This window comes from Rhizobium sp. 01L410 (assembly GCF_056400165.1).
This window is the reverse complement of record NZ_JBFTST010000015.1, coordinates 1-111,843: the sequence shown is the minus strand read 5'-3', so window position 1 is coordinate 111,843 and position 111,843 is coordinate 1. Positions and strand designations below refer to the sequence as shown.

At 61.1% G+C, this 111,843-nt stretch carries 110 protein-coding genes, 6 tRNA genes, 1 pseudogene and 1 riboswitch; of the genes and pseudogenes, 75 read left to right on the top strand and 42 right to left on the bottom strand.

Features of this window, described 5'->3' with window-relative positions:
- Positions 1-62 precede the first annotated feature (62 nt).
- Positions 63-908, bottom strand: coding sequence for a class I SAM-dependent methyltransferase (locus AC1DV9_RS26070; protein WP_477950584.1), 846 nt, complete (start codon positions 906-908; stop codon positions 63-65).
- Positions 909-1,030: 122 nt separating this feature from the next.
- Between AC1DV9_RS26070 and AC1DV9_RS26065 the strand changes: the two genes are divergently transcribed.
- The 3 genes from AC1DV9_RS26065 (at position 1,031) to AC1DV9_RS26055 (ending at position 4,058) form a co-directional block, all read left to right on the top strand.
- Positions 1,031-3,010 carry a transcriptional regulator gene (locus AC1DV9_RS26065; RefSeq protein WP_477950582.1) on the top strand — a complete coding sequence of 660 codons (1,980 nt, stop codon included), beginning with the start codon at positions 1,031-1,033 and terminating at the stop codon, positions 3,008-3,010.
- A 77-nt stretch (positions 3,011-3,087) separates the two neighbouring features.
- Positions 3,088-3,705: a LysE family transporter gene (locus AC1DV9_RS26060; protein ID WP_477950580.1), complete on the top strand. Its 618-nt coding sequence runs from the start codon at positions 3,088-3,090 to the stop codon at positions 3,703-3,705.
- Positions 3,706-3,713: 8 nt separating this feature from the next.
- Positions 3,714-4,058 (top strand): cupin domain-containing protein, encoded by a 345-nt coding sequence (locus AC1DV9_RS26055; protein ID WP_310298397.1) that lies wholly within the window; start codon positions 3,714-3,716, stop codon positions 4,056-4,058.
- Positions 4,059-4,068: 10 nt separating this feature from the next.
- Here the strand turns inward: AC1DV9_RS26055 and AC1DV9_RS26050 are convergent, their stop codons facing one another.
- Positions 4,069-4,530, bottom strand: a complete 462-nt coding sequence (locus tag AC1DV9_RS26050) for a MarR family winged helix-turn-helix transcriptional regulator (RefSeq protein ID WP_477950579.1) — start codon at positions 4,528-4,530, stop codon at positions 4,069-4,071.
- A gap of 149 nt (positions 4,531-4,679) precedes the next feature.
- On the opposite strand from AC1DV9_RS26050, the gene AC1DV9_RS26045 reads away from it, so the two are divergent.
- From AC1DV9_RS26045 to AC1DV9_RS26020, 6 genes are all read left to right on the top strand, one after another.
- The gene (locus tag AC1DV9_RS26045; RefSeq protein ID WP_477950577.1) at positions 4,680-5,477 is read left to right on the top strand and encodes an SDR family NAD(P)-dependent oxidoreductase; all 798 of its coding nucleotides are present in this window, start codon (positions 4,680-4,682) and stop codon (positions 5,475-5,477) included.
- A 288-nt stretch (positions 5,478-5,765) separates the two neighbouring features.
- A complete protein-coding gene (gene pstS, locus AC1DV9_RS26040; RefSeq protein ID WP_477950575.1) occupies positions 5,766-6,788 on the top strand; it encodes a phosphate ABC transporter substrate-binding protein PstS in 1,023 nt (340 codons plus the stop codon).
- An 83-nt stretch (positions 6,789-6,871) separates the two neighbouring features.
- The gene (gene pstC, locus AC1DV9_RS26035) at positions 6,872-7,849 is read left to right on the top strand and encodes a phosphate ABC transporter permease subunit PstC (RefSeq protein ID WP_112537433.1); all 978 of its coding nucleotides are present in this window, start codon (positions 6,872-6,874) and stop codon (positions 7,847-7,849) included.
- A gap of 1 nt (position 7,850) precedes the next feature.
- Positions 7,851-8,702, top strand: a complete 852-nt coding sequence (gene pstA, locus AC1DV9_RS26030; RefSeq protein WP_477950573.1) for a phosphate ABC transporter permease PstA — start codon at positions 7,851-7,853, stop codon at positions 8,700-8,702.
- Positions 8,702-9,508: a phosphate ABC transporter ATP-binding protein PstB gene (gene pstB, locus AC1DV9_RS26025; protein ID WP_477950609.1), complete on the top strand. Its 807-nt coding sequence runs from the start codon at positions 8,702-8,704 to the stop codon at positions 9,506-9,508. The genes pstA and pstB overlap by 1 nt, the downstream gene beginning before the upstream one ends.
- A 119-nt stretch (positions 9,509-9,627) precedes the next feature.
- Entirely contained in the window at positions 9,628-10,383 is a 756-nt protein-coding gene (locus tag AC1DV9_RS26020; RefSeq protein WP_477950571.1) for a DUF1194 domain-containing protein, read from the top strand.
- 6 nt (positions 10,384-10,389) lie between these two features.
- On the opposite strand, the gene AC1DV9_RS26015 is transcribed toward AC1DV9_RS26020, so the two are convergent.
- Genes AC1DV9_RS26015 through AC1DV9_RS26000 form a run of 4 tightly spaced genes read right to left on the bottom strand, consistent with a single transcriptional unit; the run spans position 10,390 to position 13,686 of the window.
- Positions 10,390-10,791 carry a type II TA system antitoxin MqsA family protein gene (locus AC1DV9_RS26015; protein WP_477950570.1) on the bottom strand — a complete coding sequence of 134 codons (402 nt, stop codon included), beginning with the start codon at positions 10,789-10,791 and terminating at the stop codon, positions 10,390-10,392.
- On the bottom strand, positions 10,788-11,093 hold the full coding sequence (locus tag AC1DV9_RS26010) for a type II toxin-antitoxin system MqsR family toxin (RefSeq protein WP_477950568.1): 306 nt from the start codon (positions 11,091-11,093) through the stop codon (positions 10,788-10,790). The genes AC1DV9_RS26015 and AC1DV9_RS26010 overlap by 4 nt, the downstream gene beginning before the upstream one ends.
- Positions 11,094-11,130: 37 nt before the next feature.
- Complete coding sequence (locus AC1DV9_RS26005) at positions 11,131-12,375, bottom strand: cytochrome P450 (RefSeq protein WP_477950566.1); 1,245 nt, start codon at positions 12,373-12,375, stop codon at positions 11,131-11,133.
- 57 nt (positions 12,376-12,432) lie between these two features.
- On the bottom strand, positions 12,433-13,686 hold the full coding sequence (locus tag AC1DV9_RS26000; protein ID WP_112389748.1) for a GGDEF domain-containing protein: 1,254 nt from the start codon (positions 13,684-13,686) through the stop codon (positions 12,433-12,435).
- 377 nt (positions 13,687-14,063) lie between these two features.
- Between AC1DV9_RS26000 and clpP the strand changes: the two genes are divergently transcribed.
- From clpP to AC1DV9_RS25970, 6 genes are all read left to right on the top strand, one after another.
- Positions 14,064-14,696 (top strand): ATP-dependent Clp endopeptidase proteolytic subunit ClpP, encoded by a 633-nt coding sequence (gene clpP, locus AC1DV9_RS25995; protein ID WP_112389661.1) that lies wholly within the window; start codon positions 14,064-14,066, stop codon positions 14,694-14,696.
- 303 nt (positions 14,697-14,999) lie between these two features.
- Positions 15,000-16,277, top strand: a complete 1,278-nt coding sequence (clpX, locus tag AC1DV9_RS25990) for an ATP-dependent Clp protease ATP-binding subunit ClpX (RefSeq protein ID WP_112389662.1) — start codon at positions 15,000-15,002, stop codon at positions 16,275-16,277.
- A 404-nt stretch (positions 16,278-16,681) separates the two neighbouring features.
- Positions 16,682-19,099, top strand: coding sequence for an endopeptidase La (gene lon / locus AC1DV9_RS25985; protein ID WP_477950564.1), 2,418 nt, complete (start codon positions 16,682-16,684; stop codon positions 19,097-19,099).
- Between the two features lie 204 nt (positions 19,100-19,303).
- Complete coding sequence (gene hupB, locus AC1DV9_RS25980) at positions 19,304-19,579, top strand: DNA-binding protein HupB (RefSeq protein WP_112389664.1); 276 nt, start codon at positions 19,304-19,306, stop codon at positions 19,577-19,579.
- A 112-nt stretch (positions 19,580-19,691) separates the two neighbouring features.
- Positions 19,692-19,838: riboswitch (FMN riboswitch) on the top strand.
- 79 nt (positions 19,839-19,917) lie between these two features.
- Positions 19,918-20,826: a DMT family transporter gene (locus tag AC1DV9_RS25975; RefSeq protein ID WP_477950562.1), complete on the top strand. Its 909-nt coding sequence runs from the start codon at positions 19,918-19,920 to the stop codon at positions 20,824-20,826.
- A gap of 95 nt (positions 20,827-20,921) precedes the next feature.
- Positions 20,922-23,120 carry an esterase-like activity of phytase family protein gene (locus AC1DV9_RS25970; RefSeq protein ID WP_477950560.1) on the top strand — a complete coding sequence of 733 codons (2,199 nt, stop codon included), beginning with the start codon at positions 20,922-20,924 and terminating at the stop codon, positions 23,118-23,120.
- Between the two features lie 51 nt (positions 23,121-23,171).
- On the opposite strand, the gene AC1DV9_RS25965 is transcribed toward AC1DV9_RS25970, so the two are convergent.
- The 3 genes from AC1DV9_RS25965 to AC1DV9_RS25955 all read right to left on the bottom strand — a co-directional run bounded on the left by AC1DV9_RS25965 (position 23,172) and on the right by AC1DV9_RS25955 (position 25,360).
- Positions 23,172-23,696 carry a GNAT family N-acetyltransferase gene (locus AC1DV9_RS25965; protein ID WP_477950558.1) on the bottom strand — a complete coding sequence of 175 codons (525 nt, stop codon included), beginning with the start codon at positions 23,694-23,696 and terminating at the stop codon, positions 23,172-23,174.
- 79 nt (positions 23,697-23,775) lie between these two features.
- Positions 23,776-24,762, bottom strand: coding sequence for an aldo/keto reductase (locus AC1DV9_RS25960; RefSeq protein ID WP_477950557.1), 987 nt, complete (start codon positions 24,760-24,762; stop codon positions 23,776-23,778).
- A 91-nt stretch (positions 24,763-24,853) separates the two neighbouring features.
- A complete protein-coding gene (locus AC1DV9_RS25955) occupies positions 24,854-25,360 on the bottom strand; it encodes a DUF3833 family protein (RefSeq protein WP_477950556.1) in 507 nt (168 codons plus the stop codon).
- A 79-nt stretch (positions 25,361-25,439) separates the two neighbouring features.
- Here AC1DV9_RS25955 and AC1DV9_RS25950 point away from each other — a divergent pair, with 79 nt between their 5' ends.
- Entirely contained in the window at positions 25,440-25,862 is a 423-nt protein-coding gene (locus AC1DV9_RS25950; protein WP_477950554.1) for a (R)-mandelonitrile lyase, read from the top strand.
- A gap of 42 nt (positions 25,863-25,904) precedes the next feature.
- On the opposite strand, the gene AC1DV9_RS25945 is transcribed toward AC1DV9_RS25950, so the two are convergent.
- Positions 25,905-26,510 carry a class I SAM-dependent methyltransferase gene (locus AC1DV9_RS25945; RefSeq protein WP_477950552.1) on the bottom strand — a complete coding sequence of 202 codons (606 nt, stop codon included), beginning with the start codon at positions 26,508-26,510 and terminating at the stop codon, positions 25,905-25,907.
- A 122-nt stretch (positions 26,511-26,632) separates the two neighbouring features.
- Positions 26,633-26,708: transfer RNA gene (locus tag AC1DV9_RS25940), tRNA-Val, on the bottom strand.
- A 399-nt stretch (positions 26,709-27,107) separates the two neighbouring features.
- Between AC1DV9_RS25940 and AC1DV9_RS25935 the strand changes: the two genes are divergently transcribed.
- From AC1DV9_RS25935 to AC1DV9_RS25805, 27 genes are all read left to right on the top strand, one after another.
- Positions 27,108-27,184: transfer RNA gene (locus tag AC1DV9_RS25935), tRNA-Asp, on the top strand.
- Positions 27,185-27,234: 50 nt separating this feature from the next.
- A tRNA-Asp gene (locus AC1DV9_RS25930) sits at positions 27,235-27,311 on the top strand.
- A gap of 246 nt (positions 27,312-27,557) precedes the next feature.
- Positions 27,558-27,923, top strand: a complete 366-nt coding sequence (locus AC1DV9_RS25925; RefSeq protein ID WP_112389750.1) for an NADH-quinone oxidoreductase subunit A — start codon at positions 27,558-27,560, stop codon at positions 27,921-27,923.
- Positions 27,914-28,498: a NuoB/complex I 20 kDa subunit family protein gene (locus AC1DV9_RS25920; RefSeq protein ID WP_112389670.1), complete on the top strand. Its 585-nt coding sequence runs from the start codon at positions 27,914-27,916 to the stop codon at positions 28,496-28,498. The genes AC1DV9_RS25925 and AC1DV9_RS25920 overlap by 10 nt, the downstream gene beginning before the upstream one ends.
- A gap of 18 nt (positions 28,499-28,516) precedes the next feature.
- On the top strand, positions 28,517-29,119 hold the full coding sequence (locus AC1DV9_RS25915; RefSeq protein WP_112389671.1) for an NADH-quinone oxidoreductase subunit C: 603 nt from the start codon (positions 28,517-28,519) through the stop codon (positions 29,117-29,119).
- 40 nt (positions 29,120-29,159) lie between these two features.
- A complete protein-coding gene (locus tag AC1DV9_RS25910) occupies positions 29,160-29,543 on the top strand; it encodes a four helix bundle protein (RefSeq protein ID WP_310298442.1) in 384 nt (127 codons plus the stop codon).
- A 61-nt stretch (positions 29,544-29,604) separates the two neighbouring features.
- The gene (locus AC1DV9_RS25905) at positions 29,605-30,795 is read left to right on the top strand and encodes an NADH-quinone oxidoreductase subunit D (RefSeq protein ID WP_477942088.1); all 1,191 of its coding nucleotides are present in this window, start codon (positions 29,605-29,607) and stop codon (positions 30,793-30,795) included.
- Positions 30,795-31,070: a hypothetical protein gene (locus tag AC1DV9_RS25900; protein ID WP_112389673.1), complete on the top strand. Its 276-nt coding sequence runs from the start codon at positions 30,795-30,797 to the stop codon at positions 31,068-31,070. Before AC1DV9_RS25905 ends, AC1DV9_RS25900 begins: the two co-directional genes overlap by 1 nt.
- A 16-nt stretch (positions 31,071-31,086) precedes the next feature.
- Positions 31,087-32,214: an NADH-quinone oxidoreductase subunit E gene (locus AC1DV9_RS25895; RefSeq protein WP_477950550.1), complete on the top strand. Its 1,128-nt coding sequence runs from the start codon at positions 31,087-31,089 to the stop codon at positions 32,212-32,214.
- A gap of 10 nt (positions 32,215-32,224) precedes the next feature.
- Positions 32,225-33,529 carry an NADH-quinone oxidoreductase subunit NuoF gene (gene nuoF / locus AC1DV9_RS25890; protein ID WP_112389675.1) on the top strand — a complete coding sequence of 435 codons (1,305 nt, stop codon included), beginning with the start codon at positions 32,225-32,227 and terminating at the stop codon, positions 33,527-33,529.
- Positions 33,530-34,147, top strand: coding sequence for a 5' DNA nuclease (locus AC1DV9_RS25885; RefSeq protein ID WP_477950548.1), 618 nt, complete (start codon positions 33,530-33,532; stop codon positions 34,145-34,147).
- Positions 34,148-34,372: 225 nt separating this feature from the next.
- The gene (gene nuoG, locus AC1DV9_RS25880; RefSeq protein WP_477950546.1) at positions 34,373-36,454 is read left to right on the top strand and encodes an NADH-quinone oxidoreductase subunit NuoG; all 2,082 of its coding nucleotides are present in this window, start codon (positions 34,373-34,375) and stop codon (positions 36,452-36,454) included.
- A gap of 12 nt (positions 36,455-36,466) precedes the next feature.
- Positions 36,467-37,510 carry an NADH-quinone oxidoreductase subunit NuoH gene (gene nuoH, locus AC1DV9_RS25875; RefSeq protein WP_112389678.1) on the top strand — a complete coding sequence of 348 codons (1,044 nt, stop codon included), beginning with the start codon at positions 36,467-36,469 and terminating at the stop codon, positions 37,508-37,510.
- A gap of 40 nt (positions 37,511-37,550) precedes the next feature.
- The gene (gene nuoI, locus AC1DV9_RS25870; RefSeq protein WP_112389679.1) at positions 37,551-38,042 is read left to right on the top strand and encodes an NADH-quinone oxidoreductase subunit NuoI; all 492 of its coding nucleotides are present in this window, start codon (positions 37,551-37,553) and stop codon (positions 38,040-38,042) included.
- Between the two features lie 143 nt (positions 38,043-38,185).
- Entirely contained in the window at positions 38,186-38,800 is a 615-nt protein-coding gene (locus AC1DV9_RS25865; protein ID WP_112389680.1) for an NADH-quinone oxidoreductase subunit J, read from the top strand.
- Positions 38,801-38,824: 24 nt separating this feature from the next.
- Positions 38,825-39,133 carry an NADH-quinone oxidoreductase subunit NuoK gene (nuoK, locus tag AC1DV9_RS25860; RefSeq protein ID WP_018900202.1) on the top strand — a complete coding sequence of 103 codons (309 nt, stop codon included), beginning with the start codon at positions 38,825-38,827 and terminating at the stop codon, positions 39,131-39,133.
- Positions 39,134-39,140: 7 nt separating this feature from the next.
- A complete protein-coding gene (nuoL, locus tag AC1DV9_RS25855) occupies positions 39,141-41,138 on the top strand; it encodes an NADH-quinone oxidoreductase subunit L (RefSeq protein ID WP_477950545.1) in 1,998 nt (665 codons plus the stop codon).
- Entirely contained in the window at positions 41,138-42,649 is a 1,512-nt protein-coding gene (locus AC1DV9_RS25850; RefSeq protein WP_477950543.1) for an NADH-quinone oxidoreductase subunit M, read from the top strand. Before nuoL ends, AC1DV9_RS25850 begins: the two co-directional genes overlap by 1 nt.
- Positions 42,650-42,667: 18 nt before the next feature.
- On the top strand, positions 42,668-44,113 hold the full coding sequence (nuoN, locus tag AC1DV9_RS25845; RefSeq protein WP_477950542.1) for an NADH-quinone oxidoreductase subunit NuoN: 1,446 nt from the start codon (positions 42,668-42,670) through the stop codon (positions 44,111-44,113).
- Positions 44,113-44,877 (top strand): biotin--[acetyl-CoA-carboxylase] ligase, encoded by a 765-nt coding sequence (locus tag AC1DV9_RS25840; protein WP_477950540.1) that lies wholly within the window; start codon positions 44,113-44,115, stop codon positions 44,875-44,877. Before nuoN ends, AC1DV9_RS25840 begins: the two co-directional genes overlap by 1 nt.
- Before the next feature lie 9 nt (positions 44,878-44,886).
- Positions 44,887-46,557 carry a ribonuclease J gene (locus AC1DV9_RS25835; RefSeq protein WP_477950538.1) on the top strand — a complete coding sequence of 557 codons (1,671 nt, stop codon included), beginning with the start codon at positions 44,887-44,889 and terminating at the stop codon, positions 46,555-46,557.
- Between the two features lie 4 nt (positions 46,558-46,561).
- Positions 46,562-46,966 carry a methylmalonyl-CoA epimerase gene (gene mce, locus AC1DV9_RS25830; RefSeq protein WP_477942101.1) on the top strand — a complete coding sequence of 135 codons (405 nt, stop codon included), beginning with the start codon at positions 46,562-46,564 and terminating at the stop codon, positions 46,964-46,966.
- Positions 46,967-47,047: 81 nt separating this feature from the next.
- Positions 47,048-47,440 carry a hypothetical protein gene (locus AC1DV9_RS25825; protein WP_477950537.1) on the top strand — a complete coding sequence of 131 codons (393 nt, stop codon included), beginning with the start codon at positions 47,048-47,050 and terminating at the stop codon, positions 47,438-47,440.
- Positions 47,441-47,562: 122 nt separating this feature from the next.
- On the top strand, positions 47,563-47,844 hold the full coding sequence (locus AC1DV9_RS25820) for a DUF1467 family protein (RefSeq protein WP_477942105.1): 282 nt from the start codon (positions 47,563-47,565) through the stop codon (positions 47,842-47,844).
- A gap of 584 nt (positions 47,845-48,428) precedes the next feature.
- Positions 48,429-49,751: a proline--tRNA ligase gene (proS, locus tag AC1DV9_RS25815; protein ID WP_477950535.1), complete on the top strand. Its 1,323-nt coding sequence runs from the start codon at positions 48,429-48,431 to the stop codon at positions 49,749-49,751.
- A gap of 13 nt (positions 49,752-49,764) precedes the next feature.
- On the top strand, positions 49,765-51,072 hold the full coding sequence (locus AC1DV9_RS25810; protein ID WP_112389688.1) for a lipoprotein-releasing ABC transporter permease subunit: 1,308 nt from the start codon (positions 49,765-49,767) through the stop codon (positions 51,070-51,072).
- Between the two features lie 15 nt (positions 51,073-51,087).
- Entirely contained in the window at positions 51,088-51,771 is a 684-nt protein-coding gene (locus AC1DV9_RS25805; protein WP_310298492.1) for an ABC transporter ATP-binding protein, read from the top strand.
- Here the strand turns inward: AC1DV9_RS25805 and AC1DV9_RS25800 are convergent.
- On the bottom strand, positions 51,768-52,232 hold the full coding sequence (locus tag AC1DV9_RS25800) for a DUF5680 domain-containing protein (RefSeq protein WP_477950533.1): 465 nt from the start codon (positions 52,230-52,232) through the stop codon (positions 51,768-51,770). The genes AC1DV9_RS25805 and AC1DV9_RS25800 overlap by 4 nt on opposite strands.
- A gap of 67 nt (positions 52,233-52,299) precedes the next feature.
- Entirely contained in the window at positions 52,300-52,875 is a 576-nt protein-coding gene (locus AC1DV9_RS25795; RefSeq protein WP_477950531.1) for a hypothetical protein, read from the bottom strand.
- Positions 52,876-53,178: 303 nt separating this feature from the next.
- On the opposite strand from AC1DV9_RS25795, the gene dnaE reads away from it, so the two are divergent.
- Entirely contained in the window at positions 53,179-56,664 is a 3,486-nt protein-coding gene (dnaE, locus tag AC1DV9_RS25790; RefSeq protein WP_477950530.1) for a DNA polymerase III subunit alpha, read from the top strand.
- Here the strand turns inward: dnaE and AC1DV9_RS25785 are convergent.
- A complete protein-coding gene (locus tag AC1DV9_RS25785; protein WP_477950528.1) occupies positions 56,661-57,899 on the bottom strand; it encodes a L,D-transpeptidase family protein in 1,239 nt (412 codons plus the stop codon). The two genes, dnaE and AC1DV9_RS25785, sit on opposite strands and share 4 nt — an antisense overlap.
- A gap of 173 nt (positions 57,900-58,072) precedes the next feature.
- Here AC1DV9_RS25785 and AC1DV9_RS25780 point away from each other — a divergent pair, with 173 nt between their 5' ends.
- On the top strand, positions 58,073-59,806 hold the full coding sequence (locus tag AC1DV9_RS25780) for a GNAT family N-acetyltransferase (RefSeq protein WP_477950526.1): 1,734 nt from the start codon (positions 58,073-58,075) through the stop codon (positions 59,804-59,806).
- Here the strand turns inward: AC1DV9_RS25780 and AC1DV9_RS25775 are convergent.
- The 3 genes from AC1DV9_RS25775 to AC1DV9_RS25765 form a co-directional block, all read right to left on the bottom strand.
- Positions 59,803-61,098, bottom strand: coding sequence for a DNA polymerase IV (locus AC1DV9_RS25775; RefSeq protein WP_477950525.1), 1,296 nt, complete (start codon positions 61,096-61,098; stop codon positions 59,803-59,805). The two genes, AC1DV9_RS25780 and AC1DV9_RS25775, sit on opposite strands and share 4 nt — an antisense overlap.
- A gap of 125 nt (positions 61,099-61,223) precedes the next feature.
- Positions 61,224-61,889, bottom strand: coding sequence for a hypothetical protein (locus tag AC1DV9_RS25770; RefSeq protein WP_477950523.1), 666 nt, complete (start codon positions 61,887-61,889; stop codon positions 61,224-61,226).
- Positions 61,890-61,891: 2 nt separating this feature from the next.
- The gene (locus tag AC1DV9_RS25765; protein WP_112389695.1) at positions 61,892-62,200 is read right to left on the bottom strand and encodes a DUF3572 domain-containing protein; all 309 of its coding nucleotides are present in this window, start codon (positions 62,198-62,200) and stop codon (positions 61,892-61,894) included.
- 135 nt (positions 62,201-62,335) lie between these two features.
- Here AC1DV9_RS25765 and AC1DV9_RS25760 point away from each other — a divergent pair, with 135 nt between their 5' ends.
- Both AC1DV9_RS25760 and AC1DV9_RS25755 read left to right on the top strand, forming a co-directional pair.
- On the top strand, positions 62,336-62,707 hold the full coding sequence (locus tag AC1DV9_RS25760; RefSeq protein WP_003547430.1) for a response regulator: 372 nt from the start codon (positions 62,336-62,338) through the stop codon (positions 62,705-62,707).
- An 18-nt stretch (positions 62,708-62,725) separates the two neighbouring features.
- Positions 62,726-64,099, top strand: a complete 1,374-nt coding sequence (locus AC1DV9_RS25755) for a PleD family two-component system response regulator (RefSeq protein WP_477950522.1) — start codon at positions 62,726-62,728, stop codon at positions 64,097-64,099.
- A 761-nt stretch (positions 64,100-64,860) separates the two neighbouring features.
- Here AC1DV9_RS25755 and rpmG read toward each other — a convergent pair.
- The 5 genes from rpmG to topA all read right to left on the bottom strand — a co-directional run bounded on the left by rpmG (position 64,861) and on the right by topA (position 72,117).
- Entirely contained in the window at positions 64,861-65,028 is a 168-nt protein-coding gene (rpmG, locus tag AC1DV9_RS25750; RefSeq protein WP_003587245.1) for a 50S ribosomal protein L33, read from the bottom strand.
- A gap of 93 nt (positions 65,029-65,121) precedes the next feature.
- Positions 65,122-66,306, bottom strand: a complete 1,185-nt coding sequence (locus AC1DV9_RS25745; protein ID WP_477950520.1) for an MFS transporter — start codon at positions 66,304-66,306, stop codon at positions 65,122-65,124.
- Between the two features lie 274 nt (positions 66,307-66,580).
- Positions 66,581-67,039 (bottom strand): DUF983 domain-containing protein, encoded by a 459-nt coding sequence (locus tag AC1DV9_RS25740; RefSeq protein WP_112537399.1) that lies wholly within the window; start codon positions 67,037-67,039, stop codon positions 66,581-66,583.
- Positions 67,040-67,057: 18 nt separating this feature from the next.
- Entirely contained in the window at positions 67,058-69,427 is a 2,370-nt protein-coding gene (rnr, locus tag AC1DV9_RS25735) for a ribonuclease R (RefSeq protein ID WP_477950518.1), read from the bottom strand.
- A gap of 2 nt (positions 69,428-69,429) precedes the next feature.
- A complete protein-coding gene (gene topA / locus AC1DV9_RS25730) occupies positions 69,430-72,117 on the bottom strand; it encodes a type I DNA topoisomerase (RefSeq protein ID WP_112537397.1) in 2,688 nt (895 codons plus the stop codon).
- A 251-nt stretch (positions 72,118-72,368) separates the two neighbouring features.
- On the opposite strand from topA, the gene AC1DV9_RS25725 reads away from it, so the two are divergent.
- Entirely contained in the window at positions 72,369-72,548 is a 180-nt protein-coding gene (locus tag AC1DV9_RS25725) for a hypothetical protein (protein ID WP_112389701.1), read from the top strand.
- Positions 72,549-72,553: 5 nt separating this feature from the next.
- Here AC1DV9_RS25725 and dprA read toward each other — a convergent pair.
- The 5 genes and pseudogenes from dprA to AC1DV9_RS25700 form a co-directional block, all read right to left on the bottom strand.
- Positions 72,554-73,700: pseudogene (gene dprA / locus AC1DV9_RS25720) on the bottom strand (DNA-processing protein DprA).
- A 1-nt stretch (position 73,701) separates the two neighbouring features.
- Positions 73,702-74,325: a glycerol-3-phosphate 1-O-acyltransferase PlsY gene (gene plsY / locus AC1DV9_RS25715; RefSeq protein ID WP_477950516.1), complete on the bottom strand. Its 624-nt coding sequence runs from the start codon at positions 74,323-74,325 to the stop codon at positions 73,702-73,704.
- Positions 74,326-74,372: 47 nt separating this feature from the next.
- Positions 74,373-74,540 (bottom strand): hypothetical protein, encoded by a 168-nt coding sequence (locus tag AC1DV9_RS25710; RefSeq protein WP_162706061.1) that lies wholly within the window; start codon positions 74,538-74,540, stop codon positions 74,373-74,375.
- Positions 74,541-74,552: 12 nt separating this feature from the next.
- The gene (locus AC1DV9_RS25705; protein ID WP_477950514.1) at positions 74,553-75,842 is read right to left on the bottom strand and encodes a dihydroorotase; all 1,290 of its coding nucleotides are present in this window, start codon (positions 75,840-75,842) and stop codon (positions 74,553-74,555) included.
- Complete coding sequence (locus AC1DV9_RS25700) at positions 75,839-76,798, bottom strand: aspartate carbamoyltransferase catalytic subunit (protein ID WP_477950512.1); 960 nt, start codon at positions 76,796-76,798, stop codon at positions 75,839-75,841. The genes AC1DV9_RS25705 and AC1DV9_RS25700 overlap by 4 nt, the downstream gene beginning before the upstream one ends.
- 177 nt (positions 76,799-76,975) lie before the next feature.
- On the opposite strand from AC1DV9_RS25700, the gene AC1DV9_RS25695 reads away from it, so the two are divergent.
- Together AC1DV9_RS25695 and AC1DV9_RS25690 are read left to right on the top strand one after the other, a co-directional pair.
- Positions 76,976-78,625 (top strand): acyl-CoA dehydrogenase family protein, encoded by a 1,650-nt coding sequence (locus AC1DV9_RS25695; RefSeq protein WP_477950510.1) that lies wholly within the window; start codon positions 76,976-76,978, stop codon positions 78,623-78,625.
- A gap of 3 nt (positions 78,626-78,628) precedes the next feature.
- Positions 78,629-79,246, top strand: coding sequence for a GNAT family N-acetyltransferase (locus tag AC1DV9_RS25690; RefSeq protein WP_477950508.1), 618 nt, complete (start codon positions 78,629-78,631; stop codon positions 79,244-79,246).
- Between the two features lie 25 nt (positions 79,247-79,271).
- Here AC1DV9_RS25690 and AC1DV9_RS25685 read toward each other — a convergent pair whose 3' ends face one another.
- The gene (locus AC1DV9_RS25685; RefSeq protein WP_477950506.1) at positions 79,272-79,928 is read right to left on the bottom strand and encodes a TetR/AcrR family transcriptional regulator; all 657 of its coding nucleotides are present in this window, start codon (positions 79,926-79,928) and stop codon (positions 79,272-79,274) included.
- Positions 79,929-80,039: 111 nt separating this feature from the next.
- Between AC1DV9_RS25685 and AC1DV9_RS25680 the strand changes: the two genes are divergently transcribed.
- The 4 genes from AC1DV9_RS25680 to AC1DV9_RS25665 all read left to right on the top strand — a co-directional run bounded on the left by AC1DV9_RS25680 (position 80,040) and on the right by AC1DV9_RS25665 (position 82,656).
- Positions 80,040-81,233 carry a TCR/Tet family MFS transporter gene (locus AC1DV9_RS25680; protein WP_477950504.1) on the top strand — a complete coding sequence of 398 codons (1,194 nt, stop codon included), beginning with the start codon at positions 80,040-80,042 and terminating at the stop codon, positions 81,231-81,233.
- 151 nt (positions 81,234-81,384) lie between these two features.
- On the top strand, positions 81,385-82,035 hold the full coding sequence (locus AC1DV9_RS25675; protein WP_477950503.1) for a TetR/AcrR family transcriptional regulator: 651 nt from the start codon (positions 81,385-81,387) through the stop codon (positions 82,033-82,035).
- A 121-nt stretch (positions 82,036-82,156) separates the two neighbouring features.
- Positions 82,157-82,333, top strand: a complete 177-nt coding sequence (locus AC1DV9_RS25670) for a hypothetical protein (protein WP_477950614.1) — start codon at positions 82,157-82,159, stop codon at positions 82,331-82,333.
- The gene (locus AC1DV9_RS25665) at positions 82,330-82,656 is read left to right on the top strand and encodes a DUF6105 family protein (protein ID WP_477950501.1); all 327 of its coding nucleotides are present in this window, start codon (positions 82,330-82,332) and stop codon (positions 82,654-82,656) included. Before AC1DV9_RS25670 ends, AC1DV9_RS25665 begins: the two co-directional genes overlap by 4 nt.
- Here AC1DV9_RS25665 and ruvX read toward each other — a convergent pair.
- The gene (ruvX, locus tag AC1DV9_RS25660) at positions 82,599-83,087 is read right to left on the bottom strand and encodes a Holliday junction resolvase RuvX (protein ID WP_112516933.1); all 489 of its coding nucleotides are present in this window, start codon (positions 83,085-83,087) and stop codon (positions 82,599-82,601) included. The two genes, AC1DV9_RS25665 and ruvX, sit on opposite strands and share 58 nt — an antisense overlap.
- A gap of 119 nt (positions 83,088-83,206) precedes the next feature.
- Here ruvX and AC1DV9_RS25655 point away from each other — a divergent pair, with 119 nt between their 5' ends.
- The 5 genes from AC1DV9_RS25655 to AC1DV9_RS25635 all read left to right on the top strand — a co-directional run bounded on the left by AC1DV9_RS25655 (position 83,207) and on the right by AC1DV9_RS25635 (position 86,581).
- Positions 83,207-83,911, top strand: a complete 705-nt coding sequence (locus AC1DV9_RS25655; RefSeq protein ID WP_477950499.1) for a metal-dependent hydrolase — start codon at positions 83,207-83,209, stop codon at positions 83,909-83,911.
- 69 nt (positions 83,912-83,980) lie between these two features.
- On the top strand, positions 83,981-84,268 hold the full coding sequence (gene gatC / locus AC1DV9_RS25650; protein ID WP_477950498.1) for an Asp-tRNA(Asn)/Glu-tRNA(Gln) amidotransferase subunit GatC: 288 nt from the start codon (positions 83,981-83,983) through the stop codon (positions 84,266-84,268).
- 54 nt (positions 84,269-84,322) lie between these two features.
- Complete coding sequence (gene gatA, locus AC1DV9_RS25645; protein WP_477950496.1) at positions 84,323-85,804, top strand: Asp-tRNA(Asn)/Glu-tRNA(Gln) amidotransferase subunit GatA; 1,482 nt, start codon at positions 84,323-84,325, stop codon at positions 85,802-85,804.
- A gap of 20 nt (positions 85,805-85,824) precedes the next feature.
- The gene (locus AC1DV9_RS25640) at positions 85,825-86,289 is read left to right on the top strand and encodes a GNAT family N-acetyltransferase (protein WP_477950494.1); all 465 of its coding nucleotides are present in this window, start codon (positions 85,825-85,827) and stop codon (positions 86,287-86,289) included.
- 19 nt (positions 86,290-86,308) lie between these two features.
- The gene (locus AC1DV9_RS25635) at positions 86,309-86,581 is read left to right on the top strand and encodes a hypothetical protein (protein ID WP_477950493.1); all 273 of its coding nucleotides are present in this window, start codon (positions 86,309-86,311) and stop codon (positions 86,579-86,581) included.
- A 165-nt stretch (positions 86,582-86,746) separates the two neighbouring features.
- Here the strand turns inward: AC1DV9_RS25635 and AC1DV9_RS25630 are convergent, their stop codons facing one another.
- Positions 86,747-87,004 carry a YjhX family toxin gene (locus AC1DV9_RS25630; RefSeq protein ID WP_477950491.1) on the bottom strand — a complete coding sequence of 86 codons (258 nt, stop codon included), beginning with the start codon at positions 87,002-87,004 and terminating at the stop codon, positions 86,747-86,749.
- Between the two features lie 289 nt (positions 87,005-87,293).
- On the opposite strand from AC1DV9_RS25630, the gene AC1DV9_RS25625 reads away from it, so the two are divergent.
- Positions 87,294-87,803 carry an N-acetyltransferase family protein gene (locus AC1DV9_RS25625; RefSeq protein WP_477942162.1) on the top strand — a complete coding sequence of 170 codons (510 nt, stop codon included), beginning with the start codon at positions 87,294-87,296 and terminating at the stop codon, positions 87,801-87,803.
- Here the strand turns inward: AC1DV9_RS25625 and AC1DV9_RS25620 are convergent.
- Positions 87,800-88,105, bottom strand: a complete 306-nt coding sequence (locus AC1DV9_RS25620) for a DUF1294 domain-containing protein (protein ID WP_477950489.1) — start codon at positions 88,103-88,105, stop codon at positions 87,800-87,802. The two genes, AC1DV9_RS25625 and AC1DV9_RS25620, sit on opposite strands and share 4 nt — an antisense overlap.
- A 134-nt stretch (positions 88,106-88,239) precedes the next feature.
- Between AC1DV9_RS25620 and gatB the strand changes: the two genes are divergently transcribed.
- The 5 genes from gatB (at position 88,240) to AC1DV9_RS25595 (ending at position 91,839) form a co-directional block, all read left to right on the top strand.
- A complete protein-coding gene (gene gatB, locus AC1DV9_RS25615) occupies positions 88,240-89,745 on the top strand; it encodes an Asp-tRNA(Asn)/Glu-tRNA(Gln) amidotransferase subunit GatB (protein WP_112537382.1) in 1,506 nt (501 codons plus the stop codon).
- A gap of 62 nt (positions 89,746-89,807) precedes the next feature.
- The gene (locus tag AC1DV9_RS25610; protein WP_477950607.1) at positions 89,808-90,311 is read left to right on the top strand and encodes an N-acetyltransferase family protein; all 504 of its coding nucleotides are present in this window, start codon (positions 89,808-89,810) and stop codon (positions 90,309-90,311) included.
- A gap of 7 nt (positions 90,312-90,318) precedes the next feature.
- A complete protein-coding gene (locus AC1DV9_RS25605; protein ID WP_477950488.1) occupies positions 90,319-90,783 on the top strand; it encodes a GNAT family N-acetyltransferase in 465 nt (154 codons plus the stop codon).
- Positions 90,784-90,887: 104 nt separating this feature from the next.
- A complete protein-coding gene (locus AC1DV9_RS25600) occupies positions 90,888-91,283 on the top strand; it encodes an NADH:ubiquinone oxidoreductase subunit NDUFA12 (protein WP_112389721.1) in 396 nt (131 codons plus the stop codon).
- A gap of 118 nt (positions 91,284-91,401) precedes the next feature.
- Positions 91,402-91,839 (top strand): DUF2155 domain-containing protein, encoded by a 438-nt coding sequence (locus tag AC1DV9_RS25595; RefSeq protein WP_477950487.1) that lies wholly within the window; start codon positions 91,402-91,404, stop codon positions 91,837-91,839.
- A 536-nt stretch (positions 91,840-92,375) separates the two neighbouring features.
- Here the strand turns inward: AC1DV9_RS25595 and aat are convergent.
- From aat to AC1DV9_RS25570, 5 genes are all read right to left on the bottom strand, one after another.
- On the bottom strand, positions 92,376-92,990 hold the full coding sequence (gene aat / locus AC1DV9_RS25590; protein ID WP_477950486.1) for a leucyl/phenylalanyl-tRNA--protein transferase: 615 nt from the start codon (positions 92,988-92,990) through the stop codon (positions 92,376-92,378).
- 6 nt (positions 92,991-92,996) lie between these two features.
- Positions 92,997-94,346, bottom strand: coding sequence for an acetyl-CoA carboxylase biotin carboxylase subunit (gene accC / locus AC1DV9_RS25585; protein ID WP_112389724.1), 1,350 nt, complete (start codon positions 94,344-94,346; stop codon positions 92,997-92,999).
- Positions 94,347-94,356: 10 nt separating this feature from the next.
- Positions 94,357-94,833, bottom strand: coding sequence for an acetyl-CoA carboxylase biotin carboxyl carrier protein (accB, locus tag AC1DV9_RS25580; protein WP_112516921.1), 477 nt, complete (start codon positions 94,831-94,833; stop codon positions 94,357-94,359).
- 22 nt (positions 94,834-94,855) lie between these two features.
- On the bottom strand, positions 94,856-95,293 hold the full coding sequence (aroQ, locus tag AC1DV9_RS25575) for a type II 3-dehydroquinate dehydratase (RefSeq protein ID WP_112517326.1): 438 nt from the start codon (positions 95,291-95,293) through the stop codon (positions 94,856-94,858).
- A 145-nt stretch (positions 95,294-95,438) separates the two neighbouring features.
- Entirely contained in the window at positions 95,439-96,197 is a 759-nt protein-coding gene (locus AC1DV9_RS25570) for a DsbA family protein (RefSeq protein WP_112389727.1), read from the bottom strand.
- 202 nt (positions 96,198-96,399) lie between these two features.
- On the opposite strand from AC1DV9_RS25570, the gene AC1DV9_RS25565 reads away from it, so the two are divergent.
- Positions 96,400-97,557 (top strand): pyridoxal phosphate-dependent aminotransferase, encoded by a 1,158-nt coding sequence (locus AC1DV9_RS25565; protein ID WP_477950484.1) that lies wholly within the window; start codon positions 96,400-96,402, stop codon positions 97,555-97,557.
- A gap of 209 nt (positions 97,558-97,766) precedes the next feature.
- Here the strand turns inward: AC1DV9_RS25565 and AC1DV9_RS25560 are convergent, their stop codons facing one another.
- Positions 97,767-100,682 carry an Rne/Rng family ribonuclease gene (locus tag AC1DV9_RS25560; RefSeq protein WP_477950482.1) on the bottom strand — a complete coding sequence of 972 codons (2,916 nt, stop codon included), beginning with the start codon at positions 100,680-100,682 and terminating at the stop codon, positions 97,767-97,769.
- 732 nt (positions 100,683-101,414) lie between these two features.
- Here AC1DV9_RS25560 and AC1DV9_RS25555 point away from each other — a divergent pair.
- From AC1DV9_RS25555 to prfB, 3 genes are all read left to right on the top strand, one after another.
- A complete protein-coding gene (locus AC1DV9_RS25555; RefSeq protein WP_477950480.1) occupies positions 101,415-102,578 on the top strand; it encodes an N-acetylmuramoyl-L-alanine amidase in 1,164 nt (387 codons plus the stop codon).
- Between the two features lie 241 nt (positions 102,579-102,819).
- Positions 102,820-105,279 carry a penicillin-binding protein 1A gene (locus tag AC1DV9_RS25550; RefSeq protein ID WP_112389731.1) on the top strand — a complete coding sequence of 820 codons (2,460 nt, stop codon included), beginning with the start codon at positions 102,820-102,822 and terminating at the stop codon, positions 105,277-105,279.
- Between the two features lie 99 nt (positions 105,280-105,378).
- Positions 105,379-106,510, top strand: a protein-coding gene (gene prfB / locus AC1DV9_RS25545; RefSeq protein ID WP_112389732.1) for a peptide chain release factor 2 whose coding sequence is annotated in 2 segments (ribosomal slippage) — positions 105,379-105,447 and positions 105,449-106,510 — 1,131 coding nt in all. Because the reading frame shifts where the segments join, the coding sequence is not laid out codon by codon here.
- A 55-nt stretch (positions 106,511-106,565) separates the two neighbouring features.
- Here the strand turns inward: prfB and AC1DV9_RS25540 are convergent.
- Entirely contained in the window at positions 106,566-106,886 is a 321-nt protein-coding gene (locus AC1DV9_RS25540) for a hypothetical protein (RefSeq protein WP_477950479.1), read from the bottom strand.
- 236 nt (positions 106,887-107,122) lie between these two features.
- Between AC1DV9_RS25540 and AC1DV9_RS25535 the strand changes: the two genes are divergently transcribed.
- Positions 107,123-107,947 carry a hypothetical protein gene (locus AC1DV9_RS25535; RefSeq protein ID WP_477950477.1) on the top strand — a complete coding sequence of 275 codons (825 nt, stop codon included), beginning with the start codon at positions 107,123-107,125 and terminating at the stop codon, positions 107,945-107,947.
- 117 nt (positions 107,948-108,064) lie between these two features.
- Here AC1DV9_RS25535 and AC1DV9_RS25530 read toward each other — a convergent pair.
- Positions 108,065-108,140 (bottom strand) — tRNA-Thr (locus AC1DV9_RS25530).
- Between the two features lie 271 nt (positions 108,141-108,411).
- Between AC1DV9_RS25530 and AC1DV9_RS25525 the strand changes: the two genes are divergently transcribed.
- Positions 108,412-109,185 carry an NAD kinase gene (locus tag AC1DV9_RS25525; RefSeq protein WP_112389735.1) on the top strand — a complete coding sequence of 258 codons (774 nt, stop codon included), beginning with the start codon at positions 108,412-108,414 and terminating at the stop codon, positions 109,183-109,185.
- A 2-nt stretch (positions 109,186-109,187) separates the two neighbouring features.
- On the top strand, positions 109,188-109,712 hold the full coding sequence (locus AC1DV9_RS25520) for a hypothetical protein (protein ID WP_477950475.1): 525 nt from the start codon (positions 109,188-109,190) through the stop codon (positions 109,710-109,712).
- A gap of 53 nt (positions 109,713-109,765) precedes the next feature.
- Here the strand turns inward: AC1DV9_RS25520 and AC1DV9_RS25515 are convergent, their stop codons facing one another.
- The 3 genes from AC1DV9_RS25515 to rlmB form a co-directional block, all read right to left on the bottom strand.
- Positions 109,766-109,903, bottom strand: coding sequence for a hypothetical protein (locus tag AC1DV9_RS25515; RefSeq protein WP_442208792.1), 138 nt, complete (start codon positions 109,901-109,903; stop codon positions 109,766-109,768).
- 62 nt (positions 109,904-109,965) lie between these two features.
- Positions 109,966-110,124 (bottom strand): hypothetical protein, encoded by a 159-nt coding sequence (locus tag AC1DV9_RS25510; RefSeq protein ID WP_477950474.1) that lies wholly within the window; start codon positions 110,122-110,124, stop codon positions 109,966-109,968.
- A gap of 90 nt (positions 110,125-110,214) precedes the next feature.
- A complete protein-coding gene (gene rlmB / locus AC1DV9_RS25505) occupies positions 110,215-111,105 on the bottom strand; it encodes a 23S rRNA (guanosine(2251)-2'-O)-methyltransferase RlmB (RefSeq protein WP_310298666.1) in 891 nt (296 codons plus the stop codon).
- Positions 111,106-111,308: 203 nt separating this feature from the next.
- On the opposite strand from rlmB, the gene AC1DV9_RS25500 reads away from it, so the two are divergent.
- The 3 genes from AC1DV9_RS25500 to AC1DV9_RS25490 form a co-directional block, all read left to right on the top strand.
- A tRNA-Tyr gene (locus AC1DV9_RS25500) sits at positions 111,309-111,393 on the top strand.
- A gap of 31 nt (positions 111,394-111,424) precedes the next feature.
- A tRNA-Gly gene (locus AC1DV9_RS25495) sits at positions 111,425-111,498 on the top strand.
- A gap of 198 nt (positions 111,499-111,696) precedes the next feature.
- The coding region (locus AC1DV9_RS25490; protein WP_421387882.1) for a GTP-binding protein at positions 111,697-111,843 on the top strand (147 nt) is incomplete at its 3' end.

Here is a 111,843-nt window from a genome sequence, read left to right as displayed (position 1 = left end):
AAATTAGCTCTGCCGTCGCGTGACACCGGCGTGACGCCCGTTTATCGGCGCGGCAGCCCATCTCAGCGTCTCATGATCACCACTTCCAGATACTCGCTCGGAACCACCATGGTACCGTCCTCGGCCCGGTTGAAACGGGCAGCAAGCTCCATGAACTCGGCTGCCAGCGCCTTTTGCCCAGTGTCATCGAGCGTGCCGAAGGCCTTGAGAACCGGCCCGTAGAACGTCCGGAAGACATCCAGCCAATGCGCTGAGGACTTGTAGCGAAATACGAACTGGCGCGGCGTCGCGACGACCGATGTCTTGCTTGATGGAAACAGCTCCTCAAGCCGGGCACGCGTGCCCCAAAGCGCAGGCGAGCGGGCGCCTGTTGGTGGCGGCACGTGGCGTCCGATGGTCTTGAACAGCTGTCCGATGAAGCCGTCGGGCGTCCAGTTCGCAAGGCCGATCGATCCGCCGCTCTTGCAAACCCGCAGCAGTTCGGCGGCCGCGCGCTCCTGATCGGGGGTGAACATCACCCCGAAGATCGACATCGCATAGTCGAAGCTCTGGTCCGCGAACGGCAGGTTCTCGGCATCCGCCTCCTGAAACTCCATCATCAGGTGGTCAGCCTTTGCCCGTTCCTTCGCCTTTTCCAACAGGGCCGGCACATAGTCGGTCGCCGTCACCGCACACCAGCGGCGCGCGGCGGCCAGCGAGCCGTTGCCGTTGCCGGCAGCGACGTCGAGAACTTTGGACCCGGCGCGCAAATCCAGCGCCTCGCAAAGGCTCTCGCCGACGATCTGCAGGGTGGTGCCGACGACGGCATAATCGCCCGAAGACCAGGCGCCCTGCTGGCGGGCCTTCAGAGCTGCGAGATCGGCCATCGGTTGAGCGGGTGTGCCGGCAAGAGCCGCGGAAGTGGACATTCTTCTCTCCCTGGATCAGATTGTTGAAGTGTGAATACCGCCGCCGTGCATCAAGCCGCCGGACGCTTCCGGTATAGGCGGTGACCATGGGGGACGCCGTGTCACCAGGCGTGGGAACAACCGTGGAAATATCCGGGCGGCACGAACGGCCTCCACTGGAAATCTGCCTTCTCGGGCCGATGGCGGTCCGCCGCGACGGTGCCGAGGTGAAGCTGCCGGGGTCGCGAAAAGTCCGCGCCTTGCTCGCCTATCTGATCCTCTCGCCCTATGCGCAGGGCAGGGCACAGCTCTGCGACCTCTTCTGGGATGTCGCCGACGATCCGCGCGGCGAGTTGCGCTGGTGCCTGAGCCGCATCCGCGCCCTGATCGGCGAGCGCGTGATCGTGCAGGGCGATACGGTCGCCCTTGATCTCACCGGCTGTGCCGTCGATGCGGTCGAGGTCGCTCTGGCGGCCCGCGCCGGGTTCGACGGCGTGCCGGTCGCAATGCTGGCGTCACTTGCCGATCGCGCCTCGGGCGAGTTCCTGGATGGCCTCGCGATCGACAGACTTCCGGCCTTCGAAACATGGCTGATTTCCCAGCGCCGCCGCTTCCGCGACATGCAGGCGGATATCCTCGCCCATATCGTCGAGGTTTTGGCCGGTGCCGAACGACTGCCTTATCTCGACCGCTGGATCGAGTTGGCACCCTTCGATCTCCGGCCTCACGAATTACTGCTGTCGGCGCTCGCGACCGAGGGACGGCTTCGCGATGCAGGCGAACACTTTGAGGCCACGTTGCGGTCCTTTGCCACCGAGGGCATCGAGACCGCGTCTCTGCGCGCTCTCTGGGAAGACCTTCGCAGAAAACCTGCCAAACCTGGCGCCGTGGCATCCACGGCACCTGAAACGCCGCCATCGGAAACGCCTGCCGATAACCGCCGCCGCGCCTCGATCGCCGTCATGCCCTTCAACGATATGTCGGTGCTCGCCATGCCCGGCGGCACGTCGGATGCGCTTGTCTATGACATCATTTCGCGGCTGGCGAAGCTCCGGACGCTGAAGGTCATTGCCCAGGGAACGATGTTTGCGCTGCGGGAGCGGATGCGCTCGCCCGAAGACATCGCCGCTGCCCTCAAAGTCGATTACGTGGTCAACGGCATCTTCGAGCGCAGCGGAACCCGCATCATCATCAGGCTGGAACTGATCGAGGCGCGGTCCAACACGATCGTATGGTCCGACGCGTTCGACCAGAATGCCGGAGAGACCCTTCTGCTGCTGGAGGAGATCGGCAGCCGCGTCGTCGCCTCGATCGAGCGGGAGATCGAAACGCAGGAACGCAACCGCGCCTTTCTCAAACCGCCGAATTCGCTGGATGCCTGGGAGGCGCATCACCGCGGTCTCTGGCACATGTTCCGTTTTACCAAGGCCGACAACGATCAGGCGCAGCAATTTTTCGAACGGGCGATCAGCCTCGATCCCACCTTCGCCCGCGCCCATGCCGGGCTTTCTTTCACCCATTTCCAGAATGCCTTCCAGCATTGGGCCGACCGCGACGAACAGGCGGAACTAGCCTACCGGACGGCCAGCCAGGCACTGCTTGCCGACGACCGCGATCCGGCCGCGCACCTGTCGATCGGCCGGGCGCTATGGCTGCGCAAGCTGCATGACCAGTCGATCGAGGAGCTGCGCCAGTCCGTCGATCTCAGCCCGAGCTTTGCCTTCGCCCACTATTCACTGGCCTTCGTGCACTGCCAGTCCGGAGACCCGCAGGCCGCGATCCTTTCTGCAGACCAGTCACAGTCCCTCAGCCCCTACGATCCGATGTTGTTTGGAATGCTGGCAAGCCGGGCGATTGCCCTGGTGCGCCTTGGCCGCTACGAGGAGGCTGCCGATTGGGCCGCAAAGGCCGCGATGCGCCCCAACGCGCATGTGCATATCATGGCCATCGCCGCGCTCTGCCTTGCCGTTGGCGGGCGGCTCGACGAGGGGCGGGCGCATGTCGCGGCGATCCGACAGCGGTATTCCGGCTATCATCTGGCCGATTTCTTCGTCGCTTTTCATTTCGTGCCGGTGGACCAGACCTTGTTCCGGGAAGCCGCAATGCGCATCGGGCTGACGTGATTCCGTCCCACTTGGCCAAGCCATATAAAGCCTCTAAGGTTCTGGTCTGAAACCACTTCCGCGAGTCTCATCAAGCTATGTTTCTTCTCTCCGTTGCCGCAATCTGGGCGGTCGCCGCTATCACGCCGGGGCCGAATTTCTTCATCGTCGTGCGCACGGCGCTGGAGGGCTCGACGCGTGCTGCGGTCGCGGTCATAGCCGGGGTCATCCTGGGCACGGTCTGCTGGGGGCTTGCCGGCTGGCTCGGCATCAGCGCCTTGTTCTCAGCTGCGCCCTTTGCCTACCTGTTCCTGAAGATCGCCGGTGGCGCCTATCTTCTCTGGCTCGGCGCCAAGCTTTTGTGGAAGACCTACAGCAAGTCCGCAACGCTGGGCGAACCTGCGGTCCGCCCCGCTATGAGCGACCGGCAGGCCTTCTATTCCGGCCTGATAACCAATCTCGCCAACCCGAAATCGGCCGTCTTCGTCGCCAGTCTCTTTGCCGCCACCCTGCCTGCCGACCATTCCTGGGTGCATGGCGCTCTGGCCGTGGTGACGATGGTTCTGGTGTCCTCGCTTTGGTACACCTTCGTTCTGACGGTGTTGCGCAACCCTGCCGTATCAAGCGCCTACGCGCGGGGACGCCGGCGCATCGACGCGATGGCCGGCCTCATTTTCATGGGCTTCGGCGTCAAGCTTCTGACATCTGCCCGATAGGAGACCGCATGCCGCATCAACTCGTATTCGACCCGGCGTCCGTCGAGCCCGAAGTGGGCGCGCCCGCCGCCGACCGCATCGTTTCCGGCAATCCGCAATTCCGCACCTGGAACCTGGAAGAAGCCGAAGGCGGCCTCTACGCCGGCATTTGGGAAGCGACACCCGGCAAATGGCGGATCTCCTACGATGAGTGGGAATATTTCAACGTGCTGTCGGGGTATTCGATCGTCACCGAAGACGGCGGTGAACCGGTACATCTCAAGGCCGGCGACCGCATGATCCTCAGACCCGGCTTCAACGGAACCTGGGAAGTCGTTGAAACGACTCGCAAGGATTATGTGATCAGGGTCTGAGTGCCGAACCTCAGCGCCTGAAACTCTCCGCGAAAGCGGGGGAGGAAATGCGGTTCAGGGTTTTGCGCAATTCTTCCGACGCTTCAGCGCCGAAGGCGTTTTCGAAGCGGTCGCGTGCTTCGGCCCAGAGACGGTTGGCTTCTTCCCATTTTGCCAGTCCGGCCCCGGTCAGCGTCGCCCGTTTGACGCGCTTGTCTTTTTCGTCGGGCACCAGCTCCACCAGCCCGTCCCGGATCAGCGGTTTCAGCGTGTGTCCGAGGGCGGAGAGGTCCATTACCAGCCCGTCGGCCAGGAATTTCAGCGACGGCTTGCCGTTCATATGGATCTGCGTCAGCAGCCCGAACTGCGTGCCTCTCAGCCCGCTTGGCGCAAAGACCTCCTCATAGAGCTGCCCGAGCTGGCGTGTCGCGCGGCGAAGCGCGCTGTTGCTGCAAACGGTCCAGCTTTCGAAGCCCGGTATTTTTTCGTCCATCGTCGTTCTCCTGATCCGGTGTCACCGGATTGCTGCCGGCCGTCAATCGTCTTCGATAATTTCTTCGGTGCACCCTTGCGCAAGATGCCGTTGATCTCAATATAGTGGCATATACCACTAATTACCAACGCATCGAAAAGGATTCCACGATGTCCACTTCCTCCCTCGGTACAGCTCTCGTTACCGGCGCCTCCTCGGGTATCGGCGCCACTTACGCCGATCGTCTCGCAAAGCGCGGATACGATCTGCTGCTGGTCGCCCGTGATGCAGCCCGTCTGAATGCCCTGGCTGAAAAGCTCACCGCCGCTCACGGCATCAAGGCCGAGGTCCTGCAGGCCGATCTGACGAACAGGGAAGACGTGCGAAAGGTCGAGAAGCGCCTGCGCGAGGACGAGGCGATTACGCTGCTCGTCAACAATGCCGGTATCGGCCCTAAAGGCGCATTGCTCGAAGATGATATCGACTATCTCGAAACAATGATCGAGATCAACGTCGTGGCCGTCAATCGGCTGGGTATTGCGGCTGCGCAGACCTTCGCCAAGCGCGGCAAGGGCGCCATCATCAACATTGCCTCGGTGGTCGCATTCCTCGCCGAACGCTTCCACGGCACGTACAATGCCAGCAAGGCCTTTGTGCTCAACCTGACCCAGTCGATCCATGCCGAGGCCAGCCCGAAGGGCGTCAAGGTTCAGGCTGTTCTTCCGGGCCTGACCCGCACCGAGATCTTCGAACGCGCTGGCGGCTCGGTTGATCAGCTGCCGCCGTCGATGGTGATGGACGTCACCGATCTCGTCGATGCTGCTCTTGCCGGCTTCGATCAGGGTGAACTCGTGACCATCCCGTCGCTGCCAGATCCGGCTGATTTCGAAGCGTTGAACGCCGCCCGCTATGCGCTCGGACCTAACCTCTCACACAACAAGCCGGCCAGCCGCTACGGCATCGCATAAGGCTGCGGTTTTTGCCGGGCTGCGTCAAACCAACGCAGTCCGACATTAACATTTTGTAATGTTTACAGAGCCTTACAGGTTAAATCCTTGATTTAGTGAACGAACAGTCCTGCACGCTATGTGGGGCATCCGCGGCCGACTTCGAACTGTCGCAGAACTGTCATCAAACTGTAATGTGCAGCGCCTAGCCCGCCTTTGCGACGGGAATTTCAGCGCCCTTTGCCAGTGGATACCCCCTCCATGGCGCCGGTCTCGTCGATTGTTCGTTCCATTCAGGGAAGAGACCATATGCTCACCAAGACACTTCTTTCGGCCTGCCTCGGCGCCGGCCTGGTTGCTGCGCTCGCAGTTTCCGCTTCCGCTGCCGATATTACCGGCGCCGGTTCGACCTTCGTCTATCCGGTTCTGTCCAAGTGGTCCGCGGACTACAACAAGCAGACCGGTGACAAGCTGAACTACCAGTCGATCGGCTCGGGCGGCGGTATCGCCCAGATCAAGGCTGCGACCGTCGATTTCGGCGCCTCCGACGCCCCGATGAAGCCCGAGGACCTGACGGCTGGCGGCTTCGGCCAGTTCCCGATCGTCGTCGGCGGCATCGTTCCCGTTATCAACGTCAAGGGCATTAAGTCGGGCGAGCTGAAGCTCTCCGGCAAGGTTCTGGCCGACATCTACCTCGGCAACGTCACCAAGTGGAATGACAAGGCGATCGCCGACCTGAACCCGGGCCTCAAGCTGCCCGATAGCCAGATCGCCGTCGTTCACCGCTCGGACGGTTCGGGCACCTCGTTCAACTGGACGAACTTCTTCTCCAAGGTCAACCCGGACTGGAAGTCCAAGGTCGGTGAAGGCACCGCCGTCAACTGGCCGGTCGGCATCGGCGGCAAGGGCAACGAAGGCGTCGCTGCCTACGTCACCCGCGTGAAGGATTCGATCGGTTACGTCGAATACGCCTACGCCCTCCAGAACAAGCTGCCCGTCGTTCTCGTTCAGAACGCCTCCGGTCAGTATCCGAAGCCGAATGCAGATAGCTTCTCGGCTGCTGCTGCCAGCGCCGAATGGGGCAAGGCCCAGGACTTCTACTTGATCATGACCAACGCGCCTGGCGAAAAGGCCTGGCCGATCACCGCCACCACCTGGGCGATCATGTACAAGGAGCCGAAGGATGCCGAGCGCTCCAAGGCTGCTTTCGCCTTCTTCAAGTGGGCACTCGAGAACGGTCAGAAGGAAGCCTCTTCCCTCGATTACGTTCCGCTTCCGGCCACGCTGGTGAAGCAGATCGAAGACTACTGGACGGCCTCCTTCAAGGGCTAAGTCCTGGAAATGCCGGGGCAGGGAGCATTCGCTTTCTGCCCCGTTTGCTTTGACGCCCCCTCAAAAGCAAGTCGAGTATCGATATGAGTGAAGCACTGGCATCGCTGCCGGCTGTCGTGCCGGATGTGAAGCGCCGCGACGGCGCCAACGGCGACCGCATTTTCCATTGGATCGTGATGGGCTGCGGCCTGTTCGTTCTCGCCGCGCTCCTGGCGGCTGCAATCTCCATGGCATGGGGCGGCCTTCTCGCCTTCCGCACCTTCGGCTTCGGCTTCATCACCGGCACCGAATGGGATCCCGTCGCTCAGCATTTTGCCGGTCTGGTGCCGATCTACGGCACGCTGGTGACCTCCGCGCTCGCCATGCTGATCGGCGTTCCCGTCAGTCTCGGCATTGCCGTCTTCGTCACCGAAGTGGCGCCGCGCTGGCTGCGCGGACCGATCGGCGGCGCCATCGAACTGCTCGCCGGCATTCCCTCGATCATCTACGGCATGTGGGGGCTCTTCACCTTCGCCCCCTTCATGTCCGACTACGTCCAGCCGGCGCTGATCGACTGGCTCGGCCCGATCCCCGGGATCGGCCTGCTGTTCTCGGGCGCGCCGATGGGCATCGGCATGCTGACCTCGGGCATCGTGCTGGCGATCATGATCATCCCCTACATCTCCTCGGTCATGCGCGACGTCTTCCTGGTCGTCCCGGCGCAGCTGAAGGAATCGGCCTATGCGCTGGGTTCGACGCGCTGGGAAGTGGTGCGCGACATCGTCATCCCGCACACCCGTACCGCCGTTGTCGGCGGCATCTTCCTCGGCCTCGGCCGCGCGCTCGGCGAGACGATGGCGGTTACCTTCGTGCTCGGGAATACCCACAATATTGCCGTCTCGCTGATGGAGCCCGGCAACTCGATCGCCGCCGCCATCGCCAACGAATTCACCGAAGCCGATACCGACATCTATCTCTCGTCGCTGATCGCGCTCGGCTTCATCCTCTTCGTCGTGACCTTCATCGTCCTTGCCGCCGCCAAGCTGATGCTGCTGCGCATGGCAAAGCAGAGAGGCGAATAAGATGGCCGGTTCCAATTCCATCTATCGCAGCCGCCAGATCAAGAGCGGCATTGCACTGACGCTCTGCACCGGCGCCACCGGCCTCGGCCTGATCTTCCTCGTGTGGATACTCTGGACGACGCTGGTCAACGGTCTCTCGGCCCTCAGCCTGAAGCTCGTCACCGAAATGACACCGCCCCCAGGCGAAGACGGCGGCCTCGCCAATGCCTTTGCAGGCAGCCTGATGATGGTCGTTCTCGCCGTGATCATCGGCACGCCGATCGGCATTCTGGCCGGCACCTACCTAGCTGAATTCAGCCGCGGCAAGAAGATCGGCGCGGTCATCCGCTTCATGAACGATATCCTGCTGTCGGCGCCATCGATCATCATCGGCCTGTTCGTCTATGAGCTCGTCGTCCGCCAGACCGGACACTTCTCGGGCTATGCCGGCGGCATCGCGCTCGCCTTCATCTTTCTGCCGGTGGTCGTGCGCACCACCGACGAGATGTTGCGCCTTGTACCGGACGTGATGCGGGAAGCAGCCCTCTCGCTCGGCATTCCGCGCTGGAAGGTTACGGTCGCCGTGCTCTATCGCGCCGCCTCGGCAGGTATCCTCACTGGAATCCTGCTCGCCGTCGCCCGCATCTCCGGCGAAACCGCGCCGCTGCTCTTCACTGCGTTGAACAACCAGTATTGGAGCACGGATATGTCCGAGCCGATGGCCAACATCCCGGTGGTGATCTTCCAGTACGCGATGAGCCCTTACGACGAATGGCATGTGCTCGCTTGGGCGGGTGCCTTCGTCATGACGGCGATCGTGCTGCTTCTGAGCGTGGGCTCCCGCGCCATTCTGAACCCCAAAGGTGGCAAATGATGCTGCAATCCTCCTCTTCCTTTGATACCCGCAGGACCGCGACGACGATGGCAAACGACAAGCTCACCCTTGATGACGTCAATTTCTACTATGGCGACGCGCATGCGATCCGTGGCGTCAGCCTGAATTTCCCCGAACGCCAGGTCTCGGCGCTGATCGGCCCGTCCGGCTGCGGCAAGTCCACGCTGCTGCGCATCCTCAACCGCATCTACATGCTCTATCCGAAGATGCGCGCGACGGGCACCGTGAAGCTCGATGGCGAAAACATCCTTGACCCGCGCTATTCGATGAACGAGCTGCGCGCCCGCGTCGGCATGGTGTTCCAGAAGCCGGTGCCGTTCCCGATGTCGATCTACGACAACATCGCCTACGGCATCCGCCATCACGAGCGGCTCGGCAAAGCTGACATGGATGTCCGTGTCGAGCAGGCGCTGCGCCAGGCAGCCCTCTGGGACGAGGTCAAGGACAAGCTGAAGGGCAGCGGTCTTGGCCTGTCCGGCGGGCAGCAGCAGCGTCTCTGCATTGCCCGCGCGGTGGCATTGCGCCCCGAGGTGTTGCTGCTCGACGAGCCGACCTCGGCGCTCGATCCGATCTCGACGGCGAAGGTCGAGGAACTGGTGTCGCAGCTGAAGACCGATTTCACCATCGTCATCGTCACGCACAACATGCAGCAGGCGAGCCGCATCTCCGACAACACCGCCTTCATGTATCTGGGCGAACTCGTCGAATACGGCCCGACCTCGCAGATCTTCCAGGCACCGAAGAACAAGCGGACCGAGGATTACATTACCGGACGTTATGGCTGATACGCCCGGTAGCCCTTTTGCCCAATCCCTTTAGGTGTATCCGAATACGCTAATTTACCGGCGCCGGTCCTTTCCGGTAAGAGAGCCCGGTCGCGAGCGGCGCGATGCGGGAGGGCTTCATGTCTTCGGGAATGATCGGGCGGTGGCTTCCACAGGGAGCCATCGCGGGGCTTCTGTTTGCTATCTGCATGTCATCGGTCGCCTTTGCCGGCGAGAGGATCGATCTCGCGCTGGTGATCGCCGCCGACGTCTCGACGTCGATGGATCCGCGCGAGAAGGCGATGCAACAGGACGGCTTCGTCGCCGCCTTCCGCCAGCCCGAGATCATCGACGCGATCGGCAGCGGCAAATATGGCTGCATCGCCGTCACCTATATCGAATGGGGCGGCGACCGCGGTCAGCGGATGGTGGTTCCCTGGACATTGCTCAAGGATGAAGCCGATTGCTGGATGTTCTCGCTGCGGCTCGCCGAGAATTCTCCGACCAAACTGCGCCGCGGCACCTCGATCAGCGAAGCGCTCTCTTATTCAGCCTCCCTGCTGCGCCAGAGCGGCTACGCGTCCGACAGGCTGGTCGTCAATATCTCCAGCGACGGCGTCAACAGCATCGGCCGGGAGGTCGCGCCCGTGCGCCGGGAACTGATCGCCGACGGCATGACGATCAACGCCCTCGTCATCAGCGCCCAGGGCGACGAAGACGATGAGGAGCCGAACCTCTCTCCGGAAGCACTGTTTTCCTACTTTCACCGCGAGGTCATTGGTGGCCCGGGCGCATTCGCCATGCCGGTCCGCTCCGCCGCCGACTACCCAAGCGCCATCTACCGCAAGCTGCTGCGCGAAATCGGCGGCTTCGGCGAGATTGCAGAAAACCGTTAGCGCTTGTCAGGCAGCGCGGATCTCCGGCAGCAGTTCGGGATGCTTGTCTAAAAGCTTCAAGAGTTTGACGAGCGCGACGGGCGGCCTGGTCTTGCCATTCTCGTAGCGTGAGAAGGCGTTGACGCCGCCGCCGAACAGATCGCCCGCTTCCTTCTGGTCGAGATTGAGCTTCTTGCGGACGGAAACGATGAAAGCCGGATCGACGCTGGTCGCGTTGACCTGCTTGTTGAATTCCAGCATCGCCGCGTTGACGCGCCGCGCTTCCGTATCGTCGAGGACGAATTCCCCGCAAGACCCGCAGGATTGACCGCTGACATTGGCAATGGTCGTTTCCTCGCCCTTATAGCTATAAGGCAGGTCTTGGGTTTGCTGAGTGAGGCCGTCACTGCCGCAGGAAGGGCACTTCATCTGTCCAGTTCCTTGAATGATACGATCAGCACGTCGTCGATAACCGTCAGTTTCAGGTAAACCTTGCCCGCTTTCGTCCGGGGCCGGTAGACATCCTGCCAGACTGTATGGTCGGCATAAGTGGTCATCGACTTGTAGAAGTCGCCAAGCGTCAACGACAGGACGGTTTCATGGACCTCATCGACGGTGAATTCCAGCCGCGAAGCGTCTGCCACCGCCGAGAAAGTCATGCGAACCTTGCCTTGATCGACAAGATTTTTGACAACATCGAGCGGACAATGCGCCTTACGCTTCTCGTTCATAAAATAACCTATTAGGTTAGTTCTTCAAGCGCTGAAATCACCACGCCAAATCAAGCCGCTCCAGCCCGTGGAAGTGATAGACATCCTTCACCTCGGGCACCTTCGCCATCCGCAGGCCCGGCAGGCGCTTGAAGAGGATCGGCAGGACGACGTTGAGCTCCAGACGCGCCAGCGGCGCGCCGATGCAGAAGTGGATGCCGGCGCCGAAGGAGAGGTTCGGGGCTTCGTTGCGACCGGGTTGGAAGGTGAGGGGATCGGTGAATTTCGCGGGGTCGAGATTGGCGGCCGCGAGAATGAGGCTCACCTTGTCGCCGCGCTGGAACGAAATGCCGTCGATCTCGACCGGCTCGAGCGCCCAGCGCTGGAAGATGTGAACCGGCGCGCAGATGCGCAGCGTCTCCTCGACCGTCCGCTCCGTCGTCGGCTCATCCTTGAAGAGTTCGGCGGGGTCGCAGCCATTGTCGAGGATGACGCGCACCGAATTACCGATCTGGTGCACCGTCGCCTCATGGCCGGCATTCAGCAGCACGATCGTCGTCGAGACGAGCTCCTCCTCTGTCAGGAACTGGCCCTTGTGCTCGGTATGGATCATGTGGCTGAGCAGATCGTCGCGCGGTTCGGCGCGGCGTTCGGCAATCACCGTCTTCACATAGTCGGAGAATTCCTTGGCGGCCTTCTCGGCGCCGTCCTCGTCCTCGCGGGTGCGGCCGAAGAGATACATGCGGATATAGGCATGCGACCAGTCGAGAAGCTGCGGCCCCATCTCCTCGGGGATGCCGATCATCCGGGCGATCATCGTCACCGGAATGATATCGGCGAAAGCCGAGAGCAGCTCAACCTCACCCTTGTCGGCAAAACCGTCGATCAGCCGGCTGGCAAGCTCCTCCAGCTCCGGCTTCATGCGCTCGACATGGCGGGAGACGAAGGCGCGGTTGACGAGGGTGCGCAGCCGCGTGTGCTCTGGTGGCTCAAGCTCAAGCAGGGAATAGCGCTCCGCCAGATCGAAATTGGCCACATGCTGGTCCGGTTCCGGCAGGCCCAGTTCTTCGCGGCTGGCGATGTGCAGGATCTGGCGGCCGAAGCGGCGGTCGCGCAACAGGCTGTTCACATGGTCGTAGCCTGTGAAAAACCACTGCTTCTGCTGTTCCCAATAGAAGGTCGGACAATGCTGGTGCAGCGCCGAATAGACGGCGTTCGGATTGCCGTAGAAAGCCGGATCGCTGCTGTCGAGAGAAACGCGGCGGGTGGCGGGATCGATCGAGAGGAAGGGTGCTATCATCATGGCTTCGAGGCTTAGCGGATTTGCCAGGCCTCGAAAAGATGCATCAATTCGGCTGCGTCAACCGGCGCGGGAAAGCGAGCCCATCCGGCGCAGTGCCTCGACCTGATCGTCGACGGTCGGAACCAGTTCGCCGGCATTCTGGTCCATCTTCGCCGGCGGCGGAGCAGCCGTTTCCTTCTCGCCGAAGATGACGCTGCAATTGCGTCCGGCGCCCTTGGCGGCATAGAGCGCCCGGTCAGCGGCCGAGATCATCTTGTCGACATTGGCCTCGATCGGCGAGGCGATCGCAACACCGATGCTGACGGTTGCCGGAACGATCGCTTCGCCGGTCGAGATCGGCAGGCGGCAGAACTCGGTGCGGATCGACTCGGCCAGCGCTTCGGCTTCCGTCTGGTCGGCAACCGTTGCGAAGGCGGCAAATTCCTCGCCGCCCATGCGGCCGAAGACGTGGTTCGGCACGAATTGGCGGGCGGACAGCGCGAAAGCCGAGAGTACGGCATCGCCGGCCTGGTGGCCGAAGCGGTCGTTGACGCGCTTGAAATGGTCAAGGTCGAAGAGGAGCACTGCCACCTGGCGCTTTTCGTCGAAGGCCTTTTCCTGGATGGCGCCGAAGCGGGCAAACAGGCCGCGGCGGTTCCAGACGCCGGTCAGCGAATCCGTGAGGCTCAACACGCGCAAATGCCTTTCAGAGCGTTCCATGATCATGCGGCAGGTTAGTGCAAAGGCGATCGTCAGCAGGAAGGCGCTCACCATCGCCGCCACGCCGCCGTAATTGGTGGCCTGAGCATCGGTTGGCAAGGTCAGCGCCATCATCAATGCGACGGCAAAGCAGAACACGCCCTGGATGACGAACACGGCAGCCAGCTTGTTGCGCGTTCTTTCCTGGCGCATGTTGCCGGTGGCAACCGCCATGGCGAGCGCGGTCGCACCCGTGGCCGAGGCCAGATTATAGAGGATGACGCGGTTGCCGTAGTCGCCGCCGACCCATGGCAGGAAGACGCCGGCCAGCCAGATCGCCGGCGGCAGCAGCGCCCACCACTCGATCTTCCGGCGGTCGAGCGCCATGAAACCGGCGACCCAAGCGCTTTGCCCGGCCAGTGCCACGGCATTGCCGCCTTCGATAGAGAGAATATTCGGGATTTCACCGCGCAGCGCCACCATGGCAAAGCCCGCGCCGCTGAGCAGAAAGCCGAAGCTCCACAGCAGATAGGCCTTGTTGCGCGTATTATGGCGCCAGGCCATCAGCAGCAGCAAAGCGAGCGTCATGGCCTCCGAGCACCAGATCGCCAATCCTGTCGTAACACTAAACACGGCAATACCCCTTGAAGTCAGGGGCATACTCATCCGCCAATCTTCGCCAGTTGATTAATCGGGGGATCGGTGGCGGGTGATATTCGCGGTTAGGCTTTGCAAAGGGTAAACGTTTGAAAGCACTTGCCGATGGATTAAGCTTCCCTTCATCCTGTCGCCGAGAAAAGCTGTGCGGGTGCTTGCAGGTCACTCGCCGTTAAGCGGCAATTCGCAGATAGACGCTACATCGCAGCACAAGGCTTTTCCACCGGTCCCCTTGCTTCTTAACGTTATCCTTATGCGTGTCTTGAAGTAGAGGGCAGGGACACTCTATGTAGGGATAAGGCATTTTTCTTTGATTCCCGGCCCGGCCGGCAAGACGTTGACAAAGGACGCACATGAGAAATCCAGTCGATACCGCTATGGCCCTCGTGCCGATGGTTGTTGAACAGACCAATCGCGGTGAACGCTCCTACGACATCTACTCCCGCCTACTGAAGGAACGCATCATCTTCCTGACGGGTCCTGTCGAGGATCACATGGCGACGCTCGTCTGCGCCCAGCTTCTCTTCCTCGAGGCCGAAAACCCGAAGAAGGAAATCGCGCTTTACATCAATTCGCCAGGTGGCGTCGTCACCGCCGGCATGGCGATCTACGACACGATGCAGTTCATCAAGCCTGCCGTTTCGACGCTTTGCATCGGCCAGGCCGCTTCGATGGGTTCGTTGCTGCTGTGCGCCGGCGACAAGGACATGCGCTTCGCAACGCCGAACGCCCGCATCATGGTTCACCAGCCGTCCGGCGGTTTCCAGGGCCAGGCTTCGGATATCGAGCGCCATGCACGCGACATCCTGAAGATGAAGCGCCGCCTGAACGAGGTTTATGTCAAGCATACCGGCCGCTCCTACGAGGAAGTCGAAAAGACGCTCGATCGCGATCACTTCATGACCGCTGACGAAGCCCGCGAATGGGGCGTCGTCGACAAGGTTCTGACGTCGCGCACCGAGATGGAAGGCGATGCTGCGGCATAGTGATTAATTGGGATGGTGTTTTCGCTGCCACAGTTCTATCCCAATTGTGATTGAACAAGGGGTTTAATCCCGGAGCGGACACGCTAAGAGTAAGTATTAATGCTATGTTGAATTTTCATGACATAGCATTCGGCATTCGAAGGGGAATTCGTTGCCGCCGGAACTTGAGCGTGTTTGGTTGAGTTCCGGTTCTTACCCCTTGAAGCTAGGCCGGCTGATGCTCCGGTGGCGGAGCGGGCTGGCGGGCCATTGAGTGGACCGCGATTTCACCTTTGAAATGCGGCGTGCTGGAAGGAAAGTGAAATGAGCAAGGTCAGCGGCAGCAACGGCGGCGACTCCAAAAATACCCTGTACTGCTCCTTCTGCGGAAAGAGCCAGCACGAAGTCCGGAAGCTGATTGCCGGACCGACGGTTTTCATCTGCGATGAATGCGTCGAATTGTGCATGGACATCATTCGCGAGGAGAACAAGTCCTCGATGGTCAAGTCCCGCGACGGCGTTCCGACGCCCCAGGACATCATCAAGGTTCTCGACGAATACGTCATCGGCCAGCGCCAGGCGAAGAAGATCCTGTCGGTTGCCGTTCACAATCATTACAAGCGCCTCGCGCATGCGACCAAGAACGGCGAAATCGAGCTGGCGAAGTCGAACATCATGCTGGTCGGCCCGACCGGCTGCGGCAAGACCTACCTTGCCCAGACGCTCGCCCGCATCATCGACGTTCCCTTCACGATGGCCGATGCGACGACGCTGACGGAAGCCGGCTATGTCGGTGAAGACGTCGAAAACATCATCCTGAAGCTGCTGCAGTCTGCCGACTACAATGTCGAGCGCGCTCAGCGCGGTATCGTCTATATCGACGAAGTCGACAAGATTTCCCGCAAGTCGGACAATCCTTCGATCACCCGCGACGTGTCGGGCGAGGGCGTCCAGCAGGCGCTTCTGAAGATCATGGAAGGCACCGTTGCCTCGGTACCGCCGCAGGGCGGCCGCAAGCATCCTCAGCAGGAATTCCTGCAGGTCGATACCACGAACATCCTGTTCATCTGCGGTGGCGCTTTCGCCGGCCTCGACAAGATCATCTCCGCCCGTGGCGAGAAGACCTCGATCGGCTTCGGCGCCAGTGTCAAGGCGCAGGATGACCGCCGCGTCGGCGAAGTGCTGCGCGAGCTCGAGCCAGAGGATCTGGTCAAGTTTGGCCTGATCCCCGAGTTCATCGGCCGTCTGCCGGTTCTGGCGACGCTTGAGGACCTGGACGAGGACGCGCTGATCCAGATCCTGTCGGAGCCGAAGAACGCGCTCATCAAGCAGTATCAGCGCCTGTTCGAGATGGAAGACGTGGAACTGACATTCCACGAGGATGCCCTTCGCGAAATCGCCCGCAAGGCGATCGTCCGCAAGACTGGCGCCCGCGGCCTTCGCTCGATCATGGAAAAGATCCTGCTCGACACGATGTTCGAACTGCCGGCGCTGGAAGGTGTCCGCGAAGTGGTCATCTCCGAGGAAGTGGCGCGCGGCTCGGCCCGCCCGCTCTACATCTACGCTGACCGTCAGGACGAGAAGGCCAACGCTTCTGCCTGATAGTCGTAGACGGCATGGTTAGATTTAGGGGCTTGCCTGCGGCGAGCCCCTTTCTATTTTGTGAACCGGGAGCCCTCCTGTTAATTATTGCAGAAGAAGCTTGAAAACGCTGTTCCTGACGTTGCGGAATGCGGCGTCCCCGGCAATGATGGAATGATTCCGTAGCGTGTTTTCCGGCCCAGTATTTTAGCCGGTTCGGAATTGGTAAGCGCCACTACAGTTACACGCGTCATAGTGTGGGCGTTCCTTTGTAATAAGTCTGTCACAAGCAGGGAGCGCGAGCGTTGGCGTGGCTTGAAAAGGGTAAGAAGAACCTCCACTTGTAACCCAAGTGAGAGTGCCGGCCGGGTCCCAAGCGGCCGCGCCAGAGAGCCCGGAAACGGGACGATGGAAAGGAATAAGAAATGACGAAGAAAACGTCTGTAGCGAGCAGTGTTGCCTATCCTGTTTTGCCTCTGCGCGACATCGTAGTCTTCCCACATATGATCGTGCCGCTGTTCGTCGGCCGCGAGAAGTCGATCCGTGCGCTTGAAGAAGTCATGGGCTCCGACAAGCAGATCATGCTCGTAACCCAGATCAACGCCAGCGACGACGATCCGGATCCGTCCGCGATCCACAATGTCGGCACCGTGGCCAATGTTCTGCAGTTGCTGAAGCTCCCCGACGGCACCGTCAAGGTTCTGGTCGAAGGCCGCGCGCGCGCCGAGATCGATGCCTATACGGCCCGCGAAGATTTCTACGAAGCCCTCGGCCATGTGCTCGAAGAGCCGCATGACGATCCGGTCGAGCTGGAAGCGCTGTCGCGCTCCGTCGTCTCGGAATTCGAGAGCTACGTGAAGCTCAACAAGAAGATCTCTCCTGAAGTCGTTGGCGCTGCCAGCCAGATCGACGACTACTCGAAGCTTGCCGATACGGTCGCATCGCATCTGTCGATCAAGATCACCGAGAAGCAGGAGATGCTGGAAACCACCAGCGTCAAGGCTCGCCTCGAAAAGGCGCTCGGCTTCATGGAAGGTGAGATTTCGGTTCTCCAGGTCGAGAAGCGCATCCGCTCGCGCGTCAAGCGCCAGATGGAGAAGACCCAGCGCGAATACTATCTGAACGAACAGATGAAGGCGATCCAGAAGGAGCTTGGCGACGGCGAGGAAGGCCGCGACGAGATGGCCGAACTGGAAGAGCGCATCTCCAAGACCAAGCTTTCCAAGGAAGCCAAGGAAAAGGCTGACGCCGAGCTGAAGAAGCTGCGCCAGATGAGCCCGATGTCGGCCGAAGCCACCGTCGTGCGCAACTATCTGGACTGGCTGCTCGGCATTCCCTGGGGCAAGAAGTCGAAGATCAAGTCCGATCTCAACAATGCCGAGAAGATCCTCGAAGCCGATCACTTCGGTCTCGACAAGGTCAAGGAACGCATCGTCGAGTATCTGGCAGTGCAGGCCCGTGCCACAAAGATCAAGGGTCCGATCTTGTGCCTCGTCGGCCCTCCGGGCGTCGGCAAGACCTCGCTCGCCCAGTCGATCGCCAAGGCGACCGGCCGCGAATACGTGCGCATGGCGCTCGGCGGCGTTCGTGACGAAGCTGAAATCCGCGGTCACCGCCGCACCTATATCGGCTCGATGCCCGGCAAGGTCATCCAGTCGATGAAGAAGGCGAAGAAGTCCAACCCGCTCTTCCTGCTCGATGAAATCGACAAGATGGGCCAGGATTTCCGCGGCGATCCGTCTTCGGCTCTGCTCGAAGTGCTCGATCCGGCGCAGAATTCGACCTTCATGGACCACTACCTGGAAGTTGAATACGACCTTTCGGATGTGATGTTCATCACCACGGCGAACACACTGAATATCCCTGCGCCCCTGATGGACCGCATGGAAGTCATCCGTATCGCCGGATATACCGAAGACGAGAAGCGCGAAATCGCCAAGCGGCACCTCCTGCCGAAGGCCATCAAGGAACATGCGCTGCAGCCGCATGAATTCTCGGTCAGCGACGATGCCCTGATGGCGATCAGCCAGCAGTACACCCGCGAAGCCGGTGTTCGTAACTTCGAACGCGAACTGATGAAGCTCGCCCGCAAGGCGGTCACCGAGATCATCAAGGGCAAGACGAAGTCGGTTCATGTGACGGCTGAAAACATCGACACCTATCTGGGCGTCCCGCGCTTCCGCCATGGCGAAGCCGAACGCGAAGATCAGGTCGGTGTTGTCACCGGTCTCGCATGGACCGAGGTCGGCGGCGAACTGCTGACGATCGAAGGCGTGATGATGCCGGGCAAGGGCCGCATGACGGTCACCGGCAATCTGAAGGAAGTGATGAAGGAGTCGATTTCGGCTGCTGCATCCTACGTCCGCTCACGCGCCGTCGATTTCGGCATCGAGCCCCCGCGCTTCGACAAGTCGGACATTCACGTCCACGTGCCTGAGGGCGCGACACCGAAGGATGGCCCGTCGGCCGGCGTGGCGATGGCAACCGCGATCGTCTCGATCATGACCGGTATCCCGGTCGACAAGAACGTGGCGATGACGGGTGAAATCACCCTGCGCGGCCGTGTCCTGCCGATCGGCGGTCTGAAGGAAAAGCTGCTCGCAGCGCTTCGCGGCGGCATCAAGAAGGTGCTCATCCCGGAAGAGAACGCCAAGGATCTGGCGGAGATTCCGGATAACGTGAAGAACAACATGGAGATCATCCCGGTATCCCGCATGGGCGAGGTGATCAAGCATGCTCTGATCCGCAGGCCGGAGCCGATCGAGTGGGATGGAACGGTTGAAACGCCGGTCATCGCAACGGTCGAAGGGCTTGACGACACAGGTGCTGGCATCGCTCATTGAGCGGCATTCGCCACATTTATGTCAAATTGCTGCAAATCCCCGAAAAGGCTGGCGTAAATCGCCAGCCTTTTTTGTGAAAACCTTATGGAGGTGCTTGCTTTTCCTTGATTTGCAGGGCTTTTGGGTTGCGGCGGGCCTGATGAAACCTATTCTGTGCCTGGCTTACAGATTGAGTCGTTTCAAACCATTGAAAGGGGTGGAAACATGAACAAGAATGAACTCGTGTCCGCAGTTGCTGAAAAAGCTGGCCTGACCAAGGCAGACGCTGCCTCTGCTGTCGACGCTGTTTTCGACGTTGTCCAGGGCGAACTGAAGAGCAAGGGTGACGTACGTCTCGCTGGCTTCGGCAGCTTCACCGTTTCTCATCGCGCTGCCACCAAGGGCCGCAATCCGTCCACCGGCGCTGAAGTCAATATTCCGGCTCGCAACGTGCCGAAGTTCACGCCCGGCAAGGGCCTGAAGGATGCCGTAAACGGCTAATCCGGTTTTGCTTGGCCGCCGGATAACGAGACCGGCAGGCGGAGTTTTGAAGGGTTCGGCGATAGCCGGACCCTTTTTGCATTGCAGGCGGAAGACCTTTGAACTACGGATCGGTTGTTCTCAGGGCGGGGTGAAAGTCCCCACCGGCGGTAAGGGCCTCGGTCCAAGCCCGCGAGCGCTTTGTCCCAAAGGGGCAGGGGTCAGCAGATCCGGTGCGATTCCGGAGCCGACGGTATAGTCCGGATGAAAGAGAATGATCGCGAGCCGTATGCGGGGCAGGGTCTGCCCGGCAGCCGTCCTGCGCTCATGCGTCCTGATTTGTGTTGGTCCCTTTCTGGATGAAAGACATGAATCAGACTTCCCTCAGCTTTTCCTCGTCGCGTGCGATGGCCGGTGCCGCCTTCATGGTGCTGGCGGGCATCGCCTTTTCCATTCTGAATGTCGTCACTCAATGGGTGACGATGAAGATGGGCTTTTCCGCTGCGTCGGCCGCCTTCTGGCAATATGCCTTTGCGCTGGTCTTCTCGCTGCCGTTTCTGAAGCGCACTGGTCTGTCGGCCATGCGCACCGCCTATCCCTGGCGCCATATCGTTCGCGTAGCGCTCGCCGCACTCGGCGTCGAGGCCTGGGTTTCCGGTCTCGCTTCGGTGCCAATCTGGCAGGCGATCGCGCTGGTCATGACCTCGCCATTCTTCATCATTCTCGGTGCCCGCCTGTTTCTCGGCGAGCGCGTTGGCCCGGCGCGCTGGGCAGCCACCGCCGCCGGTTTCGCCGGCGCGATGATCATCCTGCAGCCCTGGTCGGATGCCTTCACCTGGGCAGCCCTGCTGCCGATCCTCTCGGCGCTCTTCTGGGGCGCCTCGTCGCTGATTACCAAGAGCCTGACCGGCATCGAGAAGCCCGAAACGATCACTGTCTGGCTGCTGGTGCTGTTGACACCGATCAATGGCGTGCTTGCCGCTGCCGCTGGCTTCGAGTTGCCTGAGGGTTTCACCCTCGCGCTCTTCGTCTTTGCAGGTCTGCTGACGGTCTTTGCGCAATATCTGCTGACGCTCGCCTATACGGTGGCGGATGCCGCCTACGTTCAGCCCTTCGACGATCTGAAGCTGCCGCTCAATGTGCTCGCGGGCTGGCTATTCTTCGGTTATGCGCCGGCAGGTTATCTCTGGCTGGGTGCAGCGCTGATTTTGACGGCTTCGCTGTTCATCATGCGCAACGAGATCAGACGCGAGCGGGCAGGGGTTTGATGCAAAGCGGTGCAAAACGCATCGCCTGTCATCCCTCTGTCATCCGCTTCCCTCAAAACCCCCATGTTTCGATTTTTCGACGCATGGGGGATTTCATGACTATTTCATCGCGCAAGGCAGCGCTCGCTGCCGTGCTTCTGGCTTCCGTTGCCTTTCCGGCAGCTGCCGAGCCTGTTTTCAACCGCATCGCATCTTTTCCGGTCGCCTCGAACTTGCCGGAAGGCAAGGACAAGCTTTCGACGACCTCTGCCGAAATCATCACCGCTACCGATGACGGCAACACGCTTGTCTACAGCGACAGCCCGCTCGGCGCGATCGGCTTCGTCGATATCACCGATGCCAAGGCCCCGAAGGCTCTTGGCGCGCTGATGATGGACGGTGAACCGACGTCGGTCACTTCGACGGCTGGCAAGGCGCTCGTCGCCGTCAACACCAGCGAGAGCAAGGTGAAGCCGTCGGGCCGTCTGGCGATCGTCGATGTTGCCACCAAGAAGATCGAGAATACCTGCGACCTCGGCGGTCAGCCGGACTCGATCGCCCTCAACAAGGACAAGACGCTCGGCACCATCGCCATCGAGAACGAGCGTGACGAAGACGTCAACGACGGCAAGATTCCGCAGATGCCGGCAGGCGATCTGGTGATCTTCGAAGTCAAGGCTGGCGCCGTCGATTGCGGCACCATCAAGCACGTGACGCTGACCGGTCTCTCGGCTGTTGCGCCTGAGGATCCGGAGCCCGAATTCGTCTCCTTCAACAGCCAGGACGAGATCGCCCTGACGCTGCAGGAAAACAACGAGATCGTCATCATCGACGGCAAGACCGGCACCGTGAAGACGCATTTCACCGCCGGCAGCACCGATCTTTCTGGTATCGACACCAAGAAGGACGGCCAGCTGAAGTTCACCGGCGAAGCGAAGGGCGTCCTTCGCGAGCCCGACGCCGTCAAGTGGCTGGACGACAACCGTCTCGTCGTTGCCAACGAAGGCGACTATGAAGGCGGCTCGCGCGGCTTCACCATCTTCGACAAGACGGGCAAGGTTCTCTACGAATCGGGCGCGTCCTTCGAGCGCGCCGTTGCCCATCTCGGCCACTATCCGGAGGGACGCTCCTCCTCGAAGGGCGTCGAGCCTGAAGGTCTGGAAGCTGCCAAATTCGGCGACGACCAGCTGTTCTTCCTGCTCGCCGAGCGCGCCTCCGTCGTCGGCGTCTTCAAGGACACCGGCGCTGATCCGGAACTCCTGCAGATCCTGCCGTCGGGCGTTTCGCCTGAGGGCGCAGTCGCCATCCCGAGCCGCAACCTGTTTGCCACCGCCAACGAAGTCGATCTCGGCGAAGATGGCGGCCCGCGCTCGCACGTCATGATCTATGAGCGTGGTGAAGGCGAGAAGACCTATCCGCAGATCATCTCGGCGGAGAAGGACGGCAACCCGATCGGCTTTGCAGCTCTTTCCGGTCTTGCAGCCGTTCCTGAAAAGGCTGGCCAGCTCTTCGCCGTCTCAGACAGCGTCCTCGGCAACCAGCCGACGATCTACACGATCGACGCCACGAAGAAGCCCGCTCTCATCACTGACGCGCTGACTGTCAAGCGCGATGGTGCGGCTGCCCAGAAGCTCGACATCGAAGGCGTAGCCGTCGACGCCAAGGGCTGGTTCTGGCTGGCGTCGGAAGGCAACAGCGAGAAGCTCACGCCGCACGCTCTCTACCACGTCAACCCGAAGGGCGAGATCAAGGAAGAGATCGCGCTGCCGAAGGAACTGACGGATAACGAGATCCGCTACGGCTTCGAAGGCGTCACGATCGTCGGCTCCGGCGATGACGCAACGCTCTGGATGGCCGTTCAGCGCGAGTGGAAGGACGACGAGAAGGGCTTCGTCAAGCTCGTCTCCTACAATCTGAAGAGCAAGGAATGGGGCGCCGTTCGTTACCCGCTCGACAAGTCTGAAAACGGCTGGGTCGGCCTCTCGGAAATCTCCGCTCATGGCGACAGCGTCTACATCATCGAGCGCGACAACCTGGTCGGCGATGCTGCCAAGCTGAAGAAGCTCTACAAGGTGGCCATCTCCGACCTGAAGCCCGCCAAGCTCGGCGGCGAGCTGCCTGTCGTCAAGAAGGCGGAAGCCCATGACTTCCTCGACGAACTGAAGACGGCAACCAATGGCTACGTCCTCGACAAGCTCGAAGGCTTCGCCTTCGACGCCTCGGGCAAGCCCTACGCCGTCACCGACAACGACGGCGTCAGCGACTCCTCCGGCGAGAGCCTGTTCTTCCCGGTCAACCTGGTTGGCACGAACTGAAACCTATAAAGTGAAATGGAAATGGCCGGGTGAAAGCCCGGCCATTTTGATTTAGGAACGTGGCGCGAGCCAAACAAGACAGTGCCACATTCGACCTTCGACACTTGTTGTCCTAAAGTCGCGGTGACTGTCGCGAACAAGTCCGAGGCGTTCCATGACGGCTTGAGAGCGTAGGTTTTCAGGCGTCGTATAGGCTAGAATCTCTGTCTCCGGAAAAAGCGCGATAGCGTGTTCGAGAGCCGCCCTTGCGCTTTCCGTAGCATAGCCATGTCCCCAATTGTTACGGGTTAAACGCCAGCCGATTTCAAGATGGTGGCCCAACGGATGGTCCGCCTGCTTGCGCGGCATGACACCGGCATAGCCGAGGAAGCTGCCATTCGTACTTTCAATCGCCCAGCGGCCGGTGCCATGTTCTTGTTGGGCTGCATAATAGCGATAGAATTTCAGATCGCTAGCAGCCCGGTCGAGTGGGCCGCCCTGGTCGGCCATCACCATGGCGTCGGCATGCATCGTCGCGAACGCGTCCCGGTGGCACTCGTCCCACTTACGCAGAAGTAGGCGTTGAGTTCTGATCATCGTCTCTGCTGTCTCCCGTTGCCGCTCATGAAAAGGCCGGGCAATAACCCGGCCGTTTCCCATTCAATCCGTGCGAATCCTACCAGCGATGATGCACATGCCGTGCAATCAGCCGCTCGTAGATCTCGCGGGTCGCCGCCATGACGTCGTGGGAGAGCGGCGCGAGGCTGGCAGCCGCTGCGTTGGCCTTGGCCTGTTCGCCGTTGCGGGCGCCGGGGATGACCACGGTGACCGCCTCGTGCACCAGGATCCAGCGCAGTGCGAAGGCTGCCATCGTGGTGCCTTCGGGCACCAGCTTGCGCACCTCCTCCACAGCCTGCAGGCCGACCTCGAAGGGAACGCCGGCGAAGGTCTCGCCGACATCGAAGGCTTCGCCGTTGCGGTTGAAATTGCGGTGGTCGTCGCTGGCGAACTTGGTGTCGCGGGTGATCTTGCCGGACAGCAAGCCGCTGGCCAGCGGTACGCGGGCGATGACCGCGACATTCTTGCGGCGGGCTTCCTGGAAGAACAGGTGATCAGGACGCTGGCGGAAGATGTTGTAGATGATCTGAATGCTCTCGACGCCCGGGAATTCGATTGCCTTCAGCGCTTCCTCGACCTTCTCGACGCTAACGCCGTAGCCCTTGATCTTCCCGGCCTTCTGCAGCTCGTTCAACCCTTCGAAGACTTCGGCGCGGTAGAGCACTTCCGTCGGCGGGCAATGCAGCTGCACCAGGTCGAGGCTGTCGACTTCGAGATTCTTCAGGCTGCGATCGATGAAGCCTTCGAGATTGGCCTTGGTGTAACCGTCGGCGACGTGCGGGTTGAGACGGCGGCCGGCCTTGGTGGCAACCATCGGCCGCTTGCCGCCACGGCTTTTCAGGACGTCGGCGACGATCTTTTCCGAGCGGCCGTCACCATAGACGTCTGCGGTGTCGATGAAGGTCATGCCGGCATCGAGCGCCGCATTCAGCGCCGCGCGGCCGTCAGCCTCGCTGACATCGCCCCAGGAACCGCCGATCTGCCAGGCGCCAAAGCCGACATTGGTGACCGAAAACGGCATGCGGCCAAAACTATGCTCTTTCATGGAAATCTCCCTCGTGATGAAACTGCATCGCAACTAGCAGCCGCCGCAAATGGCGGCAAGCGTGCGACCGCAAGGGAGATAGGGCAGGGCGTCACTTCTTCGAGAAGGTGACGCGGACAGTGGCGACCGGGAAACCGAATTTGCTGACCCAGGCGGTATTCAACAGCGTGCCGTCAGGCTGGCGCCGGATCGTATCGTGGAAGCGCACGATATTTTGCTCCGGCCCGGGTGCAATGTCGACGAGATAGCTGTAGCGCGCCACGTCGCCATTGATGGTCACCTCCGCGGGACCAACGACATCCTCGCGGGTGCCGCTGTAGCGGCCGGGCGCCGTTTTGACGAATCGCCAGGTTTTGCGCTCGCGAACGCCATCCGCGTAGACAAAGTCTTCGCGAAGCGTGAGCCGCTTGCCGTTCCAGCGGCCGGTCAGCGCCACGCGGAACTTGCGGTCAACGCCGTTGATCGCCTTGAACTCTCCCTCGGCCACACTGCGCCCGGCAAAGAAATCCTCAAGCGCGAAATCGCGCGCGCTCGCCAGATGCGGCAGGGCGACGATGGCAAGCATGGCGGCGATAATGATGAGACCTGTGCGGCGCATGGTCTTCCTCCACTTCAAATCAGCCTGTTCCTGACCTACGTTTCGGCTGACGCACCGGATCAATCGCAGGAGAATCAAAATGGACATCAAGCAGGCCGGATCACGGCCCTCGACCAGGCCATCCGCCGACTATTTCACCGGCACCGTCCGCCTCGATCCGATCGTCGAAGGCCCGGATCCGGCGCGGGTGTGCGCCGCCACCGTCACCTTCGAACCCGGCGCCCGCACGGCTTGGCATACGCATCCCCTCGGGCAGACGCTGATCGTGACCTCGGGACGAGGCCTGGTACAGGTCTGGGGGCAGGACACCCGCGAAATCCGCACTGGCGACGTCGTCTGGTTTGAGCCCGGCGAAAAGCATTGGCATGGTGCAGCACCCGACACGGCGATGAGCCACATCGCCATCCAGGAGGCGCTGAACGGTTCCCCGGTCGATTGGATGGAGCATGTCAGCGACGATCAATATGCGGGAAAGAGCTGGACCGTCTCGCGCCAGGCCTAGGCGGAAGCGGGCGATCGGCGGTCTGCCGATCGCCGCGCGGCATCAGAGCCGCTTCAGGCAGTAGGAAAAATGAGCATGTGATTCGACGGTCAGGAACTCGAACTGCCAGCCGTAATCCTTGCAGAACTTGGTGACCGCTTCGACGACGCCGTAGACGATCGGCTTGACGGTATTGCCGGTGCAGAAATCATGCCCGGCAATCCGCCCCGTCCGCTTCACCTTCTTCTCGCAAAGCAGCAATTCCTGCCAGGTGAGCTCGAAGGAATGGTCGGTGTCGATATAAGCCCAGTCGAGAAAACCGTCCCCGAATTCGGCCAGCTTCTCCAGCGAGGTGCCCTGCATCAGCTTGACCTGACCAGAGGCGATTTCGGCCTCGAACTTCGTGTGAACGTCGTGCAGGCCGGAGCTATAGCGGTCCATCCCCCAGGGATCGATCAGGAAAAGCTGCGCCGGCCGATTCTTCTCGATGATCTCGGCGGTATATTCGCCGAAGGCAACGCCCACCTCGACCCCGATTCCGCCATTCGGGATGCGGTAGAGCAGCTCGCCGCGATCCGGGAGAAGCCTGGCATTCTCCATATGGTGAGCCGAAAGCTGTGTCCGCGGCATCGCCGCACGCTGCGCCTGCCGTTCTTCGCGTGTCTTCATGATTCTCGCCTTATCCGGGGCAATTCTACTTCACTGACTGCCAAGTAGCCGAAAGACGCAGGAGCGCCAACATCGGAGCCGCGATACGCGATCAAATATCTGAGATTTTATCGGGAAAAGAATGGTGGGCGATGAGAGACTCGAACTCCCGACATCCTCGGTGTAAACGAGGCGCTCTACCAACTGAGCTAATCGCCCTCGCGTCACGAAGCCTGTTCGGCCCGCCGCGTCGGTGGCCGTGATCTATGCGGATCGGGAAAAAACCGCAAGAGTGTTTGTGAAGATTTTTTGATTTTTTTGGAAAGGGCGCGGCAACGCAGGCTTTTCGGCTTGTGGAAAAGGGAAGGGGAGTGCGCGGGTGGATACCGCCCGGTGGATCTCTATATAAGGATCGGTGCGAGAAGGCCCCGCGCGGCCACTGCTTCGCGCGAACTTTCAGACACTTGCGCGCTGCATCCAAAACAATTTCCGTGCTGTCATGGATTTGTCTCCAAACCTGCTTGACACTCAAATGCGAACCCCTTAGTTAGCCGCTCATCGAAGCGGCGAGCCCGCCTCGGTAAGGAAGCGAAAGCCTCCGGATTGCTTGAAATGAATGCGGGTGTAGCTCAGTTGGTTAGAGTGCCGGCCTGTCACGCCGGAGGTCGCGGGTTCGAGCCCCGTCACTCGCGCCATTTCAAAGCAAGTGCTGAAAGGCACATTCCGGTCATCGCCTCCGCAATGCGCGGGTGTAGCTCAGTCGGTTAGAGTGCCGGCCTGTCACGCCGGAGGTCGCGGGTTCGAGCCCCGTCACTCGCGCCATTTTCTCCTCCAAGCCATGCAGAATTTCGTGGGCTGCCATGCAGCCTTCCGCAACCTAAGCGGATTTGTCGCGACATCGTTGCATCTGCTTGATAATGTCGCATCATCGTAGCTTGAATTGGTCTTCTAAAAGTCTTGCGCCGTGGCTCAGCCTGCGCTAACCACGGCTTGTTGCAACGCACGTTCGCTTGCCGGGCATTTGCCCATTGCGCCGCCCGGCGCAGCCGGCAAGCAGGGATGAACATGATGACTGAACTGCTCGGTAATTACATTCCGATCGCTATTTTCATTGGTATCGCTCTCGTTATCGGCCTGGCCCTTCTGATTGCGCCGTTCGCCGTTGCCTTCAAGGCGCCTGATTCGGAAAAGCTCTCTGCCTACGAATGCGGTTTCAATGCCTTCGACGATGCCCGCATGAAGTTCGACATCCGCTTCTATCTCGTGTCGATTCTCTTCATCATCTTCGACCTCGAAGTCGCCTTCCTCTTTCCTTGGGCCGTTTCCTTCGGCGCCATCGGCTGGTTCGGCTTCTGGTCCATGATGGTCTTCCTCTTCGTGCTGACCATCGGCTTTATCTATGAATGGAAGAAGGGAGCCCTGGAATGGGAGTGACCCCCGCCGGCAATCAGCCGCTCGTTTCTCAGGCCCCGAAGGGGATCATCGATCCTTCGACCGGCAAGCCGATCGGCGCCAATGACGCCTTCTTCGGCGAAATCAACAACGAGCTCGCCGACAAGGGCTTTCTCGTCACCTCGACCGACGAGCTGATCAACTGGGCCCGTACCGGCTCGCTGATGTGGATGACCTTCGGTCTTGCCTGCTGCGCCGTCGAAATGATGCAGCTGTCGATGCCGCGTTACGACGTCGAGCGCTTCGGCTTTGCGCCGCGCGCATCACCGCGCCAGTCCGACGTCATGATCGTCGCCGGCACGCTGACCAACAAGATGGCGCCTGCGCTCCGCAAGGTCTATGACCAGATGCCTGAGCCGCGTTACGTCATTTCGATGGGGTCCTGCGCAAACGGCGGCGGCTACTATCACTATTCCTATTCGGTTGTTCGCGGCTGCGACCGCGTCGTGCCGATCGACATCTACGTGCCGGGCTGTCCCCCCACGGCAGAGGCTCTGCTTTACGGCGTGCTGCTGCTGCAGAAAAAGATTCGGCGCACCGGCACGATCGAGCGGTAAGGGTTAAGGACAAGACATATGAGCGAAGCCCTCACTGAGCTGTCGTCCTATATCTCGGAAGCGCGTGGCAACCTGGTTGCCGCGTCGCAGCTGAAGTTCGGCGAATTGACCCTGACGACGACGGGTGAAAACCTGATCGCGCTGCTGACGTTCCTGCGTGACGATGCCAAGTGCGGCTTCGTCAACATGATCGATATCTGCGGCGTCGACTGGCCGCAGCGCGAGCTGCGTTTCGATGTCGTCTATCACCTTCTGTCTCCGAAGCAGAACCTGCGCATCCGCATCAAGGTCGCGACCGACGAAGACACGCCGGTCCCCTCGGCCTGCGCCGTTTATCCGGGCGCCGACTGGTTCGAGCGCGAGACTTGGGACATGTATGGCGTTCTCTTCACCGGCCATCCGGATCTGCGCCGCATCCTGACCGACTACGGTTTCGAAGGACATCCGCTGCGCAAGGACTTCCCGACGACCGGTTTCGTCGAGGTTCGCTATGACGATGCCGCCAAGCGCGTCGTTTACGAGCCGGTGGAGCTGAAGCAGGAATTCCGCAACTTCGACTTCATGTCGCCCTGGGAAGGCACGGATTATGTCCTGCCGGGCGATGAGAAGGCGAAGCAGTGAGTAGTGATTAGTCGGTAGTGAATAGTCACAGGATGGCCAAGTGACGAACGGGAAAATAAGTTCCTATCGTGATTTGAAAGTCTGGCAGTTCGCCATCGATTTATCGGTTGTTTGTTACGAGGTGACGAGAACCTTCCCGCGGGAAGAGATTTATGGACTAACGAGCCAGATCCGGCGCTCGTCTGCTTCCGTGGCAGCCAATATTGCGGAAGGATACGGCAGGGAAAATCGAGGATCGTTCGCCCAGTTTCTCAAGATCGCGCAGGGCTCGTTGAAAGAGTTGGAGACGCATTTGATTATCGCCGGGAGGGTCGGTCTTTTAGACACTTCTGCGCTGAACCGGATGCTCGGCCAATGTGATGAAACGGGAAAGATGCTGGGTGCGCTTATTCGGAGCGTCCAGCGCAGAAAAGCTGATGGGTAGCGAGAGATGAAAACTAATCACTGCTCACTATTCACTAATCACTCTAATCGAGTTGATCGCCATGACAGAACATAACGTCCGCAACTTTAACATCAATTTCGGACCGCAGCATCCGGCGGCGCACGGCGTTCTTCGTCTTGTCCTGGAGCTTGACGGCGAAATTGTGGAGCGTGTTGATCCGCATATCGGCCTGCTGCACCGCGGCACCGAGAAGCTGATCGAGACCAAGACCTATCTGCAGGCCGTTCCGTATTTCGACCGTCTCGATTACGTCGCGCCGATGAACCAGGAGCATGCCTATGCCCTGGCAGTCGAAAAGCTGCTCGGCATCGATATTCCGATCCGCGGCCAGCTGATCCGCGTTCTCTACTCGGAAATCGGCCGTATCCTCTCGCATCTCCTGAACGTCACGACGCAGGCGATGGACGTCGGCGCGCTGACGCCGCCGCTCTGGGGCTTCGAAGAGCGCGAGAAGCTGATGGTGTTCTATGAGCGTGCCTGCGGCGCGCGCATGCACGCTGCCTATTTCCGTCCGGGCGGCGTCCACCAGGATCTGCCGGAAGATCTCGTCGAGGATATCGGCAAGTGGTGCGACCAGTTCCCGGGCAAGCTCGATGACATCGATGATCTGCTCACCGGCAACCGCATCTTCAAGCAGCGTAACGTCGATATCGGCGTCGTCTCGCTGGAAGATTGCTGGGCCTGGGGTTTCTCGGGCGTCATGGTGCGCGGTTCGGGTGCTGCCTGGGACCTGCGCCGTTCGCAGCCCTACGAATGCTATTCCGATCTCGAATTCGATATCCCGATCGGCAAGAACGGCGACTGCTACGACCGCTACCTGATCCGCATGATCGAAATGCGCGAATCGGTCCGCATTATGAAGCAATGCGTCAATCGCCTGCTTTCCGACGCGAAGACCGGTCCGTTCTCGTCCGTTGACGGCAAGGTCGTGCCGCCGAAGCGTGGACAGATGAAGCGCTCGATGGAAGCGCTGATTCACCACTTCAAGCTCTATACTGAAGGCTATCACGTACCGGCCGGCGAAGTTTACGCCGCTGTCGAAGCGCCGAAGGGCGAGTTCGGCGTCTACGTGGTGTCTGATGGCAGCAACAAGCCGTACCGCTGCAAGATCCGCGCCCCGGGCTATGCCCACCTTCAGGCGATGGACTTCATGTGCCGCGGCCACCAGCTGGCCGACGTCGCAGCCGTTCTCGGTTCGCTCGACATCGTCTTCGGTGAGGTTGACCGCTGATGAAGCTCACCGTGCTCTCGTCCGCCGCATTCCTCGTTGCCGCCTCGGCCTTCGCCCAGGACAATACGCAGGGATTCGGCCCGAAGCTCGGTGCGGAAGAGATAACGCCGCCAAGCGGTCAGGCCACGATCGGGGAGCTCGTTTCCAAGGGCTACCAGATCAAGGCCGCCGTTCCGAACGGCAAGAAATTCGTAGTGTTTTTGCAGAAAGACCAGTCGGCCTACGCTTGTGAGATGCAGTCTTTGACGGCCTCGCGGTGTGGGACCCTAAACTGACAAGGCGTGAGGAAGAATGTCCGTTCGTCGACTAGCCGAAGATCAATTCCAGCCTGCCGCATTCGCCTTCAATGACGAAAACGCGGTCTGGGCGGATAAGACGATCCAGAAATATCCCGCAGGCCGTCAGCAGTCCGCGGTCATTCCGCTGCTGATGCGAGCGCAGGAGCAGGACGGTTGGGTCACGCGCGCGGCGATCGAGAAAGTCGCCGACATGCTTGACATGGCCTATATCCGCGTCCTCGAGGTCGCGACCTTCTACACGCAGTTCCAGCTCGGTCCCGTCGGTACGCGCGCTCACGTGCAGGTTTGCGGCACCACGCCCTGCATGCTGCGCGGTTCGGAAAAGCTGATGGGCGTCTGCCGCAGCAAGATCCACCAGCACCCGTTCGAGCGCAACGCCGAGGGCACGCTGTCCTGGGAAGAGGTCGAGTGTCTCGGGGCCTGCGTCAACGCGCCGATGATCATGATCGGCAAGGACACCTACGAAGATCTGACGCCTGAGCGTCTCGAAGAGATCATCGATACGTTCAACGCCGGAAACGGCGCGAGCGTTAAGCCCGGTCCGCAGATCGATCGTCACTTCTCGTCGCCGGAAGGTGGCCCGACGTCGCTCCTGACCGAAGAGCCGAAGGCGAAGGCAAAGACCTCTGCGAAGAAGGCCGATGCCGATGCCGTCAGCGTTCCGCCGTCGGAAGCCGCGCGTCCGAAGAGCACCGATGCAGAGACCAATGCCGCGCTGAAGACGCCTGTCACGGCGCCGAAGGCTGCTGCCAAGAACGCCGCTGCTGAGGCTGCACCCGCTGCCGCTGAAAAGCCTGCCAAGGCTGCTACTGCTCCGGCCGCTGGCAAGCCCTCGCTGGAAGACAAGAACCGTCCGGCCGGCATCGCAAAGCCTGCTGCGCCTGACGATCTGAAACTGATCTCCGGCGTTGGTCCGAAGATCGAAGCTATTTTGAACGAACTCGGCATCTTCACCTTCGCGCAAGTCGGCGCGTGGAAGAAGGCTGAACGCGAATGGGTCGATGGATACTTGAATTTCAAGGGCCGCATCGAGCGCGACGACTGGGTCAAGCAGGCCAAGGCGCTCGCCAAGGGTGGTGAAGCGGAATATATCAAGGTCTTCGGCAAGAAGCCGCGGTAAGAGGTGAAGCATGTTACAAGATAAAGACCGCATCTTTACCAATATCTACGGCCTCAAGGACAAGTCCCTGAAGGGCGCGATGAGCCGCGGCCACTGGGATGGCACCAAGCAGATCCTCGAAAAGGGTCGTGACTGGATCATCAACGAGATGAAGGCTTCCGGCCTTCGCGGACGTGGCGGCGCAGGCTTCCCGACCGGTCTCAAGTGGTCCTTCATGCCGAAGGAATCCGACGGCCGCCCGCACTATCTCGTCGTCAATGCCGACGAGTCGGAACCCGGAACCTGCAAGGACCGCGATATCATGCGCCACGATCCGCATACGCTGATCGAAGGCTGCGTTATCGCCAGCTTCGCCATGGGCGCCAATGCTGCCTATATCTACGTCCGCGGCGAATATATCCGTGAGCGTGAGGCTCTGCAGGCTGCTATCGACGAGTGCTACGACGCCGGTTTGCTCGGTAAGAGCAACAAGCTCGGCTACCCGATGGACATCTACGTCCACCACGGCGCCGGCGCCTATATCTGCGGCGAAGAAACCGCGCTGCTCGAAAGCCTGGAAGGCAAGAAAGGCCAGCCGCGCCTGAAGCCGCCGTTCCCGGCGAACATGGGTCTCTACGGCTGCCCGACGACCGTCAACAACGTCGAATCGATCGCCGTTGCGCCGACCATCCTGCGCCGCGGCGCCGGTTGGTTCTCCTCGATCGGCCGTCCGAACAATGTCGGCACCAAGCTGTTCATGCTGTCGGGCCACGTCAACAAGCCGTGCACAGTCGAAGAAGAGATGGGCATCACCTTCCGTGAGCTCGTCGATCGCCACGCCGGCGGTATCCGCGGCGGCTGGGACAACCTGCTCGCCGTCATTCCGGGCGGCGCATCGTGCCCGATCGTGCCTGCCAAGGACATCATCGACTGCCCGATGGACTTCGATGGCCTTCGCGCCGTCGGCTCGTCCTTCGGTACGGCCGCCGCGATCGTCATGGACAAGTCCACGGACGTCATCAAGGCGATCGCCCGTATCTCTGCCTTCTTCAAGCATGAGAGCTGCGGCCAGTGCACGCCGTGCCGCGAAGGCACCGGCTGGATGTGGCGCGTCATGGAGCGCATGGCCAAGGGCAACGCCCAGAAGCGCGAAATCGACATGCTGTTCCAGGTCACCAAGCAGATCGAAGGCCACACCATCTGTGCGCTCGGCGATGCTGCTGCATGGCCGGTCCAGGGTCTGATCCGCAATTTCCGTCCGGAAATCGAAGCGCGTATCGATCAGTACACGGCAAGCGCCATGGATCATGGTGCGGTTCTGGAAGCTGCGGAGTAAATGATGGCCAAGGCATCTGGCGGCAATGACAAGGAAGGGGCAGCCGATTTCTCGGCTGACTTCGGCCGTCTTGCTGCCGAGATGCTGGAGAACGCAAAGGCGATGCCGATCCACCCGCTGATGGCCCATCCGGCCGCGGCGATGGCTGCGGCAACCGCCGTCGGCATCGGTTTCTCGACGCAGATCGCCGGTGCCTTCTTCGGAGCGCTGCAGGGCGCCTTCGAGGCGACCAGCCGGATTGCCGAGGCGCTCGACGAAACGCCGCCGCAGGCTGCAAAGCCGGAGGTTCGCATCAAGCCGGAAAACATCCGTCCGGCGGCCGTGCGCAAGGCGAAGCTCTCGATCGTCGCGGCCGAGGAGCCCAAGGCCCAGGTTGCGAAGAAGCCGGTGAGCCGCGCCAAGAAGGCCGACGACCTGAAGCTGATTTCGGGCATTGGTCCGAAGCTGGAGCAGGTTCTGAACGCGAGGGGCATCCGTACCTTTGCGGCGATTGCCGCCTGGAGCGATGCGGAAGCGGCAGGCGTTGACGCCGATCTCGGCTTTGATGGCCGGATCGCCCGCGACGACTGGCGTGGTCAGGCAAAGGCGCTCGCGGCGAAGGGCCGCAAGCGAAGCTGAATTTTTCCGGCTGACCCAAGCGGCCGGAGGGAATAAGGCAGGCATGGCGGGGCAGGGGCCTCGTTAACGGCAGGCCGATCGGGTCTCGGGTTCCCCGGGGCCGGGGAAAGACAATTTGGGCGACGCCGATGCCTGCGGGGACGAAATCCCGCCTGGCAGCGGTCATGTTGCAGAATAGGTTTGTTTGCCGCCATCCGGCGAACGGGAAACAGGACTTGAGTGACGATGGCAAAACTGAAGATTGACGGCAACGAGATCGAGGTCCCGGATCACTACACGCTCATCCAGGCGTGTGAGGAAGCCGGCGCTGAAGTTCCGCGCTTCTGCTTCCATGAGCGGCTGTCGGTCGCCGGCAATTGCCGCATGTGCCTCGTCGAGGTGAAGGGTGGCCCGCCGAAGCCGCAGGCTTCCTGCGCCATGGGTGTTCGCGATATCCGCGGCGGCCCGAACGGCGAACTGCCTGAAGTTTTCACCAACACGCCGATGGTCAAGAAGGCCCGCGAAGGCGTGATGGAATTCCTGCTGATCAACCATCCACTGGATTGCCCGATCTGCGACCAGGGCGGCGAGTGCGACCTGCAGGACCAGGCGATGGCCTTCGGCATCGACACCTCGCGCTATCAGGAAGACAAGCGCGCCGTCGAAGACAAGTATATCGGACCGCTCGTCAAGACGGTCATGAACCGTTGCATCCACTGCACGCGCTGCGTCCGCTTCACCACCGAAGTGGCCGGTATCTCCGAGCTTGGCCTGATCGGCCGCGGCGAAGATGCTGAAATCACCACCTATCTCGAGCAGGCGATGACCTCGGAGCTGCAGGGCAACGTCGTTGACCTCTGCCCAGTCGGCGCGCTGACCTCCAAGCCCTTCGCCTTCACAGCCCGTCCGTGGGAACTGAACAAGACTGAATCGATCGACGTCATGGACGCGCTCGGCTCGGCGATCCGCGTCGATACCCGTGGCCGCGAAGTCATGCGCGTCATGCCGCGCGTCAACGACCAGATCAACGAAGAGTGGATCTCCGACAAGAGCCGCTTCATCTGGGACGGCCTGAAGACGCAGCGCCTCGATCGTCCTTACGTCCGCAAGAGCGGCCGCCTGCAGCCGGCAACCTGGGCCGAAGCCTTCGGCGCCATCAAGACGGCAGTGGCTGGCACGACCGGCGAAAAGATCGGCGCGATTGCCGGCGACCTTTCCACGGTCGAAGAAATGTACGCATTGCAGGAACTGGTAAAGTCGCTCGGTTCCGAGAACCTCGACTGTCGCCAGGATGGGACGGCACTTGATCCGTCGCTCGGCCGCACAAGCTACCTCTTCAACCCGACCATCCAGGGCATCGAAGAAGCCGACGCGCTGCTGATCATCGGTGCCAACCCGCGCTTCGAGGCAGCCGTTCTCAACGCCCGCATCCGCAAGCGCTGGCGCCGCGGCGGTTTCCCAATCGGTGTGATCGGCGAAGCCGGCGACATGCGCTACGATTACGAATATCTCGGCGCTGGCCCGGATACGCTGAAGGATCTCGTCGATGGCAACCATGCCTTCGCCAAGGTTCTCGCTGATGCCAAGAAGCCGCTGATCATCATCGGCCAGGGCGCTCTCTCGCGTGTTGATGGCGCCGGTGTCCTCGCCAGCGCTGCCAAGCTCGCAGGCACGGTCGGTGCTGTTGCCGACGGCTGGAACGGTTTTGCGGTCCTGCACACGGCAGCGGCCCGCGTCGGCGGTCTCGACCTCGGCTTCGTTCCGGGCGCCAAGGGCGTCAACGCCGCGGATATGCTGTCCTCCATGGACGTGCTCTTCCTGCTCGGCGCAGACGAACTCGATTTCACCAAGAAGGCCGCGAAGTTCACGGTCTATATCGGCTCGCATGGCGACCAGGGCGCGCATAATGCCGACGTCATCCTTCCGGCTGCTGCCTACACCGAAAAGTCCGGTACCTGGGTCAACACCGAAGGCCGCGTCCAGATGGGCAACCGCGCCGGTTTCGCACCGGGCGACGCCCGCGAAGACTGGGCGATCCTGCGTGCGCTTTCTGACGTGCTCGGCAAGAAGCTTCCCTTTGATTCGCTTGGCGAATTGCGCGGCAAGCTCTATGCGGCATTCCCGCATTTCGCAGCCGTCGACGAGATCGCCGAAAGCGACAGCGCCAAAATTGCCGCAGTTGCGAAAAAAGCCGGGAAGATGAACAAATCCGGGTTTGCTTCACCGGTCAAAGACTTCTATTTGACGAACCCGATCGCGCGCGCCTCGGCTGTCATGGCCGAGTGCTCGGCATTGGCCCGCAACAACTTCAAAGTCGCGGCAGAGTAAGGGCAGGGGACTATGGAATCGTTTGTTTCAACTTATGTCTTGCCTGGCCTCATCATGGTCGGTCAGTCGCTGCTCATGCTTGTCTGCCTGCTGGTCTTCATCGCATATATTCTGCTTGCCGACCGTAAGATCTGGGCTGCCGTTCAGCTGCGCCGTGGACCCAATGTGGTTGGTCCCTTCGGTCTTTTCCAGTCCTTCGCCGACCTTTTGAAGTTTGTCTTCAAGGAGCCGGTCATTCCGGCCGGCGCCAACAAGGTCGTCTTCCTGCTGGCCCCACTGGTCACCGTGCTTCTGGCGCTGTCGACCTGGGCGGTCGTGCCGGTTGCCAACGGCTGGGTCATTGCCAACATCAATGTCGGCATTCTCTACATTCTGGCGATCTCGTCGCTCGAAGTGTACGGCATCATCATGGGCGGCTGGGCTTCGAACTCGAAGTACCCGTTCCTCGGCGCGCTCCGCTCGGCAGCGCAAATGGTTTCGTACGAAGTCTCGATCGGCTTCGTCATCGTCACCGTTCTTCTCTGCGTGGGTTCGCTGAACCTGACGGATATCGTCATGTCGCAGCAGACCGGTCTCGGCACCAAGCTCGGCCTGCCCAGCTCGTTCCTCGACTGGCACTGGCTGTCGCTGTTCCCGATGTTCATCATCTTCTTCATCTCGGCGCTTGCTGAAACCAACCGTCCGCCTTTCGACCTTCCGGAAGCGGAATCGGAACTGGTTGCCGGCTTCATGGTCGAATATGGCTCCTCGCCATACATGATGTTCATGCTCGGCGAATATGCTGCCATCTGCCTGATGTGCTCGCTGACGACGATCCTGTTCCTCGGCGGCTGGCTGCCTCCGGTCGATTTCTGGCTGATCAATTGGGTGCCGGGCATCATCTGGTTCATGCTGAAGTCGTGCTTCGTGTTCTTCATGTTCGCGATGGTCAAGGCTTTCGTGCCGCGCTACCGCTATGACCAGCTGATGCGCCTCGGCTGGAAGGTCTTCCTTCCTCTGTCGCTCGCCATGGTCGTCATTGTTGCATTCGTGCTGAAGCTGATGGGATGGGCATGATCATGTCCTTCCTCGTTTCCAGCAAATTTGGAGGTTGAAGATGGCCAGCTTGTCCAACGCCGTCAGCTCGCTGTTCCTCAAGGAATTCGTCGGCGCATTCTTTCTGTCGATGCGCTACTTCTTCAAGCAGAAGGCGACTATCAACTACCCGTTCGAAAAGGGTCCGGTCTCTCCGCGTTTCCGCGGCGAACACGCACTGCGCCGTTATCCGAACGGTGAAGAGCGTTGCATCGCCTGCAAGCTCTGCGAAGCGATCTGTCCCGCTCAGGCGATCACCATCGAAGCCGGTCCGCGCCGCAACGACGGCACGCGCCGCACGGTGCGTTACGACATCGACATGGTGAAGTGCATCTATTGCGGCTTCTGCCAGGAAGCTTGCCCTGTCGATGCGATCGTCGAAGGTCCGAATTTCGAATTCGCCACCGAGACCCGCGAAGAGCTTTACTTCGACAAGCAGCGGCTTCTCGACAATGGCGACCGGTGGGAACGCGAAATCGCGCGCAATATCGCGATCGACGCTCCGTACCGTTGATTGAAATTTGAAATGCCGCAGGGCTGGCACTCGCCGCCCGCGGTCAACATGCACCGGAGCTTTGCCGGCCCTTCAGGGGTGACGAAGCTTCATCGGGCAGGGAAACTCCCGGCTGCCCGGGGGAAGATGAAAAAGGCACCAACATGGGTCTGCAGGCTCTATTTTTCTATCTTTTCGCCTTCGTCGCGATAGCGTCGGCGTTCATGGTCATCTGGGCAAAGAACCCGGTTCACTCGGTTCTGTTCCTGATCCTGACCTTCTTTAACGCCGCGGGCCTCTTCCTGCTGCTCGGCGCCGAATTCCTGGCGATGATCCTGCTCGTCGTCTATGTCGGCGCGGTCGCGGTTCTCTTCCTCTTCGTGGTCATGATGCTCGACATCGACTTCACGGAGCTGAGAGCAGGCGTTCTGGAATATGCGCCGATCGGCGCGCTGATCGGCCTGATCCTCGCAGCCGAGCTGATCGTCGTCGTCGGCGGCAGCGTGATTTCGCCCGAGATCGCCAAGACCGTCGCCATGCCGATCCCGGCGTTGACGGAACGCACCAATACGGCGGCGCTCGGCGACGTGCTCTATACGAATTACGTCTACTTCTTCCAGATCGCCGGCCTGGTGCTTCTGGTCGCCATGATCGGCGCGATCGTGCTGACGCTGAAGCATCGCACCAATATCCGCCGCCAGAATATTTCCCAGCAGGTTGCCCGCACGCCGGCGACCGCCGTCGAGGTGGTCACCGTCAAGCCGGGGCAGGGTGTCTAAGGACAGGTACAAGGAACAAAGAACATGGTCATCGGTCTTTCCCACTACCTGACGGTCAGCGCCATCCTCTTCACGCTCGGCGTCTTCGGCATCTTCCTGAACCGCAAGAACATCATCGTCATCCTGATGTCGATCGAACTCATTCTGCTCGCGGTCAACATCAACATGGTCGCCTTCTCGTCGTTCCTCAACGACATCGTCGGCCAGGTCTTCGCACTTTTCATTCTGACCGTTGCGGCTGCAGAAGCGGCGATCGGTCTTGCAATTCTCGTTGTCTTCTACCGTAACCGCGGTTCGATCGCGGTCGAAGACGTCAATATGATGAAGGGCTGAGCGGCTCATGTTCCTCTATAAGGCTATCGTCTTTCTTCCCTTGATCGGCGCGATCATTGCCGGCCTTTTCGGCCGCGCGATCGGCGCCAAGGCATCGGAATACGTCACCAGCGGCCTGATGATCATCACCGCCGCTCTCTCCTGGTATGTCTTCTTCACGGTGGCGCTCGGCCATCCGGAAGGCGCCATCAAGGTGGACGTGCTGCGCTGGATCCAGTCCGGCGGCATCGACGTCTCCTGGTCGCTGCGTATCGATACGCTCACCTCCGTCATGCTGATCGTCGTCAACACGGTCTCGACGCTGGTGCACATCTACTCGATCGGATACATGCATCATGATCCGCATCGCCCGCGTTTCTTCGCCTATCTGTCGCTCTTCACCTTCGCCATGCTGATGCTGGTGACCTCCGACAACCTGCTGCAGATGTTCTTCGGCTGGGAAGGCGTGGGTCTGGCCTCGTATCTGCTGATCGGCTTCTGGTTCAAGAAGCCGTCCGCTTCGGCTGCGGCGATGAAGGCCTTCATCGTCAACCGCGTCGGCGACTTCGGCTTCGTGCTCGGTATTGCCGGTGTCTTCGTGCTGTTCGGCGCCATCAACTTCGACACGATCTTCGCCAACGCCGCGAACTTCGCGCCGCATGAAGGTGCCGAGGCTGCCAGCGAAGTGGTTCTGAACCTCTTCGGCATGCAGCTCGACAAGACGCATGCGCTGACGGCCGTCTGCCTGCTGCTGTTCATGGGCGCCATGGGTAAGTCGGCGCAGTTCCTGCTGCACACCTGGCTCCCGGACGCCATGGAAGGCCCGACCCCGGTTTCGGCGCTCATTCATGCCGCAACCATGGTCACCGCCGGCGTCTTCCTCGTCGCCCGCATGTCGCCGCTGTTCGAGCTTTCGCATGATGCGCTGACCGTCGTCACCATCATCGGCGCGATCACCGCCTTCTTCGCGGCAACGGTCGGTCTCGTCCAGAACGACATCAAGCGCGTCATCGCCTATTCCACCTGCTCGCAGCTCGGCTACATGTTCGTGGCGCTCGGAGTAGGGGCCTATGGCGCGGCTATCTTCCATCTCTTCACGCACGCCTTCTTCAAAGCCCTGCTGTTCCTTTGCGCCGGTTCGGTCATCCACGCCGTCGATGGCGAACAGGACATGCGTTACATGGGCGGCCTGCGTCCGCACATCAAGGTAACGTTCTGGATGATGATGATCGGCACGCTCGCCATCACCGGCGTCGGCATTCCGTTCACGCCGTTCGGCTTTGCAGGCTTCTTCTCGAAGGACGTCATCATCGAGGCAACCTACGCGTCGCATTCGCCGGCAGCAGGCTTTGCCTTCACGATGCTGGTCATCGCCGCGCTGTTCACCAGCTTCTATTCCTGGCGCCTGATCTTCATGACCTTCTTCGGCAAGCCGCGCGCTTCCCACGAAGTCATGCATCACGTCCATGAATCGCCGCAGGTCATGCTGGTGCCGCTCTATATTCTCGCGATCGGCGCCGTCTTCGCAGGCTTCCTCTTCGAGGGGCGCTTCTACGGCGAGGAATATGCCGAATTCTGGAAGGGTGCGCTGTTCACCTCCAAGGAGAATGAACTGCTGGAACACTTCCATCACGTTCCGGCTCTGGTGGCTCTGAGCCCCTTCATTGCCATGGTCGTCGGCTTCGTGATCGCCTGGTACATGTATATCAAGTCGCCTTCGACGCCGCGCGTTCTCGCCCAGCAGCATCGCGTTCTCTACCAGTTCCTCTTGAACAAGTGGTACTTCGACGAGCTCTACGACTTCCTCTTCGTCCGCTCGGCCAAGGCTCTTGGCAAGTTCCTGTGGCAGAAGGGTGATGTCGGTGTCATCGATACTTACGGTCCGAACGGCATTGCCGCCCGCGTCGTCGATGTGACGAACCGCGTGGTCCGCCTGCAGACCGGTTACCTCTATCACTACGCCTTCGCGATGCTGATCGGCATTGCAGCGCTCGTTACCTGGATGATGCTCGGGAGTTCCTTCTGATGACCGATTGGCCTATTCTTACAACGGTCACCTTCCTGCCGCTGGTCGGCGTGGTGCTTCTGCTCTTGATGAATGAAAGCGGCCCGAACGGCCGCCGGAACGTGCTCAACATCGCGTTGTTCACGACCATCGTCACGTTCCTGCTGTCGCTTCTGATCTGGATCGGCTTCGATAACGCCAATCCGGGCTTCCAGATGATCGAGAAGCATGCCTGGCTCGGCACCGGCATCGGCTACCATGTCGGTATCGACGGCATCTCGATGCTGTTCGTCATCCTGTCGACCTTCCTCATGCCCTTCTGCGTGCTGGCCAGCTGGCTCTCGGTTGAGAAGCGCCTGAAGGAATACATGATCGCCTTCCTCATCCTCGAAGTGATGATGGTCGGTGTCTTCGTGTCGCTCGATATCGTACTGTTCTACGTGTTCTTCGAAGCCGGCCTGATCCCGATGTTCCTGATCATCGGCGTCTGGGGCGGCGCGAACCGCGTCTACGCAAGCTACAAGTTCTTCCTCTACACGCTGCTCGGCTCGGTGCTGATGCTGCTCGCCATCATGGCAATGTACTGGCAGGCCGGCACGACCGATATCTCGGCGCTGCTCGCCTACAAGTTCCCGCCGCAGATGCAGACGTGGTTATGGCTGGCCTTCTTCGCCTCCTTCGCGGTGAAGATGCCGATGTGGCCCGTCCATACCTGGCTTCCCGATGCGCACGTTCAGGCCCCGACGGCTGGCTCCGTTATCCTGGCAGGCGTGCTCCTGAAGCTCGGCGGCTACGGCCTGATCCGCTTCTCGCTCGGGATGTTCCCGGTGGCGTCCGACTTCTTCGCGCCGATGGTCTTTGCCTTGTCGGTCATCGCCATCATCTACACCTCGCTGGTGGCGATGATGCAGGACGACATCAAGAAGCTGATCGCCTATTCGTCGGTGGCGCATATGGGCTATGTCACCATGGGCATCTTTGCCGCCAACATGCAGGGCGTTCAGGGCTCGATCTTCCAGATGCTGTCGCACGGCATCGTCTCCGGCGCGCTCTTCCTCTGCGTCGGCGTTGTCTACGACCGTACCCATACCCGCGAGATCGCGGCCTATGGCGGCCTCGTCAACAACATGCCGAAATACGCGGTAGCGATGATGGTCTTCACCATGGCCAATGTCGGTCTTCCCGGCACCTCCGGCTTCATCGGTGAATTCCTGACCCTGATCGGCGTCTTCCGTGCCAACACCTGGGTTGCGCTGTTTGCGGCCACCGGTGTCATCCTGTCCGCTGCCTATGCTCTGTGGCTCTATCGCCGCGTGATCTTCGGTGCGCTGGAGAAGGAAAAGCTGAAGGCGCTTCTCGATCTTTCGCCGCGTGAGCAGCTGCTGCTCTACCCGCTGATTGCGCTGACCATCCTCTTCGGTGTCTATCCGGCACCGGTCTTCGATGCGACGGCCGCTTCGGTGGATCTGCTGGTGAATAACTATACGGCCGCCGTACACGCAGCGCAGAACGTTGCGCTGTCGATGAATTGATGACGGGACTATTTGGACATGACCGCTGAAACCATTCTTGCAAGTCTGCATCTCGCCGCGCCGGAGCTGATCCTCGCGGTAGGCGCCCTTGTCCTTCTGATGATCGGCGTCTTTGCGGGCGAGCGTTCCGGGCGCATGGTGAGCGTGCTCGCCATGATCCTGTTTGCCGCCTCGGCGCTCTGGCTGATCTTCATCCCGTCCACGGGCCTTGCCTTCGGCGGTGTGTATCAGGCGGACGGCTTCTCCCGCTTCATGAAGGTTACGGCGCTGATCGGCTCCTTCGTGGCGCTGTTCATGTCGCTCGGCCTTGCCAAGGAAAACCAGCTCGACAAGTTCGAGTTCCCGGTTCTCCTCGTGCTCTGCACGCTTGGCATCATGCTGATGATCTCGGCAAACGATCTGATCGCGCTCTATCTCGGCCTCGAGCTGCAGTCGCTGGCGATCTATGTCGTCGCTGCGATCAACCGCGACAGCGTCAAATCGACCGAAGCCGGTCTGAAGTATTTCGTCCTCGGCGCGCTCTCCTCGGGCATGCTGCTCTACGGCATGTCGCTGGTCTACGGCTTCACCGGCCACACGCATTTCGCCGACATCGCCCAGGCGCTGAATGTTGAAGGCGCCCGTTCGCTGGGCCTGATCTTCGGTCTGGTCTTCATCCTCGCCGGTATCGCCTTCAAGATCTCGGCCGTGCCGTTCCACATGTGGACGCCTGACGTTTATGAGGGTGCACCGACCCCGGTCACGGCCTTCCTGGCCAGCGCGCCGAAGGTTGCCGCCATGGCCATGATGACCCGCATCGTCATCACCGCCTTCCAGCCGATCATGGCGGACTGGCAGCAGGTCGTCGTCTTCATCTCGATCGCCTCGATGCTCCTCGGTTCCTTCGCCGCCATCGGCCAGAAGAACATCAAGCGACTGATGGCCTATTCGTCGATCGGTCACATGGGCTATGCGCTGGTCGGCCTCGCCGCCGGCAACCAGACGGGCGTCTCCGGCGTCATGCTCTACATGGTCATCTACATGGTCATGACGCTCGGCTCCTTCGCGATCATCATGTCGATGCGCCGCAAGGATGGCACCGTCGTCGAAGGTATCGACGATCTCGCAGGTCTCTCCAGCACCAACCCGTTCATGGCGACCGTGCTGACGATCCTGATGTTCTCGCTGGCCGGCATTCCGCCGATGGCAGGCTTCTTCGCGAAGTACTTCGTCTTCGTCGCCGCCATCGAAGCCAAGCTCTATGCGCTGGCGATCATCGGCGTTCTGGCTTCGGTCGTTGGCGCTTACTACTACCTGCGCGTCATCAAGCTGATGTGGTTCGATGAAGCCAAGGGTGAGTTTGCCCGCGTCTCCGGCGCTCTCAAGCTGGTCTACGGTCTCTCCGGCCTGTTCGTTCTCGCCTATGTTCTCATCGGCGGTCCGATCGGCGGTGCGGCTGAGCTCGCGGCAGCGACGCTGTTCTGATGGTGTCTCCCATGCGCCGCCGGATATCGCTCGGCGATTTCCGGCATGAAGCGCTGCCGGAGACCCCGTCGACCAACACCGAATGCCTTGCCCGGGCCCGGGCAGGGGACAGCGGCCTCCTCTGGGTGACCGCCGTCAGGCAGACCGGCGGCCGCGGCCGCCGTGGACGCCCCTGGGTTTCCGAACCCGGCAATCTCTACGCCTCTCTTCTTCTGATCGATCCGGCGCCGATGGAGCGCATGGGCTCCCTGCCGCTGGCGATTGCCGTCGCCGTGCATCAGGCCGTTCGCAGGGTGCTGCCGCCGGCCGCCGAGGCGCTCGAAGTCAAGTGGCCGAACGACATCCTGATCGGCCGCAAAAAGACCTGCGGCATCCTCGTCGAGGGCGAACAACTGCCGGATGGCCGCTACGCGCTGGTGATCGGCATCGGCATCAATGTCTCCGTCATGCCCGACAATCCGATGTATCCGGTGACCTGCATCAGGGAACAGGGCGGCAGGGCTTCCCCTGAGGAACTGTTTGCCCATCTCTATGCCTCGATGGCCGAGGTTCTGGATATCTGGAACGAGGGCCGCGGCATCCGGGAGATTACCGCGCGCTGGCGCGATGTCGCCTGTGGCATTGGCGAGAAGATTACGGTGAATTTGCCGGACAGGTCGATTTCCGGCCAATTCGCCGGAATTGATGATAATGGGCTGTTGATGCTCGATACCGGCGCAGGCAGGATGCTGCAGATCGCTGCCGGTGATGTTTTCTTTGGATAGTAGGACCTAATGGCGAAACAGGACGAACTGGTATTTCTTCCGCTGGGCGGCGTCGGCGAGATCGGCATGAATCTCGCGCTGTACGGCTACGGCCCCGCGGATCATCGCCAGTGGATCATGGTCGATTGCGGCGTGACCTTCCCGGGTCCCGATCTGCCGGGCGTCGATCTGGTGCTCCCTGATATCCGCTTTCTCGCCAAGGAGCGAAAGAGCCTCAAGGCGATCATCATCACCCATGCCCACGAAGACCACTACGGCGCGCTGGCCGATCTCTGGCCGGGCCTCAACGTCCCGGTTTACGCCTCGCCGTTCACGGCCGGGCTTCTCGAAGCCAAGCGCAATTTCGAGAAGGACGCGATCGGCGAAGTGCCGGTGACGATCTTCAAGGCGGGCGATACGATCAATGTCGGCCCCTTCAGCATCGAAGGCGTCGCCGTCAATCACTCGATCCCCGAACCGATGTCGCTGATGATCCGCACACCGCTCGGTAATGTCATCCATACCGGTGACTGGAAGATCGACCACGAGCCGTCGCTCGGGCCGCTGACTGACGAGACGCGCTTCCGCCAGCTCGGCGACGAGGGCGTCCTGGCGCTGATGTGCGATTCCACCAACGCGCTGCGCGATGGTGTCTCGCCATCCGAAAAGGATGTTTCCGCCAGCCTGCGCAAGATCATCGAGAATGCCGAAGGGCGCGTGGCGATCACCACCTTCTCCTCGAATGTCGGCCGTATCCGCACCGTCGCCGAGGCAGCCGAGGCCGCCGGCCGCGAGATCCTGCTGCTCGGCAGTTCGCTGAAGCGCGTCGTCGACGTTTCCCGCGAACTGGGCCTGATGGAGGGCGTCAAGCCGTTCATCGCCGAAGACGAATATGGTTACATTCCGCGTGACAAGGTCGTGGTCATCCTGACCGGCAGCCAGGGCGAGCCCCGCGCCGCACTCGCCAAGCTGTCGCGTGACGAGATGCGCAACGTGGCACTGGCCGCCGGCGACATCGTGGTCTTTTCCTCGCGCGCCATTCCCGGCAACGAGAAAGCCATCCAGGACATCAAGAACGGCCTCGTCGAGCAGGGCATTCACATCATCACCGATAGCGAAGCGCTGGTTCACGTCTCCGGCCACCCACGCCGGAACGAACTGCAGAAGATGTACCAGCTGGTGCGGCCGAAGATTCTCGTGCCCGTGCACGGCGAGGCAACGCATCTGACGGCGCACAAGGAATTGGCCGAACAGTCGGGCATCGCCAGCGTTCCCCGTGTGCGCAACGGCGACGTGCTGCGCCTGGCGCCGGGTCCGGCCGAGGTCATCGACGAAGCGCCGCATGGCCGGATCTACAAGGATGGCTCGCTGATCGGCGATTTCGAAGAAATGGGTATCGGCGATCGCAAGAAGCTCTCCTATGTCGGCCATGTTGCCGTCAACGTGCTGCTGGACAGCCGCTTCGACATCATCGGCGAGCCGGATGTCGTGGCGATCGGCCTGCCTGTCTACGATGACGAAGGCGATGAGCTCGAGGATACGCTTTACGACGCCGTCGTCGGTGCCATCGAAAGCATTCCACGCGCCCGCCGCAAGGATCTGGACATGGTGCAGGAGGCCGCGCGCCGCGCCGTGCGCTCTGCCGCAAACCATGCCTGGGGCAAGAAGCCGGTTGTGACTGTCTTCCTCAGCAAGGTCTGACCTTATGCTCGGCCGCGTCAATCACATCGCGCTTGCCGTCCCCGATCTCGCTGCGGCGAGCGCCAGCTATCGTGATACCCTGGGTGCCAGGGTATCACAGCCGCAGGCCCTGCCTGACCATGGCGTCACCGTCGTCTTCGTCGAGCTCGAGAATACCAAGGTCGAACTGCTGGAGCCGCTCGGCGATGCCTCGCCGATCGCAGCCTTCCTCGAAAAGAACCCTGCCGGCGGCATGCACCATATTTGCTACGAGGTGGCGGATATCATCGCTGCCCGTGACCAGTTGCTGACATCAGGGGCGAGGGTGCTGGGCAACGGCGAACCGAAAACCGGCGCCCACGGCAAGCCGGTTCTGTTCTTGCACCCCAAGGATTTCTTCGGGACGCTGATCGAGCTCGAGCAGGTCTGACCGCCACTCGAAGCACAACCCAATATTCATATTGAATATTTACCTAGGGTTGCTATTCCTCTCGAAGGTGGAGGAATGCAAATGTCGGTCAGATCAATAGGGATCGTCTGTGCTATTTGTCTAGCCGTGCCTGCTGGCGCCCATGCGCAAGCGGCGGTCGATGGCAATGCCCTTACCGCGAGGGCGAGGCATCAGCTCGAATGCTCCGCAGTCTTTCGTCTTCTGGTCGAGGCCTATCCCAGGAACTGGCAAACCCGCCAGCGCGAGCGTATGTATGACGCATTCTTGGTGTTGAGCAGCGCAGGCGAACAAAATCTCGTGCGCGCAGGTCAGCCCAAGCCTGCCGCAGAGGCGATAGTGCAGGCCCGTGTCGATGAGCTGATCAGGCAATTGGAAGACGACATGCCACCGGAACAGTTCAGCGCGGCCTTGAAGGACTGCGCGAGACTCCATAGTGAGACGCTTCGCGACTGATCGGGCCCGCTGCGGCAGAGTGACCTATTTCCCAGCTGAGCTCGCGGCGTGATTTGAGCTTCGCGCCAATCCACTCTATAAGGCGCGGCGTTGCGATGGTCGCAACTGATTTGGAACCCGCCATGCTGCAGATTTTCCTACAGGGCTTTGCCGTCTATTTCATCGTCTGGTGGCTCACCCTTTTCGCCGTCCTGCCGATCGGTCTGCGCACCCAGGCGGATGATAACGAGATCGTGCTCGGCACGGTACCCAGCGCTCCGACACGCTTCCGCGCGCTCTTCGTGTTCTCGACGACGACGGTGGTTTCGGCGATCGTCTATGGCGCTTGGTACTTCTCGTCGACCTACTTCGGCTGGGGGTTCGACGCCCTGCCGCAGATCGGCCCAGCCTTCAATATCGAATAGGGCTTTTGCTCAATCTTTGAGCATATGTGTTGGTTGTCTCGAAAATGCCGTCATACGGCTGTCATCAAGATGATGCAAAGAGCTGACGCGGCGGCAGGAGCATCTGCCGCAACGTCAATTCTCTGATGTTCACGTTAGGGAAGGGGCCGAAAAACCAAAAAAAAACAAGGCTAAAAGCCTTGTTTTAAGTATCGCGTGATCCGTAACCGTTACCGGGGCTGCGACAAGCGCGCCTAAGATCTGATCCTCCCAAGACTTGACCGCGAGTTGGCAAGAATTTATCTCCTTGCCTGTTTTGTGAGCTGAAACTAGCTCAAAGAATGGGCTTTGTCACCAGCTTTTTTTGCATTTTTGCTACAGTCGGGTAAAAAATTCCTGTTGACAAGATTTTGATGCAAGCCCTTATAAACACGCGATTTTTTCTGCATTCGCGTTTTCCGGACGCCAACTTGCGTCTGCGGAAGGCTGCTTGCGTATCGCGCGGGTTTCTTTCCGGCTGCGAAGCAGATATGAACGCTGCCACTGTTAACGATTGCCGTCGATTCCGCGATTGATGTGGAATCCCAACTGCTCTGGAATCCGTCATGCGTCTGTCCCGCTACTTCCTGCCCATCCTGAAGGAAAACCCCAAGGAGGCGGAAATCGTCTCCCACCGGCTGATGCTGCGCGCCGGCATGATCCGCCAGCAGTCGCAGGGCATCTATTCCTGGCTGCCGCTCGGCAAGCGCGTCCTCGACAAGGTGAACAACATCATCCGCGAGGAGCAGAACCGCTCCGGCGCCATCGAGCTGTCGATGCCGACGCTGCAGTCTGCCGAGCTCTGGCAGGAAAGCGGCCGCTACGACGCCTATGGCAAGGAAATGCTGCGCATCAAGGACCGCCAGGATCGTCCTATGCTCTACGGCCCGACCAATGAAGAGATGGTCACCGACATCTTCCGGTCCTACGTCAAGTCCTACAAGGACCTGCCGCTGAACCTCTATCATATCCAGCTGAAGTTCCGCGACGAGATCCGTCCGCGTTTCGGCACCATGCGCTCGCGCGAGTTCATGATGAAGGATGCCTATTCCTTCGACCTAACGCGCGAAGGCGCCGAGCACTCCTATAAGAAGATGTTCGCCGCCTACCTGCGCACCTTCGATCGTCTCGGCCTGCGTGCCATTCCGATGCGCGCCGATACCGGCCCGATCGGCGGCGACCTCAGCCACGAATTCATCATCCTCGCCGACACCGGCGAATCCGAAGTCTACAGCCACAAGGACTTCGTGAATTTTGACATCCCAGCCGTCGATACCGATTTCGACGATGTCGCCGGTCTGGATGCGATCTTCAAGAAGTGGACGTCGGTCTACGCCGCCACCTCGGAAATGCACGACGAAGCCGCCTTCGACGCCATCCCCGAGAGCGACAGGCTCTCTGCGCGCGGCATCGAAGTCGGTCATATCTTCTATTTCGGCACCAAATATTCCGACCCGATGGGCGCCAAGGTCCAGGGACCTGACGGCAAGGAACACAATGTTCACATGGGTTCTTACGGCATCGGCCCGACACGCCTTGTTCCCGCCATCATCGAAGCATCGCATGATGAGAACGGAATCATCTGGCCGGCCTCCGTCGCGCCGTTCGATGCGATCGTGATCAACATGAAGGCCGGCGACGCCGCTTGCGACAGCGCCTGCGAAAAGATCTATGCCGCGCTCTCCAAGGCCGGCAAGGACGTCCTTTATGACGATACCGACGATCGTGCCGGAACGAAATTCGCGACGGCAGACCTGATCGGCGTTCCGGTTCAGATCATTGCCGGCCCGCGCGCGGTCGCGAACGGCGAAGTCGAAGTCAAGGACCGCAAGACGGGCGCCCGCGAAACGATGACGATCGACGCGGCGATCAACAAGCTCTTGGGCTGATATCGGAGGCGAAATGGCAGACGCAGCAGTGGACCAGCGGGGTTCCAAATCCGGTTTCGGTTCGGCGAGTAAGCCATTTTCCACCTTCGAACGCATGGTCGCCTGGCGCTATCTGCGCGCCCGGCGCAAGGAAGCCTTCATTTCGGTGATCGCCGGCTTCTCCTTCGTCGGCATCATGCTCGGCGTCGCGACGCTGATCATCGTCATGGCCGTCATGAACGGGTTCCGCACCGAGCTGATCTCCCGCATCTTGGGCATCAATGGCCACATGATCGTCCAGCCGGTCGATGCGCCGTTCACCGATTATGCGGCACTGACGGAGAAATTCGCCGCCGTGCCCGGTATCCGCATGGCGCTGCCGCTGGTCGAGGGCCAGACGCTGGCGTCAGGCCAGGGTGGGGCGGGCAGCGGCGCGCTGGTGCGTGGTATCCGCTCCGAAGACCTGACCAAGCTCAAAACCGTCTCCGACAACATCAAGTCCGGCGATCTGGTCGGCTTCATGTCCGGGCAGGGCGTGTTGATCGGCTCCGGCATGGCCAACCAGTTGGGGCTGCAGGCAGGCGATACGATCACGCTGATTTCGCCGGAAGGCGATGTGACGCCGATGGGCGTCAATCCGCGCGTCAAGTCCTACACCATATCGGGTATCTTCGAGATCGGCATGTCGGAATATGATTCCGCCATCATCTATATGCCGCTTGAAGAGGCGCAGCTCTATTTCAATTCCGAAGGGCTGGTGCAGTCGATCGAGCTCTTCGCCAATAATCCCGATGATATCGACAATCTGAGGCCGAAGGTGGAGGCTGCCGCGGGCCGCCAGATCGCCATCACCGACTGGCGCCAGCGCAACCAGACCTTCTTCTCCGCGCTGCAGGTCGAGCGCAACGTCATGTTCATGATCCTGACGCTGATCGTTCTGGTCGCGGCGCTGAACATCATCTCCGGCCTGATCATGCTGGTGAAGGACAAGGGCAGCGATATCGCCATCCTGCGCACCATGGGCGCCAGCTCCGGTGCGATCATGCGCATCTTCTTCATGACCGGCGCCGCAATCGGCATCGTCGGCACGCTGGCAGGCGTTCTGCTCGGCGTTGTCGTCTGCATCAATATCGAGTCGATCCGCCAGTTCTTCTCCTGGATCACCGGCACCATTCTCTTCAATCCGCAGCTCTATTTCCTCAGCCAGCTGCCGGCACAGATGAGCGTCAGCGAGACGACCTCTGTCGTGATCATGGCGCTGACGCTGTCCTTCCTTGCGACCATCTTCCCGGCCTGGCGCGCCTCGCGCCTCGATCCGGTGCAAGCGCTACGCTACGAATAAGGAATGCTGAACTCCATGAAACGCAATGTCGTTCTCAAGCTTTCCGGCGTCGAGCGTCACTACGGGCAGGGCGATACGGTGCTCTCCATTCTGAAGGGCGCGGATTTCACGCTGCACAGCGGCGAAATCGTCGCTCTCGTCGCACCGTCGGGTACCGGCAAGTCGACGCTGCTGCATCTGGCAGGTCTGCTGGAACATCCTGACGACGGCGAGGTCAGCATCAACGGCCATGCCTGCAACGGGCTCTCCGATGACAAGCGCACGGCGATCCGCCGCAGCGAGATCGGCTTCGTCTATCAATTCCATCATCTGCTGCCGGAATTCTCGGCACAGGAAAACATCATGATGCCGCAGATGATTTCGGGCCTGGCGCGCAAGGAAGCCGCGGTTCGAGCCCAGCAGCTCCTCGAATACATGCGCATCGGCCATCGCGGCGCCCATCGCCCGGGCGAGCTCTCCGGCGGCGAGCAGCAGCGCGTGGCGATCGCCCGCGCAGTTGCCAACGCGCCGAGCCTGCTTCTCGCTGACGAGCCGACCGGCAATCTCGACCCGGAAACCGCCAACTACGTCTTCGACGCGCTGGAAGCGCTGGTTCGCCAGTCCGGTCTCGCTGCCCTGATCGCCACCCACAATCACGATCTTGCCGCGCGCATGGACCGCCGTGTGACAATCACCGACGGCAAGGTCGTCGAATTCTAAAGGCGGATCAGACCGCCGCGATAATCGAGCTCGTAAGCGCGCCGTTCTTCGACGACAATCATTTCCATGCCGCGGAAATGCCCGCAATCGCCCTCGCTTCGGTCGATATACAGGCCGAACTCGTGCTCATATTCCATGCCGCCGAGAAAGCGTTTTTCACCGCTGTAAAGCGCAGACAGCGCTGCCTTGATCACGGCCCCGGCGCGGCTGCCGTCAATCAGTCGCGGCTCGATGATGTGGCCGAAGTAGTTCATCGCCCAGACGGGCTCGCCGTTCAGCCAGACGGTTTCCTGGCCGGCGAAATCGGTGCCGCCGAAATAGCTGTCGAGATAGCGCCATTCGCCGCGCTCATAGCCGATATCCTGCGATCCCGGCCGGCAGGCCGCGATCTTTTCCCCGCCGCCGACATAGGTCTGCGATTTTGCCTCGACGATAAAGTCGTTCAAGAGAGTGAGATACATGCCGCGCCTCCTGCGATATGTCTCGCAGACGCAACGATATTTGTAAAGAACAAAAAGAGAACAAGCGTCAGTTGCCGCAGATCGACTGGCCGGTTTCGTCCTTCCAGTCGGTAATGGCGATAACGCGCGGCTCCGATGTCTGATCCTTGCCTCCTTTCTGCAATTTGCCCGTCAGCGCATTGTAGTCGCAGGTGCCGCCGGCATCCGGCTCGAGCGTATCGTAATGGCTATAGGTATAGCCGGCGACGACGAACTGGCCGTTGCGATATGCGAGCGTCAGCGTCTGTTCCCAGCGGTCCCGGCCGATGGCGCTGTTCTGCGAATGGACGGCGATCGACGATTTCCCGGCGGCCTTGATCGACGGCTCCTGGCCGTAGATCCCGTCCACAGCCGTGCTGCCCCAGATCTTGCCAGGTGCGCTGGCCGCAAGCCGCAGCAGATCGTGGTCGTCGCGCAGATAGATGTAGATGCCGAGCTGATCGTCTTCGGCATCCGCCGCAGCCTCGGCAAGCACTGCCAGATCGGGCTTGCCGTCGCCGTTCCAGTCGCCCACGGCCGCATCGACGATGTGGGCGGGACCGATGTCTGCGGCAATAGCGGCCTGGGCCGAAAGCAGGGCGGCGGCAAGGATGGTCAGGCGCATGTTTCTCTCCGGTTCCGCGTTAACCAAACAGAAAACAATCCTGTTGACAACGGAACAATAGCGGAACAAACTAAAAACATAACGAGTAAAGGAGAGCCAAATGACTGACATGATCCGTGACGTCGCAGCATTCACCTCCATCGCAATGTTTGTTGCCAGCTTCTCTCTGATTCTGATGGCTATGTAATTTTTCAGGGGACCGCATGGCTGCCATGCGGTTCCGGGCAGGGACTTCTTCTGGACATCTCCACGGCCAGGACCGACAATGGCACCGATTCATACGGGCGATTGAAGGGACGTGTCATGGCGGATGCAGAGGGCGGATTTATCGGCGGGACGCCGGGTTTCGTTCATCTGCGCGTACACTCGGCCTATTCGCTGCTCGAGGGTGCGCTGCCGCTGAAGAAGATCCTCTACAAGGCTTCGGGCGACAGCCAGCCGGCGATTGCCATCACCGATACCAACAATCTCTTCGTCGCCCTCGAGTTCGCCCAGAAGGCGATGGACGAGGGGCTGCAGCCGATCATCGGCTGCCAGATCTCCGTCGATATGGAAGACGGGCTGGAAGTTGAAAAACGCGGCGGCCAGCAGATGATGGGCAAACTGCCTGCGATCGTCGTGCTGGCGGCAACAGCTGCCGGTTACGAGCGTCTCGTCGATCTGGTGAGCCGCGCCTATCTCGGCGGCGAAGACAACCAGGCGGTCCACGTCCGCGCCTCCTGGCTCGAGGAGGCCGGAACCGAGGGTCTGATCGCGCTCACCGGTTCGCTTGGCGGCCCCATCGATATGGCCCTGAAGCAGGGGCATATGGCGCCGGCGGTTTCGCGCCTGTTGCGTCTCAAGGCGTTGTTTGGCGACCGGCTCTATGTCGAGTTGCAGCGCCACGGCACCTACGACAAGCGCCACGAGCAGAAGATGATCGGCCTTGCCTACGAGCACGATCTGCCGCTGGTGGCGACCAACGAAGCCTTCTTCCCGGCGCGGGACGATTATGACGCGCATGACGCCCTGATGGCCGTGGCGCACAACGCCATCGTCTCCGACGACAGCCGCTTCCGACTGACTCCGGATCACTATCTGAAGAGCCGGACGGAGATGACCAAGCTGTTTGCCGATCTGCCGGAGGCGCTGGAAAGCACGCTGGAGATCGCAAGGCGCTGCTCCTTCGTTCTGCAGACCCGCAAGCCGATCCTGCCGCGCTTTACCGGCGCCAGCGACGACGCCGACGAAGCCGATCGCGCCGAATCCGGCGAATTGCGCCGCCAGGCCGTCGAAGGCCTCGATATGCGTCTGGCGACGCTCGGAATGTCGCCGGGCTACGAGGAGAAGGACTATCGCGACCGGCTCGAATTCGAGCTCAGCGTCATCGAGAAGATGAAGTTCCCCGGCTACTTCCTGATCGTTGCCGACTTCATCAAATGGGCCAAGCTGCAGGATATTCCGGTCGGCCCGGGCCGCGGTTCCGGTGCGGGCTCGCTGGTTGCCTACGCCCTGACGATTACCGACGTCGATCCGCTGCGCTTCTCGCTGCTGTTCGAACGCTTCCTCAATCCCGATCGCGTGTCGATGCCCGACTTCGATATCGACTTCTGCCAGGATCGCCGCGAAGAGGTGATCCGCTACGTGCAGAAGAAATACGGCCGCGAGCAGGTGGCGCAGATCATCACCTTCGGTTCGCTGCAGGCGCGCGCCGCCCTTCGCGACGTCGGCCGCGTGCTCGAAATGCCCTATGGCCAGGTCGACAAGATCTGCAAGCTGGTGCCGAACAACCCGGCCAATCCGACGCCGCTGTCGAAGGCGATCGAGGAGGAGCCGAAGCTGCAGGAAGAGGCGGCCAAGGAGCCTGTCGTCGCCCGTCTGCTCGACATCGCCCAGAAGATCGAAGGCCTCTACCGCCATGCCTCGACCCATGCCGCCGGTATCGTCATCGGCGACCGTCCGCTGTCGAAGCTGGTGCCGATGTATCGCGATCCGCGCTCCGACATGCCGGTCACCCAGTTCAACATGAAGTGGGTGGAACAGGCCGGCCTGGTGAAGTTCGACTTCCTCGGCCTGAAGACGCTGACCGTTCTGAAGGTCGCCGTCGATTTCGTCGCCAAGCGCGGCATCAAGGTCGATCTCGCCTCGATCCCGCTCGATGACAAGAAGACCTACGAGATGCTGTCGCGCGGCGAAACGGTCGGCGTGTTCCAGGTGGAAAGTGCCGGCATGCGCAAGGCGCTGATCGGCATGAAACCCGACTGCATCGAGGACATCATCGCGCTGGTTGCGCTCTACCGCCCGGGCCCGATGGAAAACATCCCGACCTACAATGCCCGCAAGCATGGCGAGGAAGAGGTCGAGTCGATCCATCCGACCATTGACTACCTGCTGAAGGAAACCCAGGGTGTTATCGTCTACCAGGAGCAGGTCATGCAGATCGCTCAGGTTCTCTCCGGCTACTCACTGGGTGAAGCTGACCTTCTGCGCCGCGCCATGGGTAAGAAGATCAAGGCCGAGATGGACCAGCAGCGCGAGCGCTTCGTCAGCGGCGCCGTCAAGAACGGCGTGTCGAAGCCGCAGGCCGACAACATCTTCGAACTGCTCGCCAAGTTTGCCAATTACGGCTTCAACAAGTCGCACGCCGCCGCTTACGCCATCGTCTCCTACCAGACGGCCTATATGAAGGCGCATTATCCGGTCGAGTTCCTCGCCGCCTCGATGACGCTCGATATGTCGAACACCGACAAGGTCAACGACTTCCGCCAGGATGCCAAGCGCCTCGGCATCGACGTGATCGCGCCCTCGGTCCAGACGTCGTTCCGGCATTTTGAAACCGGCGAGGAGCGGATCTATTACGCGCTGGCGGCGCTCAAGGGCGTCGGCGAAAACGCCGTTGAACACATTGTCTCGGTGCGCGGCGACAAGCCGTTTTCCAGTATCGAGGATTTCTGCCTGCGCATCGATCCGCGCCAGGTGAACCGCCGCGTGCTCGAAAGCCTGATCTATGCCGGCGCCTTCGACTGCTTCAATCTCGACCGGGCGCAGCTTTCGGCTGGTCTCGACCGCGTGCTCGGCTATGCGCAGCGCGCGCAGGAAAACAAGCTGAGCGGCCAGTCCGATATCTTCGGTGGCGCGCTGTCGTCGGGACCGGAAAAGATCGCCCTGCCGCCTTATTCGCCCTGGCTCGCCTCGGAGCGGCTGCTGAAGGAATTTCAGGTTCTCGGTTTCTATCTGACGGCACATCCGCTCGACAGTTACAACAGCCTGTTGGACAAGATGCGCGTGCAGACCTTTGCGGATTTCTCCGCGGCTGTCAGGCAGGGGGCCGCCAATGGCCGTCTGGCCGGTACCGTGATTTCCAAGCAGGAGCGCAAGACGCGCACCGGCAACAAGATGGGCATCATCGTCTTCTCGGATTCGTCGGGCCAATACGAAGCCGTGCTGTTTTCCGAGATGCTGAACCAATATCGGGATATACTGGAATCCGGAAAATCCTTCGTCATCACCGCCACCGGCGAAGAGCGCCCAGAAGGCATCGGGCTGCGGATCCAGACCATTCAGTCGCTGGAAGAAAAGTCGCTGCAGATGCAGAAGACGCTGCGCGTCTATGTCCGCGATTCCGGCCCTCTTAAGGCGGTTGCCGCCCACCTGAATGCCAAGGGCGAGGGGCTGGTGTCCTTCATCGTCATCAAGGAGGATGGCAAGCGCGAGGTCGAGGTGGCGCTGCAGCAGAAATACCGCATCACGCCGGAGATCGCCGCGGCGCTGCGCGCGGCACCCGGCATTGTCGATGTCGAACTTGTCTAACGCGTTACGGTGATGAAGTCGGTTCCGGCGCCGGTCTCAGGGCCGAGGCCGGTATCGGAAATCGTCATCGTCGAACCGGCGGCCAGCATCATGTCCACCTTGCGCCTAGTGTCATCGGGGATCTGGATCCGCGACAGCGCGTTGGTGATCGGGCTGCCGATGATGATCGAGCCTTCCTGCGTCTTGATGCCGAGGCGCTTCATCGTCTGTGACGGCAGGTTGTTGTCGAGCGTCAGGCCCAGCCAGTCTGCCGTGCCGTTTTCCTGATCCACCTTGTGCAGCGTGAAGAAATGCGTTCCGAGCGCCAGTTGCGGGTTCTCGATGGTAACGGGAGCCTCGAAGACAGGCTTGAAATCCTGGCGGATCATCAGCACGCCGTTCGGCGGCTCGCCTTCGCCTACCGCTGCGTAAACTTCCCTAAGGAGAGTATCGCTGGTGAGCGTTCGGTCGCCCTTGAACACAGTGGGGCGCAAGGCCTTGAAAGCATTGATCGCCTGCACCGTCGATGGGCCGAGCAAACCATCCGGATTGCCGGCATTGAAGCCCAGCTGATTGAGGAAGGTCTGGATGTCGATGATCGATTCCCGCTGGGCGCGGCGGGTGATCAGGATGCGGATCGGCTCAAGGTTTTCAGCGGGCGCTGCCGTTGGCGGGATCAGCGATGCAGACACGGTGTTCATGGCCAGCTGCACTGGCTCGCCGTCGGTGCTGCCGATGGATGGGCGTAGCTGGACGTCGGAAAGCAGCAGCGCCGGTTCCGGTGCGTTCGGGCGGAACAGCGACGGGTGGTCGATCGGCTCGGGCACGACGGCCGCATTGCTGATGATAACAGGAACGCTGAGATCCGTCATCTTGTAGAGCTCTTTGGCGAAGGCGGCGGGCATGCGCACGCAGCCATGCGAGGCCGGATAGCGCGGCACGGAATTCGACTCGTGCAGGGCGATGCCGGACCATGTCAGCCGCTGCATCCACGGCATCGGTGCTGCCGAATAGAGATTGGACTCGTGATATTTCTTTTTCTCGAGCACCGAGAAGATGCCGCTCGGCGTCGTGTGGCCGGGCTTGCCGGTCGAGACTTTCGAGGTCGCCACGACCTCGGTGCCGTCATAGACCGCAAGCGACTGCTTGTCCTTGGAGACGATGATTTGCAGCGTCCTGGCATCCACTGCCAGAGCAGGGTTCACCAGTGCGGTTGCCGACAGCAAGCCGAGGCCGAAAACAAAACGCGAGAACATGTTACCCAACCAATACGCAATACTCGAGGGGAACAATATTCAACGAAGTTTAAGGAAGGCTTGATCGCGAGCCTCCGGGGTGGCCGTCACGCACTCGTGATCAAGCGGCCGCTTATTGTAGTGGGCGCGAATGTATGCAAATCTTGACGCCGTGGCGGTTGGGGAGCCCGGCTATGCACGTCGATATTGTGTCTGCGTTCGACGAACTCGAGAAATTGCAGGGCGACTGGGAGGCGGTCTATGACGCCGATCCGGAATCGAACTATTTCATGTCCTGGAACTGGATGCGGCGCTATCTGCAAACGCGCGCCAACTGGCATGTCCTGGCGGCAAAGCGCACGGAAGCGGATGAGCATTACATCGCATTCCTGCCACTGCAGATCCGCCTGGATTTCGAGCCGGGGAAGGGTTTCTTCAATGCCATCCATATGGCGGGCATGCCTTTCTCCGTTTACAGCGGCATTCTTTCACGCCCCGAATGGTCCGACGAGGCGATGGCGGCTTTCGCAGCCTGTCTGCAGACCTTCAATTGGCGCCGGTTCAATCTCGATGAGATCTATCTGTCCGACCAGCGTCTTTCCGCACTGATCGGCAGTTTCCCGCGCCAGGAATTCGTGCCGGCAAAGGTCGTCCGGGCTGACCATATCACCGATGCCGGCGAAAGCATCGATCACGACGCCTATGTGTATATTCCGTTGGCGGATGACTTCGAGACATTCCTCACTACCCGTCTCAGCGCCAAGGCGCGCCGCAACGCGCGGGTCGCTCTGCGGGATCTGGCGAGCGGCAAGCATGGGCTGCACATCACGCATACGACCGCCGAGACATTCGAGCAGAATCTCGAGACCTTCTATGCGATGTGGAATGCGCAATGGGGTGTGCGTCAGCCGGATTATGCCGCCGGGATCATTGCCGGTTGCCGCAAGATGTTGCCCGGTTCGCTTGATGACGGATCGCTTCTGGTGCCTGTGCTTTGGGAGGGCGACAGGCCTGTCGCCATGCAGGTCCTCTATCTCGATCACAAGAAGAAGACGATGATCTGCTTCATCGGCAGCCGGGATAGCAACGCGGCCTCTCACAGCCCGGGCTTCACGCTGCATTGCTATTGCCTGCGCTGGGCAATCGAGAATGGCTACCGGAACTACGATTTCGGTACCGGAGATTTTGCCTACAAGTTCACTTTCGGCGGCGAACAGCAGCTGGTGGAGCGTCGCAGGGTGATGACGGTCTCCGAGCGCAATATCGGCGATCGTCTCGACCCGCGCTCGCTGGACGCGGCCTGTCACCGCGCCGCGCAGATGGCGGCGAAAGGCGATATCGAAAATGCCGATCTCTGCTGCCGCCAGATCCTCGCCACCGATCCTTCTCATTCCCAGACGCTGGCGCTGGCTGAAAGCCTCGAAGCGGCACGGCGCCGGCCGGCTGCGGATATCGAGTTGGAGGCGCTGATGCGCACCGCGATCGCAGATCACCGTCAGGGCTCCCTGGCGCGCGCCGAATCCGGCTATCGCCGCATCATCGAAGCGGTGCCCGGGCACTTTGCGGCCCTGCATCAGCTGGCGCTCGTGCTGTTGCAGCAGGGCCGCCTCGATGCCGCAAAGTCGTCGATCCTTGAGGCGCTGGCCGCCGGGCCTGGCAATGCGGCGGCCCATTGCACCTGCGGCAATATCCTTGCCGCTCTGTCCGAGGATGCTGCGGCCATCGCCAGCTATGAGCGCGCCATCGCCCTTTCGCCGTCCTATGCCGCGGCCTTTAACAATCGCGGCAATGTTCTGCGCCGGATGGGCCGGTTGGAGGATGCGGCGGAAAGCTATTCGCGAGCCCTCGAACTGGCGCCCGATCACGCACAGGCGGCGCTGAACAAGGCGGCCGTGCTGGCGCAGATCAACGCGATGGCCGTCGCCTAGCGGTCGCGCTTGCCGCTGCCGAACGTGTAACCGGTCTCGACGGTGTTCTTGCCGAACTTTTCGCGCAGCTTGTCCATCGCCGCTTCGGCGGCCGCGCGGCGGGTCGATTGCTCGTCGATCAGATCGGGCGGATCGGCGCGGCCGGGATCGCAAAGATCGGTGACGCCCATGCCGAGCAGCCGAAACTTAGTGCCGTCGGTCTCCCGTTCAAGCAGCTCGACGCCGGTGCGGAAGATCCGGTCGGCAAGCTGCGTCGGGTCTTCCAGCCGCCTGTTGCGCGTCCGTAGCTTGAAATCCGCAGTCTTCATCTTCAGCACGACGGTATGGCCGGCGATGTCATCCTTCTTCAGCCGCCAGGACACCTTCTCGGAGAGGTTCCGCAGGATCGGCACGAGATCCTCGTGACGGGAAATGTCTTCGAAGAAGGTGGTTTCCGACGAGACGCTTTTCGCTGCCTCGTTGAGATGCACTTCGCGGTCGTCGATGCCGCGGGAGAGCCGGGCGAGGCGCTGACCCATGCTGCCATAGCGGCGCATCAGGTCGGTCTCTTCCATCTGCTGCAACTGACCGATCGTCCGGATACCGTCGGCCTCCAGCGTTGCCGCGAAGGCCTTGCCGACGCCCCAGATGGTCGTCACCGGGCGCGGCGCCAGAAACTCCACAGCCTCTTCACGCCCGATGACCGAAAAGCCGCGGGGTTTCTGCAGGTCTGAAGCAACCTTGGCGAGGAACTTGCAATAGGAAAGCCCGACCGACACGCTGATGCCGATCTCCTTCTCCACCCGCCGTACGAATTTCGCCAGCGTCCGGGCAGGGGGATCGTTGTGCAGGCGCTCGGTGCCGCCGAGTTCCAGGAAGGCTTCGTCGATCGATAACGGCTGCACCAGCGGCGTCAGCTCCTGCATCATCGACCTGACCTCGCGGCCGACCCTGACATATTTCTCCATGTCGGGCCGGATGACGATCGCCTGCGGGCAGGCTTCCAGGGCCTTGAACATCGGCATGGCAGAGCGCACGCCATGAATACGGGCGATATAGCAGGCGGTGGAAACCACGCCGCGCTTGCCGCCGCCGATGATCACGGGCTTGTCGGCGAGTTCGGGATTGTCGCGCTTTTCGACTGCCGCATAAAAGGCGTCGCAGTCGATATGCGCCAGCGTCAGGCCGTAAAGCTCCTTGTGCCGGACAAGCCGCGGGCTTCCGCAGCTGACGCAACGGCGCGTCTCCGCCTTCTGCTCGGCAAGGCAGTCGCGACAGAAGCCGGGTGTCTTGTCAGGTGCAGCCAAAGTCATCACGGGAACAAATATTGAACATCGCGACATTACGCTCTAAGTTCTTGAGTCTCAAGACAGAGGAGCGCCGTGGCGTTGGATAACAAACGGCATTTTGGGGCCGTTGGATCGATGAAGACAGCGGATCAGCCGCGGCCACTGCCGCCGGAGGCGCCAAAGTGTTCGCCGATATGAACAGATGCCTCCTCCCAGCCCTTCACCCGGGCGATGCCTTCCATGGCCGAAGGGGCAAAGCGATGAATGTCCGACTCCGGCATCAGGTGCAGCAGCAGGCAATCCTCGACATGTTCATGGACCGAATGAAGGTTGCGCACCATGTCGTCGATGAACACGACGGGCACATCGCGGGCGCCGTGCAGCGCCTTGACGATCGGCCCCTTGGGCTGCAGCGACGCCAGAAGCGGGTAATGCAGCTCGAAGCGGTCGAGCAATCTGCGGCGCTGGTCGCGATAGACGGGCGGCATGGCCGTCAGGAGCACGATGTCGGCGGTGCCGGAAAGGCGCGCCAGAGTTTCCTCTGCAAGCAGAAGCGGCGCCTGCCACTCTTCCTGCCGCTCGAAAAAGGTTTCGATCAGCCGGCTGACAGTGACTTCGTCAGCCGCTGTCCCGTCCGGCGTTTCGATGTTTCCGTGCAGCTTGAACGATCGCGGCACCAGCCGGTAGCCCTCGCTCTCAAGAAAGCGTTCGAACGGCACGATGAATTGCAGCACGACGTCATCGACGTCGCAGACGATCAGGGGCCGGTCGGCGAGCCGCACATGCGATGTGTCGAGGTGCTCGATCTCGGCCACGGTCAATACTGCCCCGAATCGAGACCGGGCGACGAGAAATGCTGCCAGGCAGCCGTCAGCGCCTCGGGCGGCGTGCCGCTCGCCTGGCAGAAAGCCAAGGCTGTCGGCTCATGCTGCATGACGAAGTCGAGCATGCCGGAAAGGAAGGCCGTATCGTTGATCGCGTTGCGCACCTGGGCCGGTTCAATGCCGGTCAGCGCAAGAAAACGCGAAAACATGTCGGGTTCATTTGCAAGCCAGCCGAGTACGGCGATCGCCGTTTCATGCGGATCCCTGGCCAGTTGTTTAGAGGTCTTGAAGTTGCTTTGCATTTCGCTGGGTAAGTTACCTTTTTTTCAACCAAATACCGGTAGCTTGCCGCTATCGGTTTCGTCGAGCCGCGCGTTCGCAGGTCGCTTCTTGTCAGGCGGACATTTGCAGGGACGGAACATAGGAACGAGCTTGCCATGCCCAAACAGGTGATGATTGTAGAAGATAATGAGCTCAACATGAAGCTCTTTCGCGACCTGATCGAGGCCTCGGGATATACGACCATCCAGACCCGGAACGGCATGGAAGCGCTTGATCTTGCTCGAAAACACCGTCCGGATCTGATCCTCATGGACATTCAGCTGCCGGAAGTTTCCGGTCTCGAGGTGACCAAGTGGCTGAAAGAGGATGACGAACTTCATGTCATTCCCGTCATCGCCGTCACGGCCTTTGCCATGAAGGGCGACGAGGAACGGATTCGTCAGGGCGGTTGCGAGGCCTATGTCTCAAAACCGATCTCGGTTCCGAAATTCATCGAAACGATCAAGACCTATCTCGGCGATGCTTAGTGCATCGGAAAGAAGCTCATGACTGCGCGCATTCTGGTTGTTGACGATATTCCGGCGAACGTGAAGCTGCTCGAAGCGCGGCTCGTCGCCGAGTATTTCGACGTGCTGACCGCTGCCGATGGCTATGAGGCGCTGGCGATCTGTGATCGCAACCAGGTCGATATCATTCTTCTCGATGTCATGATGCCGGGTCTCAACGGCTTCGAGGTCTGTGAGCGCCTGAAGGCCAATCCGAAGACCTCGCATATCCCCGTCGTCATGGTCACCGCGCTCGATCAGCCGGCCGACCGTGTGCGCGGCCTGAAGGCCGGTGCCGACGATTTCCTGACCAAGCCGGTCAACGACCTGCAGCTGATCTCGCGGGTCAAGAGCCTGCTACGCCTGAAGACGCTGAGCGACGAACTGCGCATCCGCGCCGAAACGGCGCAGACCATGGGCATGGACGATCTGCTGCGGGCAGGCGAGGGACGGGCCGAGGACGCAGGCCAGATCCTGCTTGTCGATGGCCGCGCCAATTCGCAGGAACGCATCATCAAGACGCTGAAGCCGATCGCCGATGTGACGGCGATCTCCGATCCCCAGGCGGCTCTCTTCGAAGCGGCGGAAAACGCGTTCGAGCTGGTGATCGTCAATACCAATTTCGACGACTACGATCCGCTGCGGCTCTGCTCTCAGTTCCGTTCGCTGGAGCGCACACGCTTCCTCCCGATCCTGATCATCACCGAGCAGGGCGCCGACGACATGGTGATCCGGGCGCTGGATCTCGGCGTCAACGATTACATTATCCGTCCGCTCGATCCGAACGAGCTTGTTGCCCGCAGCCTGACGCAGATCCGCCGCAAGCGCTTCAACGACCGCCTACGCGCCAGCGTCAAGCACACGATCGAGCTCGCGGTTACCGACGCACTGACTGGGCTGAATAACCGCCGCTATCTCGACAATCACCTGAACGTGCTCTTCAACCGCTCGATGGCGCGGGGCAAGCCGCTCTCGGTGCTGATCACCGACATCGATCGATTCAAGCAGGTCAACGATACCTACGGCCATGATGCTGGCGACGAAGTCCTGAAGGAATTCGCCAACCGCATCCGCTCGACCGTGCGCGGCGCCGATCTTGCCTGCCGCTATGGCGGCGAGGAATTCGTCGTCGTCATGCCCGATACTTCTCCGGAGGTCGCGGCAGCCGTGGCGGAGCGCCTGCGGGCGTCGATCGAAGACAATAGCTTCACGTTGAAATCGGCAGGCGAGGAGCTAAAGGTCACGGCCTCGTTCGGCATCGCTTCGCGCCAATCGAGCGTGTTGACGCCTGATCAGCTGATGAAGCAGGCCGATCTCGCGCTTTACGAAGCCAAGAACACCGGCCGCAACCGAGTCGTCGCCGCGGCGGCCTGACGATACCGGGCCTATTTAGCGGGTGGGTTTCCCAGTTTTCCACCGGCAGCAGTGAAAGATTAACAAATTTTAATGATGCCGCTGCCATATCGCACGCTGTTTTTCAACTAAGACCCCAAAAATGGAGAGCCGATACAATCGTCCAATTTGAGGGGGATTTGTGTTCGTTTTCACGAATAGAATCGCTCTTAAAAGTCTGCGTCAAGCATAAATGGTTTTGCGTCAAGAGTTGTGGTGATGTTACTATTCGCGTGAGCGTAAATCGGCTACCTAACGTAACGGAAGTGCGCGATAATTGTACTGATATATATTTCCGGTGTTCTTCGATCGCGTTTTTCTTCATCAAGTAAAGAAACGTGATTCGTTCATTTCGCACCTGCCCCAAAATTGGACTTTTAACCATAGGGACAAGCTCACAAATCTAATCATTAAGAATTTGTTGATTTTCTTTCATTTTCGGGCAAATTATCGAGCCATAAGAAAAGCGCTCCCGAACATGGGATGCCGAGATACCCCATGATGCTCAGGTCCGCCGCATCTCCTGGGTCGTGGGGTCGGTCGGCTAGTTCGCAACTTTAAGCGGTTCCTCGTGCCGCGTTGCTTGCTGGCCGACCCCCTTTCGTAAAAACACCGCCCTTGCCGATAACCCGGTAGGGCGGTGTTTTTGTTTGCGCTAACATTTATCGTGACGGTAGACCGGAAAACGAAAAAGGCGCGCAGCCGTTGGGCGCGCGCCTTTTTCAAAACCCAGGGATCAAGAATTACTTGATCTTGGTTTCCTTGAACTCGACATGCTTCTTAGCAATCGGGTCGTACTTGGTCTTGGTCATCTTGTCGGTCATCGTACGGCTGTTCTTCGTCGTGACGTAGAAGAAGCCGGTGTCGGCCGTCGACAGCAGCTTGATCTTGATTGTGGTAGCCTTAGCCATGGTCGTCCTGCCTTTAATAAAATGAATGCCGTGGCAAGCCGGATGGGCTCCACGGCAAATTCTGGCGCGAAAATACGAATCTCGCCCGAAATGTCAACCTTGCTTTCGAATGAAAAGCAGTCTTATGCCTGAAAGCAGGGCATAAATGCCAAAGAAGCCGGCGATTGCCCAGGCAAATCCGTTATTGCCGGCAACATCGATCGCCGCGCCGATCACCTGCGGACCGGCAACGGTGCCAACGGCGTAACAGAAGACGAAGGCGGCGTTGGCGGCGGCGAGGTCGGAGCCCGTCAGCCGCGAGCCGAGATGGTTGAGCCCGACCGTGTACAGGCCGGCCACACAGCCGCCCCAGAAGAGCAGGACGCCTGCCATGAGTACCCAGCTATGCACGAGGAGCGGCAGCATCAGCGAGCCGATACAGCCCATGAAAGCCATAGCTGCGAGCAGGGGGCGCTTGTCCTTCATCTTGTCGGACAGCAGGCCGACGGGAATCTGGAAGATCACGTTGCCGATGCCCATCACCGTCAGCAGCAGGGCAGCCTGCGATTCGGTAAAGGCGGCGCGGGTCGCATAGATCGGAAACAGCGCCAGCCCGCCCGCTTCGACCGCTCCGAAGATGAAGACGGCGGCGGTCGCCGTCGGCACCAGGAAGACGTAGCGCATGAAATGCAGTTCCGGCTTCTCTTCCAGCACCGGGCTTTCGTAGCGCGCGATGAAGATCGGGATCGCGGCAAGCAGGATGGCGACAGCGCCGACGGCAAAGGGAAGCACGCCGTCGCTGCCGAGGATCGAGAAGAGCAGGGGGCCGGCGGCAAAGCCAAGCGATAGCACTGTCGCGTAGATGCCGAGCACGAAGCCGCGTTTCGATCGCGGCGATGCGGCGTTGATCCAGAACTCGGATAGGATGAAGAGCGTTGTCGTCGCACCATGAAAGGCAAAGCGCAACGGGAACCACATCCAGAGGTCCTGGGCGTAGTAGAAGCCGATCGCGCTGAGTGCCGAGATCACCACGGCCCACAGCATGGTGGAGGCAACGCCGTATTTATGCGCCAGCTTCGTCGTGATCGGCGCGGCAGCCATGGCGGCAACGCCGGCCATCGCGGTGTTCAGTCCGATCAGCGTCGACGAAATACCGCGCTTCTCGAGGATGATGCTGAGCAGCGGAAGGCCAAGGCCGATCGCTATGCCGACAGCAGAGATCGACGAGACGGCGGCAACGAGCGACGGCCAATGGATTTCTTCAACATCGCCCGGCGTGCCGTTTCTCGGCTGAGACATATATCCATCCTTGAATGACTGAAACGAATCACCCGTCTCGTGCCACACAGAAGGGCACAGACATGCCAAATCCAGGTGACGGGCAGAGCTTTAAGGGAAGTCCGGCGCTGATGGCAAGAGATCGAATAGTCGAACATCAGATCAGTCAAGAAAACGCGCACCACTTTATTCGCCGGACAAAGACACAGGCAGGCAAAAAAGCCCGCCACGCGCATGAGCGTTGCCCAATACAAGCGAATTATGTCTGGATGGTGAAGGTGCCTCGAAACGCGCCCTAAGGCTTGTCCCTGCCAGGGATCTCATAGACGTCGTGATCATCGCTGTGACCGCCGAAACCATGCATCCGCAGCGCCCATTGCAGGCCGATCACTCCGCCCTTGATCGGCTGGATGATGAGGAGCGCCGAGAGCAGCGTCGCCGGCGCCCAGATGGCGAAGGTCAGCCACATCGGCAGCGGCCAGACGAGATCGGTCAGCATGTAGCCGCCGAGAATGACATGGCCGATGACGAAGATCGTCAGATAGGGCGGCAAGTCGTCCGAGCGGTGGTGATGCATAGCCTCGCCGCAGGCGGCGCAATTGTCGACCGGCTTCAGGAAGGCGCGGAACAGTTTGCCGCTGCCGCAGTTCGGGCATTTGTTCAGCATGCCGCGGATGATCGAACGGCCGAGCGGCCGCTCTGACGTGTCTGTGCCGCCGAATTGGACCGAGTGATCGGGTGCAGGCGTCGTCATCGCAGTCTTCCTCTGGCGTTAGCGCCGCCCTCGCGGCGGTCTCGTGCCTGCCTTCTTGCGGGCCTGCATGTTATCGCGGCGGCCGGACTTGTGGAACGAGCGCACCGCCGTCGGCATCGCCCGTCCTTCGCTGATCATCTCGAAGCGCAACGCGCCGGCCAGCGGAATGGCCTCGGCAAGCTTGACCGTAACGGTGTCGCCGAGACGGTAGCCAAGACCGGTCCGCTCTCCCGACAGCGCCTGATGCGCTTCGTCGTAGATGAAATAGTCGCTGCCTAGCGTAGATATAGGGATGAAGCCGTCAGCTCCATATTCGGGCAGGGCGACAAATAGTCCCGACTTGGTGACGCCCGAAACCCGGCCTTCGAACTCCTCGCCGACGCGGCCGGCAAGGTGGTGGGCGATCAGCCGGTCGACAGTCTCGCGTTCGGCGGCCATCGCCCGGCGCTCGAAGGTCGAGATTTCGGCAGCGATATCGTCGAGCGCGGCCTCTTCCTCGGGCGTGATCCCACCTTCGCCGAAGCCCAGAGAGCCAACCAGGGCACGATGGACGATCAGGTCGGCGTAGCGGCGGATCGGCGAGGTAAAATGTGCATATTTCATCAGGTTCAGGCCGAAATGCCCGATATTCTCGGGGCTGTAGATCGCCTGGCTCTGCGAGCGCAGCACCATTTCGTTGACCATCGTCTGATGCGGCGTTCCATCGGCTTTCGCAAGGATGCCGTTGAAATTGTTGGCGCGCATGTTGCCGCCCTTGGCAAGCGAAATGCCGAGCGTTGCCAGGAACTCGCGCAGGATCTCCTGCTTGGCAAGCGTCGGGCCGTCATGCACGCGATAGATCAGAACCTGCTTCTTCTTTTCCAGCGTCTCGGCAGCCGAAACGTTGGCCTGGATCATCATCTCTTCGATGAGCTTGTGCGCGTCGAGCCGCGGCGGCACGAAGACGCGGTCGACGGTGCCGTCACTCTTCAGCAGGATCTTGCGCTCGGGCATGTCGAGCTCGAGCGGCTGGCGCCGCTCCCGGCCGCGCGTCATCACCGCGTAGGCGTTCCACAGCGGCTTCAGGATCGGCTCCAGCATCGGGCCGGTCTTGTCGTCGGGCTTGCCGTCGATGGCCGCCTGCGCCTGCTGGTAGGAGAGCTTCGCCGCGCTCTTCATCATGATGCGGTGGAAGGTGTGGCCGATCTTGCGGCCTTCCTTCGAAAACACCATGCGGACGGCCAGCGCTGGCCGGTCGACGCCCTCGCGCAGCGAGCACAGATCGTTGGAGATGCGCTCCGGCAGCATCGGCACGACGCGATCCGGGAAATAGACCGAATTGCCGCGTTTCAGCGCCTCGCGGTCGAGCTGCGATTTCGGCCGGACATAGTAGGAGACGTCGGCAATGGCGACGGTAACGATGACGCCATCGGCATTGTCGGGCGAGGGGTCGGTCTCGGCATAGACGGCGTCGTCGTGATCCTTGGCATCGGCGGGGTCTATGGTGATCAGCGGCACGTCGCGCCAGTCTTCGCGATGCGACATCGAGGCGGGCTTGGCAGCCTCCGCCTCGTCGATGACGGCCTGCGGGAAGACATGCGGAATGCCCTGGGCGTGGATGGCGATCATCGAGATCGCCTTTTCGGATCCGACGGAGCCGACGACCGAGAGCACCTTGGCGCGCGGCAGGCCGAAGCGGCCGAGCCTTGCGATCTCGACCTCGACCAGGTCGCCGTCCTTGGCGCCGCCGGTATATTCAGGGTCGATCACCATTTCCTCGCCGCGCCGCTCGATCGGCAGCAGGCGTCCGGCGCCGCCGGGAGCGGTGCGGAACACGCCCATGCTGGCGCCGCGGCGCTTGTCGAGAACCTTGATGATGCGGGCGGTATAGGAGGGGCCACCGCGATCGGCGGCCGGAAAGATTTTCGCGAGAACCCGGTCGCCCATGCCGGCAACGGGCGCCTTGCCCTTGCCCTGGCGGCCAGCGGGTGACGACTGGCGGATGGCGACAGCAGGCGCCACGCCCTGGTCGTCGGGCCATTCGGCCGGGCGGCCGATCAATTCGCCATCCTTGTCGCGCGTGGTGATGTCGAGAACGGTCACCGGCGGCAATGCGCCCGGGCGGATCAGCGACTTGCGGGTTTTCTGCAGCATTCCCTCTTGCTCGAGGTCACGTAGCAGATGCTTGAGTTCGACGCGCGTATCGCCCTTAAGGCCGAACGCCTTGGCGATCTCGCGCTTCGATGCCTTCTGCGGATGGTCGGCGATGAAGCGCAGTATCACTTCGCGCGACGGCATGGCGCCGTGGGTGATATCCGATGCTGTAGGCTGGGCTTCGCTGCCCGCACGGCCAACCTTGCCCGGACGCTTGCCCGGGCCTCTTGTCTTCTCGCGCGGTATCTTGCTCACACTCAGCTCTTCTTCGCTTTGGCAGGCGCCTTGGCCTTCGCCGCTTTCGGTTTCGCGGCAGCCTTGGTCTTGGCTGCGGCCTTCGGCTTGGCGGCAGTCTTGGTTGCCTTGCCTTCGGCAGCGGCTGCCTTCGGCTTGGCCTTGCCCTTCGGAGCCGGTGCCTTGCCGGCCTTGGCGGTGATCAGCTCGACGGCTTCCTCGACGGTGATCGCCTGCGGATCCTTGCCCTTCGGCAGTGTCGCGTTGACCTTGCCCCAATTGACATAGGGGCCATACTTGCCGTCGCGCACGGTGATCGCACCGCCACCATCCGGATGCTCACCGAGCTCCTTCAGCGCCGCCGGCGTTCCACGGCCGCGGCCGCCCGGTCCCTTGGCGGCCTTTTCGGCAATCACGGTGACGGCACGGTTGAGGCCGACGGAGAACACGTCCTCGACGGTTTCGAGGTTCGCGTAGCCGCCGTCATGCAGCAGGAACGGTCCGTAGCGGCCGATGCCCGACGAGATCATCTTGCCGGTTTCCGGATGCTTGCCGATATCGCGCGGCAGCGAGATCAGCGCCATGGCCTTCTCGTAGTCGATATCTTCAGGCTTCCATCCCTTCGGCAGCGAGGAGCGCTTCGCATCTTTGCCATCGCCACGCTGGATATAAGGCCCGAAGCGGCCCGAGCGCAGCGTCAGCTCTTCGCCGGTCGTCGGATCGGTGCCGAGGTTCTTCGGCTCGTTCAGCGCCGTGCCTTCGCCTTCGCCATTGTTTTCCGAGGAGAGCTGGCGGGTGTAGTTGCATTCCGGATAGTTCGAGCAGCCGACGAAGGCGCCGTATTTGCCGAGCTTCAGCGACAGGTTGCCGGTGCCGCAGACCTGGCAGATGCGCGGATCGCTGCCGTCCTCGCGCTTCGGAAACACCAGCGGCGCCAGCGATTCATTCAGCGAGTCGAGCACGTTGGTGACGCGCAGTTCCTTGGTGTCTTCGATCTGGGCGAAGAAATCCTTCCAGAAGTCGCGCAGAACCTGCTTCCAGTTCAGCTCGCCTGCCGAGATGCGGTCGAGCTTCTCTTCGAGATCGGCCGTGAAATCGTATTCGACATATTTGGTGAAGAAGCTTTCGAGGAAGGCCGTCACCAGCCGTCCCTTCGAATGCGGGATCAGCTTGCGCTTGTCGATCGTCACATATTCGCGGTCGCGAAGCGTGGCGAGCGTCGCGGCATAGGTGGACGGGCGGCCGATGCCGAGCTCTTCCATCTTCTTGATCAGCGAGGCTTCGGAGTAGCGCGGCGGCGGTTCGGTGAAGTGCTGCGTCGAATTGATCTTCTGCTTCGCGAGGTTCTCGCGGGCATTGATCTCGGGCAGGCGGCCATCTTCGTCGTCGTTGTCGTCGCTCTGCTCGCCGTCTTCCTTCTGGTCCGTATAGGCGGCGATGAAACCGTCGAAGCGGATCACCGAGCCGACAGCGCGAAGACCTGCCTTTTCGCCGCCCTTGTCGGCGGTGATTTCGGCGGTCGTGCGCTCGATCTCGGCCGAGGCCATCTGGCTGGCGATGCCGCGCTTCCAGATCAGGTCGTAAAGACGGATCTGGTCGGCATCCAGGTACTTGCGCACCTCGTCAGGCGTGCGGTTGAAATCGGTCGGCCGGATAGCTTCGTGGGCTTCCTGGGCGTTCTTCGCCTTGGTGGAGTAGAGGCGGGCCTTGTCGGGAACGTAACGGCTGCCGAACTGATCGAGGATGGCGCTGCGCGCCGCATCGATCGCTTCAGGCGCCATCTGCACGCCGTCGGTACGCATATAGGTAATGAGACCGACGGTTTCGCCGCCGATGTCGACGCCTTCATAGAGCTTCTGCGCCACCTGCATGGTGCGCGATGCCGAGAAGCCGAGCTTCGAGGACGCGGCCTGCTGCAGCGTCGATGTCGTGAACGGCGGCGACGGGTTGCGCTTGACGGGCTTTGCCTCGACGCTGTCGACGACATAGGAGGCGCCGTCGAGCAATGCCTTCAGCTTGCCGGCTTCCTCACCGTTGCCGATCGCGCGCGGCTGCAACCGCTTGCCATTGGCCGCAACCAGCTTGGCTTCGAACTCATCGCCGCGCGGTGTCTTCAAGAGCGCCGAGATGTTCCAGTATTCTTCCGAAATGAAACGCTCGATCTCGGATTCACGGTCGCAGACGAGGCGCAAAGCCACCGACTGCACGCGCCCGGCCGAGCGGGCGCCCGGCAGCTTGCGCCAGAGGACCGGCGACAGGTTGAAGCCGACGAGATAATCGAGAGCGCGGCGCGCCAGATAGGCGTCGACCAGCGGCACGTCGATATCGCGCGGATCGGCCATTGCGTCGAGCACGGCCTTCTTGGTGATGGCGTTGAAGACCACGCGCTTGACGGTCTTGCCGCCGAGCACCTTCTTCTTGTTGAGCATGTCGAGGACATGCCAGGAAATCGCTTCGCCTTCGCGATCAGGGTCGGTTGCCAGGAACAGGCCGTCGGAGGATTTCACCGCATCGGCAATATCCTTCATACGCTTGGCCGAGGCCCCATCGACCTCCCAAAGCATTTCAAAATCCTGATCGGGCAGAACCGATCCGTCCTTTGCAGGCAGATCGCGAACGTGACCGAAGGAGGCGAGCACCTTGTATCCAGGACCCAGATACTTGTTGATCGTCTTTGCCTTCGCAGGCGATTCTACCACGACTACATTCATGATGATTCTCTAAAAACTGCCGCGTCCGGCGGGAGGATGAGCGCAATACTTGCCGCTTGCAGATTGCCGGTTCTCCGACATGGACAGGGAAATCGCTTCGGTCAAGGGGTTTGCTTCAATATTACGTTTTGCAACGCGATACAACCTGAGAGGGATTATAAACGTATTGCAATTTAAGATAATTGCGTTATCGTTTTTCAGGTGTGGTCAAGGCCCCTCCCAAGCCGCCGTCCGTCATTCAGAGACTGTCCATGTCGCCCAAGGGTTTCAACAAGAGAACCGACAAATCGGCTTCGCGCGAAAACATCGCCTTTGTCAGGCAGATGCTGGCGGAGTTGCGTCAGGTTGCCGAAAAGGAAGACGCCAGCATGCTCTGCTATCTGATCGAGATGGCCTATGTTGAGGCCGGCGAACTTCACAACCGCATGTAGTGCGCTCAGTCTCCCATCGCAAGGGAGACCATGCCGCCGGGATGCCGGTGCAGCCGCCCGGCAATATCCAGCTCCAGCAGAACCAGATAGACCGAAGGCGCCGGAAGTCCGGTATGGCGGATGATGTCGTCAACCTCGACCGGTGCCGGACCGAGCGCATCGGTGATCCGCGCCCGCTCGGAATCGTCGGGCGGCGATAGGCCGGGGCCGTTGCTGGCCGGCTCCTCCGCCATTGGTGCCGAAAATAGGTCGAGCTGCGAGAGCGGCGCCAGTGCCTCGATGACGTCTTCGGGCGAAGTGACGATCATCGCCCCGTCTTTCAACAGGCCGTTGGTGCCCTGGCAGCGCGGATCGAGCGGCGAGCCGGGTACGGCAAAGACCAGGGCGCCCGAATTCGCCAGCCAGACGCGCCGTGATCAGCGAGCCTGATCGCGTCGCCGCCTCGACGACGACGAGCCCAAGCGCGATACCGGCAATCAGCCGGTTGCGGCGCGGGAAATCCCGTGCACGCGGCTCCCAGCCGAACGGCATTTCGCTGATTGCCAGACCATTGCCACTGCAGATCTCATCGAGCAGCGATACGTTTTCAGGCGGGTAGGGCTGGTCGAGACCGCCGGCAAGAGCGGCGATGGTGCCGGTATCGAGACTGGCGCGGTGGGCGGCGGTATCGATGCCGCGGGCAAGGCCCGATACGACGGCATATCCTGCCCGGCCGCAGTCCCTGGCGATCATCGCTGCAAACTTGGCGCCGCTGATCGAGGCATTGCGCGAGCCGACGATGCCGGTTGCCGGCCGATGCAGAACGGAGACGTCGCCCTTGACGGCAATCAGCGGCGGGGCGCCATCGATCTGGCGAAGGGCTTGCGGATAGTCGGGTTCGCCGATGCCGATGAAGCGGGCGCCGAAACGCCGGGCCGTTTCCAGCTCGCGATGCGCTTCGGCCTCGGTGGCGATCCTGATCGCCCGCGTGGCGCCGCCGCGGGCCGAAAGCTCGGGCAGGGCGGCAAGTGCCGCCTCGGCGGAACCGAAATGATTGATGAGTCCACGAAAGGTGGCAGGCCCGACATTGTCGGAGCGGATCAGCCGAAGCCAGGCGATCCGTTGCCGGTCCGAAAGCGCAATTCCCTTTGGCCTTGCGCCTTCGACGTCCATCCTACCCCTTCGCCCCGATCTTGCTTTCCGTCCCGCCGATGAGCCGGGAGATGTTGGCCTTGTGTTTGTAATAGGAGATGACCGACATGATCGCCATGACGGCTACAACCTCCTTTTCGTATCCAAATATCCACAATGCAACCGGAATGACAAGCATCGCCGTGAGCGCTGCCAGCGACGAGTAGCGGAAGACGAAGGCCATGGTCAGCCAGACGGCGGCGAACACCAGAACGAAGAGCGGCGCAACGCCGAGAAGCGTGCCGATATAGGTGGCGACACCCTTGCCGCCCTTGAAGCCCAGCCAGACCGGGAAGAGGTGGCCGAGGAAGGCAAAGAGGCCGGCAATGGCGCCAGCTTCGGGCCCTGCGACATAGGCCATGATCCAGGCTGCGACCGTCGCCTTCAGCGCGTCGAGCAGCAGGGTTGCCGCAGCAAGTTTCTTGTTGCCGGTGCGCAGCACGTTGGTGGCGCCGATATTGCCGGAACCGATACTGCGAACGTCACCGAGGCCGGCTGCCCGCGTCAGGATCAGGCCGAATGGAATGGAGCCGAGCAGATAGCCGACGGCGGCTGCCGCAAGCGCCATCGGCAACGCGATCTGCCAGTTGGTGAGTTCCGAAATCATGTTCCCCTCTACCTTATATTCTACGGCCTTGTCCCGAAGCCGCTGTCTTAACCGTTCTCGAAGACCCAGATTTCCGCGCCACCGAGCAGCAGCGCGGCCAGCGTGCAGAGCGTCACGAATACGGTGCTCAGCACGATGGTCGACGAATAGTGCTTTGAGCCTCGCTGCTTCCGGATCGGGGCGGCATGATGACTGTCGTTCTCGTTCTCATTCATGCCGCTACCTCCTCAGTCCAGCGAATGAACCTTGACCCCGCCCACAAAGGTCGCCACGGCCCGGCCCGAGAAACGGGCGTCCTCGAAAGGCGTGTTCTTCGAGCGCGACAGAAGCATGTCTTTCGCGACGAGCCAAGGCTCTTCGAGGTCGATCAGCGTGATGTCCGCCTTGGCGCCGGGCTTCAGCGTTCCGGCATCGAGGCCGAAGATCTGTGCGGGGCGGGTGGACATCGCATCGATCAGCCGCATCAGGCTGACGCGGCCGCTGTGGTGCAGGCGAAGGGCCGCCGCCAGCATGGTTTCGAGCCCGACGGCGCCATCTGCGGCTTCGCCGAAGGGAAGGCGCTTGGTATCGACATCCTGCGGATCATGTGAGGAAACGATGATATCGATCTCGCCCTTGGCCAGCGCGTCGACCATCGCCACGCGATCGTCTTCGGTGCGCAGCGGCGGGTAGAGCTTGAAGAAGGTCCGGTACTCGCCGATGTCGTTCTCGTTGAGCGCCAGATTGTTGATCGAGATGCCGCAGGTGACTTTCGCGCCGCGGCTCTTGGCAAGCTGGATCGCCTCGACCGACTCAGGCACCGAGATCATCGCCGCGTGATAATTGCCGCGGGTCAGCTGGGCGATGCGCAGGTCGCGCTCGAGCGGGATCAGTTCGGCTTCTTTCGGGATGCCGCCAAGGCCCAGCCAGCTGGCAAACAGGCCTTCGTTCATCACGCCTGTGGCGCCAAGATATTTGTCGCGGGTCTCGCAGGAGATGACGGCGCCGAACTCGCGGGCATAGGTCATCACCCGGCGCAGCACCTGCGTATCATGAATGCTGGAGCGGCCATCGGTAAACGCGACGGCGCCGGCTTCCATGAGAAGGCCGATTTCGGTCATCTCCTCACCAGCCAGATGCTTGGTGATCGCCGCTGCCGGATAGACATTGACGAGCGCCTTGTCCTTGGCGGTCTTCTTGACGAACTCGACCAGCGCAATGTCGTCGATCACGGGGTCGGTATCCGGCATCATGATGATGGAGGTGACACCACCGGCCGCGGCGGCCCGGCTGGCGGAGGCAATCGTCTCGCGATGCTCGGCACCCGGCTCGCCGATATGGACACGGGCATCGACGAGGCCGGGTACGGCAACGAGACCGTTGCAGTCGCGGACTTCGGCGCCATCAGGCACGCCCTGGTTCAGCGCATCCTTGCCTGCAGCAACGATGACGCCGTCCTTGACGATGATGGTCCCTGTTTCATCGAGATTGCGCGAGGGATCGATGATGCGGACATTGTTGAGGACGAGGTTGCTCATGCGCCCACTGCTCCTTCGGTCCGCGGCCCCTGGTTCTGAGAAACAAGCAGGGTTTCCATCACCGCCATGCGCACCGCGACACCCATCTCGACCTGTTCGGCGATCACGCTCTGCGGGCCGTCGGCGACCTCGGAGGCGATCTCGACGCCGCGGTTCATTGGGCCCGGATGCATGACCAGGGCATCTTCCTTTGCTGATTTCAGCGTTTCGGCATCGAGGCCGTAGAAATGGTAATACTCACGCACCGACGGCACGAAGGCGCCGGACATGCGCTCGCGCTGCAGGCGCAGCATCATCACCACATCTGCGTCCTTCAGCCCTTCCTTCATCGAATGGAAGACTTCAACGCCCATGTCTGCGATCCCGGCCGGCAGCAGCGTTGCCGGAGCGACGACGCGCACCCGGGCGCCCATGGCGTTCAAGAGCAGGATGTTGGAGCGCGCCACGCGCGAATGCAGCACGTCGCCGCAGATGGCGACGATGATGCGCGACAGCTTGCCCTTGGCACGGCGGATCGTCAGAGCGTCGAGTAGCGCCTGGGTCGGATGCTCGTGCTGTCCGTCACCGGCATTGACGACCGAGCAGGAGACTTTCTGTGCGAGGAGGGCGGCGGCACCGGCGCTCGAATGGCGGATGACCAGAACATCGGGGCGCATCGCGTTCAGCGTCATCGCCGTATCGATCAGCGTTTCCCCCTTCTTCACCGACGAGTTGCCAACCGACATGTTCATGACGTCGGCGCCAAGCCGCTTTCCCGCCAGTTCGAAGGAGGCCTGCGTGCGCGTTGACGCTTCGAAGAAGAGGTTGATCTGCGTCAGACCTCTCAGCGTCGACGTCTTCTTTTCTCTCTGTCGGCTGATCTTGACGGCCTCGTCGGCCTTGTCGAGGAGAAGGGTGATATCCTGCTCGGTGAGACCTTTGATACCGATGAGGTGGCGGTGGGGGAAAAAGACCATGAACCTGCCTCTTGCTGTGTCGCTGGGTCTATAATGAGTGCCGTCCGCGGCTGCAAGCTTGTGCTGTGGGCAAAGCTCTGTGTCCCCATGCAATTTTGCCGCAAATCCGCTAGAGCTGGAGTTGAAATCGTCAAGTTCCGGTTTCCATTTGTCTGGCTCATGCAATAGAAGCGACTCATGACTCCCGCTGAAGAAAAACTCGCCGAGCTGAACCAGCCAAGCCTCTGGTCCGGTATCAATGCCTACCGCTCCGATCCGTTGATCGTAGACCTGACGGCAACGCTGCCGCGCGGCACGCGCGAAGACCTGGAAAACATGGGCCGCTACGTCACCTCTCCGGAGGCCCAGGAGCTGGCCCGCATGGCGAACGAGGGCGTGCCGAAGCTGCGCACGCATGGGCCGCGCGGCGAGCGTCTCGATGTCGTCGAATTCCATCCGGCCTGGCACGCGCTGATGCGCCGATCGATGTCCGTCGGGCTGCATTCTTCCGTCTGGGATCCGCAGGCCGATGCCGATGCCAAGGACCAGTCGCACAAGATCCGCGCCGCGCGCTTCTATCTGACGGCGCAGCTGGAATCCGGCCATCTCTGCCCGCTGACGATGACCAGCGCCTCCGTGGCTGCGCTCTCGGCTTCGCCTGCCGTCCAGAAGGACTGGGCGCCGAAGATCCTGTCGCGCAAATACGATTCCTCGAACAAGCCGGCCATGCAGAAGTCTGCCGTGACCATCGGCATGGGCATGACCGAGAAGCAGGGCGGCACCGACGTCCGCTCCAACAAGACGACGGCCGAAAAGGTCAGCGAAGGCATCTATCGTCTCTCGGGCCACAAGTGGTTCATGTCGGCGCCGATGAGCGACGCGTTCATCATGCTGGCGCAGACCAAGGACGGCATGGGCTGCTTCCTGGTGCCGCGTCTGCTGGAGGACGGCTCGGCCAACGGCCTGCAGTTCCAGCGCCTGAAGGACAAGGTCGGCAATCGCTCGAATGCGTCGTCGGAAGTCGAGTTCAACGATACGTTCGGTTTCCTGCTCGGCGGTCCCGATGCCGGCATCCGCACCATCCTCGACATGGTGACGCTGACGCGGCTCGATTGCGCGCTGGCCTCCTCTGGGATCATGCGCGCTTCGCTCGCCGAAGCCGTGCACCACACCCGCGGCCGTAGCGTTTTCGGCAAGATGCTCGTCCACCGGCCGATCATGACCCGCGTTCTCGCCGACATGGCGCTCGACGTGGCGGCGGCGACGGCGCTTTCCTTCCGCCTGGCCGATGCCTTCGACAAGGCCCGCAACAACGCAGAAGAGGCAGCCTACGCCCGCGTCATGACGCCGGTTGCCAAATACTGGTGCTGCAAGATTGCCCCGGCGCTCATCTATGAAGCGATGGAATGCATCGGCGGCAGCGGCTACATCGAGGAGCGCCCGATCGCCCGGCACTACCGCGAGGCCCCGGTCAACGCGATCTGGGAAGGCTCCGGCAACGTCATGGCGCTCGATCTTCTCAGGGTTCTCTCGCGTGGCAAGGATCTGTTCGAGACTGTCTTCGCCGGTCTCGCCCGCGATCTTGGTCCGGCCGGCAAGAAGACCATCGACGTGCTGCGCGCCGCCATGGCGCTTTGCGAGCGCGACGAGGGCGCTGCCCGCCTCTTGATCGAGCAGCTGGCGCTCGCCGCCGCTGCCGCCGAGCTCTATCGCCTCGGTGCGGGCCGCATCGCCGATGCCTTTATCGAGACACGTCTGGCAGGCGGTTGGCGCGCCACCTACGGCATGCTCGATGCCCGCTTCGACGCGAGCTATATCGTCGATCTGCTGTATCCGCCGGCCAGCTGACCGATGGCAACGATCCGCAATGCACGCCCCGATGACCTCGAGGCGATCTACGAGATTTCATTGCTGACGGGAGAGGCCGGGCAGGATGCCTCGGCGCTCTATCACGATCGCAAGATGATCGGTCACATCTATTCGGCGCCTTACGTGATGCTGAGCCCGGAGACGTCCTTCGTCGTCGAGGATGCAGATGGTGTTGCCGGCTATGTCGTCGGCCCTTACGATACGCCTGCTTTCGAAAACCGTCTTGAACGCGAATGGTGGCCCGCCTTGCGCGACCGCTATCCGGCGCCGCAAGGCGATCCGGAAGGCTGGAATGCCGACCAGCGCCGCAGTTTCACCATCCACAATCCGCAGCGTGCTTTCGCGGCGCGCGCCGCCGAGTTCCCGGCCCATATCCATATGAACATGCTGCCGCGGCTGCAGGGGCAGGGGCTTGGCACCAGGCTTCTCGATCGCTGGATGACGTCGGCCCGGCAGGCCGGGGTCAAAGGTGTTCATCTCGGCACCAATGCGGGCAATATCGGCGGGCAGCGCTTCTGGGCCTCGCGCGGCTTCGAACGCCTCGCCCAGCCCTTCGTCGATCCCACGGATCGCTCGATCTGGTTCGGCCAATATCTCTGATGTTTCCGGATGGAGACTTGCGCCGTCAGGCGTAGGGCGTTTCCGCCATAGCCGCTTTCACGCCGGTGCTTCCCCGATCGATCATGGCAAGGAAGAGGGCGGTCGCCTTCTCTGAATTCCCGTCCTGCCGGAATGCCCGATGTGCCTGAAGGAAGGCGACGCTCCAGGTTGCCAGCAGCAGGTTGGCGGCGAGATCGGCATCCGGATCGGACAACTCGCGCCCCACAGTCTCCGCCAGTCCAGCCGCCACCGTCTGCGCCAGCTCGTCGCGGATCGCCCGGGCACGCGCTTTCAGCGTCTCGCTGCGCTCGACCGTTGCAATGAAGCTCTGGCTGCGGTTGGAAAATTCCACATAGGGCCGCTGTTCGGCCACCAGCTGGTGGGCAAGCAGGCGCAAGGCCTCGACCGGCGGGACGGACGGATTCCGGTTTTGCAACGCATGGCGCAATGTCTCCCGCCCTTCCTCGTCGCGGTCGAAGAACATGTCCTCCTTGCGCGGGAAGTGATTGAACACCGTCATCCGCCCGACATCGGCCGCAGCCGCGATGTCATCGACCGTCACATGATCGAAGCCCCGCTCGAGAAACAGCCGGTCGGCGGCAAGAGAGATGGCCCGCCGGGTGGCGAGGCGTTTGCGGGATCGCCTGTCGTCAGGCTGATTGGAATCGAAAGTCGCGTTCATGTCCGCATCGTAGCGCAGTTTGTATACTGAGTACATATTTGCATTGACAGTCTGCGGTCGTAAGATTTATGTACTGAGTATATTTTAAAACTCGGTATAGCGGAACCTGCCATGAACAAGGCACTCGTCGTCATCTTCACCACCATCGGCCTCGACGCGGTCGGGATCGGTTTGATCTTCCCCATTCTTCCGCGGCTGATCGCGGAAGTGACGCATGCAGGCAATGTCGCCGCCTATATCGGCATCATGACCTCGCTCTACGCGGCGATGCAGTTCATTTGCGCACCGGTGCTCGGCGCTCTCAGCGACAGGCTCGGGCGGCGGCCGGTGCTGCTGATCTCGATGACAGGCGCTGCCGTCAACTATCTGATCCTGGCCTTCGCGCCGCATTTGTGGATGCTGCTGATCGGCCGTGCCGTTGCCGGGCTCACAAGCGCCAACATCTCGGTCGCCAGCGCCTACATCACCGACATCTCGGCGGAGGAGACACGCGCCCGCCGTTTCGGATTGTTCAACGCCACCTTCGGCATCGGCTTTATCGTCGGCCCGGTTCTCGGCGGCATCCTTGGCGATTACTGGTTGAGGCTGCCGTTCATAGCTGCCGCAGTTCTCAACGCCGGCAATCTGCTCCTGGCGCTACTGGTGCTTCCGGAGTCGCGCAAACCGAGCCGCGAGCGGATCGATCTCGCCGCCCTCAACCCGCTTCGCCCGTTCCGCTGGTTGATCTCGATGCGCGGCTTGCTGCCGATCATTACTGTCTTCTTCATTTTCAGCGGCGTCGGCGAGGTCTATGGCACCTGCTGGGCTCTGTGGGGACATGACGTGTTCGGCTGGAACGGCTTGTGGATCGGCCTCTCGCTCGGCACCTATGGCGCCTGCCAGGCTTTGGCGCAGATGTTCCTGCCGGGGCCCGCCGTGAAGCTGCTTGGCGAGCGCGCCACCATTCTGACCGGCCTTGCCGGCACCTCGCTGGCGCTTGCTGTCATGGCCTTCACCACGCAGCCGTGGATGGTCTTTGCCGTCATGCCGGTCTTCGTGTTGGGCGGCATCGGCGTGCCGTCGCTCCAGTCCATGGCGACGCGCATGGTGAGCGGCGAACAGCAGGGGCAGTTCCAGGGCCTGCTCGCCTCGGTCGTCAGCCTCTCGTCGATCGTCGCGCCGCTTGGCTTCTCCAGCTTCTATTTCGTCGTGCAGCAGCAATGGCCGGGCGCAATCTGGCTGTCAGCGATTGCCGTTTACGCGATAACGGTACCGATCGTCCTCGCCCTCAACATTCCCCGAATGCGAACGGCCGAGGCCGTCTGAGGGCAGACGAGGCCGTGATCGTTGCATCACGGTCTCCGCAAACCGCCGAAAACCATGGGATTATCCACAATCTATCAAGGCCTTGTACGTTGCCGGGGCAGGGTGCCGTTGTTACTCACCTTGTAGTGACAAGAACGGAATCGGCTTCGATATGCTTGACGACACCATGGTTTTGGCACCCGTTGCCGCCGAACCCGAGAAGCGCATCCGCGACCGCGGCGCGACCGAAAAGACAATTCTGAAGGCCGCCAAGGCTCTGCTGGCCGAAGAGGGCTTTCAGAATTTCGGCATCAACGCCGTCGCCCGCCGCGCCGGCTGCGACAAGCAGCTGATCTATCGCTACTATGCCGGCCTCAACGGACTGGTCGAGGCAATCGGCGCCGATCTCGGCACCTGGGTCAAGGACCGAATCCCTGAAGATACCGGCGGCATGTTCCTGCTGACCTATGGCGATCTGATGGAGCGCCTGTCGCTGCTCTTCCTCGAGGCCCTGCGCGACGACCCGCTCGTCCGCCGCATCGTTGCCTGGGAAGTCTCGGAAAATACCGAGCAGGTGAGGCGTCTCTCGGAAGCCCGCTCGAAGGCGCTGGCGCAGTGGCTGGAGCGCATGCGCGGTTCGCTGACCCCGCCGAAGGGCGTCGATCCCGTCGCCACCAATGCGATTCTCTTCGCCGCGATCCAGCATCTCGTCCTTTCTGCCTCGGCTGGCGGACAGTGCGCCGGCCTGGCGCTGAAGACCGCCAAGGACTGGGACAAGGCGGCAACAGCGCTGAAGCGCATCGTTCGCGGCGTCTACGGCTGACGGGCGGCCGGCTCATCCACAGGTGGACGCCCCGCTGTTAACCTTAACAAATGGTTTACGTTGCGCCCTCGGCGTTAAGGCGACAGGGTACAGGCAGTTAAATTCTTAGCTGTCAGGACCCATGATGGGAACCAGAGCCGCCAAAGCTGCGTTGCTTGTTGCCGCGATGATGTTTTTCGCGGTGCTCGCCCTTGATATCACCGTTCCCGCGGTCGTCCTGAGCGTGATGGCATTGTCGACCTGGGTTATCGGTCTCGAAAGTCCGGCTGCCTGGCGTTACCGAGGGGAGGCCGCATGAAGTGGTTCCTGATCTTCTGGTTGGGCCCGATCGTTTTCCTGGGCGGCTGGTACTGGCTTTCCTACTACGACATGAATTTCGGCATCTTCATGCTGAGCCGTCAGGTCCATGACCTGACCTTCGAAGTCTATGGCCAGGTTCTGGGCGTGCCGCCGGAAACCATTCCTCCGCTCGTTGCCCGCGCCATTGCCGTCGACAGTCTTGTTGTTCTGGCGATCATCGCGTTCCGCAAGCGCAAGAAGATTGCCGCTTGGTGGGCCGCCCGTCAGGCGTCGAAATCATCCGCTCTCGAAAGCGCCGACAGCCTGTCCAGGGCGCCCTGAAGAATGAAGCTCGCTGCAGCGGAATCGATCCGCTCGGCCCGCTTGGCGCGCGACACGTCCATTTCCAGCAAAGCGCGTTCGGCAGCGACCGTCGATAGCCGCTCGTCCCAATAGACGAAGGGAAGGGCGGTCTTTTGCTCCATGTTGCGCACGAAGGCGCGCGTTGCCTGCACGCGCGGACCGGCCGAACCGTCCATGTTCATCGGCAGGCCGATGACGAATCCGGCAACCTTTTCCTTTTCGGAAAAAGCCAGCAGCACCTCGGCGTCGATGGTGAATTTCTCGCGGCGGATGACGGGACGCGGCGTCGAGAAGCGTCGTCCGAGGTCCGACATCGAAAGGCCGATCGTCTTGGTGCCGAGATCGAGCCCGGCGATCGCCTGTCCGGGCTGCAGGAACGCAGCCATTTCTTCGATCGTCATCACTGTCATCGGCGTTTCATCCCGTCAAAACAAATTGAAGCCTGTGGCGCTTTTCTTTGCAGCCATATCGGCTATGTCCATAACAATCGAGACCCGCTTTTGCATCACATAATCAAGGGACGCTTTTCATGAAGATCACCTGGCTTGGCCACTCCGCCTTCCGCATCGAAACCGGCAAGGCAAAAATCCTCCTCGACCCCTTCCTGACCTACAATGCCTCCTTCGAAGGTCAGGACATCAAGGATGTGTCGGCGGGCATCACCCATATTCTGCTGACCCACGGCCATGGCGACCATGTCGGCGACACCATTGCGCTCGCCAAGGAAACCGGCGCCACGGTTCTTGCCAATGCCGATCTCGCCTCCTGGCTTGCCGCCAAGGGCGTCTCGAAGATCGAAATGGGCAATACCGGCGGCACGATTGCGCTCGGCGGCTTCTCGGCGACCTTCACCAATGCGTTGCATTCCTCGACGCAGGTTACCGAAGACGGCATTGCCCATGCGCTCGGCAATGCCAACGGCCTGATGCTGCATTTCGACGACGAAGCCTCGATCTTCGCCATGGGCGATACCGACATCTTCTCCGACATGGCGCTGATCAACGAGCTGCACCAGCCGGATATCGGCCTCGTGCCTGTTGGTGACCGCTTCACCATGGGCGGCGCGGTGGCGGCACTTGCCTGCCAGCGTTACTTCAACTTCAAGACCGCCGTCCCCTGCCATTACGGCACCTTCCCGATCATCGACCAGACCGCCGACAAGTTCGTCTCCGGCATGGAAGGTTCGAAGACGGAAGTGAAGGCGATCAAGCCTTCCGAGAGCTTCTCGATCTGACGAAAGCCCGTTGCACAAGGCGGACATGGTCTTTATAGCGAGTGGGAAATTTCCCTTTCGGAGTATGCCATGTCCGTCGATCTTGCCACCGTTAAGCGCGTTGCGCGCCTTGCCCGTATTGCCGTCTCCGAAGACGAGGCAAATCGGATGGTCGGCGAGCTGAATGGCATTCTCGGCTTCGTCGAACAGCTGTCCGAAGTGAATGTCGAAGGCGTCGAGGCCATGACCTCGGTCACGCCGATGGCGATGAAGAAGCGGACCGACCAGGTGACCGATGGCAACAAGGCCGACGACGTCGTCGCCAACGCCCCCGTCACCGACCACAATTTCTTCGTGGTACCGAAAGTCGTCGAATAAGCGCTGCCGCTTTTTCCGATCCCCGCTGCCATCAAAACGATCCGAGTAGACACCATGAGCGAACTCACTAGCCTGACCATTGCCGAAGCCCGCGAGAAGCTGCGCGGCAAAGAGATCACCGCCACCGAACTGACCGAAGCCTATATCTCGGCGATCGATGCCGCGAACGGCGCGCTGAACGCCTATATCAAGACCACGCCCGATCTCGCCCGCGTCATGGCAAAGAAGTCCGATGAGCGCATCGCGGCCGGCCAGGCAGGTGATCTCGAAGGCATCCCGCTCGGCATCAAGGATCTGTTCGCCACCGTCGGCGTCCACACCCAGGCCTGCAGCCACATTCTCGACGGCTTCGAGCCGCGCTACGAATCAACAGTCACCCAGAACCTCTGGGACGACGGCGCCGTCATGCTCGGCAAGCTGAACATGGACGAGTTTGCCATGGGCTCGTCGAACGAAACCTCGCATTATGGCGCGGTCATCAACCCCTGGCGCGCCTCCGGCTCCAACCAGCAGCTGGTTCCGGGCGGCTCTTCGGGCGGTTCTGCCGCTGCCGTTGCCGCCCATCTCTGCGCTGGTGCGACCGCCACCGATACCGGCGGCTCGATCCGCCAGCCCGCCGCCTTCACCGGCACCGTCGGCATCAAGCCGACCTACGGCCGCTGCTCGCGCTGGGGCACGGTCGCCTTCGCATCCTCGCTCGACCAGGCTGGCCCGATCGCCCGCGACGTTCGCGACGCGGCGATCCTCCTGAAGTCGATGGCCTCGGTCGACTCCAAGGACACGACCTCGGTCGATCTGCCCGTTCCGGATTACGAAGCCGCACTAAGCAAGTCGCTGAAGGGCATGAAGATCGGCATTCCGAACGAATACCGCGTCGACGGCATGCCCGAGGAGATCGAAACGCTCTGGCAGCAGGGCATTGCCTGGCTGAAGGATGCCGGTGCCGAGATCGTCAACATCTCGTTGCCGCACACGAAATATGCGCTTCCGGCCTATTACATCGTCGCCCCCGCCGAGGCTTCCTCGAACCTCGCCCGCTACGACGGCGTCCGCTACGGCCTGCGCGTCGACGGCAAGGACATTGCCGACATGTACGAGAAGACCCGCGCCGCGGGCTTCGGCAAGGAAGTCAAGCGCCGCATCATGATCGGCACCTACGTGCTGTCGGCCGGTTACTACGATGCCTATTACATCAAGGCCCAGAAGGTCCGCACCCTGATCAAGCGCGACTTCGAAATCGTCTTCGACGCCGGCGTCGATGCGATCCTGACCCCGGCCACACCGTCGTCCGCGTTCGGCGTCGCCGACGAGAACCTCGCCGCCGATCCGGTTGCGATGTATCTGAACGACATCTTCACGGTCACCGTCAACATGGCGGGCCTGCCGGGCATCGCCGTTCCCGCCGGTCTCGACCACAAGGGCCTGCCGCTTGGCCTGCAGCTGATCGGCAAGCCCTTCGACGAGGAAACCCTCTTCAAGACCGCCCATGTCATCGAACAGGCGGCCGGCAAGTTCTCGCCTGCCAAGTGGTGGTAAGCGGCCTGACAATTCGGAAAATGACCTTCGCCGACCACATCGTGGTCGGCGAAGTTGGTTTTGCGGCTTGGTTGTCGAGCATAAAGGGAGAGGAAGTATTCTCCGATTCCAGCATCGTCGCAGCCGCCCGAAAGGCCTTCGTCGATTATCCCGCGTCAGCCAAAGGCGATGTCGCGGTTGCCGAGATTGGCGGCAAGGTCGTCGGCTGGGCTGCCCGTGAAGATGCGCCCGCTTACATTTCAGACCTCTGGGTCGATCCCGCCTTCCAGGGTCGCGGCATCGGGGCAGTGCTGCTTGCGCATTTCGTCAGCGTCATATCCGGTGAAGGCTACCGTATCGTCAGGATTAACACCCGCGCCACCAATACCGGCGCCATCCGCCTCTATGAGCGAGCCGGCTTCTCGATCGTCAGGAGCGGCTTTGAACGCGATGCGAGCCTGGGAGTAGACCTTGAAATGGTGAAGCTCGAAATGCATCTCAGATAGGCAACGCGGAGAGGTGGCCATGTCCAAAATTGATCTCGAAAATCTGATCGAAGCCCTCGACCGCCTTGCGGCCGCGGGCTTTGTCATGGGCGCCGAATGGACCGATGTTCACAACATCTGCCAGGCCGACGAAGGTCAGCGCCCCTTCGACTGGGGCCACGCCCTCTGCCATCGCATCGAGGGCGATGATTGGAACGCCGACTACTGGTACCGCCGCGCCGGACGGGCTCGCGGAACAGGAACACTGGCTGAAGAGTGGGCGGCGATGAAGGCTGAGTTGGCAACTTCGTAGCTCCCTCATCTCTGTGCTTGTCACAGAGATTCAGCCACGGCGCGTCTGCGCCGTGATAAAGAGTCTTACGCGCCAAGGACATGGCGCTGCTGGATTCCTGTGACGAGCACAGGAATCAGGGCAAAGTGAAAAGACTGGCCCATTCAAGAGCCAGCCTCCGGTTTCTCACCTGTTATCCTGCTCCGCCCTCACCAGCACCAATCCCCGCTCGGTAATTCGATACGGCTTGCCGCCCTGTGAGCGGATGGCCCGTTTCTGCTTGAGTTTGCGGAAGGTGAGGATGTCGATGCCGGAGAAGACCCAGCCTTCTCTGGTGAAAAGTTGAAGCTTCTCGATGGTGCGGTCTTCGCCGCGGGTGAGTTCGATCCGGCCGCCCTGGGCGAGCAGGTGCAGGATGCGCTGTTCGGTGCGCGAAATGTCCATTGTTGTGTTGATCCGGTCTGGCGCTCGAAAGCGCACAAAAAAACGATCCGGCGTTCAAGGCGAACGGCGGGGCTTCGTTTTTTTCTGGCCCATGCGCGCAAGCAGCTTGCGGGCAGGGCCCTTAGCGGGTCTCAGACGAGTTCAACATAAGGTTTGCCTAACCCACGCACAGGTTGCCGTCAAGCGCGCCAGATTCGCAACGCGCCTGCAAAAACGGTGCGAAAGCCGCGCAAACCGATGGAAAAACTGGCGATTCGGTGTTCTACTTTGATCATTGAACGGGGGTTCCATGATCCACATTCGCAATGCCCGCGAGGGCGAGGCGGACCTTTTGAGTGAGATCGGCCTCAGAGCCTGGCAAAAGGCGATGGTGGCCATGGGCGAGACGGACGCGCTGCTCGATGCAGCGCGGAGTGCCTTTACGAACTTTGCACGCAACAGCTGGCTGACGATTACGGTGGCCGAACTCAACGGCCAGATTGTCGGCTGGGGCGCCCGGGAGAAATTCGACGAAACGATCTCGGATTTCTGGATCGACCCGGCCTTCACTCGCCAGGGTGTCGGCGCCGCGCTGCTGGCGCAGATCGAGACGGATATCGCCGACCAGGGTTTCTCCAGCGCCGGCATGCAGACGCATTCGGGTAACAACGAGGCTATCAACTTCTTCCAGAAGCACGGCTATAGCATCCACTGGCTGTCGATCGTCTACAACCCGAAGCTTGATCGCGACGTACCCTCCGTCGGTTTGACCAAGCCGCTCGAGAGCGGGGGCGACGGAACATATGGCCCTGATTTCTAGAGAAGTCCCAGCCGATCCAAGCCGAATAGTGCCGCCAACCCTCCGCAGAGCGTTGCATGAAGCACAGCGATCGCCAGCAGAAATGAGCGGAACGGCTCCTTCCGCGTCTTGTGCCGGAGCAAGCGCTGGGCCGTAACCGCACCCGGGCTGCCTCCAAGCAGCGCCAGCGTCATCAACGTTTGCTCGCTGATGCGCCGGCCTCCGGCACGCGCAGCTTCCTTGTCGAAGAAATAGACGGCGAAGACCAAAAGGTTGTAGGCCAGCAGCAGAGCGGCCAGCATGAACGGATCAGTGGCAGACATAGTCGGATGATAGCGCGCCAGCGTTAATAGCGCGAAAACGCATAGCACGTCCGCGAGGCGCCGAAAGCCTTGCACCGGCAGGCCATTTCCGTTACCTCACCAGATGAAAAGAACAGCCTCCCGAAGAGTATCACATGACCCTTGTCGACGTTCGCACGCCTGATCCGAAACGCTTCATTCCCGGCGCCACCGGCGATTGGGAAGTCATCATCGGCATGGAAGTCCATGCGCAGGTGCTGTCGAATTCGAAGCTCTTCTCCGGCGCCTCGACGGAATTCGGCAAGCCGCAGAATTCGAATGTCTCGCTCGTCGACGCCGCCATGCCCGGCATGCTGCCTGTCATCAACGAGGAATGCGTCCGTCAGGCGGTACGCACCGGTCTCGGCCTGAAGGCGCAGATCAACAAGCGGTCGCTGTTCGACCGCAAGAACTATTTCTATCCCGACCTGCCGCAGGGCTATCAGATCTCGCAGTTCAAGGATCCGATCGTCGGCGAGGGCCAGATCGTCATCTCGCTCGGCCCGGATCGTCAGGGCCAGTTCGAGGACATCGAGATCGGCATCGAGCGCCTGCATCTGGAACAGGATGCCGGCAAGTCGCTGCATGACCAGCACGCGACCATGTCTTATGTCGACCTGAACCGTTCTGGCGTCGCGCTGATGGAGATCGTCTCCAAGCCCGACATGCGCTCGTCCGATGAGGCCAAGGCCTACATGACGAAGCTGCGCTCGATCGTCCGTTACCTCGGCACCTGCGATGGCAACATGGACGAAGGCTCGATGCGCGCCGACGTCAACGTTTCCGTGCGCCGTCCGGGCGAGGGCTTCGGCACGCGCTGCGAAATCAAGAACGTCAATTCCATCCGCTTCATCGGCCAGGCGATCGAATACGAAGCCCGCCGCCAGATCGGTATTCTGGAGGACGGTGGCTCGATCGACCAGGAAACCCGTCTCTTCGACCCGAACAAGGGCGAGACGCGCTCCATGCGCTCCAAGGAAGACGCGCATGACTACCGCTACTTCCCGGATCCGGATCTGTTGCCGCTCGAGTTCGACGATGCTTTCGTCAGCGCGCTGGCAAAGGACCTGCCGGAGCTACCTGATGACAAGAAGGACCGCTTCGTCCGCGAACTCGGCCTGTCGATCTATGACGCGTCGGTGCTGGTATCCGAAAAGGCGATTGCCGATTATTTCGAAGCCGTTGCCGAAGGCCGCGATGGCAAGACGGCTGCCAACTGGGTCATCAACGACTTGCTCGGCGCCTTGAACAAACTCGGAAAAGATATTGAATCGACTCCGGTTTCCCCGGCTCAGCTCGGCGGCATCATCGACCTGATCAAGGCCGAAACGATTTCCGGCAAGATCGCCAAGGACGTCTTCGAGATCATCCTCAACGAGGGTGGCGATCCCGCTGAAATCGTCGAAAGCCGCGGCATGAAGCAGGTGACCGACACCGGCGCCATCGAAAAAGCTGTCGATGAGATTATCGCCGCCAACCCCGATCAGGTTGCCAAGGTTCTCGCCAAGCCGACGCTGGCTGGCTGGTTCGTCGGCCAGGTCATGAAGTCGACCGGCGGCAAGGCCAACCCGCAGGCCGTCCAGGCGCTGGTCAAGGCCAAGCTCGGCATCGTCGAGGAATAACCGGCGTTAGCCGAAGAGCGTGAGCGGCCTTGGATCTCGGGCGCCGTCAGGAGAAAGCCTTGGTGTATTTTGTCCGCACCGCCGGTGAGCGCGATCTGGAGAAGATCCGCGCCGTGCTGGTGGAAAGCTTTCATGCGACCTACGACCGTTTCTATGGCGTGCCGAAGGTCGATGAACTGATCGCCCACCTGTTTTCGCCGGCGGCGCTGAAGGCGCGGCTGGCAAAAAAGAATGCCGAATTCGTTGTCGCCGACAGCGGCAAGGATATCGGCGCGGTCGGCTATACGGCTATGTCCGCCGATTTGGCAAAGACGGCGATCCTGCATCTCCTCTACGTGCGTCCGGCGCTGCAGCGTCAGGGCATCGGCCGCGACATGTTTGCCGAGCTGGAAACCTGCTTTCCAGATGCGGAGATCATGCGTCTCGAAGTCGAGCCGAAGAACGAGGATGCGATCGGCTTCTACAGCAGGCTCGGTTTCATAGAGGCCGGCCGCAACGAGAATGTCGGCCCCGGCCAGTCGGGTATTGCGACGCTGGTGCTTGAAAAACATCTTCCCGCCCATTGAGGCCATCATGACCGGCAAGCTCATCATCCGCGAGGCCCGGCAGGACGATCTTGCCGCGTTGATCGCGCTTTTTGCCGCCGACGATATCGGCGGCCATGGCGATACGACCGACGAGAGCGCTTACGCCGATTATCTCAGGGCCTTCTCGGCGATCGCGGCAGCGCCGGACCAGATGCTCTATGTCGGCGAGCTGTCAGGCCAAGTCGCCGGCACGTTTCAGATTTCGATCGCGACGACGCTGACCGGCCGCGGCGCGTCCTTCATGATCATCGAGGCGGTGCAGACGCGCGGCGACTTGCGCGGGCAGGGCATCGGCAAGCAGATGATCGAGTTCTGCATCGCAGAGGCAAAAAGCCGCGGCCTTGCCCGCGTCCAGCTGATCTCGAACGGCAAGCGCAAGGATGCCCACCGGTTCTACGAGCGCCTGGGCTTCGCGCCATCGCATCTCGGCTTCAAGATGGCCTTGAAATGAACCGTTGCAAATCTGGAATCACTGGACAATCCGGTCATCCGGCGGCATAAGCGAGTGAACGAATTCCAGTCCCGCTTGACCTCTGCCAAGCACAAGGAACAGACATGAAGAACTTCCTGCTGCACATTTTCACCTGGTGGAACCACTACACGCTGGGAACACGGTTTGCGCTTCGCGGTTTCAAGCGTGTTGGCGAAGATGAGCTCGGCAATGTCTATTACGAAGGCGGTCTGTCTTCTTATGGTCTGCCGAAGCGCTGGGTGATCTACAGCGGCTATGCCGAAGCCTCGGCCATTCCTCCAGGCTGGCACGGCTGGATGCACCACCGCACCGACACCCCGCCGTCGAAGGAAAACTACGCCGCCAAGGAATGGGAAAAGGCGCATCGCGCCAACCCGACCGGCTCGCCGCAGGCTTATCGCCCGCCGGGTTCGCTGTCGGCCACCGGCGAGCGTCCGCGTGTTACCGGCGACTACGACGCCTGGACGCCTGGCAACTGAGTTCGCCGACCGCAAAGCGGGCCGTCCGGCCCGGCTTTTGGCCACAATTGACCTTTACCCGCAGGTTGGCCGCGGAAGCTGCGGCCATTATCATGAGATGCGGTGGAGACGGGTAGATATGCAGCTTTTCACGCGGAACCAGGTCCTGCGTGCCGCCGGGATCGCCCTGGCGCTTGGCTCGCCGCTGTTGCCGCAGATTGCTTCTGCCGCGCGCATCGAAAACCCTGTCGCCGTCTTCTCCGGCCTCGACAAGATCACCGGCCGCATCACCACCTTCGACGTCTATGTCAACGAAACGGTCCAGTTCGGCGCGCTGCAGGTGACGCCGAAAGCCTGTTATTCGCGCGACCAGTCGGAGGCGCAGAAGATCGACGGTTTCGTCGAAGTCGACGAAATCACCCTCGACCGCAAGATCCGCCGCATCTTCACCGGCTGGATGTTCGCCGACAGCCCGGGTCTGAACGCCGTCGAGCACCCGATCTATGACGTCTGGCTGAAGGACTGCAAGGCGCAGTCGGACGTGCCGGCACCCGGTGGTGCGGCGAAGGCTAAGTGATTTCCTGATTACTGGTTTGGGCCATTGTGGCCGGCCCTCGTCCTTCCAGGCCCTTCGGGCACCTCAGGATGAGGGGCGGAGTGGCTGTTGGCGCTGGAGTGCCCGTCGCTGGTTTTCATTCTAGCTCCGAGCCGAAGCGTCCAAGAGAGCCCTCATCCTGAGGCGGGAGCAAAGCGACCCTCGAAGGACGGGGGCGGGTGCCCTGGTCCCATAGTTTTACCCGGAAGTGCCGGCATCTGATGGTGCGGCGAAGGTTAAGTAGAAATCTCTTTTGTTGGTTGGCCTTGGTGCCCGCCCCTCGTCCTTCGAGGCCCTTCGGGCACCTCAGGATGAGGGGCGGAGTGGCTGTTGGTGTGCTAGAAGTATCCGTCACTGGTTTCATTGGAACCGGGCTGAAGCGTCCAAGAGAGCCCTCATCCTGAGGTGGGAGCGAAGCGACCCTCGAAGGACGGGGGCGGGCACACCTATCCCGCAGCAAGCCCAGCCTCACGAAAGCCCTCATCCCGAGGTGCCCGAAGGACGAGGGTGGGCGCTCCCTAAAACGCCAGATGCGGCGAATCCATCGCGGCATCCAGCATCACGGCATACTCATCCTTCGGCACGTCGATCGCCCCGAACGTCTTGAGATGTTCCGTCGTGAACTGCGTATCCAGCAGCCTGAACTCTTTTTCCCTGAGACGTTCGACGAGATGCACGAGGCAGATCTTCGAGGCGTCGGTGCGCCGCGAGAACATGCTCTCGCCGAAGAACGCCGCGCCCAGCGAGACGCCATAGAGTCCGCCGACAAGCGTATCGCCCTCCCAGGCCTCGACCGAATGCGCATGGCCGATGCGGTGGAGGGTCGAATAGAGCTGCCTGATGGTGCCGTTGATCCAGGTGCTCGGGCGCCCGGAGGTTTCCGCCGCGCAGGCCGAGATCACCGCATCGAAATCATGATTGAACCGGATGTCGAACGGTTGGCGGCGAATGGTCTTCGCTAGGCTCTTGGAAATGTGGAAATCGTCGAGCGGGATGACGCCGCGAAGTTCGGGCTCGACCCAGAAGATCTCCGGGTCATCGGCCGATTCGGCCATCGGGAAGAGGCCGATGGAGTAGGCGCGCAGGAGGATCTCCGGGGTAATTCCTGGGGACTTCCTGCGCGACCCTGCCATTCGTGATCAGGCCGGCTTGGTGCTGGCGAGATACTGTTCCAGCCAGTGGATGTCGTAGTCGCCATTCGCGATGTCCTGGTTCGAAACCAGATCCTGGAACAGCGGCAGCGTGGTCTTGATGCCATCGACGACGAACTCGTCCAGCGCGCGGCGCAGACGCATCATGCATTCGACGCGGGTGCGCCCGTGCACGATGAGCTTGCCGATGAGGCTGTCGTAGTAAGGCGGGATCTTGTAGCCCTGATAAGCGCCGCTATCGATGCGAACGCCGAGGCCGCCCGGTGCATGGAAATGCGTGATCGTGCCGGGCGAGGGCACGAAGGTGCGCGCGTCTTCGGCGTTGATACGGCATTCGATGGCGTGGCCCTCGAAGTTCACTTCCGCCTGCGTCACCGACAGACCGCCGCCCGAGGCAACGCGGATCTGTTCGTGCACCAGGTCGATGCCGGTAATGGCTTCGGTGACCGGGTGTTCCACCTGCAGGCGGGTGTTCATTTCGATGAAATAGAACTCGCCGTTTTCATAGAGGAATTCGATCGTGCCGGCGCCGCGATATTTCAGCTTCTTCATGGCGTCGGCGCAGACCTGGCCGATCTTCATGCGCTGCTCGACGTTGAGCGCCGGGGAATTGGCTTCTTCCCAGACCTTCTGGTGGCGGCGCTGCAGCGAGCAGTCGCGTTCGCCGAGATGGATCGCATTGCCTTCGCCATCGCCGAACACCTGAACTTCGATGTGGCGCGGCTTGCCGAGGTACTTTTCCATGTAGACGGCTTCGTTGCCGAAAGCGGCTGCCGCTTCGGTGCGGGCCGTCGACCAGGCTTCGATCACGTCGGCTTCGGATTTCGCGACCTTCATGCCGCGTCCGCCGCCGCCGGCGGTTGCCTTGATCAGAACGGGATAGCCGATCTCGGCCGCCGTCTTGATGGCGTCTTCTTCGGTCTTCACTTCGCCGTCGGAGCCGGGAACGACGGGGATGCCGAGTTCCTGCGCCGTCGTCTTGGCGGTGATCTTGTCGCCCATGATGCGGATGTGATCCGCAGTCGGGCCGATGAAGGTGATGCCGTGGGCCTCGAGAATATCCGCAAACTTGGCGTTTTCGGACAGGAAGCCGTAGCCGGGATGCACGGCATCGGCGCCGGTGATTTCGCAGGCTGCGACGATCTGGTGGATGTTCAGATAGCTGTCGCGCGACGGCGGAGGGCCGATGCAGACGCTCTCGTCGGCAAGGCGCACATGCATGGCGTCGGCATCGGCGGTGGAGTGAACCACGACGCAGGGAATGCCGAGCTCCTTGCAGGCGCGCAGGACGCGCAGCGCGATTTCGCCGCGGTTTGCAATGAGGATTTTCGAGACCATGATGCCCGCCTTATTCGATGACGACGAGGGCCTGGCCGTATTCGACGGGGCTGCCGTCTTCGACGAGGATTTCCGTGACCTTGCCTGATTTCGGCGACGGGATCTGGTTCATGGTCTTCATCGCTTCGATGATGAGCAGCGTCTGGCCTTCCTTGACGGTCGAGCCGACTTCGATGAAGGCGCGTGCGCCCGGAGCCGGTGCCATGTAGACGGTGCCGACCATCGGAGCGCTGACCGTATTGGCCGGGTTGCGGGCCGGGGCAGCGGCTACTGCCGGAGCGGCCGCAGGTGCGGCGGCTGCAGGCGCAGGCGCATAGGCCGGAGCACCGCCGATCGGCGCCTGGACATATTGAACATTGCCGCCGCGCGAGACGCGGATGCGCAGATCTTCCTGCTCGACTTCGATTTCCGTCAGGTCCGTGTCGTTCAAGATGTTCGCGAGGTCACGGATCAGTGCCTGGTCGATACCCGATTTCTTTTCAGCCATGAGTGTTTGCCCTGTCTTCTTCTTATGCCGTAAGGTTCTTCAGCGCGTGAAGCGCCAGAATGTAGCTGTGAGGCCCGAAGCCGGCGATCACACCCTTGCAAGCAGGGGCAATCATCGACTTGTGGCGGAATTCTTCGCGTGCATGCACGTTGGAGATATGGAGCTCGATCACCGGAATGGAAATGGCCTTGATCGCATCATGCAGTGCAATGGATGTATGCGTGTAGGCTCCGGCATTGATCGCAACGCCTGCAGCCTTGTCGTTTGCTTCATGAAACCAGTCGACGAGCGCACCTTCGTGGTTGCTCTGGCGGAAATCGATCTCGAGACCGAGTTCCTGGCCCGCAGCCCTGCAATCAGCTTCGATGTCCTTGAGCGTCTTGCCGCCATAGATGCCGGGTTCTCTTTTGCCCAGCATGTTCAGGTTGGGCCCGTTCAGGACGAAAATGGTTTGCGTCATCGAATGTTCCATTAAATGCACGAGGGCAACCTATAGACTCCCCATGCCCTTAATGAAAGCCCTTTGGGGTGGGCAGCCGGAATCGTGCCATATTTGTCCACATGGCTGAAACGCTTAGATTTTGGCGATTTGATGAGCGCCGCTCTCAGCAGCTCGTCTTGCCGCAGGTGCGCATGTTCTTGACCTTGGCTTCCAGGTCGTCGAAACCGACTGCACCTTGCACCAGCTCGTTGCCGATGACGTAGGAGGGCGTGCCGGTGATGCCGAGCTTCTGGGCAAGATCATAGGCATTCTGCACCGAAGACGTGTCGGGGCTCTTTTCCATCTCGGCGCGGATCTGCTTTTCGTTGACGCCGAGCGAGGAGGCCACTTCGATGGCGCTGTCTTCGTCGGCGCGGCCTTCGCTGCCGAGCAAGGCCATGTGGAACTTCTCGTATTTTTCAGGCGCCAGCTTGCGGAAAGCGTCGGAAACCTTGTGCGCGGCAACCGATTCCGGGCCGAGGATCGGGAATTCCTTGAGCACGAAGCGGACGTTCTGGTCCTTCTTCAGCATCGTCTGCATGTCGGTCAGCGCGTGACGGCAATAGCCGCAATTGTAATCGAAGAACTCGACGATGGTCACGTCACCCTTCGGGTTGCCGATCGAGATATCGTCCTTGGCTTCGAAAATGCTCTTGCTGTTTTCGCCGATCACCTGGTTGGCTTTGACGAGCCGGGCCTCTTCCTGCTTCTTCTGCAGCGCGTCCTGAACGTCGAGCATGATCTCGGGATTCTGGATCAGGTATTCCTTGATGAACTCGCCGAATTCCTTCTTCTGCGCGTCGTCGAGAGCAGCAGCGGGAAGGGGCATCGCAAAGCTGGCAGCGAGCGCAAGGGCGGTGAAGGTTTTCGGAAAGAGAGCCATTGTGTCCTCGTCGGCTGATCGAATGCGATGCCGCTTCATAACATCGCCCGGTTAATGGGCTGAAACGTTCGGCATCAAATTACGGTGTGCGGCCCGGCCATCAAACAGGATTTTTCTGGATCGCGGCGCAATCGCGGGATTGTGATGCACCTGATAATGCGGCAATTGTCTGGCCGCAATTGAATATCCGGAGTTTTAGCCCTTGTTTTCCGTATCGAAGCGCAGCGAAGTCGAGCCTTTCCACGCCATGGACGTTCTGGCGGAGGCGACCAAACGGCGTGCCGCCGGTCACCCGGTCATCTCGATGGCGGTTGGCCAGCCGTCGCATCCGGCACCGAAGGCGGCCCTCGACGCGGCCCGTTCGGCTCTGACGGAAGGCAAGATCGGCTATACCGACGCGCTGGGGACGGCGCGGCTGAAACATGCGCTCGCCTGGCATTATCGCGATCGCCATGGGTTGGAGATTGATCCGGCGCGCATCGCCATCACGACGGGTTCCTCGGCCGGTTTCAATCTCGCCTTCCTGTCGCTGTTCGATGCGGGCGATGCCGTGGCTATCGCCAGGCCCGGCTATCCGGCCTACCGCAATATTCTCGGCGCACTCGGGCTGAAGGTGATCGAGGTCGCCGTGACGGCCGAGACGCATTTCACGCTGACGCCCGAAAGCCTTGAAGCGGCGCAGCGCGAGAGCGGCGTCAAGCTCAAGGGGATCCTGCTTGCGAGTCCGGCAAACCCGACCGGAACGGTCACCGGCAGGGCGGCGCTGAAGGCGCTTGCCGATTATTGCGCCGCTCAATCGATCGCCTTCATCTCCGACGAAATCTATCACGGCCTGACCTTTGCCGGGGAGGAGACCAGCGCGCTGGAACTGACAGACGAGGCAATTGTCATCAATTCCTTCTCGAAATACTATTGCATGACCGGCTGGCGGATCGGCTGGATGGTTTTGCCGGAGCGGCTCGTTCGCCCGATCGAGCGCGTTGCCCAGAGCCTCTATATCTCTCCGCCGGAGCTGTCGCAGATCGCCGCCACCGCGGCGCTTGGCGCTGCCGCCGAGCTCGATGTCTACAAGGCGAGCTACGCCACCAACCGCGATTTCCTGCTCCGCCGCTTGCCCGAAATCGGCCTGCCGGTGGCCTCGCCGATGGACGGCGCCTTCTACGCCTATGTCGACGTGACGCGGTTCAGCAATGACAGCATGGCCTTTGCCAAGCGCATGCTGGCGGAGATCAATGTCGCCGCGACGCCGGGCCTCGATTTCGATCCGCTCGAAGGCAACAGGACGATGCGCATGTCTTACGCCGGCTCGCAAACTGAGATCGCCGAAGCCGTCGAGCGCATGGCCCTCTGGCTGAAATAGAGTCCGCGCTCAAGCGCTTAGACGCATTTCCTGACTCATTTTGTCAGACAGGTGAATCAAGATCTGAAGAGGCTTGCTGCCGCGAGGCAAAGCCGGATTGGCCTTCTCGACTTATCTCGGATGCCCCTTTCCAATCTCTCCAGGATACGGAATCAAAAAAGCCGGCTGTGTCGCCACAGCCGGCTTTTCATTGATCAATCAGCGGTCTCTCAGAAGAAGCCGCGGCGCTGCCACCAGCCGGCCTTCTTCGGCTTGCCGTCGCCCTCGGGCTCGGCAGCTTCGCTGCGCGTCGATTTGACGGTCGGCGAAGAGGAGGAGACGTTCGAGCCGCGATTGGCGCGGGCCGACTTCGCTTCTTCCGTTGCCGGGGCGTCGAGATCGGCAGAGGCTTCCACCGTCTCGGCTTCGGGTGCAGGTTCGGCAGTTGCTGCGGCAGCCGGAGCTTCCTCGGCAACGACAGGCTCTTCCACTGGCGAAACCTCGACAGCCTTCTTGCGGCCACGGCCGCGGCCCTTCGCGGGCTTGACGTCCTCGGTGACGAAGGCGCCTGTTTCGACAGCTGCCATAGCCGTCTGGCCTTCGGCCGCATCTTCGGAAACGGCCTCGATGACTTCAGCCTGCGTCTCGGCTGCCGCGCTTTCGGCAGCGTCACCTTCGCCGGCTTCGCCGTCAGCGTCCGTCTCGCCGTCAGTACCCTCGGCGCTCAGTTCGCCGTTTTCGTCACGGTTGCGGCGTCCGCCACGCTTGCCGCGGCGGCGGCGCTTGCGGCGCTGTTCGCTCTCGCTGTCGGTTTCGGCGCGGGCTTCCGCGGTGCCGGCAGCGGCTTCGTCGCCCTCTGCGCCTGCATCGTCCTCGTCACCTTCTCCATCGTCGCCCTCGTCACCGGAAGCGTCGTTGGCCGACTGCTGTTCATTTCCGCCACGTCCGCCACGGCGGCGGCGACGCCGCTTGCGCTTGCGGTTGCCGGCTTCGCCATCGCTCTCGGCGCGTGCCTGCTGGGCAGGACGCTCGCTGGCGGCTGGCTTTTCTTCCAGTTCTTCGTCTTCTTCTTCGTCCACCTCGATCACGACATCGTCGTCGTCATCTTCAGGGATGGCCGCGAAGTTGAACAGGGTTTCGATCTTCACCGGATTTTCGACCGGCTCGCCGCGATCGATCGCAAAGTGCTGCGATCCGACGCTGTTGTCGGCGCCGATGATGATCGCCACGCCGAAGCGGGTCTCGTAATCGACGATCGACTGGCGCTTGTGGTTCAGAAGATAGAGCGCGATGTCGGGCGTGGTGCGCACCGTGATGTCGTGCGTCGTGTTCTTCAGCAGATATTCTTCGATACCGCGCAGCACATGCAGGGCGACCGAAGACTGCGAACGGACGTGACCGGTACCGCCGCAATGCGAGCAGACCTGGGTCGTCGATTCCAGAACCGAGGCACGGATACGCTGGCGCGACATTTCGAGAAGGCCGAAATGCGAGATACGGCCGACCTGAATGCGGGCGCGGTCGTTCTTCAGGCATTCCTTCAGACGCTTCTCGACAGCGCGGTTGTTGCGCTTTTCTTCCATGTCGATGAAGTCGATGACGATCAGGCCTGCAAGGTCGCGAAGGCGAAGCTGGCGCGCAACTTCGTCGGCGGCTTCGAGGTTCGTCTGCAGGGCCGTGTCTTCGATCGAATGCTCGCGGGTCGAACGGCCGGAGTTGACGTCGATCGAAACCAGCGCTTCCGTCTGGTTCATGATCAGGTAGCCGCCCGACTTCAGCGTCACCTGCGGCTGCAGCATGCGGTCGAGCTGCGCTTCGATGCCGGAGCGCGAGAAGATCGGGTGGATGTCGCGGTAAGGCTGAACCACCTTGGCGTGGCTCGGCATTAGCATCTTCATGAAGTCTTTCGCTTCACGATAGCCTTCTTCGCCGGCAACGATGACTTCGCCGATATCCTTGTTGTAGAGGTCGCGGATCGAACGCTTGATCAGCGATCCCTCTTCATAGACGAGGCAAGGGGCCGTCGACGCCAGCGTCAGCGTGCGGACGTTTTCCCAGAGACGCATCAGATATTCGAAATCGCGCTTGACCTCGACCTTGGTGCGGTTGGCACCCGCCGTGCGCAGGATGACGCCCATGCCCTGCGGCACTTCGAGCATCCGGGCGATTTCCTTCAGGCGCTTGCGGTCCTGCGGATTGGTGATCTTGCGGGAGATGCCGCCGCCACGCGCCGTATTCGGCATCAGCACCGAGTAACGGCCTGCGAGCGAGAGGTAAGTGGTAAGAGCTGCACCCTTGTTGCCGCGCTCTTCCTTGGCGACCTGCACGAGCAGGATCTGGCGGCGCTTGATGACTTCCTGGATGCGGTACTGCTTGCGCGGCTTGCGCTGAACGCGATCGGGAACTTCTTCCATCGCGTCTTCCGCGCCGACCGATTCGATCACTTCTTCTTCGTGGTCATGATCGTCGTCGTCATCGTCGTCATTGCCGCGGCGGCGGGAATCGACGTCTTCGGAAATCGAGTCCGTCTCGACCATGGCAGCCATCGAGCTGCCGTTCGAGTCGTCGTCGCTATCGACGGAAGCAACCGGCGCTTCGACATCGGTCGGGACGGCATCTTCGGTCGCGGTGGTCTCGACAACCTTCTTGCGGCTGCGGCGCGGCTTTGCAGCCTTCTTTACCGGAGCAGCGTCTTCGGCAGCCGGAGCTGCTTCCGCCTCGATCGCGGCAGTGGCCTCGGCCGTAGCGTCTGCTGCCGGCTCGTCCTTGGCGACGATGCCGATGTCGGGCTGGTCCTGGTTGGCCGGATCGTTCATCGGCGCGGTTTCGACGTGCTCGACGTCGTCGTCGCGGCGATGTTCTTCAGCTTCCGCGCGCAGCAGCGCCTGGCGATCGGCCAGCGGGATCTGGTAATAGTCAGGGTGGATTTCGGCAAACGCCAGGAAGCCGTGCCGGTTGCCGCCGTAATCGACGAAGGCGGCCTGTAGCGAGGGTTCTACCCGCGTTACCTTTGCAAGATAGATGTTGCCGCGAATTTGCTTCTTGTGCTGCGACTCGAAGTCAAATTCTTCTATGCGGTTCCCGCGAACGACAACGACGCGCGTCTCTTCCTCGTGAGACGCGTCGATAAGCATTTTGTCTGCCATGTAAGCTGTGCTCCTCGGCGCAGCCTCATACGCGCATCCCCGCCAGTGTCTGAGACAGGCGGGGTGCGGTCAGGAGGGGTTGCGCCGGATAATGAAAGTCGCGCTTGGTTCGGGAGGGCAGGCAACAGCCAGGCAACAGCGGGGAAGATATTCTCCCGGGGCCTGTAGACTTTGGATAAAACCTGCTGCGACACCATTATGACCAAGCGAGATCGACAATACTAAGACCCGTAGGTCCGATGAGTTTGCTCCTCGGAGCGGTTGGTGGCTATCCACCGATGAAGTTTCCGCATACGCCGGAAAAATCAGAATCCAGTTCACTCGGAAAGAAACACGTATGACGGCGGACGATTGCCGGTTGCGGCGCCAGGTCCTCTCAGGGGTTGGCAGCCTTCGCGGCGACTCTATCCCGTCAGCACTTCTAACCTGAAATCGTTGTATGGTTTCTCTGTCACAATAGCAAGGGAAAAGCCAAATGTGCCATAATATTGATGGATTTCGGCACGCATAGAAAATCGGGGATCCGTGGTACCGATTCGATGCGCTATGCTGGACGCCGGGCATCGGGCGGGCGCTGCCGGGCGGCGCGGATCATGTGCCCGGGGACATATGCAATGACAAATAGGGTGTGGCGGTCGATTGTTTAAGAGGGAGCGGCCCATAGCGGGGCAATCCGGCAACCGGAAGAATGTTTTTGCGGCGGCGCTCGCTGCCGCGGCGCTGTGTCTTGGAATGGCGACCGCGATTGCTGCCGACGGCGCCAAGCCCGAGCCGCTGCTGGCCTACGGTGCCCGGATCATCGGCGATGACGCCCGCACCCGCATCGTCATCGATTTCGACCAGGCCCCCAGCTTCTCCATCCATTATATTGCCAATCCCGAGCGCATCGTCGTCGATCTCCCGGCGACCGCCTTCGGTTTCGATACCAAGCAGTTGGAAGCGCGCGGTCTCTTCAAGGATATCCGCTACGGCGCGATGGGTGAGGACAGTGCGCGAATCGTGCTCACCGCCATCAAGCCGGTGAAGCTGGCGATTGCCAAGGTCCAGCAGGATGAGGACGGCAAGGGGCACCGCCTGGTGCTCGACGCCGAGATGACGTCGAAGGAAGCCTTCGCGGCGCTCGTCAAGGCTCAGACCTGGAACGACGCCGATGACCAGCAGGTGACTAGCGCCATTCCGGCGGCAGAGGCCGCCAAGCCCGGCGATTTCGTCATCGCCGTCGATGCCGGTCACGGCGGCATCGATACCGGCGCGATCGGCGTCGATACGAAAACCGAAGAAAAGCAGGTGACACTGGCCTTCGCCAAGGCGCTGGCCGACCGGCTGAACCGCGAGCCCGGCATCAAGGCGTTTCTGACCCGCGACAATGACGAGTTCCTCTCGCTTTCCGAGCGCGTGCAAATTGCCCGCCAGAACCATGCCGGCCTTTTCATCTCGCTGCATGCCGATACGCTGAAGCAGAAAGATATCCGCGGGGCGACCGTCTATACGATCTCCGACAAGGCATCCGACAAGCTCGCCGCCGATCTTGCTGAACGTGAAAACCTCTCGGATCAGATTGCCGGCAAAGAAACCGTCGCCGAGCCGCCCGAAGTGGCCGATATCCTGCTCGACCTGACGCGGCGCGAGACGCAGGCGTTTTCGATCTCGCTGGCCGAAAGCGTCCTGAACTCCTTCAAGGACCAGATAGGCACCATCAACAATCCGCACCGCCATGCAGGTTTCCAGGTTCTGCGGGCGCCCGACGTGCCATCGATCCTCGTCGAACTCGGCTTCCTCTCGAATGTCGAAGACGAGAAGCTGCTGCTCGATGAGACCTGGCGCGGCAAGATGGCGGACCTGATGACCGATGCGGTTAAACGCTATCGCTCGTCCGTCGTCGCCAATGGCGGCTGACGCCGTGGCGAACATGTAACAGCGTGGACGAAAGCCGGGGACGGGACTGGAATGGGGCAGAGGAGCCCTATTTTGCTCACATTCAGGCCGTTACTCGCCGCTATGTTTCTGACCCGAGAGGCGGATTCGGCTTGTCGCAGTGCCGCTCATGGAGTAAGCCGCGCGCAATGTGTAGATTGCGCGCTCCGATGTGATGATATCGCCTGTGCCGATTGAAGATTTGGAATACCGGTAGCCCAATATGATCAGACTTCTTGGATATTTCTTCGGCATTGCTTGCGTCATGTTTCTTGGCGCCGCAGCTGTCGTTGCCGTCTATTTGGCAAACGTCGCGAAGGATCTCCCCGATTACGCCGTGCTGAACAGCTACGCACCGCCGGTCACCACCCGCGTTCACGCCGGCAACGGTGCGCTGATGGCCGAATATGCCAAGGAGAAGCGCCTGTTCCTGCCGATCCAGGCAATCCCGGACCGCGTCAAGGCGGCGTTTCTTTCGGCCGAAGACAAGAACTTCTACAATCACCCGGGCGTCGACCTAACCGGCCTTGGCCGCGCCATCCTCGTCAACCTGCAGAATTTCGGTTCCGGACGCCGCCCGGTCGGCGCTTCGACGATCACCCAGCAGGTCGCCAAGAACTTCCTTCTGACATCCGACCAGACGATCGACCGCAAGATCAAGGAAGCGATCCTCTCCTTCCGCATCGAGCAGGCCTATTCGAAGGACAAGATTCTCGAGCTTTATCTCAACGAGATCTTCTTCGGCCTGAATTCCTACGGCATTGCCGGCGCGTCACTCACTTATTTCAACAAGTCGGTCACCGAGCTGACGATCGCCGAAGCCGCTTATCTGGCGTCGCTGCCGAAGGGGCCGGCGAATTATCATCCTTTCCGCCACCCCGAAGCCGCTCTCGAGCGCCGCAACTGGGTCGTCGACCGCATGGTCGAGAACGGTTATGTCAGCAAGGAAGACGGCGAAGAGGCAAAGAAGCAGCCGCTCGGCGTCACTGCCCGCAGCACCGGCCCGTCGCTCTTCGCATCCGACTATTTTGCCGAAGCCGTCCGCCGCCAGCTGATCGATCAGTATGGCGAAAAGACGCTGTATGAAGGCGGTCTTTCGGTCCGCACCTCGCTCGATCCGCAGATGCAGCTTGCCGCCCGCAAGGCGCTGCAGGACGGCCTGACCACCTATGACGAACGCCGCGGCTTCCACGGCGCGCTGAAGACCATCGACACGACATCGGATTGGGGCAAGGCGCTGGCCGATATCCCGGCGCTCTCCGATGTGCCCGAATGGCGCCTGGCCGTCGTTCTGGCGGTTTCCGACGATGGCGCCGACATCGGCTTGCAGCCACCGAAGGATGGCAGCGGCAAGATCGGTGCCGAGCGCGAGCGCGGCACGATCACCGCCAAGAACATGCAGTGGGCCTACCGTTCCTCGACGGGCGACCGCAAGACCGCCAAGTCGCCGGAAGGCGTGCTGTCTCCTGGTGATGTGGTCTATGTCGCGCGTCAGGGCGACGAGACCTCGACATCCTACCGCCTGCAGCAACCGCCGAAGGTTCAAGGTGGCCTCGTCGCCATGGACCCGAAGACCGGCCGCGTGCTCGCCATGGCCGGCGGCTTCTCTTACGGCCAGTCTGAATTCAACCGTGCGACGCAGGCGATGCGTCAGCCGGGTTCGTCCTTCAAGCCTTTCGTCTACGCTGCCGCCATGGACAACGGCTATACGCCGGCCTCGGTGATCATGGACGCGCCGATCGAGATCGTTTCCGGCGGCCAGGTCTGGAAGCCTGAAAACTATGGCGGCGAAGTCGGCGGCCCCTCGACGCTGCGCTCCGGTATCGAGCATTCGCGCAACCTGATGACGGTGCGCCTTGCCAATGACCTCGGCATGAACATCGTCGCCGAATATGCCGAGCGCTTCGGCATCTACGACAAGATGCCGCCGCTGCTCGCCATGTCGCTGGGTTCCGGCGAAACCACGGTGCTGCGCATGGTCTCGGCCTATTCGGTTCTTGCCAATGGTGGCAAGCAGATCAAGCCGACCCTGATCGACCGCATCCAGGACCGTTACGGCAAGACCATCTTCAAGCATGAAGAGCGCGTCTGCGATGGCTGCAATGCCGGCGACTGGCAGAACCAGGAAGAGCCCAATATCGTCGATAACCGCGAACAGGTTCTCGATCCGATGACCGCCTACCAGATCACCTCGATGATGCAGGGCGTCATCACCCGCGGTACCGCCGCAGGCAAGGTCGATCTCGGCGGCCGCGACGTTGCCGGCAAGACCGGTACGACCAACGACGAGAAGGACGCCTGGTTCGTCGGCTTCACGCCGGATCTCGTCGCCGGTCTCTATATGGGCTTCGATACGCCGGCTCCGCTTGGCCGCGGCGGCACGGGCGGTGGCCTCTCGGCGCCGATCTTCAACGAATTCATGCAGGCAGCCGTCAAGGACATGCCGCCGTCGAAATTCGTCATTCCGCAGGGCATGAACCTCGTCGCCATCGACCGCAAGACCGGCATGGCAGCGCAGGAAGGCGATCCGAACACCATCATCGAAGCCTTCAAGCCAGGCACCGGCCCGGCCGACAGCTTCTCGGTCATCGGCATGGACGGCACCATGGCGCCGGAAGAAATCCTCAAGACTTCGCCACAGGCCAATCAGGCGGTCCAGTCTGGCGCCGGCGGCCTCTATTAACATCATCCGCAGAGACGGTGCGGCGGCGCGGGCTTTACATCCGCGGCCGCCGCAACTATTTGACGGGCCAGCTCAAGACCAACGCAAAGAAGCAGGACAATGCGCGCCGAGATCATAAACGTAGTCGATGAAACCAAGCAGGCTATCACCCTGCTGAGGAGGCATCTTTGACTGGGACCAGGCGATAAGACGGCTGGACTGGTTGAACAACAAGGCAGAGGACCCGAACCTCTGGAACGATGCCCAGGAAGCCCAGAAGCTGATGCGCGAGCGCCAGCAGCTCGATGACGGCATCAATGGCGTGAAGCAGCTCGAACAGCAGCTGAACGACAATATCGAGCTCATCGAAATGGGCGAGGAAGAGGGCGACGAAGGCGTCGTCAAGGACGCCGAGGATGCGCTGAAGGGCCTGAAGGCCGAAGCTGCGCGCCGCCAGGTGGAGGCAATGCTCTCTGGCGAAGCCGATGGCAACGACGCCTATCTCGAAGTCCATTCCGGCGCCGGCGGCACCGAGAGCCAGGACTGGGCCAACATTCTGCTGCGCATGTACACGCGCTGGGCCGAACGCTCGAAGTTCAAGGTCGAGCTTCTCGAAGTTCACGACGGCGAAGAAGCGGGCATCAAGTCGGCGACGCTGCTCGTCAAGGGCCACAATGCCTATGGCTGGCTGAAGACCGAATCGGGCGTTCACCGCCTGGTGCGTATTTCGCCTTACGACAGCAATGCACGCCGCCACACGTCCTTCTCGTCCATCTGGGTCTATCCTGTCATCGACGACTCGATCCAGATCGACATCAATGAAGGCGATTGCCGCATCGATACCTACCGCTCGTCGGGCGCCGGCGGTCAGCACGTCAACACCACCGACTCGGCCGTGCGCATCACGCATATGCCGTCGGGCATCGTCGTGCAGTGCCAGCAGGAACGTTCGCAGCACAAGAACCGCGCCAAGGCGTGGGACATGCTGCGCGCCCGTCTCTACGAAGCCGAACTGAAGAAGCGCGAAGACGCGGCCAATGCCGAAGCCGCCTCGAAGTCGGATATCGGCTGGGGCCACCAGATCCGCTCCTACGTGCTGCAGCCCTACCAGCTGGTCAAGGACCTGCGCACAGGTGTTGCCAGCACCGCTCCGGGCGACGTGCTCGACGGCGAGCTCAACGAGTTCATGGAAGCAGCACTCGCGCACCGCATCAGCGGCAAGCCCGATGCCGTCGTCGACGACATCGACTGAGCCGCGCAGGCTGGACAATAAAAAAAAGCCCCGGACATCCGGGGCTTTTTTCGTTCTAGAGGTTCAGGCGGAAATAGACGCCGTTCCGATGCGGCCGGTAGTAGCGGTCGCGATACCGCCAATCGCGATCACCCCGCCAGCGCCGCTCGGCCCGCCAATCCCGGTGGTGACGGCGGTCATAGCGCCAGCTATCGCGATAACGCGGGCGATGATCCCTGTAGTAGCGGCGATCCCGGTGCCGGACCTGAACCACATCGCTCTTCTCGACGGCAGCGACCGGCGCCTGAGACCGCGGAATCGCCGCCGCAGGCTCGACGGCAACGAAGGCCGAACCGATGGAAAGAACAGCAGCAACCGCCAAATGGACGATTTTCATAGCGCATCTCCTTGCTATTTCATGACCCAAGGTGACCCCGCGGGCCTGAACTCGCTCTGAAGACGGGCTTCATGTCCGGTTCATCGAAGAGGACAAGAGATAGAGCGGCTTGAGCAACGAGAGATGCGACGGCGCACAGATAGCATCAGCGTCGTCGTGGCTTGCCTGCTCGATCGCAAGCCCGGCAAAAGCCTTCTATCGTTTAACAGTACTTGGCCTATTCGATGGAGACGGACATGGATGAACCATTTCCCGCTATGTTCGAGCAATATGTGCTCCTGCTGACCGCAAAGCGCACGATGCTGAGAGCCGAGGCGGCAAGTGTCACCACGCTCGTTGCCGGTTCGTCGCATGGCGATTTCGGCTTCGATCCGGCGTATCTGCCCGGATCTTTCAACCTGTGCTGCCGATCACAGGATCTGAAATACTCCTACTTTCTCTACAAGACCCTTTCGGAGCAGCTCGAGTCGCTCCGCACCATCGTTGTCTTCTATTCGGTTTTCTCACCGGGATGGGTGCTCGATCGCTCGCGATCCGAAGGCATGATCTCGGTGGCTATCAATGAGCTGTTCAATCTCGGATTGGACTACCAGGATCCGTCGCTTACCAGCCTCTACGAAACCGTGGTGGGCAAACTTGGGGATTTGTCCGTGGACGTTTCGGGGCGCTCCGGGTTTCTGCCCGACTATAACAAGAGCTTCATGCCTCCGCGCATGACGACGGAACAGCGCGTCGCAGATCACATGAAGTTCAATCGTCGGGAAAACGCACTTCCTTATCTCGACATGTTGATCAGCTTGTCGGCGCAAAACCGCCACAGGCTGCTTGTCGTCGTTCCCCCAGTCCGAAGCGATTTCCGGATTCGCGCCCCAGGTGCCGAATTGTTTCGCGGTCTGAAGCAGCGAACCGATGGGCATGCTCACGTCCAGGTGCTTGATCTCTATGACCACGATGATTTTGAAGACGGCTTTTTCGGAGATATGGATCATCTCAAGCCGTTGGGTCCAGGCACGGCGCTGCTGTCGCGTCTGGTTGACGAGGCCTTGAGTCGCGGGTCATGAGCGGGCGCAATCGCGCCGTGCGCCATGTTTTGGGAGCGCAGCGTCAAATTCTGGAACAGGCACCCGCCTGCGGAGCAGGCGCCATCCGGCTACGCTTCTGATTTCGCTGTGAGTGAGTGGTGCCCCCGGCAGGGTTCGAACCCGCGACCCCCTGATTACAAATCAGGTGCTCTACCAACTGAGCTACAAGGGCAATGCGTGCCAACTACCAGATTCTGACTTCGTGTAAAGGCAAAATCCGGCATCGGCGCGAATTCGTGAACGGTGATGGCGGCAAAATCGTGGAAATCGTGCTGGGGCATCGGATATCGCGGCAGTCGCGCTTGGCCGGACATCGTCGCGAAACCCGTCGGGACCATTTTGTTCGCGCCTATCGAGTTTCCACAGGTCGCGTTGACGTGCAAAACACCTTGTCGCACAAGCCCTTTATCCTTTAGCTAGGCGAGCATAACAAAGGGCATTGCATGGGCCGGTCATTTCAGACGCTTGGTTTTCTGGCTTCTTCCACGACTGAAGCGCTTGCTGCGCGCGAGGAGCTGATTCGGATCTACGGCGACGTGCCGGCCGAAGAGGCGGATGTGATCGTCGCGCTCGGCGGCGATGGCTTCATGCTGCAGACGCTGCATGGAATTATGAACAGCGGCAAGCTGGTCTATGGCATGAACCGCGGCTCCGTCGGCTTCCTGATGAACGATTATCGCACCGAAGACTTGCAGCAACGCATCTGTGCTGCTGTCGAAAACGTCTTCCGTCCGCTGCAGATGACGACGGCCAATGCCGATGGCACGAATTCCGAGGCGCTCGCCATCAACGAGGTGTCGCTGTTTCGCCAGTCCTATCAGGCGGCCAAGCTTCGCGTCGAGGTGGACGGCCATGTCAGGCTGCCGGAGTTGATCTGCGACGGTGTGATGGTGGCGACACCGGCGGGCTCCACCGCCTACAATCTCTCCGCACACGGCCCGATCCTGCCGCTGGAAGCGCCGCTTCTGGCGTTGACGCCGGTCAGCGCCTTCAGGCCGCGGCGCTGGCGTGGCGCGTTGCTGCCGAACAAGGTGACGGTCGATATCCATATTCTGGAAGCGGAGAAGCGGCCCGTGAACGCCGTTGCCGATAATTCCGAGGTCAAGTCGGTGCTGCATGTGCGCATCGCCCAGTCGGAGCACATGACGGCGCGCATCCTCTCCGATCCCGATCGTTCGTGGTCGGACCGCATTCTGGCAGAACAGTTCGAGGACTAACGATGAGGGCAGGGACTTTTCTATTGGCGGCCACACTCCTGACGGGCGCAGGGATTGCCAAGGCGGCTCCAGGTACAGAGACGATCCTGCCGTCCGCTGTCACCTTCGCCACCAGCACGGGATATTGGGAAGAGAGCAAGGCTGACATTGCCATCGAACGCACGCCCGAGACGTCAGGCAAACCCGTATCTGCCGATCAGACGGCGGCAAAACCCGGAGAGCCGCGCCATGGCTACTACAAGCTCTTCTCCGTCCGCCAGGATGACCGCACATCGAAGGTCTATCTACAACAGGTGGCGCAGACCGATGGCGGGCCGCAGATCATCTCTACTGTGGAACTGCACGAATTCACCGATCTCAAGCCTTACGTCACCGATATCCGTCCGGAGAACTCGACTGGGATCATCAAACAGCCCGGACTGTTCGCCACCGTCTATTTGAAGACCGATCCGGATGCCGAGCCGGATGGCTGGACCGTGCTGATCGATGAGTTCGGAGAGATTTCCGTCGAAAAGGCGACCAACTGACAAAAAAGCCCCAGCGATACCGGGGCTTTTCTTTTGCTCGGTCGGGGGCCGGCCTATTGCTGCACAGGCTCGTTGATGCTTGCCTCGATCTTGGCGCCGTTGCCGGTCTGTCCGGTGCCGGATGGCGCCATCATCACGATGCTCAGCACCGAGCCAACCAATATAACTACGACGGCGATCATGATTCGCATGCGTTCTTCCTTGCATTAACCTGCGGGACAAACGCGCGGAGATGTTTGAGGTTCCAGAAGCCCTATTGCACAGGGGCTGGGGCAGAGGGGCCGGGGGGCGAGGGGGCCAGCGGATCGGGCTGGCGCACCGGATGGGAGGGATCGACCCAGACGAGGCTGAGAATGATGCCGACGAAGACTGCGACGAACAGAATGCCGAACAGGAGGGGCCGGATTGCCATGCCGGATCGTTTCCTTCTCTCTTGCTGTTTTCGGTTCGCCGCCATCTAGCCCCGGCATGCGTTCATTTTGAGACCCCGGTTCTATTTGTCCTATTTCGCGAGATACTGCCGGGCCGCATACATGGCGATGGCAGCCGCGTTCGAAACGTTGAGCGACTTGATGGCGCCGGGCATATCGAGCCGGGCAAGCGCATTGACCGTCTCGCGGGTCTTCTGCCTGAGGCCCTTGCCCTCGGAGCCGAGAACGAGCGCCACCTTGTCGCCGCTGAAGGTTCCTTCGAGAGCCGCCGGTCCTTCCGAATCAAGACCGATCGTCACGAAACCGAGCTTGTGCAGCTCGCCGACGGCGTCGGCCAGATTGGTGATCTGGATATAAGGAATCAGTTCCAGCGCCCCGGATGCCGATTTGGCCATCACACCTGATTCTGTCGGGCTATGTCTCTGGGTGGTGATAACCGCGCCGGCGTTGAACGCCACTGCCGAGCGCATGATGGCGCCGACATTATGCGGATCGGTCACCTGGTCGAGAACCAGAAGCAACGGGCTGTCCTTCAAGGCTTCCAGCCGGCGCACGGGCAGGGGCCGCGTCTCCAGCATCACGCCCTGGTGGATCGCATCGGGGCCGAGCACTTTGTCGATATCCTGCGGAGACACCATCTCGACGGGGATCTTCATGTCCTCGGGATTGATCTCGAGGCGCGCCAGCGCATTCTGCGTCACGGACAGCTTGATGTTCTTGCGCTCGGGATTTTCGAGCGCCGCGCGAACCGTGTGCAGGCCATAGAGATAGACCTGCTCAGGCGCCAGAACCGGCGGCTTCCAGTCGTCGCCGCCGCGCTTGCGCTTCTGGGGGCCGGGGGTCGGTATGTCACCGCGCTCGCGCTTTGCATCGCGGTGCTGGCGGCGCAAGGTCGCATAATGCGTATCCTTGGCGGTTTTGTCGGTGTCGGGCTTGCCGGTGAATTTGTTGTCTTTGCTCATGCGGCTTTTATAACGGCGGCAACTCTCCGCGCATAGGACTTCTTTCACAGAGGGCCTTTCAACAGGCGATGAAATTTTTCACATTTTTTCCGCAGTCATCGTGTTGACATGAGGAAATCGTCCGGTCATATACGCGGCGCAGACCGAGGGGCGGCAACGCCAGACGGTCGCAAGCTTGGTCTTCCGATCCAGACGAAACGAATGGAGAGATGCCCGAGTGGTTAAAGGGGACGGACTGTAAATCCGTTGGCTCAGCCTACGTTGGTTCAAATCCAACTCTCTCCACCATTCGTTCTCTGGTCGGGCCAAGACCAATCCCGCGGGTATAGCTCAATGGTAGAGCAGCAGCCTTCCAAGCTGAATACGCGGGTTCGATTCCCGCTACCCGCTCCAGTTTTTCCTTTTAGCTTCAGGTTGTTGCGCCGCGCTTTTGGCGGTGGATCTTGCGTTGCGTCAATTGCTTCCCATATGGGCAGCAAACCCCGGAATGCCGTTCGCAATTAGGTCTTGCGCAATCTCGCCGAAAGCCTTAAACGGCGGCACTAAACCGGTTCGCCGGGGTCACCCATTTCGTTCACAGGAAGCATTCAAATGGCAAAGAGTAAGTTTGAGCGCAACAAGCCGCACGTAAACATCGGCACGATCGGCCACGTTGACCACGGCAAGACGTCTCTGACGGCAGCGATCACGAAGTATTTCGGCGAGTTCAAGGCGTATGACCAGATCGACGCTGCTCCG

Coding starts and splice junctions, on each gene's coding strand:
- AC1DV9_RS25515 (WP_442208792.1), bottom strand. CDS start 109,903: ATGCGAATCATGATCGCCGTCGTAGTTATATTGGTTGGCTCGGTGCTG.
- AC1DV9_RS25595 (WP_477950487.1), top strand. CDS start 91,402: ATGCAGCTTTTCACGCGGAACCAGGTCCTGCGTGCCGCCGGGATCGCC.
- AC1DV9_RS25550 (WP_112389731.1), top strand. CDS start 102,820: ATGATCAGACTTCTTGGATATTTCTTCGGCATTGCTTGCGTCATGTTT.
- AC1DV9_RS25630 (WP_477950491.1), bottom strand. CDS start 87,004: ATGGACATTTCGCGCACCGAACAGCGCATCCTGCACCTGCTCGCCCAG.
- nuoI (WP_112389679.1), top strand. CDS start 37,551: ATGGCCAGCTTGTCCAACGCCGTCAGCTCGCTGTTCCTCAAGGAATTC.
- AC1DV9_RS25975 (WP_477950562.1), top strand. CDS start 19,918: ATGAAAGACATGAATCAGACTTCCCTCAGCTTTTCCTCGTCGCGTGCG.
- lon (WP_477950564.1), top strand. CDS start 16,682: ATGACGAAGAAAACGTCTGTAGCGAGCAGTGTTGCCTATCCTGTTTTG.
- AC1DV9_RS25835 (WP_477950538.1), top strand. CDS start 44,887: ATGGCGAAACAGGACGAACTGGTATTTCTTCCGCTGGGCGGCGTCGGC.
- AC1DV9_RS25960 (WP_477950557.1), bottom strand. CDS start 24,762: ATGAAAGAGCATAGTTTTGGCCGCATGCCGTTTTCGGTCACCAATGTC.
- accC (WP_112389724.1), bottom strand. CDS start 94,346: ATGGTCTCGAAAATCCTCATTGCAAACCGCGGCGAAATCGCGCTGCGC.
- gatC (WP_477950498.1), top strand. CDS start 83,981: ATGTCCGTCGATCTTGCCACCGTTAAGCGCGTTGCGCGCCTTGCCCGT.
- AC1DV9_RS25625 (WP_477942162.1), top strand. CDS start 87,294: ATGATCCACATTCGCAATGCCCGCGAGGGCGAGGCGGACCTTTTGAGT.
- AC1DV9_RS25510 (WP_477950474.1), bottom strand. CDS start 110,124: ATGGCAATCCGGCCCCTCCTGTTCGGCATTCTGTTCGTCGCAGTCTTC.
- aroQ (WP_112517326.1), bottom strand. CDS start 95,293: ATGACGCAAACCATTTTCGTCCTGAACGGGCCCAACCTGAACATGCTG.
- AC1DV9_RS25725 (WP_112389701.1), top strand. CDS start 72,369: ATGTCGCCCAAGGGTTTCAACAAGAGAACCGACAAATCGGCTTCGCGC.
- AC1DV9_RS25705 (WP_477950514.1), bottom strand. CDS start 75,842: ATGAGCAACCTCGTCCTCAACAATGTCCGCATCATCGATCCCTCGCGC.
- ruvX (WP_112516933.1), bottom strand. CDS start 83,087: ATGACAGTGATGACGATCGAAGAAATGGCTGCGTTCCTGCAGCCCGGA.
- AC1DV9_RS25920 (WP_112389670.1), top strand. CDS start 27,914: ATGGGAGTGACCCCCGCCGGCAATCAGCCGCTCGTTTCTCAGGCCCCG.
- AC1DV9_RS25785 (WP_477950528.1), bottom strand. CDS start 57,899: ATGTTCTCGCGTTTTGTTTTCGGCCTCGGCTTGCTGTCGGCAACCGCA.
- AC1DV9_RS25945 (WP_477950552.1), bottom strand. CDS start 26,510: ATGAAGACACGCGAAGAACGGCAGGCGCAGCGTGCGGCGATGCCGCGG.
- AC1DV9_RS25665 (WP_477950501.1), top strand. CDS start 82,330: ATGAAGTGGTTCCTGATCTTCTGGTTGGGCCCGATCGTTTTCCTGGGC.
- gatB (WP_112537382.1), top strand. CDS start 88,240: ATGACCCTTGTCGACGTTCGCACGCCTGATCCGAAACGCTTCATTCCC.
- AC1DV9_RS26045 (WP_477950577.1), top strand. CDS start 4,680: ATGTCCACTTCCTCCCTCGGTACAGCTCTCGTTACCGGCGCCTCCTCG.
- plsY (WP_477950516.1), bottom strand. CDS start 74,325: ATGATTTCGGAACTCACCAACTGGCAGATCGCGTTGCCGATGGCGCTT.
- AC1DV9_RS25745 (WP_477950520.1), bottom strand. CDS start 66,306: ATGTCTCAGCCGAGAAACGGCACGCCGGGCGATGTTGAAGAAATCCAT.
- AC1DV9_RS25525 (WP_112389735.1), top strand. CDS start 108,412: ATGGGCCGGTCATTTCAGACGCTTGGTTTTCTGGCTTCTTCCACGACT.
- aat (WP_477950486.1), bottom strand. CDS start 92,990: ATGGCAGGGTCGCGCAGGAAGTCCCCAGGAATTACCCCGGAGATCCTC.
- clpP (WP_112389661.1), top strand. CDS start 14,064: ATGAGAAATCCAGTCGATACCGCTATGGCCCTCGTGCCGATGGTTGTT.
- AC1DV9_RS25810 (WP_112389688.1), top strand. CDS start 49,765: ATGGCAGACGCAGCAGTGGACCAGCGGGGTTCCAAATCCGGTTTCGGT.
- AC1DV9_RS25690 (WP_477950508.1), top strand. CDS start 78,629: ATGGCAACGATCCGCAATGCACGCCCCGATGACCTCGAGGCGATCTAC.
- clpX (WP_112389662.1), top strand. CDS start 15,000: ATGAGCAAGGTCAGCGGCAGCAACGGCGGCGACTCCAAAAATACCCTG.
- AC1DV9_RS25760 (WP_003547430.1), top strand. CDS start 62,336: ATGCCCAAACAGGTGATGATTGTAGAAGATAATGAGCTCAACATGAAG.
- AC1DV9_RS25900 (WP_112389673.1), top strand. CDS start 30,795: ATGAAGCTCACCGTGCTCTCGTCCGCCGCATTCCTCGTTGCCGCCTCG.
- AC1DV9_RS25800 (WP_477950533.1), bottom strand. CDS start 52,232: ATGTATCTCACTCTCTTGAACGACTTTATCGTCGAGGCAAAATCGCAG.
- AC1DV9_RS25540 (WP_477950479.1), bottom strand. CDS start 106,886: ATGAAAATCGTCCATTTGGCGGTTGCTGCTGTTCTTTCCATCGGTTCG.
- AC1DV9_RS25695 (WP_477950510.1), top strand. CDS start 76,976: ATGACTCCCGCTGAAGAAAAACTCGCCGAGCTGAACCAGCCAAGCCTC.
- nuoL (WP_477950545.1), top strand. CDS start 39,141: ATGTTCCTCTATAAGGCTATCGTCTTTCTTCCCTTGATCGGCGCGATC.
- dnaE (WP_477950530.1), top strand. CDS start 53,179: ATGGCGGATGCAGAGGGCGGATTTATCGGCGGGACGCCGGGTTTCGTT.
- AC1DV9_RS25825 (WP_477950537.1), top strand. CDS start 47,048: ATGTCGGTCAGATCAATAGGGATCGTCTGTGCTATTTGTCTAGCCGTG.
- AC1DV9_RS25640 (WP_477950494.1), top strand. CDS start 85,825: ATGACCTTCGCCGACCACATCGTGGTCGGCGAAGTTGGTTTTGCGGCT.
- AC1DV9_RS25680 (WP_477950504.1), top strand. CDS start 80,040: ATGAACAAGGCACTCGTCGTCATCTTCACCACCATCGGCCTCGACGCG.
- AC1DV9_RS25605 (WP_477950488.1), top strand. CDS start 90,319: ATGACCGGCAAGCTCATCATCCGCGAGGCCCGGCAGGACGATCTTGCC.
- AC1DV9_RS25915 (WP_112389671.1), top strand. CDS start 28,517: ATGAGCGAAGCCCTCACTGAGCTGTCGTCCTATATCTCGGAAGCGCGT.
- nuoH (WP_112389678.1), top strand. CDS start 36,467: ATGGAATCGTTTGTTTCAACTTATGTCTTGCCTGGCCTCATCATGGTC.
- AC1DV9_RS25925 (WP_112389750.1), top strand. CDS start 27,558: ATGACTGAACTGCTCGGTAATTACATTCCGATCGCTATTTTCATTGGT.
- AC1DV9_RS25795 (WP_477950531.1), bottom strand. CDS start 52,875: ATGCGCCTGACCATCCTTGCCGCCGCCCTGCTTTCGGCCCAGGCCGCT.
- AC1DV9_RS25885 (WP_477950548.1), top strand. CDS start 33,530: ATGATGGCCAAGGCATCTGGCGGCAATGACAAGGAAGGGGCAGCCGAT.
- AC1DV9_RS25710 (WP_162706061.1), bottom strand. CDS start 74,540: ATGAATGAGAACGAGAACGACAGTCATCATGCCGCCCCGATCCGGAAG.
- gatA (WP_477950496.1), top strand. CDS start 84,323: ATGAGCGAACTCACTAGCCTGACCATTGCCGAAGCCCGCGAGAAGCTG.
- AC1DV9_RS25620 (WP_477950489.1), bottom strand. CDS start 88,105: ATGTCTGCCACTGATCCGTTCATGCTGGCCGCTCTGCTGCTGGCCTAC.
- proS (WP_477950535.1), top strand. CDS start 48,429: ATGCGTCTGTCCCGCTACTTCCTGCCCATCCTGAAGGAAAACCCCAAG.
- AC1DV9_RS26020 (WP_477950571.1), top strand. CDS start 9,628: ATGTCTTCGGGAATGATCGGGCGGTGGCTTCCACAGGGAGCCATCGCG.
- hupB (WP_112389664.1), top strand. CDS start 19,304: ATGAACAAGAATGAACTCGTGTCCGCAGTTGCTGAAAAAGCTGGCCTG.
- AC1DV9_RS26005 (WP_477950566.1), bottom strand. CDS start 12,375: ATGATGATAGCACCCTTCCTCTCGATCGATCCCGCCACCCGCCGCGTT.
- AC1DV9_RS26015 (WP_477950570.1), bottom strand. CDS start 10,791: ATGAAGTGCCCTTCCTGCGGCAGTGACGGCCTCACTCAGCAAACCCAA.
- AC1DV9_RS26055 (WP_310298397.1), top strand. CDS start 3,714: ATGCCGCATCAACTCGTATTCGACCCGGCGTCCGTCGAGCCCGAAGTG.
- AC1DV9_RS25865 (WP_112389680.1), top strand. CDS start 38,186: ATGGGTCTGCAGGCTCTATTTTTCTATCTTTTCGCCTTCGTCGCGATA.
- AC1DV9_RS25840 (WP_477950540.1), top strand. CDS start 44,113: ATGGTGTCTCCCATGCGCCGCCGGATATCGCTCGGCGATTTCCGGCAT.
- AC1DV9_RS25850 (WP_477950543.1), top strand. CDS start 41,138: ATGACCGATTGGCCTATTCTTACAACGGTCACCTTCCTGCCGCTGGTC.
- AC1DV9_RS26010 (WP_477950568.1), bottom strand. CDS start 11,093: ATGAACGAGAAGCGTAAGGCGCATTGTCCGCTCGATGTTGTCAAAAAT.
- pstB (WP_477950609.1), top strand. CDS start 8,702: ATGCTGCAATCCTCCTCTTCCTTTGATACCCGCAGGACCGCGACGACG.
- AC1DV9_RS25775 (WP_477950525.1), bottom strand. CDS start 61,098: ATGACTTTGGCTGCACCTGACAAGACACCCGGCTTCTGTCGCGACTGC.
- AC1DV9_RS25765 (WP_112389695.1), bottom strand. CDS start 62,200: ATGCAAAGCAACTTCAAGACCTCTAAACAACTGGCCAGGGATCCGCAT.
- AC1DV9_RS25655 (WP_477950499.1), top strand. CDS start 83,207: ATGAAGATCACCTGGCTTGGCCACTCCGCCTTCCGCATCGAAACCGGC.
- AC1DV9_RS25700 (WP_477950512.1), bottom strand. CDS start 76,798: ATGGTCTTTTTCCCCCACCGCCACCTCATCGGTATCAAAGGTCTCACC.
- AC1DV9_RS26050 (WP_477950579.1), bottom strand. CDS start 4,530: ATGGACGAAAAAATACCGGGCTTCGAAAGCTGGACCGTTTGCAGCAAC.
- nuoK (WP_018900202.1), top strand. CDS start 38,825: ATGGTCATCGGTCTTTCCCACTACCTGACGGTCAGCGCCATCCTCTTC.
- AC1DV9_RS25600 (WP_112389721.1), top strand. CDS start 90,888: ATGAAGAACTTCCTGCTGCACATTTTCACCTGGTGGAACCACTACACG.
- accB (WP_112516921.1), bottom strand. CDS start 94,833: ATGGCTGAAAAGAAATCGGGTATCGACCAGGCACTGATCCGTGACCTC.
- AC1DV9_RS26070 (WP_477950584.1), bottom strand. CDS start 908: ATGTCCACTTCCGCGGCTCTTGCCGGCACACCCGCTCAACCGATGGCC.
- AC1DV9_RS25635 (WP_477950493.1), top strand. CDS start 86,309: ATGTCCAAAATTGATCTCGAAAATCTGATCGAAGCCCTCGACCGCCTT.
- pstA (WP_477950573.1), top strand. CDS start 7,851: ATGGCCGGTTCCAATTCCATCTATCGCAGCCGCCAGATCAAGAGCGGC.
- AC1DV9_RS25950 (WP_477950554.1), top strand. CDS start 25,440: ATGGACATCAAGCAGGCCGGATCACGGCCCTCGACCAGGCCATCCGCC.
- AC1DV9_RS25555 (WP_477950480.1), top strand. CDS start 101,415: ATGGCGACCGCGATTGCTGCCGACGGCGCCAAGCCCGAGCCGCTGCTG.
- AC1DV9_RS25685 (WP_477950506.1), bottom strand. CDS start 79,928: ATGAACGCGACTTTCGATTCCAATCAGCCTGACGACAGGCGATCCCGC.
- AC1DV9_RS25535 (WP_477950477.1), top strand. CDS start 107,123: ATGGATGAACCATTTCCCGCTATGTTCGAGCAATATGTGCTCCTGCTG.
- AC1DV9_RS25965 (WP_477950558.1), bottom strand. CDS start 23,696: ATGATCAGAACTCAACGCCTACTTCTGCGTAAGTGGGACGAGTGCCAC.
- AC1DV9_RS25670 (WP_477950614.1), top strand. CDS start 82,157: ATGATGGGAACCAGAGCCGCCAAAGCTGCGTTGCTTGTTGCCGCGATG.
- topA (WP_112537397.1), bottom strand. CDS start 72,117: ATGAATGTAGTCGTGGTAGAATCGCCTGCGAAGGCAAAGACGATCAAC.
- rlmB (WP_310298666.1), bottom strand. CDS start 111,105: ATGAGCAAAGACAACAAATTCACCGGCAAGCCCGACACCGACAAAACC.
- AC1DV9_RS25970 (WP_477950560.1), top strand. CDS start 20,922: ATGACTATTTCATCGCGCAAGGCAGCGCTCGCTGCCGTGCTTCTGGCT.
- mce (WP_477942101.1), top strand. CDS start 46,562: ATGCTCGGCCGCGTCAATCACATCGCGCTTGCCGTCCCCGATCTCGCT.
- AC1DV9_RS25805 (WP_310298492.1), top strand. CDS start 51,088: ATGAAACGCAATGTCGTTCTCAAGCTTTCCGGCGTCGAGCGTCACTAC.
- rpmG (WP_003587245.1), bottom strand. CDS start 65,028: ATGGCTAAGGCTACCACAATCAAGATCAAGCTGCTGTCGACGGCCGAC.
- nuoG (WP_477950546.1), top strand. CDS start 34,373: ATGGCAAAACTGAAGATTGACGGCAACGAGATCGAGGTCCCGGATCAC.
- AC1DV9_RS25570 (WP_112389727.1), bottom strand. CDS start 96,197: ATGGCTCTCTTTCCGAAAACCTTCACCGCCCTTGCGCTCGCTGCCAGC.
- AC1DV9_RS25560 (WP_477950482.1), bottom strand. CDS start 100,682: ATGGCAGACAAAATGCTTATCGACGCGTCTCACGAGGAAGAGACGCGC.
- pstC (WP_112537433.1), top strand. CDS start 6,872: ATGAGTGAAGCACTGGCATCGCTGCCGGCTGTCGTGCCGGATGTGAAG.
- AC1DV9_RS25895 (WP_477950550.1), top strand. CDS start 31,087: ATGTCCGTTCGTCGACTAGCCGAAGATCAATTCCAGCCTGCCGCATTC.
- AC1DV9_RS26060 (WP_477950580.1), top strand. CDS start 3,088: ATGTTTCTTCTCTCCGTTGCCGCAATCTGGGCGGTCGCCGCTATCACG.
- AC1DV9_RS25675 (WP_477950503.1), top strand. CDS start 81,385: ATGCTTGACGACACCATGGTTTTGGCACCCGTTGCCGCCGAACCCGAG.
- AC1DV9_RS25905 (WP_477942088.1), top strand. CDS start 29,605: ATGACAGAACATAACGTCCGCAACTTTAACATCAATTTCGGACCGCAG.
- AC1DV9_RS25780 (WP_477950526.1), top strand. CDS start 58,073: ATGCACGTCGATATTGTGTCTGCGTTCGACGAACTCGAGAAATTGCAG.
- AC1DV9_RS25955 (WP_477950556.1), bottom strand. CDS start 25,360: ATGCGCCGCACAGGTCTCATCATTATCGCCGCCATGCTTGCCATCGTC.
- nuoN (WP_477950542.1), top strand. CDS start 42,668: ATGACCGCTGAAACCATTCTTGCAAGTCTGCATCTCGCCGCGCCGGAG.
- AC1DV9_RS25755 (WP_477950522.1), top strand. CDS start 62,726: ATGACTGCGCGCATTCTGGTTGTTGACGATATTCCGGCGAACGTGAAG.
- AC1DV9_RS25520 (WP_477950475.1), top strand. CDS start 109,188: ATGAGGGCAGGGACTTTTCTATTGGCGGCCACACTCCTGACGGGCGCA.
- pstS (WP_477950575.1), top strand. CDS start 5,766: ATGCTCACCAAGACACTTCTTTCGGCCTGCCTCGGCGCCGGCCTGGTT.
- AC1DV9_RS25740 (WP_112537399.1), bottom strand. CDS start 67,039: ATGACGACGCCTGCACCCGATCACTCGGTCCAATTCGGCGGCACAGAC.
- AC1DV9_RS25820 (WP_477942105.1), top strand. CDS start 47,563: ATGCTGCAGATTTTCCTACAGGGCTTTGCCGTCTATTTCATCGTCTGG.
- nuoF (WP_112389675.1), top strand. CDS start 32,225: ATGTTACAAGATAAAGACCGCATCTTTACCAATATCTACGGCCTCAAG.